Here is a 115,343-nt window from a genome sequence, read left to right as displayed (position 1 = left end):
CCTTGCAGCAGGTATTTTTCTTGAAAATAACATGTTCAATGGCGCTGTGATTTCAATTCAATGCCTAGGTGTGATGGCGGCTTTTCTATGGGGTTTTGGTGTGGCGTTCATCGTGTTTAAAGTGCTGGACAAAGCGCTGGGCGGTTTGCGTGTCAGCAAGCAGCATGAACAGCGCGGGCTGGATTATACCGAACATGCAGAGCTGTCTTATCCTGAATTTCAGAAAGACGTGACTTTCGAGACGGATGGTATGACCAAACGTCACTAAGGCTAAAGCTGAAAGGGGAAGAAGAATGAGTAATGAAATTCTAAATTTGACACAGCGCCGGCAAGCCATAGAGCGGGGATTGAAGCAGTATTTTAATGGCGCCATGCTGGAGCGGGTGCTGGGGCACTGGGAGCAGCAATACAGTGAAAAGCCAGCCTTTGTACTCAACCGGTTTTTAAGTGAGATTTGCACCACAGAGGAGCTGCGTGACTGCCGTAAAGACATGCTGCGCCAAGTGCTGCATGAACTGTCTGAAATGGAAAAAAGCGAGCTGATGAGCGGTGCACAGCAAAATAATGGAGCTGAATCTGCAGATAAATTGGTTTCGGCTGAGCTGATCGATGCTTTTAGCCAGTTTGTTGGGTATGTGCTGCAGGCGGTTCCTGCCAAAGATATTGCTGATTTTGAGCAGGAAGCTCAGCAGCAAATTGTGCAATCAGGCATTGCGCTGGATTCTCAAGAGTCTATTGGCAGCGCTGAATTTGCTCTAGCTGTGCCCTTGACCCAATATGCCGCCATTATTACAGCTGTTTATGAAGTTTTTTGCGAATTTTATGGGCCAATGCGCGCAGATCAAGTGTATGCACAAACCAAATTGAAAGTGAAAGCTTCTTTTCCATATGTGGATTTGAATCAGCTGCTATAACGCTGTAAAAATTCAGATCATAAAAAAGCGGTCAATTCGACCGCTTTTATAACTTATTTAAAAGCCGTGTTAGAACGGGTTTTAATTAAGCGACAGACTCAGGCGCAGCACGCCAAAGGCTTTCTAAATCGTAAAATTTGCGGGCAGTCGGCAGCATAACGTGCACAACCACTAGACCGAGGTCAATCAGAATCCACTCAGCATCACGTTCGCCTTCAACACCAATAGGACGGAAACCTGCTTTGCGGGCTTCTTCAGCAACATTGTCTGCAAGAGATTTGATATGGCGGGTAGATGTGCCGCTGGCAACCACAATCGCGTCTGTCACATTGCTGATTGAACTGACATCCATTTCAACAATTTCTTTTGCTTTTACATCTTCAAGTGCTTCACGTACAACGGCAAGACATGCTTGTACGTCTTTCTTTTGGGTTAGATCGTGAGAATTAGAAGCGCTGGGCGATGGTTCTAAATTCATGGAGGGTCTGTTTTCCTGACAATTATTCAATATATAATATAGCGGTTTTAGCGCTAAATTTCAAATCAGAGCATCATCCTCGGTCACGAATTTATGCAAAGTATTTGTCTTTCCACGCAAATGTTTTTTCTGAAGCTTGGCTTGGACGATATTCAGCCGCAGTAAAACCCGCATAATCGCTTTGTTTTAGCCATTTGAAAATTGCTGCATAATCGATTTCCCCTGTATCGGGCTCTTGCCGCGCTGGACAGTCAGCAAACTGAATATGTCCAATAGAATCAATATTTTCTTGCAGCCCTTCCAGTATATCTTCACCCATCATGGCCATGTGATAGCAGTCGTACTGCATCTTCAAGGCGGGATGCCGCACAGCTTCTAAAATTTCCTGAGCCTGTGCAATATTTTGTACCAAAAATCGCGGCATATCTGTGCCGTTAATCATCTCAAAAACAGGCTGAATGCGGTGCGCGCTGAACATTTGGCAAGCCATTTTGAGATTGGAGGCTAAAGTATTGAGGCAGGGCAGCAGGTCTGCATCTTGCGGCTGTTTCCCCGCTAAAATATTCACGCTAGGCACATTTAAGGCTTGCGCATAAGTAATGGCCTGATTGACCGCTTGGCGGAACTCCACTTCTTTGCCCGGGATGCCCGCCAACCCATTGCCGCCTTGCATTAAGTCGCCGGCAGGTACATTAATCAGGCACAGGCTTAGATCATATACGGTCAGTTGAGTTTGAATTTGTTCAATGCTCAGTTCATAGGGGAACTGAATTTCGACATGTTCAAATCCCTGTGCGCGCGCCAAGGCAAAGCGTTCAATCAGCGGCACTTCAGTAAAAATCATCGAGAGATTGACAGCGAGTTTGATCATGCACATCTCCTTGCACAGTGGGGAATTTTCAGCTTAGCAGGATTATGCTTTTTCGACATGCTCAATTACAGTGGCTAAATCTTTTTCTGCAAAACCATTGGCTTGATGCGCTTTGAGTTGCTGCAGCGCCAGTTCTGCAACAGGAATACTGAGTTGATGTGAAGCCGCCAGCTGAACAGCATTGTTTAAATCTTTAGATAGGGTTTGAACTTTCCATTGCAAGGGTTCAAAGCTATGTGCAGCCATACGTGGCGCTAAAATTTGAAAGGGTTTTGAGTCGGCAAAACCGCCTGCTAATGCAGGGGCTAGCAATGCGGTGTCTACGCCAGCTTGTCCCGCCAGTGCCACAGCTTCGGCAATTAAGGTGCTGTTGGCGGCGACAATCAGCTGATTGCAAATTTTGGTGGCTTGGCCTGTGCCTGTGCTGCCCATGCGGGTTACACGCTGAGACAGTACATTGTAGATTAAGCTTAAATGTTCAATAGTTTTGGCATCGCCGCCTGCAAAAATGACCAGCGTACCTTGTTCAGCGCCCGCTGTACCGCCAGAGACAGGAGAATCAATCCAAATCGCCTGTTTTCTCGCAGCCTGTTCTGCCAATAGATGCGTTTGCGCGACCGATAGACTGGAAAAATCAGCAATGACTTGGCCTGCTTGCAGATGAGATTCAATCTGTGCGAAGACTGCTGTTATGGCTTGATCATCTGCCAAGCAGGTTAGAATAACGGGATAGCTGCCTAGATCTTCAAGCGAAAGGGCTTTTGCGCCTATATCGACCAGCTCATCACAGGCGCTGGCTGTGCGGTTCCAAACGGCGACTTCAAAACCTGCTTGAAGCAATCGTGCAGCCATGCGGCTGCCCATTAAACCCATGCCTAAGAATGCAATTTTGCTGCCGCGGTCAAAACTCATGCTGTCCCTCTGCCTGTATGGTCAATCGTTAGCGAAAATACTTTTTGCCTTGAAATGCTAAAACTTCAGTGCATGTAAAGCTCAGTATTCAATGCTTCATCGTACTGTTTTGCCTAAATGCTGGATATTCGATGTTAATGGTATTGACGCGGTAAAAACTGAACTTCTGGGTTTTTGTCTTTTTTACGCGCCAGCTTACTGTTTTTGCCCAATAGCAATTTCAGCTGCCAAATTTTTTCGAGGCGCAGGGATTTTGATGGCGCATGCTCCATGGCATCCAAGACGCGCTTGACTGCAGCGAGCGCATCTGGCGAGCGGTTCAGCATCTCGGCTGCCAGCGCCTGAGCCTGCTGCAGCGGGGATTCATTTAAATGTGTGACAAGGCCAATTTCTTTGGCATATTCGCCATTAAATATGCGTGCAGTCAATGACAGTTCTTTTGCTAAGTCTAGGCCAATAATGCCTTTAATCGAGCGGGTCAGCCCCATATCCGGCACCAAGCCCCAGCGGCTTTCCATAATGGACATTTGGGTGTTTGGATGGGCGATGCGGATATCTGCCGCCAGCGCCAGCTGCATGCCAGCGCCGAAACAAAAGCCTTCAAGGGCGGCGATCACAGGTACAGGCAGTTCCTGCCAGACCAAAAATGCTTTCTGGAAAAGGCTTCGGCCGGGTTTAATCAGCTCCCAAGCGGCATAGGCGGTGTTTTTAGGGTCGTTGAGATCGGATAGGTCAATGCCCGCGCTAAACACTTGCGCTTCACCAGTCAAAATAACACAGCGGATTGAACGGTCTTTTTTAATTTGATTGGCTATGCGCACCAGTTCTTTCAGCAATGCAAAACTCATGGCGTTGCGTTTGTCCGGACGGTTTAAAGTCACTGTAGCAATGCCGTTATTTTTTTCCAGTTTAACCAGTGCCATGTGTGAAAGCTCTTTTTTTGATTTGCCTGAGCATAGCATGCGCGGCATATTGAATCATGACAGCGCAGTCACAAATTCAGGACTGTGTGCCGGCTGTTACAGTACCTTAAGTTTCGGGTTTATTTAAGATCTGCTCTGAAGCATGCTGCACTTGCGAAATCACAGTTTTCAGCTCATCTAAACGATTCATGACTTCCTGCACAAAGGCGTCATCTGCTTTGCGCCGCTCTTTGCGCAGGGTCGAGAGAAACTGCTCAAAACCGCCGGTCACTTTTTGCAAGGCTGGCGCGCCCACATAGCGGGTTGCGCCGTACAAGCGGTGCAGCACATGTTCCAGCTGCGGATAATCTTCCAGCTCAATCAGCTGTTCAATTTCAGCCAGTTCCTGAGCAAAGCTGTCATTCAGCATTTTGAGCAAGTCGGTCGCCAAGTCTTCCTTATTGGCGGCCAAATGCAGGCTCTGCTGCCAATCAAGAATATTTGGATCCAGCGCATCAATGATGGCTGTCCGTTCCAGCACGGGGACTTTTTTAAAGCTTTCTGTGGTCCAGTGGGTCAAAATCTGGATGATTTGATCCATTTGAATAGGCTTGGTGACATAATCATCCATGCCGACTTGCAGCAGTTTTTTCTTTTCGTCTGACAGCGCATGTGCGGTCAGCGCAATAATCGGCAGACGCCTATGATTTTCAAAAGTCGATTCTAATGAACGGATGGCGCGGGTGGTATCGACACCAGACATCACAGGCATTTGAATATCCATAAAGACTAAATCAAAGCTTTTCAGACCTTGCTCATAGCGTGACTGAATAATTTCGATGGCTTCCTGTCCGCTCAAGGCTTTGCTTGTGGTGACATTCAGTTCAGACAGCAGCGCTTCTAGCACAATTAAATTGGGAAGATGATCATCCACCGCCAAAACATGCAAGCCTTGACCGTTAAAATCTTCTTGCTCATCTTCATCAAAGAAGGGCTGATTGCCCAGCAGCTGAATGAGTGCGCTGCGGCTCAGCGGCTGATGCAGCGGGCGTGCCCGGTATTCGCTCAGCATGCTCGGATCCAGCAGCATTTGATAGCCGTACACGGCTAAATTGCCGGTATAGCGGGTTCTGATTTCTTTCAGCATGGCTTCAGTATCGCCGCTGTGATCAACAATCAGCCAGGTGTTTTCAGTTTGCTGCAAGTGCTTGAGGCGGCTGAACAAGTCCAAGATAGACTGCGCTTCAATATGCTGCGCGTTGTAATTTTCCAAATATTGGCGCAGCACATGCGCGGTGGCAGGGTGCGCCAGATAGGAAACCACTTGAATATTATCAAAACGTGGCGCGAGCACTTCGACTTCTTCTTCATCTACCGTGAACATAGCGGTAAACCAGAAGGTGGAGCCTTTTTCGGTTGGCGCGCGTTCCTGATTGTCTTCAAAGCCAATCTGCCCCTGCATCAGGCTGACCAGCTGCTTGGAAATGGCAAGGCCTAGTCCAGTTCCGCCAAATTGACGGGTGACTGAAGCATCGCCCTGCGAGAAAGATTCAAACAGTTTTTTACGGTCTGTGCCGCTTAAGCCAATGCCGCTGTCCTGTACGCTGAAATGCAGCAGGCATTGCCCAATATCGTCATGCTCCATTCGCACTCGGACAATAATTTCACCGTCTGGGGTAAATTTAATGGCATTGGAAATCAGATTGGTCAGAATCTGTTTAAAGCGCAGCGCATCGCCAATGACTTGCTTCGGCACTTGATCTGCGTAATAGAAAGTCATATTGATATGCTTTTGCGCAGCCAAAGGCGAGAGCATATCCATGACGTCAAAGACTGCTTCCTCTAAATCGAATGGTGCTGTTTCCAGTTCCAATTTGCCGGCATCAATTTTAGAAAAATCCAATACATCATTAATCAGCGCCAGCAAATGCGCAGAAGATTTGCGGATGGTCTGTAAATACAGATTCTGTTCATTGCTGAGGTTGCCTTGGCGCAGCAGCAAATGAATAAAGCCATCTATACTGTTGAGCGGCGTGCGCAGCTCATGTGAAATATTGGCCAAAAATACAGACTTGGACTGGTTAGCATGAATGGCTTGGTCACGCGCCTGACGGTAGGTAATGTTTTGAACTTCGAGTGTATCTAAGGTTCTGCGCAGGTCATCTTCAGTTTGTTCGGTGTGTTCGCGCAGTTCTAAAAAGCTGAAATGCAGGCGTTTGACTACATTTGCAATATCGCGCTGCAGCAAGCGCAGTTCGCCGGTACTGTTAATCACCATGTGCTGATCCAGCGTATCGGCATTCAGGCGCTGCAGCTGCATGCGGATTTCATACATCGGCGCAATCCAGCGGCGCGAATAGAAATTCAGGCACAGCAGCAGCAAAAGCAGAGTCAGGAGTCCAGTGGCAACCAGAACAATTAAGACCCGGTAATGCGCAAGTTCTAAAGGCTGATTGTCCAGCTCGACCAGCAGCCAATACGGGGTATTGGTCTCATCGCTGATTTTTGATGCGTAAACATTGCTGTTATTAAATTTGATGGGGCCAATAAAGCTGGCTTTGGTATTAATGCTGGGCCAAGTTTCTTGATCTTCTGGACCGATGTTCAACCGGTTTTGGCCCTTGCTATCCAGAATGGCTGCACGGATTAAATGTTTTTCGTTCAGCATGCTCTGCATGTTGAAGCGCGCTTGGTCAAATTGCCAAGGATAGTGCAGCAGCAAGTTTACCGAGCCTTCGGCAGTAGGCTGATAGCGGGTAAGAATGGCGATGGCCATTTGCCGCTGCTGCGCTTTGGCTGCATTTGACGTTTCAGTCATTACCAACGCTGCGCCTACACACGCTAAAATAGTAATCGGCACAAAAATAAGTGCGATTAATTGCCCATAGGCATGATTTAAGTGCAGGCGTTTAAAAAGCTTTTTGTTGATATTTGACATGATGGAAGCAGTTTATTCCTTATGCTTGGCATATTAGCATGGATTATTTAAAACTGACTGCGCTTTAATCAGTTTCGCGAAAAAGCCACGTAAATGGGTGCAGTAAAAGTCATTTTTTCATACAATAGCCGCACCTCGATATAGGTGCAAATAATGAGTAACACATCCCCTGATTTTCAAGCAGACGATTTTTTGTTAGACCGCTATGTAGGACACACTCCTCTGGTGCGTTTGCAGCGTCTGGCCAGTCACACTCAAGCAACAGTATTGGCAAAGCTCGAAGGCAACAACCCAGCGGGCTCTGTGAAAGACCGTCCAGCCTACAACATGATTATGCAGGCGGAAAAACGCGGTCAAATTAAGCCGGGCGATACGTTGATTGAAGCGACAAGCGGAAATACGGGGATTGCTTTGGCCATGGTGGCAGCGATGCGCGGCTATCAAATGAAATTGATTATGCCGGCCAACTCAAGCCAAGAACGCAAAGATGCCATGCGTGCCTATGGCGCAGAGCTGATTGAATCTTCCAGCATGGAAGAGGCGCGCGATATGGCTGCGCAAATGCAAAAAGACGGCATAGGCCTTGTGCTGAATCAATTTGGCAATCCAGATAATTCAGAAGCGCATTATTTAACAACGGGTCCGGAAATCTGGCAGCAAACAGGCGGCAAGATTACCCACTTTGTCAGCGCGATGGGGACGACCGGCACCATCATGGGTATTTCAAAATACTTAAAAGAACAAAATCCAGAAATTCAGATTGTAGGTTTACAGCCTTCTGAAGGATCAAATATTGCCGGTATACGCCGCTGGCCTAAAGAATACCTTCCAACTATTTTTGATGCTTCCCGTGTCGACCGCATTATGGATATTCCGCAGATTGAAGCGGAAAAAACAGCGCGTAAATTGGCCCGTACCGAAGGCATCAGTGCTGGGACATCTTCTGGCGGCGCAGTTTGGGCTTCGGTTAAACTGGCAGAAGAAAACCCCGATGCTGTGATAGTCTGCATTGTCTGCGACCGCGGTGACCGTTATTTATCGACAGGTTTGTTCTCTGTTGAGGATTAAGGTCAGCCTTTTGCCTAATTTTGTGTGAGTATTTATGCGATTACCTGTTTTAACTTTTGATATCGAAACACTGACTGATCTGAAGTCAGGTGCGCATTTATACAATCTGGATTTGCCTGAAGCAGATTTAGAAGCTGCACTGTCTAAGCTGCGCCGCCAAGAAGCGGGTACAGATTTTCAGCGCCTGCCTTTGCATGAAATTGTCTGTATTTCGGGACTGTGGCTCGATGAAAACGGCATGAAAATGTTTTCATTCAGCCGTGAACAGTATTCTGAAGCAGAAATTTTAAGCAAGTTTCTCTCGATTTTCGATAAGCGCCATCCGACGCTGGTCAGCTGGAACGGCTCACAGTTTGATTTGCCGGTGATTTTATTCCGCGCCATGTATCATGGACTTTCTGCACCAAGTTTGTTTGATCAGGGCGAGATTGACACACAAAAGCGCTATAATAACTATCAGAACCGCTACCATCAGCGCCATGTCGATTTGATGGATGTGATGGCCATGTTTAATGGCAGGCAGTTTATGAAGCTGGATGATGCAGCGCACTTGCTGGGTTTTCCCGGCAAGCGCGGCGATGGCGCCTATCATGTGCCTGAATATGTCCGCACTCAGCAATGGCAGGCATTGACCAGCTATTGCGAAGGCGATGTGCTGAATACATGGCTCATCTATTTGCGCTGGCTGCTGCTGAAAGGCCAGCTGCTGCAGGCTGATCATCAGCATTTGGTGCAAAGCACCATTCAGTATCTTCAGACCTTGCCGCAGCATGCTGAATTTTTATCCGTCTGGCGTGACGCGTCACAGCAGACACCATTTACTCAATTTGATTTCCCATCTCCCACAGTCTAGGTCCGCATGAAACATAGAGCCAAGCCCGCAAAAGCCCAACAGCCCAATTATATCTTTCAGGTTGAGTCGCTTTCACATGAGGGGCGGGGCATCGCGCATTTCGGATCGCATCCGGATCATCCTGCAGAAAAGCATGGGAAAAAAGTTTTTATCCGCTACGCCTTGCCTGGGGAAACTGTTCGTGTGCGCATGACCCATGCGGCAAAGCGTTTGGAAGAAGCGGATTGTCTCGAGCTGTTAAGTGACGCTTCTGCAATGCGTGTTCAGCCGATCTGCCCGCATTTTGGCGTCTGTGGAGGCTGCAATATGCAGCATATTCATCCTGATGAGCAAATTCGTTTAAAGCAGGATGTGCTGAAATCGCATCTGACTCATTTTGCCGGCCTGCAGCCCGAAGAGTGGCTGCCGCCGCTGCGCTCTACGCGTGAAGATTACCGCCGTAAAGCGCGGATTGGCGTGCGTTATTTGCCTAATAAAGATAAATTGATTGTGGGTTTTCGTGAAAATGCCAGCAATCAGCTGACTTCAATAGACCGCTGCATGGTGCTGGATGAACAATTTGGCTCAATAACGCAACTGAAGCAGTTAATCCAAAGTCTAAGGGGCAAAGGAGCTGTTGGTCATATAGAATTGGCTATGGGTGATCAGGATGTTGCCTTGCTAATACGCCATACTGAAAAATTATGTGACGAGGATGTCAACCAATTACAGCAATTTGCGTTACAGAAGGGCTGGCAGTTGTATTTGCAGCCTGCTGGACCGGACAGTTTGCTTCGTGCAGATGGTCAAGGTTCAGAAATGCGATTGCACTACCGTCTAGATGAGTTTGATGCTGATTTTGCGTTCAATCCCTTAGATTTTACGCAAGTGAACTCTACAATTAATCCGCAAATGGTCAAGCTGGCATGTGAATTGCTTCAATTGAAGCAAGGCGAACGGGTTCTGGATTTATTTTGTGGATTGGGAAATTTCTCGCTTCCTCTGGCGCGCTGTGTTGGTGCACAAGGCGAAGTTATTGCTGTAGAAGGCAGTGAAGAAATGGTTCACCGCGGTGCAGAAAATGCGAAAACCAATGGCATAGACTGGCTGTCATTCTTTTCACAAGATTTAACAAAAGACTTTTTGCATTATTCTTGGGCAAAAGAGGGTTTTGATGCATTATTGATTGATCCGCCGCGCTCAGGCGCAGAGGAAATCATGCATTGTGTGCCCAAATTTGGTGCAAAACGAATAGTTTATGTTTCATGTAATCCGGCAACTTTGGCTAGAGACGCTGGAATATTGGCGAAACAAGGTTATCGGCTGAAAAAGGCAGGTGTGATGGATATGTTTACCCATACTGGTCATGTCGAATCGATTGCCTTGTTCGAACAAGATAATAAGTCGAACGATTTAAGTTATAATGAAGAGTAAACAAGTAGGAGTAGGGTATGGTCACAGTGCGTGAACAGCTCCCGGGGCGTTTAAATGAACTGTCTCAGGAAGCGACTGTAGAACATGCCGATCAAGCGCTGCATGATTTGGCTGAATGGCTGGAGCGTGTACGCGGCTTACTGGGGGTACCCCTCAAGCAGCTCGAAGAAGTTGCCCGTTTAACTTTGCAAAAAGAGTTAGACTCTACGGTCAATCACCGTTCCAATACTTTTTATACGGGTATTGAAATGGCGGATATTTTGGCGCATCTGCATGTAGATGAAGATACGCTGTCTGCCGCTATGCTTTACCGCTGCGTGCGTGAAGGCGTCATGCCTTTAGATGAAGTGCTGCAAAAATTTGGCGAACAAGTGCATAACTTGGTCCAAGGCACTTTGGCTATGGGTAAGCTATCTGACCTGATTGAACAGAATAAGCGCCTCGAAGATCATTTTAATAATAATCAGCGCGAACATTTAAGCGGCATTTATAAGATGCTGATTTCGGTCACGGAAGATGTCCGTGTCGTTTTAATCAAGCTGGCGGAACGTACTTATGCACTGCGTGAATTGACGCAGGCATCGCGTGAACGCCAAGAGCGTGTGGCCCGAGAAATTCTCACCATTTATTCGCCGTTGGCGCACCGTTTAGGCATTGCGCAGCTGAAATGGGAGCTGGAAGATCTGGCTTTCCGCTATTTAGCGCCTGAACGCTATAAAGAAATTGCGGCTTTATTGAACGAAAAACGCTTAGAGCGTGAACAGTATATTCAGTTTGTCATCGATAAGCTGCGTAACGAACTGGCTGAGCATGGCATTGAAGCCGAGATCAACGGCAGGGTAAAACACATTTATTCGATTTATCGGAAAATGAAAAGTAAAAACCTGAGCTTTGATCAGCTGTATGACATTCGTGCCGTGCGTGTTTTGGTTAAAAGCGTACCTGAATGCTACCACTCATTAGGCATTGTGCATCAAATCTGGCGCCATATTCCGCATCAGTTTGATGACTACATTACCAATCCGAAAGCCAATGGCTATCGTTCATTGCACACAGCTGTTATTGCGGAAAATAAATCACTCGAAGTTCAAATCCGTACCAACAGCATGCATGAAGAAGCTGAGCTGGGTGTATGTTCGCACTTTAACTATAAAGAAGGCAGCAAGACAACCGATCAGTCATTCAATCACCGTCTGCATTCGCTGCGCGCTGTTCTTGAGCATTATCAGGAGCGCAACGACGCCAGCGCGCATAAAGATGATGAAACCGAAGAGAATTTTGAACAGATTCAAGATTTTGAAGGTTTTGAAAAAATTTATGTGTTCAGCCGCGATGGTGATATTAAAGAATTGCCACGCGGATCTACGGTTTTGGACTTTGCTTATCATGTGCATACAGAAGTCGGCAACAAATGCTACGCAGCGCGGGTGAACCAGCGCTATGTGCCGCTGACTTACACGCTGAAAACAGGCGAGCAAGTTGAGATTCTAACCAAGAAAGACCGTGAGCCGAACCGCGATTGGCTGGTGAATTCACTGGGCTATATCAAAACAGCGCGCGCACGTGACAAGCTGCGCCACTGGTTTAGACAGCAGGACCGCAGTAAAAACTTGGAAGTGGGCCGCGAGCTGCTGAATAAAGAGCTGGCGCGTTTGGCAATTCACCCGAAAAGTATTGATTTGAATGATTACTGCAATCATTTCAATGTGAAATCAGGTGAAGATATTCTGATCAGCTTGGTGAGCGGCGACGTCAGCCTTCATGCCTTGATGAATCAGGTGAACCGTCATATGCATCTGGATCAGGATGAGCCTGAACTGGTGCTGAAGCCGGCGCTGAATCCGCGCGCGAGCCATACTTTATCTGCGCACGGTATTTTAATTGACGGCTTGGACAATGTAGAACTGCATGTGGCGCAGTGCTGCCAGCCTGTGCACGGTGAATCTATTGCAGGCTATATCACGCTTAACCGCGGTGTCAGCATTCATAAAGTGGCATGCCCAGATTATGTGCGCATGATTAGCCAAGAGCCAGAGCGTGCGGTAGAAGCGGATTGGGAAATGCAGCCGACTCGCGGTCAGAGTGTACAGATTGTGGTGGATGCGTACGATCGCCGCGGCTTGCTGAAAGACTTAACGCAAGTGATTTTCTCAGATCAGATCAATATCCGTCAGGTCAATACCATTTCGGAAGCAGACGGCATTGCAAATATGAAGCTGCTGATTGAAGTCAAAGGATTGGCGCAGTTATCCCGTTTGCTGGCGCGTTTAGAGCAGCAGCCGGGCATCATCAGCGCCCGCCGTTTGGTTCAAGGCGTTTAATCGCTGAATCCTAAAAAAGCCTGCGCTATGCGGGCTTTTTTATGCGCTAATTTTTGCTGTCATAAAACTGTAAAATATAGATAAATCTATGATATTGAAAAGATCAGGATATTTTATCCACAAAAAACAGCGCCAGTGATATAATCCGCGCCATTCTGAAATATACATTTAAAGGCTAAGGAAATACAGCGCATGGTGCTTATGAATATGTCTCGGCTGGTGATGAGCTGGGCCGGTGAGGTATTTCCTGCCTTAGAGCAAATTCCTGCAATGCAGCGCCGCCGTTTGTCACTGGTGGCGAAGCTGGCTTTAAACTCTGCTATGCAGATTTTGGCGGAACAGCGTGCTGACTATATTGTCTGGGTTTCGCAGTATGGTGATGAAACCAAGACCCTGAAAATTTTAGAAGATGTGCTGCATGAGCAAACACCATCACCAACTCAGTTTTCAACTTCTGTACATAACGCCGTGTCCGGCCTGTATTCGATCTTATGCAAAGACGCTACTCCTGCAACCAGTTTAGCTGGTTCTTGGAATGACGCATTGATTGAAGCCTATGCTTGGCTCAAGACGACGACCGAAGCCAGCCGCGCGCTGGTGATTTATTATGATGAAGCCTTGCCTGAACTGTATGCTGAACATCAGCCCTTTACCGCTTTTGCCATGAGCGCAGTAGTTTCACTGCAGCCTGAAAATTTAAAGCTGGACCTTTCTCAGCGTTCGGATGAACAGGCGTATTTTCAGCAGGCATTGCAATTTTATAATTTTTGGCAAGATGACAGTCAAATTGAAAGCGCTGCGTGGACAAAATGCTGAACTTAAAAAATATCAAGAAAAAAGCCAATTATGTCTGGCGTGTCGGCGCGACAGGCTTTAGTTTTGCCAGCTTTGGCGCAGGCGGCGCAGCGATAGGCGGCCTTGTTGCACCTTTGGTAAAGCTCAGTACCCAAGATGAAGCCTTACGCATACAGCGCACGCAAAAAGTCATTAAGCACAGCTTTAAAGGCTTTACCGAAATGATGGTCAAGCTGGGCATTATGAGCTATGAAGTTGAGGGGCTGGAGAAGCTGCAGCACAGTCAGCAGGAGCTGGTGATTGCCAACCATCCGACACTGATTGACGTCGTAGTTTTAATTGGTTTAATGGAACAGGCAAACTGTGTAGTCAAACAGGCGCTGTGGTCCAATCCATTTACCAAAGGCCCTGTGCAGAGTGCGGGTTATATTCTCAATGCAGGCTCGGAACAATTTATTCAGGATTGTGTGAATAAGCTGCAGCAGGACAAGGCGGCTTCATTGCTGATTTTCCCGGAAGGGACACGTACTGAAAAAAACACCCTGCTGAATGACTTTCAGCGCGGTGCGGCCAATATTGCCTTGCGTGCAGGTGTGCCGATTCGGCCAGTACTGATTACGTGCACGCCATCAACCCTGACCAAAAATGAAAAGTGGTATCACATTCCAGAACAGCCCTTTCATATTCATGTGAAAGTTTTGGATGCGGTCCGTGTGGAAGACGTATTGGATGATGTGACCGTCAATCCAAAAAATGTGCGTCAATTAAATCAACAATTACAGCGGTTTTTTAACCAAGAGTTATCCTTAAATGAACAATCTTGCTGATGAATTGAAGCAAATGATTATTGATGTGCTTGCCCTGGAAGACATCACCATTGCAGACATTGAAACAGAAGCGCCTTTATTTGGCGACGGTCTGGGCTTGGATTCAATTGATGCATTGGAACTGGGCTTGGCATTGAAAAAGCGTTACGGCATTCATTTAAATGCAGAGTCTGCAGAAACCAAAGAACACTTTAAATCAATTCAAAGCTTGGTGGCTTTGGTTGAAGCTCAGAAAACAGCATAAGAGGTTGCTATGCTTGCACAAGACACCGTTTTAGAAAAATTGCGCGAATGGATGGACGAACTGTTTGAAATCGCGCCTGAAGATGTACAGCTCGAATCAAATCTAGCGACTGATCTTGATGTAGACAGTATTGATGCGATTGATTTGGTCGTCAAAATTAAAGAATTGACGGGTAAGCAAGTGAATCCGGAAGACTTTAAAAACGTCCGTACCGTACAGGACGTCGTCGCAGTTATTCAGAACATGTCAGCTGAATGAATGCAGTTTTAAAAGGGATAGCAGTAATCGGATTGATTCTCTATCCTTTTTTTGTCGGCTATGGTTTGGCAGAAGGCCACTATGCGTGGGTGAGCGTACTGCTGATTGCGCTGGGCATGATGCGCATGTTCAGCAAGGGCAATGCTTTGCTGTGGCCCTTGACAGGCTTTGCTATACTCTGCGGCGGACTCAGCCTGATTTTAAAAGATCATGCTTGGCTAAAACTGTATCCGGTCTGCATGAATGTGGGCGCTTTGATTATTTTCAGTATGACCTTAATCAAGCCGCCATCCATGATTGAACGCTTGGCAGAGCCAGACTTACCGCCGGAAGGCGTGCATTGGACACGGCAAGTCACCAAAGTGTGGTGCGGTTTTTTTGCCATCAATACGCTGACTGCTTTATGGACTGTGTATTTTGCGCCAATGAAAGTTTGGGTGCTGTATAACGGTTTTATTTCTTATGTTTTGATGGGTATTTTATTGCTCGGGGAATATGTGCTGCGTAAACGCCAGCAGCGATTGCATCAGGCGCAAAAATAGCGTCATTTTAATTTTTTCAATTTAGAAAATAATCACGGTTTAGAAACAACATTTATGTCTTGTCACTTTCAGCATCATCTGCATTCATCCCGAACTTTGTGTATTCAGTCCGATCTGCGTGAAATTTTGTTTCAGGATTTTTGGCGGGATGTTGCGCTGCAGGCCGCTCAGATCCGCTTGATGAGTGAACCTGTGTGGGCGCTGTGGGAACAGGACAGCTATGAGTTTTTGGTGCTGCTGTTTGCCGCTTTGCAGGCGAAAAAGCAGGTATTGCTGCCGCCCAACCGTGTCAGTGACTTAGAAAAAGAATTGGCTGCTGAGCAGATCTATTTTTTAAAACGCAGTGAAAGCTCAGATACAAAACATCAAGAAACGTTTCAATTTGATGAGGCCTTTTTAAATCAGGCGCAAGTCTATTTTTATACTTCAGGCTCGACCGGCCAGCCGAAGAAAATTCCGCGCACTTTGCAGCAGCTGTTTAATGAAGTTTGTGGCCTAGATGCCAGCTTTATGTTGCCTGAACAGGCGGTTGCGATTGCAACGGTCAGCCACCAGCATATCTATGGGCTGCTGTTTAAACTGTTATGGCCTTTGGCAAGCGGGCGCAGTTTCTACCAAAATCAGCTGGCGTTTCCTGAGGATGTAGCTGATTTTCAGAAAAAAATCGCGCATATGCAGCTGCCCAATTATGTGATTTCTAGCCCTGCCTTGCTCAAACGCTGGACCGATGATGTGCTGCTGCAGGATTGCATCACGGTGTATTCTTCCGGCGGCAAGCTGGATGCGGGTGTGCGTCCATATCTGAATAGCCCCATTACTGAAGTGTTCGGCAGCTCGGAAACAGGCGGAATCGCGCACCGTCAGCAGGATGATGCCTTATGGATTCCCTTTGCCAATGTTGATGTTCAGGCTGCTGAGCAGCAGGAGCTGACGGTCAAAACCAATCATGCTTATAGTACAGACTGGATTTTGACGGGCGATAAAGTTGAACTGATGGATAATGCAAATCCGAAAAGTCCATTCCGCTTGCTGGGCCGGTTAGACCGAATTGTGAAACTGGAAGAAAAGCGTTTAAGCCTCGATGCAATTGAACTGAAAATTTCAGATTTAGCTGCTGTACAGCAATGTCATGTATTGGTTTATGAAAAAGAGCGCCGCCAAATTTTAGCAGCTGTGGCTGTACTGACGGATGAAGCGCGCCAGCATCTGCAGGTGATTGGCAAAGCGGCATTCACAGCACAGCTGAAAAAACAATTAAGCGAAAAACTGGAAAGCATCGCGATTCCGCGGCAATGGCGCTTTCTAACACAAATGCCGCAAAATGCCCAATCTAAATTGAATAAACAGTATTTAAAATCGCTGTTTCAGCCGATGCATCTTCCAGTTGTGCTGGGTACGCAGATTGATCCTGAGCAAATTCAGTACCGGCTGGAGTTCAGTCCGGAGCTGGAATGCTTTAAGGGGCATTTCCCGAATTTGCCAATTTACCCAGGCGTTGGTCAAATTGGCTTCATTCAGCACTTTGCCAAGCAGCATTGGGCAGATCTGCTGTGGTGCAATGGATTTGAACAGTTAAAATTTCAGGACTTAATCCGCCCGTTTCAATCTGTGAATTTGGTGTTTAGCCGAAAAGGGCATAAAGTCAGCTTTGAACTGAAACATCAGCAAAAGATGCTGGCCTCTGGACGATTGCTGTTTGCAGTCATTGATGCCATAGAATAAGCCGAGGGTATAAAAATGCAGCATTGCTTTGTAATTCCTGTGTATAACCATCCGCACTATTTGGCGGCCTTGACTGCACATCTAAATGCTTTTCAGCTGCCTATCATTATGGTGAACGATGGCAGTGACGCTGAATGTACAGCTGTTTTACGTCAGCTGGCAGCAGAAAATCCATTGTTGGATTTGGTAGAGCATGAAGTCAATCAAGGCAAAGGTGGGGCGGTCATGACGGGCCTGCAGCATGCGTATAAACAGGGTTATAGTCACGCGCTGCAATTAGACTCGGATGGTCAGCACGACTGGAATGATATTCAGCGCTTTTTAGATGCTTCACAGCTGCATCCTGAAGCGATGGTGATTGGTCAGCCTATTTTTGATGAATCTGTGCCGAAAAAACGGCTATATGGCCGTTATGCTACGCACATTTGGGTGTGGATTAACAGCCTATCCTTTGAAATTAAAGACAGTATGTGCGGTTTTCGGGTTTATCCGCTGGCGCAGACTGTAAAGGTGCTGAATAGCGCGAAATTTCAGCCGCGCATGGGCTTTGATTCTGAAATTTTGGTGCGTTTGAAATGGAAAAATGTACCCTTTGTGAATGTGCCGACAAGGGTTATCTATCCAAAAGATGGTATTTCTCATTTTAATGTTTGGCGGGACAATTTGGGCATGGCGCGCGCGCACAGCCGCTTATTGGGCGGCATGCTGATGCGGTTGCCCAAATTGCTATATTACAAAGTGAAAGACTAAGCGTGTCAGAGCAAAACGTGTCAGAACAAAAGACTCCCAAATGGAGCAGCATCAAAGAGCGTGGCGGCATGCTTCCCTTAATGCTGATGCTGGGCTTTTACCGCTTGGGCGGACGCTGGCTGTGCAGATTGGTACTGTATTTTGTGATCTTATGGTATTGGCTGTTTTCAAACACAGCACGCCAAGCTTCTTTATTATATTTAAAAAAGCTGCATCATTTTGCGGGCAGTCAATCACCATTCGTGTCTGAGCCAAAAATGGGGCAGACCTATACGCATCTTATGCAGTTTGGCGAATGCATCTTGGACAAAATTGAAGGCTGGCTCGGGAATGTCCCTGAGCAAAGCCTGCGTTTGCATGGACATGAACATTTCCGAGCACATTACCAAAAAGGCGCAGTGATTGTGGTGTCGCATTTTGGCAATATAGAGTTGCTGCGCGCGGTGAAATCTGAGCATCCGCAAAAAATTAATGTGCTGGTCTACCAAAAGCACGCCACAAAATTTAATGAGTTTTTAAAAAAGCTGAATGACCATGCCGATGTGAATTTGGTGTCTGTAGATGAACTGGGTATAGAAACCGCATTGATTCTGCAAGATAAGCTCGATCAAGGCGAGTGGGTGATTGTGGCTGCAGACCGTGTGCCTGTTCAGTCTGGCCGTGTGCAGCCCGTTGAGTTTTTAGGTGAGCAGGCGCTGTGGCCGCAAGGCGCGTGGATTTTAGCGAGCTTGCTGAAAGCGCCCGTATTGGCGGTATTTTGCTATCGAGCGCAGGAACATTTTGAAGTGCATATTCATAAAGTGGCAGATCAGCTGAACTGGCCGCGTAAAGAGCGTATGCAAGCCATGCAGCAGACCACGCGGCAATATGTGCAGCTGCTGGAACAGCACTGCATGCGCGCGCCGTATCAATGGTTTAATTTTTATAATTTTTGGAATAAAGGATAAGTCTTGTGTTAACGATTGGGGAAACACCGCTCAGCATTGAGGATATTGTGGCTGTTGCGCGTAAAGAACATCAAGTAGCGCTGCCGGCTTCAGATGAGTGGAATGCATTGATTCAGCGCGGCGCAGATTTTCTCGATCAGTTATTGCAGGATGAAGGCGTAATTTATGGCGTAACCACAGGCTATGGCGATTCTTGCCTTGTGGAAATTCCGCCGCATCAGGTGAATGAACTGCCTTTGCATTTGTCACGTTTTCATGGCTGCGGTATGGGCCAAAATTTGGATTTAATCACCGCGCGTGCAGTGGTCGCAGTGCGTTTATGTTCGCTGGCACGCGGCTATTCAGGTGTATCGCACGCCTTGCTGCAGCGTTTGGCGTGGATGCTGAATGAAGATGTGATTCCAGTTATTCCATCTGAAGGTTCTGTCGGCGCTAGCGGTGATTTAACCCCATTGTCTTATATTGCTGGTGCGCTGGTAGGCGAGCGTGATGTTTATTACCAAGGCAAGATTGTACCCATTGCAGAGGTGTATGCCGAAAAAGGCATGCAGCCTTTAGTGATGCGCCCTAAAGAGGGTTTAGCCTTGATGAATGGTACAGCAGTGATGACCGCCATTGCTTGCTTGAACTATAAAAAAGCAGAACAGATTGCTTTGGCCAGTACCATGGTGACAGCATTGAATGTCTTGGCGCTGGAAGGCAATCCGAGTCATTTTGATGAAGTATTGTTTGCGCAAAAACCGCATCCTGGTCAGCAGCAGATTGCAGCGGAACTGCGTGTTTGGCTGAACAGCCAAGTGCAGACAGAGCACCAAAGTTCACGTCTGCAGGACCGCTACTCACTGCGCTGTGCGCCGCATATTATTGGTGTGTTTGAAGACTCAAAAGTGTGGCTGCGCCAGTTTATTGAAAATGAATTAAATTCCAGCAATGACAATCCATTGATTGATCCGGTGAATTTGCGTGTACTGCATGGCGGACATTTCTATGGCGGTCATATTGCGCAGGCCATGGACAGTTTAAAAATCATGATTGCCAATATTGCAGACTTGATGGACCGTCAGCTCGCACAATTGGTCGATTACAAAATGAATAACGGCCTGCCGCGCAACTTGACGGGTTCAAGCCCAGAACGCCTGCCGTTGAATCATGGATTTAAAGCCGTGCAAATTGGGGTGTCGGCATGGACAGCAGAAGCGCTGAAACAGACTTTGTCAGCATCCATTTTTTCTCGTTCAACTGAATGTCATAATCAGGATAAAGTCAGTATGGGAACTATTGCAGCGCGTGATGCGAGCCGTGTGATTACGCTGACTGAACAGGTAATGGCGGCATTGAGCTGTGCTGCGGTACAGGCGGTTCAATTGAAAGGCCTAGATACAGAACTCAGTCCAGTATTAACAGCATTTCAACAGTGGGTGCTTCAAAGCTTCAACTATGTGGAGGAAGATCGCCCTTTACAAAATGAGCTGCAGGCGTTGGTTGACCGTTTTGAAGATTTAGAACTTTTGAACAGCATTGCTGTATAAGCCAAGGATAAAGCGATGCATGCAGATGTGATCATTGATGTGCCTTTTCATGATGTCGACACCATGAATGTGGTTTGGCATGGGCACTATTTAAAATATTTTGAAATTGCCCGCTGCAAGCTGTTGGATCAGTTTCATTATAACTATACGCAAATGCGTGATTCAGGCTATGCATGGCCTGTGATTGAAAGCCATGTGCGCTATGTGCAGGGCATAGAATTTGAACAGAAAATCCGTGTGCGCGCAGTTTTAAAAGAATGGGAAAACCGCCTGAAAATTGAGTATCAGATTTTTGATGCGGTGTCGGGCAGACGCCTCACCAAAGGCTATACCACGCAAGTGGCGGTGCAGATTGCCACACGTGAAATGTGTTATCAGTCGCCTCAAATTTTGTTGGACTGTTTAAATGCATGGTCTGAATTTAAAGCGGAGTAGTACCATGAACTTTCGATCTCCTATTTTAAAATCGGTGTTGCCGCTGTGTTTGATTACCGCTTCTGCCGTATTTACATCTACGGGGTATGCGCAGAATACTGAATTAAAGCAGGTCTTTTCACAATTGGCGGCAACGCCAGTGGTACGCGCCAATTTTGAACAGCAGAAAAAATTGGCTTCGCTGAATAAAACCTATGTCTCGAAAGGCGAAGTGCTGTTCAGTAAAAATCAGGGCGTATTGTGGCAAATTCAAAGCCCTGTGAAAGCAGATTTAATCGTGACGCCGCAGAAGCTGGTGCAAAAAACCCAGCGTACTTCAAGCCAGATTGCAGTTGATAAAACGCCTTATGGTTCTGTAGCGACCATGTTTTTACAACTGATGTCTGGCAATGAAGCGGCACTGGCGAAAAACTTTAACGTAGTTTCAGCCAATTACAGTCCTGCACAGTGGAATGTGGTGCTGACGCCAAAGAGCAGTTTATTTAAAAAACTGTTTGTCCGTGTTGATGCCCAAGGCCAGCGTTATGTAAACCGCATTGTGATTCAGGAACAGGCCAATAACAGCACGGTCATCCGTTTTAGTCAGCAAAGCGCTCAACCTCAAACTTTAACGGCTGCGGAAAATGCGCTTTTCCAATTGGCAAAATAAATTTACCGCCATTTGGCTGGTTGTACTCTGTGTCATTGCGGTGGTTTTAGCTGCGGCATGGCTGAACAATGGCATTAAAATTCAGACCAATATTTTTGCCTTGCTACCAGAAACACATCAAGATGCGAATCTGGAGCGTGCGCAGAACTATGTCAGCAATCAGCTGAATGACAAAGTCTTTGTGGTGCTGGATGCTCAAAATGACCAGCAGCTGGATCAGGCAACGAAAATACTGAAAACGCAGGCCAATCAAAGCCAGCTATTTCAGCCTGTGCGCCCTCAGCTGGACTATGACAAATTTGCTAAACTGCTGTATCAGCACAAGGCAGGGCTGTTGACCCAGAGTGACCGTGAACTGCTGCAGCACCAAGATTATGCCACCTTAGCGGATCAAGGCTTATTGCAATTGATGAGTCCGGGCATGCCGGTTACGGCAGAAATGCTGCAAAGTGATCCGCTCTTGCTGTTTCCCCGCTATGCGATGGGGCTCAGCGCGTTACAGAATAATTCGGATATTAGCCTAGAACAGGGCTTTGCCACCAAGCGTGATGAGCAGGGTGTTTCAAGATTGGTGGTGCTGCAGCTCAAGAACAGTCCTTACAGCATTGCCTATCAAGAACAGACCGATGCTTTTATACAGCAGATGAATCAGCAGCTGCGCCAATTGCAGGTTAAACCGCATTGGACAGGAACACTGCTGTTTGCGCAATTTGGTACAAACTCTGCCAAAGAAGAAATTTCGACGATTGGTGTCGGTTCAACCCTAGGCATTCTGCTTTTGTTATGGTTTGGCTTTCGTTCAATCCGCCCCATGCTGACAGAAATGATCGCTGTGGGCACGGGCAGCTTGGTTGCATTTGCCGTTACTTATAGTATTTTTGGCGAAATTCATTTAATGACTTTGGTCTTTGGCGCCAGTTTGATTGGCGTTTGTGTGGATTTTTCATTTTACTTTATGGCGATGCAGTCGCAGCACCGTAACATTGATGGTTTTGCCGTTTTAAAGCCATTATTGCCAAGCTTATTTGTGGGTCTGATGACCACACTGCTGGCTTATGTGGTGCTGAGCTTTACGCCATTTCCGGGCTTTAAGCAGATCGCAGTGTTCTCTATGGTCGGCCTGAGCGCGGCATGGATTACCAGTATTTTACTGCTGCCGCGCTTGCCTGCTTTAAATGCAGAACCTGCAATTCGCATGCTGAGTTTTATTGGGCATGCGCGCAACTACATTCAAGCGCGCAATCGCTTACGCTATGTCTTGATGGCGCTGATTGTTGCAGTGACCGGCAGCAGTTTACTGTTCTTAAAAAGCAATGATGACATCCGTAATTTGCAAAGTATGGATCAACGCTTAAAACAGGAAGATCAGTATGTGCGCGAACGCTTTATGCAGCAGCAGGGCAGTGATTATTTTGTAGTGCAAGGTAAAACACCTGCAGAATTAGAGCGCAATGAACAGCACTTACTGGATCAGCTGTCTGTATTGCAGCAGGCTGGAAAATTAGATGCGGTACAGGCGCTGGGGCAGTGGGTGCCGGCGCTGGCGCAGCAAAAGCAGAATGTGGCTATGCTTCAGGCTATTCCTGAGCAGGCATTGCGTGATTATGCGCAGGCGCTGCAGCTGAATGAGTCTGACGTTTTGAATTGGCAGGCAAACTTGAAGCATCAGCCGCTGCTGAGTGATACTGTGCTTCAAGATCATCCATTGCATTTTTTACAGATGAGTTCTACCCAGCGTTTAGTCATGCTGCAAAATGTGCATGATGTGGCTGCTTTGCAAAAATTAAGTAATCACAATGTGCAGCTGCTGCGGCCAGTCGATGAGCTGTCTGAGCTATTTCAGCAGCATCGGATACAAGCGCAGTGGCTGCTATTGAGCGCTTTGGCAATTTTAGCCATTGGCTTGGGACTGCTGTATGGGAAAAAATCCATCCTCCCGCTGGTGCTGCCAGTGACCATGGCGCTGATGACGGCGTTTGCAATACAGGCTTGGCTAGGCGTAGAAATTAATCTGTTCAGCATTATGGGTACTTTTCTGATTATCGGCATTGGGGTGGACTATGCGATTTTTTACCGTCATGGACACGACCATCCGCAAGTGGTCGGCATGGCGCTGTTTCTATGCATGATGTCAACCTTATTTGGATTCGGACTGCTGTCCTTCAGCCATACCTATGCCATTCACAGTTTTGGCTTGACGGTGCTGCTTGGGGTCATTTTTTCATTTATTTATGCAACATTGTTTACATCCTCGGATGCAGAACATGTTGTGGTTCAGCAATATCAGCCAAAGAGCTGAGTAAAAAGGTAATAGTGCAATGAGCACACTGCAGCAAACAGATGTCTTAATTATTGGCGCGGGGCCTTCGGGCAGTTCAGCGGCAGCGCTGCTGCGTCAAAAAGGCTATCAAGTGACGGTGATCGAAAAACAATATTTTCCGCGCTTTTCTATTGGGGAATCCTTGCTGCCGCAGTCGATGGTCTTTCTGGAAGAAGCAGGTCTGCTGGACACCGTGCGCGAGCATGTCGAAGAATATGCATTTCAATTTAAAAACGGTGCAGCTTTCTTAAAAGGCCCGCAGCGCAGTTTCTACGATTTTACTCAAAAATTCAGTGAAGGCCCAGGCACCACATGGCAAGTGCGCCGTGCCAATTTTGACCATCTGCTGGCGCAGCAGGCAGGCAAAATGGGGGCAGACATCCGCTTCGGTCATGAAGTGACAGCTGTCGATGTAGACAGCGCGCATCCCATGTTAACGGTTAAAGATGAACAAGGTCAGCCTTATCAAATTCAAGGCAAGTTCCTGCTGGATGCCAGCGGCTTTGGTCGAATTTTACCAAAATTTTTAGATTTAGAAAGCCCGTCAGATTTCCCTGTACGCCGCGCTGTATTTACGCATATTGAAGACGGTATTTTGGATGATCCAGAATTTGATCGTGAAAAAATCTTGATTGCGGTACATGAAAAAGATCACCGCGCATGGTATTGGCTGATTCCTTTTGCCGATGGCCGTTCATCATTCGGTGTGGTTGCAGAACAAGACTTTTTTGAAAAATATGGTTATGACAGCAGCCCAGATTACGATTTAGAAGCTTTGCAAAAACGCATTTTGGCAGATGATGTGAGTTTGTCTAAGGTGCTGCGCAATGCCAAGCATGATACGCCAGTCCGTACATTGGTCGGTTATTCTGCCAATGTTAAACAGCTGGCTTCACATAATTATGCATTGCTCGGCAATGCAGGCGAGTTTTTAGATCCTGTGTTCTCTTCAGGGGTGACTATTGCGCTGAAATCTTCCAGCTTGGCCATTCCTTTGGTTGATCAAGTATTGCAAGGCCAGCCTGTGGACTGGATGGCGCAGTATGAAAAACCGCTGCGCAAAGGTATTCAAGTGTTCCGCGCCTATGTGGAATCTTGGTATACAGGCGAATTTCAAGATGTGGTATTTTCAACGAAGCAAGATGAAAAAATCCGCCGCATGATTGCCTCGCTTTTGGCAGGCTATGCGTGGGATGAAACCAATCCGATTCACCGTAATGCCAAGCAGCGTTTGAGTACATTGGCGGAATATTGCCGCGAAGCGCAAATGCGGGAAACCATGACAGATGGCACTTAATGTAAATGCTAAAATCACTGCTTTAGTTTTGGCTGGCGCTGTCTTGTGCAGCGGCTGTCAAAGCTTGGCGCCTAAAATGCTGCCTAAGGCGCAAGGTTTGTCTGCGCCGCAATGGACAGCGCAAAGCTATCAGCGCCAAGATCAAATTGAAGTGCAATGGAAAGAACATGGCTTCAGTTTTTTGCTGTACCAGCAGCAAAGCGGTCAGCAGCTGGACATGCTGGCGCTGAGCCTGACAGGACAGCAGCTGTTTAAACTTAGTTTTGATGGGCAGCAGGTTCGGGTGGAACAGCGTATTGATGCCATGAAATACTTGCCATTTGACTATGTGGTGCGCGATATTCTGTACGCAACCTATCCACAGTTTATGGCTTTACATGCAGGGCAAACGGCTGTGACGCAAAAAGACGGTGTGGTATATATCAATCAGCAGCCCGTGTTAAACATTCAGCCGTTAGAGGGAGCGGTTGAACTGAATAATCTGCAAGTGCCGTATCAAATGGTAATCAGCGCGGTTAGCAATACTTTGGAAGATGATCGAGGCGAGAGTGACCAATAACAATATCATGCGCCATTCTGCTGTGGGGATACAGTTCAGCGCGGCTTTGTCTGCTTTGGGGGGAAATGCCAGTGAATTGAAAAATGCACTGTGCACAGCAGGCAATACATTAACGCAGCGTCAAGATTTAATCGCGGAGCGCACGGTTTGGGTCGGAGCTTCTGCTGCATCCTTAGGGCAAAACATACCCGAACATTTGCAGTCTGCAGATTCGCGTAATTTAAGATTTGCTTTAACGGCTTTGGGGCAAATAGAGGCTGATATTCGCGCCTATACAGCACAATTTGCAAAGCAGCGCCTTGCAGTCATTGTTGGCACTTCGACTTCAGGCATTGCAGATAATGAAGCAATATTAAAGGCGCATTTTCAGCAACTTTCTGCAGAGCCGATTATCCATCATAAACAGGAAATGGGCTGTGTCGCGAAATCACTGCAGGAGTATTTGGGCTGGGAAGGCCCGGCTTATACGATTTCAACCGCCTGTTCTTCGGCAGCCAAAGCCATGGCTGCAGGGCAGCGCCTGCTGAATGCAGATCTAGCAGATGCCGTTTTAGTTGGCGGTGTAGATACTTTGTGCAAATTGACTTTGAATGGTTTTGACAGTTTGGAAAGCTTATCCAGCTCTATTTGCCAGCCTTGCGGCGCACACCGTGACGGCATCAATATTGGTGAAGCGGCGGCGTTATTTTTATTGTCTAAAGACTCGGCTCCAGTGATGCTGATGTCCAGCGGTGAATCCATGGATGCATGGCATATTTCTGCGCCGCATCCAGAAGGGCAAGGCGCGGCAGAAGCGATGCAAAAAGCATTGGATGCCGCAGGTTTAAATGCTGCAGATATTGGCTATTTGAATTTGCATGGCACATCGACGCCGCAAAATGATGCAATGGAAATTAAAGCGGTGCAGACTGTTTTTGCCGATTTCCCTGTAGCGCTCAGCAGCACCAAGCATAAAACGGGTCACTGCCTAGGCGCGGCAGGCGCGATTGAAGCTTTTATTTGCCAGCAGGTGCTGTTAGATCAGTCTTGGCTGCCTTTGCATCACGCAGGTGAATTAGACCCAGCTTTAGCCCAGCAGAATTATGTTTTGGACAGCCATGCAGCGCAGCCGATGCATTATGTTATGAGCAACTCCTTTGCTTTTGGCGGCAGCAATATCAGTTTAATTTTAGGAACCGTTTTGCCATGATGGATGCCGTACAGTTTATTCCGCATGAAAAACCTATGGTTTTTGTGGATCATCTGATTGAAGCCAATGATCAGTTTGCGATTGCGGAACTTAAAATCTGTCCAGAATTGATGTTTTGCGAAGCTGAGGGCTTGCCGACGTGGAGCAGTATTGAGTTGATGGCGCAAACCATCAGCGCCTATGCGGGGCATAAAGGGCAAAGCAAAGGTTTGCCGCCCAAAATCGGTTTTCTTTTGGGAACCCGTAAAATGCTGCTGCCCTGTCCATATTTTGCTTTAGGCGCTACAGTGCGGATACGCGTTGAACAGAGCTATCTGCATGAAGGATTAGGTCAGTTTAATTGTGAAATTGAATATCAAGAACATCGTTTCAGCGCCATACTGAGCGTATTTGAACCAGAAAATATGAATGACGCGATTGGGAAATTAACGTGAGCAGAAGAATTTTAGTAACAGGATCCAGCCGCGGTATTGGTAAGGCGATTGCTTTGGAATTGGCAAAAGCAGGTTTTGATGTCACCGTGCATGCGCGTTCTCGTCAGCAGGAAGCGGAGCTGGTGGCACAAGAGATTCAAGCTCTGGGGCAAAGCAGCCACGTGCTGATGTTTGATGTAAATGACCGTGAAAATATAGCCTCAATCTTAGAACAGGATATGGCTGCGCACGGCGCATTTTACGGCGCAGTGCTGAACGCCGGCTTAACGCGTGACGGCGCTTTCCCTGCCTTGACGGATGACGATTGGGATGAAGTGGTCTCGACCTCATTGAATGGTTTTTACAATGTGCTTAAGCCTTTAATGATGCCCATGATCCGCTTGAAACAAGGCGGACGAATTGTCACTTTATCTTCTGTCTCTGGATTGATGGGCAACCGCGGCCAAGTCAATTACAGCGCAGCCAAAGCTGGACTGATTGGCGCAACCAAAGCGCTGGCGCTGGAATTGGCAAAACGGAAAATTACCGTAAACTGCGTAGCGCCAGGTTTAATTGAAACCGAAATGGTGACAGATGAAGTCAAAGAACATGCGCTAAAAATGATTCCAATGCAGCGCATGGGGCAAGTGGATGAAGTGGCAAAAACGGTTAAGTTTTTATGCAGTGATGATGCCAGCTATATTACCCGCCAAGTGATTTCGGTAAATGGAGGGCTGATTTGATGAAACGTGTAGTCGTTACAGGTATGTCAGGCATCACTTCATTGGGTGAGACTGCAGATCAAATTTTTGAACAATTTGCTGCAGGCAAAAGCGGCATCCGCTACATGCCAGATTGGGAAATTTATGGTGATCTGCGCAGCAAGCTGGGCGGTCCTGTAGAAAACTTTACTGTGCCTAAACACTTTAACCGCAAGGTGACTCGCGGCATGGGGCGTGTGGCCTTAATGTCTGTGGTCTGCGCAGAAAAAGCGCTGGACGATGCAGGCCTGCTCAATCATGAGATTCTGCAAAGCGGCGAAGCTGGCGTGGCATTTGGTTCCTCTGCCGGCAGTGTCGATGCGGTCAGTGAGTTTGGCGCCATGCTGCTGGACAACAATATGAACAAGCTGAATGCAACGACGTATATCCGTATGATGTCGCATACCAGCGCAGTCAACATGACGGTATATTTTGGTTTGAAAGGCCAGACCTTGCCGACCTCCAGCGCTTGTACTTCAGGCTCTATGGCGATTGGTCAGGCTTATGAAGCCATTAAATACGGCAAGCAGACGGTGATGATTGCAGGTGGAGCAGAAGAGCTCAGCGCTGCAGGCTCGGCGGTGTTTGATGTGCTGCTGGCCACCAGTACGCAAAATGACAGCCCAGAAAAAACCCCGCGTCCCTTTGATGCAAAGCGTGATGGTTTGGTGGTGGGCGAGGGTGCAGGCTGTCTGATTTTAGAAGAATATGAACATGCCAAAGCGCGCGGCGCGAACATGTATGCAGAAATTATTGGTTATGGCACCAATACCGACGGTCAGCATGTAACACGTCCAGATTCTGAGATGATGGGACGCTGTATGCAGCTGGCGCTGAAAGATGCGCAGGTGGATGCCTCAGAAATTGACTATGTGAATGCGCACGGCACATCGACAGATCAAGGTGATGTGGCTGAAACTCAAGCGACAGCGCGCATATTAGGCAAGAAACCAATCAGTTCTTTAAAGAGTTATTTCGGGCATACCTTAGGCGCTTGCGGCGCGATTGAAGCGTGGCTGAGTATTGAAATGATGCACCGCAAGCTGCTGGTGCCGACTTTAAATTTAGAACAGCTTGACAGCGACTGCGGCGATTTGGATTATATCGTCAATGAAATGCGTTCAGCAGAAACGCACATGCTGATGAGCAACAATTTTGCATTTGGGGGCATTAATACCTCCTTGATATTAAAACGGGTTTAATTTTAAAAACGAGGGAACAACAATGATATTCAAAAAGATTTGTGCAGCAGCGCTGATGATGGCTGGAACAATGACGGCGGTTCATGCTGCCGATGCCATGCATGATTTTAATTTTAAAGAAGCCGTAGACCGTGCCGTTGCAGATGGCACGCTGGATGGTTCTGTGAAGTTTTATCTGGCGGGGACTAAATCTGGCGGTAAAGTGATTGAAAAGGGGCTGGTCACCAATAAAAAAACCAATGGTTTTGCAAAATCTGCAGAAAGCTCATGTGACCATGTACTGCGTTCAGCTTTGATTCAATTCCAAAACACCGCTAAAGCAAAAGGCGCTAATGCAGTGACAAATTTGGTGAGCTTTTACAAGTCAAATGAAACCCGCAGCAGCACAACGTATCAATGCGCAAAAGGCACTGCAATTGCAGGCGTAGCGCTGAAAGGCGATATCGTTAAATTTTAAGTGATTGCTGTATTTTAAACATGAACATCAAGCTGAGCAGGGCATGAATAAGCCAAGAACCATTCAAGTGCATACACATGCCATTGCTCAGCTTGCGCCTTTAACGCGCGACGCATTTTCCGATATGCGCGCTTATCGGGCTTATAAAAAACAGCAGATTTATCAGCAGCGCAATTTGCACCTTTCCGACGCTGTACAGCAGCCTGTGCATGACACAGATTTTTTAAAGACTGAATTTGGCAAACCCTATTTGGCCCAAACAGCAGCACTCGCCTTTAATCACACGCATAGCCAGCAGCATTATGCTTTGGCGATCAGTAGCCATGTCAAAGACATTGGTGTAGACGTGGAAGATTTAGCACGCAAAGTGCGCTTTGAGGCTTTGGCGCGTCATGCTTTTCATCCCAATGAGTTGGCAAACTGGGAGCAGGCGGACAATCCAAATGAATACTGGTTTAAAGTGTGGACTACTAAAGAGGCGGTATTAAAGGCTTCTGGTCTGGGCATTCGTATAAGTTTGAATGAACTGGATACGCAGGTGCATCCCATGAGCAATGGCGGGATATGCAGTCATCCAGAAATCGGTACTTTTGCGTATCAAAACTTTTTATTGTCCAGCATGATGCTGACGGTTTCGTGGCGATCAGCGCTGTCTTGCAAAGGCTTTGCATTTCCAGAAATTCAAATTTTTCAGCATTGAAAATAGAATTTAGACCGTGAAATAGGCTTATTTTCAGCTCAATACTATTCATATAAATACTCCATAAAAAAACCCATCCGAAGATGGGTTTTAAGTAGCTATGCCTTAGCGTGGCGGAATTTCATCTTCTTCTTCAAACTCAGGCTTCACTTGTACAATGAAGTCTTGACGGTTCAGGCCGCGCCATAATGCGAAGGCTGTACCAATGTAGATTGAAGAATACGTACCGACAAATACGCCAATAAACATTGCCACAGAGAACCAGTGCAAGCCTTCACCGCCCAAGAACATCATGGCAAGAACCACGAGCAATAGGGTGGCAGAGGTGTGAATGGTACGGCGCAATGTTTCAGTTAAGGCAATATTGACGATTTCTAAAGGCTCTGCACCGCGGATTTTCCGGAAGTTTTCACGGATACGGTCAGAGACAACGATGTTATCGTTGAGCGAGAAGCCCAATAGCGCAAGAATTGCGGCCAAAACTGTTAAGTCAAATGGCCACTGCATCATGGCAAAAACACCGACAGTCACAATCACGTCATGAAACAATGACAGTACGGCGCCTAAAGCCAGTTTAAATTCGAAGCGGATCGTTACATACACTAGCATCAGCAATAATGCCAAAGCGACTGCACCGCCCGAACGGACATACAGCTCGTTGCCGACTTGACCGCCGACCACATCCACTTTATGCACTTCTGCCTTGTTATTTGGCAGCTGTACTGCAGCTGTAATGGTTTTGGTTAAGTCTGCTGCTTCAGCATTTTTTTCATCTTTCTGAACAGGCATACGGACCATTAAGTCACGGTTTGAACCTAAGGTTTGCACGACAGAATCTTTGAAGCCTGCTTTTACCAAGGCTTCAGTGACGTCAGCGGGCTTTACCGGGTGGCTGTAGTTCAGCTCTGCAGAAATACCGCCAGTAAAGTCTAAACCAAGGTTTAGACCTTTGGTGGCAATAAAGAAAATGCTGGCAACCGTTAAGAGGATAGAAATCACTGCCGCAGGCAATGCGATCTTCATAAACGGAATAACACGTTCGTTATCTGGTCGGCCGTATTGCTTCGATTTCAGTTGAGTATTTTCAGTCATCATCGATCTCCTTAAATGCTCAACTTATGCAAGTTGCGTTTTTTGCCGTAGATCAGCTGTACAATTGCGCGGGTTACTGTAATGGCAGTAAACATCGAGCAGACAATACCAATCATCAAAGTGACAGCGAAGCCTTTAATCGGGCCTGTGCCAATTGCGAACAGAATAAACGCCACAAGGAAAGTCGTTAAGTTGGAGTCGAGAATGGTGTTATACGCACGGTCATAACCCGCCACAATGGCTTGTTTAGGCGAGGCGCCCCATTTCATTTCTTCCCGTATCCGCTCACAGATCAGTACGTTGGCATCGACCGCCATACCAATAGTAATCACGATACCTGCAATACCCGGCAGGGTGAGGGAAGCGCCAATCCAAGACATGAAGGTTAAAATCATGGCTAAGTTGATCACTAAAGCGAAGTTGGCAATCAGACCGAATAAACGGAAGAATACCACCATCCAGATCGCAACCAAGATAAAGCCGACTTCAACTGAAAGCACGCCTTTATCAATGTTTTCCTGACCCAAGCTTGGACCAATCACACGTTCTTCTACAAAGTACATTGGCGCAGCCAGCGCACCTGCACGCAGCATTAGCGCAAGTTCAGACGCTTCTTGCGGAGAGTCTAGACCTGTAATACGGAACTGCGAACCCAGTACAGCTTGAATGGTGGCTGCATTAATCACGACAGATTCTGTGTATGGCGTGCGCACTTCAGTTTGCACCCCAGTTGCTGGGTCCTGCACATAACTGATTTTTTGCTTGTTTTCAATAAACAGCACAGCCATGCGTTTGCCAACAGCGTTGCGGGTTGCTTCAGACATCAGCTTGCCGCCGGCAGTATCCAGTGTAATGTTTACTTCGGCGCCGCCAGTATCTTGGCTGAAACCAGAAGATGCATTTTGAACACGCTCACCCGTTAAGATACGGTTGCGGTTTAACAGCAATTGACGGCCGCTGTCTAAAGATTCATAAGCAAAAGCTTCTGTACCCGGAGGCAGCGAGCCTTTGGCTTGACCTGTATACGGGTCAATATACTGATCATTTAAATCAGAAACCAAACGGAATTCTAAGTTTGCAGTACGGCCGAGGACACGTTTCGCTTCGGCAGTGTCTTGCACACCTGGCAATTCAACCACAATACGGTTGCTGCCTTGTGTTTGCACCAAAGCTTCTGCCACGCCTAACTCGTTAATACGGTTACGCAGCGTGGTTAAGTTTTGGTTTACGGCATAAGACTGGATTTCCTGCTTGCGGACATCGGTATACGATAAGCGCAAAGTTGAACCGCTTTCAGTTGCAATCGCTTGCTGTGAGAACTCATTGCCGTTACGGCGCAAAAAGTCCATCACTGCAGAACGGTCATCATTATTGGCGAATTGCACAGTAATGGCATTGCCGCTCAATGATAAGCTATTGAATTTCAGTTTATTGTCACGCAGCTGGCGGCGCAAGTCTGCAGCAGATGTTTCCATACGCTGTGCAATGGCTTTATCCATATCCACTTCTAACAAGAAGTGAACACCGCCGCGCAAGTCCAAACCGAGCTTCATTGGCTTAGCGCCAATTTTTTGCAGCCATTCAGGTGTGGTCGGGGCAAGGTTTAATGCCACAACATAGTTATCACCTAAACCGCGGCGCAAGGCATCTTTGGCTTTTAATTGAGCTTCGCTTGAATCTAAGCGCAATAAGGCAGCATTATTGGTGAAGCTGTTGTCATGTGAAGCAATTTTTTCACTTTTTAAAATTTGCTCTGCTTTTTGCACGATGCTCTGGTCAATTTGGGTACCGGCTTTGGCACCCGAAATTTGAACAGCAGGTTCATCTGGATACAAACTTGGCAGGGCATATAATGTGCTGATCACTAAAACCACTAGGATCAGCAGATATTTCCATGCTGGGTAACGCATTTGTTTTCTTCTTAAAATGAAAAAGCCGTGCAAATGCACGACCTTTTTTTTGATTAAAGGTTGTTTAACGTGCCTTCAGGAAGAACTGAAATCACACTTGCGCGCTGAATTTTCACTTCTACGCCGCGGCTGAGTTCAACCACTGCGAAATCACCTTCAATTTTTGTGATTTTACCCATTAAGCCGCCAGCAAAAACAACTTCACTGCCAAGGCCTAGGCTTTCTACCAGCGCGCGGTGTTCTTTCGCGCGTTTAGATTGCGGACGCCAGATCAAGAAGTAGAAGATTGCAACAAAAACTGCAATCATTAAGATGTTGGCCATCATACTTGGCTGTTGTGCTGCTTCGCCTGCTGCATGTGCAGTAGAAATAAAAAGGCTCATTTCAATTTCCTAAACTAATAAAACTGTATATCAATAACATGATAATAAATTGGCTTGTTCTGCAATTTACCTTGTCTTTATGTCCAGCGCAAATGCTGATGGATTAATCTTCAGGACAAGGCGGAACTTCTAAGCCGCGGCGGGCATAAAAGTCTTGAACAAATTCATCAAACGTACCGTTGTCCAGCGCATCACGCATCGCTTCAGTCAAGCGCAGGTAATAACGCAGGTTGTGGATAGTGCCCAGCATTGAACCGAGCATTTCGCCGCATTTTTCTAAATGGAACAAGTACGAACGTGTGAAGTTAGTGCACGTGTAGCAATCGCAGTGCGGATCCAGCGGACCTTGGTCATGGCGGTATTGGCTATTTCGGATGCGGACTAAGCCGTCTGTAATGAAATAGTGGCCGTTGCGCGCATTGCGGGTTGGCATTACACAGTCGAACATATCGACACCCCGGCGCACCGCTTCTACGATATCTTCAGGTTTACCTACGCCCATAAGGTAGCGCGGTTTATCGGCAGGCATTTTTTCAGGAAGATAATCAAGAACCTTGATCATTTCTTCTTTTGGTTCGCCAACAGACAGGCCGCCGATGGCATAGCCATCAAAATCAACTTCAAGCAGGCCTTTTAGTGATTCTTCACGCAAATCTTCATACATGCCGCCTTGGATAATTCCAAAGAGGGCGTTGCGGTTTTTCAGTACGTCGTGATGCTGTGTTTTGCAGCGTTTTGCCCAGCGTAAAGATAGCTGCAAAGATTTTTGTGCTTCTTCATGAGTCGCAGGATAAGGCGTGCATTCATCAAAAATCATCACGATGTCAGAGTTCAGCGTGTGCTGAATATCCATCGAAATTTCAGGAGATAAAAAGACTTTTGAGCCGTCAATTGGTGAGCGGAAAGTTACGCCGTCTTCTTTGATTTTACGCATTGCGCCCAGACTGAACACTTGGAAGCCGCCTGAATCGGTCAGAATGGGTTTATCCCATTTCATGAACTGGTGCAGGCCGCCATGTTCACGGATCACATCCAGGCCAGGGCGCAGGTATAAATGGAAGGTATTGCCGAGAATAACCTGTGATTTAATCTCTTTAATATCGCGCGGCAACACGCCTTTTACAGTACCGTAAGTACCTACCGGCATGAACATCGGGGTTTCCACTACACCGTGCTCAAGCGTCAGTCGGCCGCGGCGGGCGCGGCCCGACTGTGCTAGTTTTTCAAACTTCATACAAAATCCAAATCAAGGCGAAAAAACAGTTCGCTGATCATTAGTGCTAAAAGTACACTATTTTCCTTGATTCCGCGCCTAAACGCCAGCGCCAGAGCGTACTGACGCTGTAAATTTCTTAGAGATATTGATCCATTATTGCGATATGAACCCTGCGCTTTAACACGCAGGCTGTGTGCTGTAGCTCGATGCGTGATAAAACTGATTAATGCGTTCAATAATTTCGTACTTTTGCATCGCGCAGCTGTCTTTACTGCCGGTGGCCATAGCTGCAATAGCGTGTATCAGCCGTTGAATATAGAGATTGGTCTCGGCAAAACTGGCTTCTAAGGTCAGCAGATAAGCTGCATGCGCCATATGCAGCTCATCATATGGGTCCATTTCTGCCAACTGGGCTAAATCAATCAGCAAGTCTTTATCAGACTGTGACAGCTTAAAGCGCTTGAGATGCAGCACAGCCTGAAGTTTTGGTTCGCGGTCATTGATAAAAGACTCTAGCAGGCTGCTCTGCGGGTTTAAATAATGTGCAGAATGAATTTCAATTTCAGGCTGTGCGGGCAGGCCGATAAAAAACAGAATTTGTCCGCTAGGCTGCGGATATAGCTCCATGAGAACAGTTTTAACCTGTTTGAAAGCATCCAGCAGAGTCTGCAGCTGATTTTCAGTTTTGTGCGGCGCCGTTTCTGTTTGCGAGTAAGAAAAACTGTTTTTAGATTCAGCTAAGTCATTTAATGCATAGCGGTAACGGTTCAGCACAGAATTCTTTTTAAGCGGGGAGGTGTAGCGCCATTTTTGAATATTCCAGCGGTCCTGCGCTGCTAAATATTGCGCACGGTCTTCTTCTTCTGCGTAAATGCTGCGTGAAGTAGACACGGCAGCGCATTCAATGTGCATATATGAGTTAAAAACCAAAGTGCAGGCATAAATGCCATCATTTTTATATTGTTGAAACAGCGGCTGAAATTCTTGTATTAATGCATTTTTTAATAGATTTATGTGTTCTAGCATGGCCTAAAGTCCATAGCGCGGCGCAGGTAAACCCTGCGCCTGAAATTAAAAGTTTGGCCTATAATCAAAGCTCTGCGTTACGGCATTGTCTTTAAAAGGACGTATTGTTTTTTTGCCTAACGTCATGGTGTTGACGATATTGTTTGGAAACACTTGAATGTGGTTGTTGAACAGCTCGACATTGCGGTTAAAAATCGTAATGGCCGCGCCGACATTTTCATTCTGCTCTTCAATTTCATTCATCATTTTGAGATAAATTTCATTGGCCTTTAATTCTGGGTAGTTTTCTACCACAACATTCAGGCTGCGCATCAATTCTTTATTTAAGGATTCAATGTGCTGCAGCTGAGAAACATCAGCATTTTGCAGATTCAGGTTCATAATGTTTTGACGCAGTTCAGTCACTTTTTCCAAAGTGCCTTGTTCAAAACTGGAATATTGTTCGACCAGCGGCTGCAAGCCATCTAGAATTTTGATTTTCTGGCGTTCATAGCTGGCAACATCAGACCATGCGCGGATGGTGGCATTATGATGGCGCACAATATTATTGCGGATGACGATACAGGCAAAAACCGCCGCAATAATCAGGATAAAAAAGATCATCAGCCCCATATTTTATTTTCCCCAAAGATCTTGGTTTTTTTGAAAAGCTGGATTTATAAGCTTATTTTAAAAAAATAGTCAGATCTTTTTGCAAGTTCTCTAAAGCAATTAATTTAAACGTTCTTAAGTGGCCGCGCAATGCTGAAACATCTTCAATTTCAGCAGTTTTACTGGAAATTTTAAATAAGTCCTGCGGGCCTAAAAAACACAGAATGTTACTTTGCGGATGAAACATTAAATCGCCATGGCGGTTTTTGAAAAAATCAGCCACACGCAGCACAAAGCCAGGGCTCATCAGTTTGGCGGTGTTCATTTCGTCGCTGCCATAGAATTTCAGCTTTTGATTGATTTGAATGTCGCTGCTGTTCCATGGGAAGCTAAAAGGATAATAAAAAGGCGTGTCCATACTGGTGATGGCGATGCCTTGCACATCAATGTCAAAGACAAAAACACCCCATAGGTCTTTATGGACTTCTTTGATTCTGACTTCTTCGCCGTTTTTATCACGGACTTTAAGTTCATTAATATAGTGGTATTGGAAAACCAGCACCTGATGCTGCTTGCCGTCTTCATCTTCCCATACACTGCTGGCATAATTGCTGATGTCATTGGACACCGATCCGCGGTTAAAAACAGGGAAGAGGTTTTTGAGATGCGCCATAAAATGGGCTTGATTCAATGGAATTGAAATATGCTGCGGCTGGCGGCCGAATTGCAGCTGATATTTCTTCGCAATGGTTTCACGTTCTAAAAACTCAATAACTTCTTCTACCGCGTCGTCCTGTTCATAGCTGAGATAGGCCCAGAACACCATCATTAGGCCTGCAACAAAACTCAGCTGCGCCCATAAATGTGAAGCTTGGACAAAGATGGGCAAAACCATCAGCACACCCAAAATTGCCAGAAGCCGCGGCAGCAGATTTTCAAAGCGGAGCGTTATGGGCGCATTCCATGGATGTAGTCCATCTAAAATGTCCTGATGGGAATGTGCGTTGCGGCCAAGGTCCCACAGCCGAGCAATATTGCGAAAAACCACTTCATTTTTCCTGCGGCGAATATGAATGGATTTTCTGACGGTATCGATCGGCATGGCGGTTCCTTAGTCAGCGTTATTAAGCAGAACGCATATTGTCGACCAGCATGGCGTCGCCATAACTGAAGAAGCGGTATTTGCTCTCTACTGCATGTTCATAGGCATTTAAGATATTGTCACGGTTCGATAGCGCAGACACCAGCATCAGCAGGGTAGATTCCGGCAAATGGAAGTTGGTGATCAGACGGTCAACCACTTTGAACTCATAACCCGGATAGATGAAAATCTGAGTATCGCCTGTCCAGCCTTTCAGCTCACCGCCATTGGCTTGTGCTGCGCTTTCAGTTGCGCGGGTAGCCGTTGTTCCGACAGCAATTACTTTATTGCCGCGGGCTTTGGTTTCACGGATCAGCGCCATAGACTCGTCTGATACATCGCACCATTCGCTGTGCATAATGTGATTTTCAATATCTGTGGTGCGTACAGGCAGGAATGTGCCAGCGCCCACATGCAGGGTCACAAAGGTTTTGTTAATGCCTTTGGCTGCCAGTTTGTTCAGCAGTTCTTCGTCAAAATGCAGGCTCGCTGTTGGCGCCGCAACAGAAGCCAATTTTGTTGGGTCATTAAATACAGTTTGATAGCGCTCTGTATCAATTTTTTCTGCTTCACGGTTAAAGTAAGGCGGAATAGGCAATGCGCCGTATTTGTCCAGCACATCTAAAATAGATTGTGAAAACTCCACGATAAATAAATTTTCATGGCGGCCTTTTACCGTCACTTTAACTTCATCAGGACCGATAAAGAGTTCTGCGCCTTCTTTTGGCGAGTTGCTGGCTTTAATGTGGCAATGCGCAACGAACTTGTCCATCATGCGCTCAACCAATACTTCTACAGCACCGCCTGTAGCGCGTTTGCCTTTCAGGCGCGCTTTCATGACTTTGGTGTCGTTCAGCACCAGTAAATCACCCGGCTGCAGCAGGTCTAAAATGTCTGTGAAGTGGTGGTCGTGATACTGGCCTTGCGCATCGAGGTGCAGCAGGCGGGAAGCGCTGCGGGTTTCTAGAGGATAGCGAGCGATCAGCTCATCTGGGAGATCAAAATTGAAATCAGAAAGTTGCATGAGAAATGTTTAAAACGGCAGGGCAATAAATTGCGCCTATTATATGCTTTTTTCTATTTTTCGGCTGATTTTGCTTATTTTTAAGACGAAAAAATATTGGTTGATTTAAAATTAATCAAACACATATATCTGTTGTTGACAGTGCCGAGAAATAGCGTATTATAGCCCTCATCCACTCCCGAGGTGGTGAAATTGGTAGACGCGGTGGACTCAAAATCCACTGTCAGCGATGACGTGTCGGTTCGAGTCCGACCCTCGGGACCAAGATTTAGAATCTTAGGATTCTTGAAAAACCCCAAGCTTATTCAGTCTTGGGGTTTTTTATTGCCTATTATAAAACAAATATTGATTCTTAATTTAATATGTCAATTTTAGATCCAGCTAACTTAATCGTTGTTATATTTATCATCTGTCTTGTTCTGAGTTGCTGGCTTATTGGCAAGTTGCGGCTTAGCCATTCAACCTTTGATTCTTTAGATCGTGAGTCACCTTTGGATGGGTTGAGGGGGGTATTAGCGCTTGCAGTACTTGTGCATCACTTCTTTATTACTTTTATGTGGAAGACGACTGGTGTATGGGATCACCCAGAGAATAAAATTTTAGATAATTTCGGCGCCATTCCAGTTTCGTTATTTTTTTTGATCACAGGTTTTTTGTTTATTCGCAAAATTCAGGAAAAAGAAATTAATTGGCCGAGAATCTTTAAATCGCGGGTGAAGAGGATTGTACCGCTTTATGCGGTTGTAACAGTAGCAGTCATTTTTTTAACACTTATAGATGTTAATTATGCTGAATATAATTTAAAGCAGATGTATAAGTGGTTAGAGGGTTGGATATTATTTAATGGTAAATCTTTAGGAGATTTTCCATCCACGCTCATTATTGCTGGTGTGAATTGGACGCTGATTTATGAGTGGGGATTTTATTTTTCTTTGCCCATTCTCCATGCAATTTTTCATAAAAAAATCATTGATAAGCGTTATTTTGCAATAGCCTTTGTTGTTTTTCTGGTCATTTTTTTAGAAACGAAAAGAAGTCTTTATCTGCTGTTTTTGCTGTCAATTTTTCCTATTTTATTTGAAGATGTGATTAAGCATCTCATGAAAAATAAGCCACTATTGATTAATATTGCTTTGCCTATGATTATTATTGTAGCCTTTGTTTTTACAACCCATTTTTCTAGTGTGCAAAAAATTTTAACGGCTTTAGTTTTTGCATTTATTTGCAATGGGTATAGCTTTGGGGGAATATTAAATAATACGGGTCTGCGTGTACTTGGTGATATTAGCTATAGCACATATCTATTGCATGGATTGGTATTGTATTTATTCTTTACCGTGTTTGGGTTGTATGATTTTAATCATGGCATGATGGGATATTTTTTAACTTTCCCGCTGGTTATTGCAACAGTTATTTTGCTGTCATTTGGATCATATAAATATATTGAAAAGCCATTCTTGAAAAAGAAAAGCTCTTAAAGCAAGAAGCCTTTTATTGTTGAAAGTAAAGTATAAATTGTAATACAAAAAAACCAGCGCCTAAGCGCTGGTTTTTTACGTCACTAACTTGCGTTAGTTAAGCATTTACTTATTGAGCTGATTCAAGTACTGCATTTAAAGTTGAGCTTGGACGCATCACTGCATTTACTTTTGCTGTATCAATTGCGTAGTAACCGCCGATATCAACAGTTTTACCTTGAACGGCAGCAAGTTCAGCAACGATCTTATCTTCGTTCTCAGCCAGTGTTTTTGCAAGCGGAGCGAACTTCGCTTTAAGCTCAGCATTTTCGTCTTGAGCAGCTAAAGCTTCAGCCCAGAACTTAGCTAAGTAGAAGTGGCTGCCACGGTTGTCTAGTTCACCTGTACGGCGTGAAGGAGACTTGTCGTTGTCAAGCAATTGGCCAGTCGCTTGGTCAAGTGTCTTCGCAAGAAGTTTTGCTTGAGCGTTGTCTTCTTTAATGCCCATTTCTTCTAAAGAAACAGCAAGAGCCAAGAACTCGCCTAAAGAATCCCAACGTAAGTGGTTTTCTTCAACAAGCTGTTGTACGTGTTTAGGTGCAGAACCGCCTGCGCCAGTTTCGTACATGCCGCCGCCAGCCATCAATGGAACGATAGACAGCATTTTAGCAGAAGTACCCAATTCCATAATTGGGAACAAGTCTGTCAGGTAGTCACGCAGGATGTTACCTGTTACAGAGATTGTATCTAGACCGCGAGCAACACGTTCAAGTGTATAGCGCATAGCACGTACTTGAGACATGATTTGAATGTCTAAGCCAGTTGTGTCGTGATCTTTCAAGTATTTTTCAACTTTCTTGATTACTTCATTTTCGTGCGGACGGTATGGGTCAAGCCAGAAGATAGCCGGCATGCCAGAGTTGCGTGCGCGAGTAACAGCTAGTTTTACCCAGTCTTGGATCGGTGCGTCTTTCACCTGACACATACGCCAGATGTCGCCTTCTTCCACGTTTTGAGACATTAAAACTTCGCCAGTTTCGATGTCGGTGATGTTTGCAATACCAGCAGCAGAAACTTCAAAAGTTTTGTCGTGAGAACCGTATTCTTCAGCTTTTTGAGCCATTAAGCCTACGTTAGGAACTGTACCCATAGTGCGGGGGTCAAAGTTGCCGTTCCACTTGCAGAAATTGATCATTTCTTGGTAGATACGCGCAAAAGTAGACTCAGGCATTACAGCTTTACAGTCGTATGGTTTGCCGTCAGCGCCCCACATTTTACCACCACCGCGAATCATTGCAGGCATAGAAGCATCTACAATAACGTCGTTAGGAGAATGGAAGTTTGTGATGCCTTTAGCAGAATCAACCATTGCAAGCGCAGGGCGGTGTTCTTGGCAAGCATGCAGATCTGCAATGATTTCTTCACGCACAGAAGTCGGAAGTGTTTCGATCTTCTCGTAAAGGCCAGCCATACCGTTGTTTACGTTAATGCCTAGCTCATCAAACAATTTGCCGTGTTTTTCAAAAGCGTCTTTGTAGTAAATTTTCACACAGTGACCGAATACGATCGGGTGTGAAACTTTCATCATGGTCGCTTTAACGTGTAAAGAGAACAAAATGCCCGCTTCACGGCAATCTTCAAGTTCTTTTTCGTAGAAATCGCAAAGCGCTTTCTTGCTCATGAACATTGAGTCAATGATTTCGCCGTCTTTCAGCGCAACTTTTTCTTTAAGAACGATTGTTTCACCAGAAGCAGTGATCAGTTCCATTTTAACGTTGCGAGCGCGGTCAAGCGTCATTGATTTTTCGCCATGGTAGAAGTCGCCTTCGTCCATGTGAGAAACGTGAGTTTGAGACCATTGTTTCCACTCATTCATAGAATGAGGGTGTTTTTTTGCATAGTTTTTAACTGCAGTTGGTGCGCGGCGGTCAGAGTTGCCTTCACGAAGCACTGGGTTTACAGCAGAACCCAAGCATTTGCCATAGCGTACTTTCAGCGCTTTTTCTTCAGCAGTAGTTGGATTTTCTGGGTAATCCGGGATTGCAAATCCTTTAGATTGAAGCTCTTTGATACATGCAGTCAACTGAGCAACAGAAGCGCTGATATTCGGGAGTTTGATAATGTTGGTATCAGGATCTTGAGTTAGACGACCTAGTTCAGCCAGGTTGTCAGCTACCTTTTGCTCGTCAGTTAAATATTCAGAAAATTCTGCGAGTACACGTGCAGCTACAGAGATATCAGTTTTTACGATCTCTACGCCAGCCGGCTTAGTAAAGGTCTCAATGATCGGCAGCAGTGAATAGGTCGCTAACAGTGGCGCCTCATCGGTCAAAGTGTAAATGATTGTTGACTTTCCACCAGCCATATATAGCCCCTTGCTTTGATTGAGTTGAACTGGACCGAGCTTGTGGCTTAGTCCCGAGAACCGGTTTGCTTAAATAAAACATTAAGGTATTGGTGCTAATTGCACCGCAGCCAAACAGCAATATCAATGCATATTGGTCTTTGGCTGAAAATTTGCTTACATCAGTGTTGTTCACCGATGGCAATATTCTACGCGAAATTTAGCCACTTTTCGACTTTGGCAAGGGTGATGTACTGCTGAAGTGCGGAAAATGGATGCTGGTGGTGCTGAAGTGGAATATGGCTTTTATTTTTAATTTTATTTATTTAATTCAGTTGTTTATGTTGATATCTTAGTGCTATTGGAGAGCATTTTTTAGTAGGGCGCTTTTGCTTAAAGCTAAACTAATTACTTGCAACATGTTGGGTATCATGAAAATAAATTATTGTATAGGGCATACAGCGATTTTTTTCTGTCCCGAACAGTCAACATTCCGCTGCTTCATTTGTCCGCGGCTTTTCATTTTTCAGTATTTAAAAAAGCATTTAACAGCAGCATATGCATCTCTTTTTTAGCATGGCTATACATCAGTGTGGGGATATCATGTTCCGCATTTTTTTGAACGTGTATTGTAATAACTGACATTGCTGATTTTGTGAAGTGCTTCGATTATTTACATTCCTGCAACATAGTGGGTAAATGAATGGTTTATTATATTAAATTATTGAAATTAAATAACTAATAAAATAATCACTTCGTTTTTTTACGCTTTATTCTGTATCTGAGTACCCTGTATTCGTATATGGTGATTGTGCTGTTTGTTTAATTTTGTTAATTACAATACTATAAAGTTGAGCGCATAAGTTGGTTTTATCCTTTTTAAACACATGCAGGTGAAACGCTATGGCATTTGAATTGCTCGAAATCGGCACACAGACAGAACAATTGGCTGCCTGCAGACTGGCTTTGCTCATGGGTGTGTATACCGAAGATAACCGTGTCGCAGACTTTTTAAAATTTTCCCGCGGTATGCTGCATGCGGAAAATGCGATTTTGGCCTTTCATGATGAGCCTTATATTTGGCATTCATCGGCTGAGGGCTGTAAGCCGTTTTTGGCAAAAAAAGGGGTGAATTTAATTCCTTATTTTGATGGTGCTGACTGTATAGACAGCGCACATCCCAACTATATGGCTTTTTCTCAATATGTGGCTCAGCTTGGCGCAGAGCATCAGCGCTTAACTGCCTTTAATTTGCATGAAGGCGAAGTGCAAATTGGTCAGGTGCTGCTGTTTGATGATCAGGCAGTCCCATTTGAACCAAAACAAAAAGAAATTGTGCAAGAGTTTGTTTTTAGTCTGATTAATATTATTAAGCTGCGTTTAGAAAACTCAGAATTAAAAGAAATGTATGAGCAGCAGTCCGCGCTCAATTCCAGCAAAACGAAATTCTTTCAAATTATTGCGCATGATCTGCGCGCGCCTTTTCATGGCTTGCTTGGATTTTCTGAAGTGCTGGCGGAAGAGCGCGATACCTTAGATGAGTCCAGTATTCAAAATATTGCAGACTATTTATTAGATACTGCGCAATCCACCTATAACCTTTTAGAAAGCTTGCTGAATTGGGCGATGTCGGAAGGCGGGCGCTTTGTTTATCACCCGATTAATTTTGAATTGGGGCAATCGGTCAAAATTGTGCATGATGTGCTGAATAGTTTGGCAATCAATAAAAATATTGAGCTGGTGAATGAAGTGCCTGCAGGTTTGAAAATACATGCAGACATTAATATGGTGACCTCGGTCATTCAAAACCTTGTGTCTAATGCGCTGAAATTTACCAATACCGATGGTACTGGAAAAGTGATTTTAAGAGCCTGCCTTGCATCAAATGGCGTGCGCTTAACCATACAAGATACGGGCTTGGGTATGACCCAGCATCAGCAGGAACAGCTGTTTGATCCGAAAATTCAAGTGAGTTCTCAAGGAACTTTGGGCGAAAAGGGCACAGGACTGGGATTGATCCTATGCAAGCGCTTTGTTGATTTGAATCAGGGGGAAATTCAGGTCAATTCAAAAGAGGGTGAAGGTACACAATTTAATGTCACTTTCCCATTTGCCCTAAGCCATCACGCTTTGGAAAATAGCAGCCCGCAGGGAGATAAGCCGAAAGAAAAAGCTGCACCTTGAATAAAAATATGAAATTCCTTTCCACGATTGGTTTTGAGCTGATATAACTAGAAAAAAATCTGGGTTATGGGTTTAAAAAATGAATGTGGAACAATTGCAAAAAACATTGCGCGCCAGCCAATATGCGGAACAGGTATTGGGCATACACCGTGATTTAATAGAACAAGATTATGCAGTTGATCAATTTTTAAAACCTTTAAGCACCGCAGATATTCAAGCCTTTGTGCACACCGCTTTAGAGCATATTTCAGATGAAACTTCATGGATGCGTGTACTGCGTGTACTGCGCGCGCGTCTGATGTTCCGCTGGATTTGGCAAGATGCAAACACCTTAACCGATGTTGTCACCCTAACCCGTGAGCTGTCTGACTTTGCAGATGTTGCCATTTGTGAAGCAAAAACATTTGCATATGCACCGCTCAAAGCCAAACATGGCGAGCCACTGGGCTATAACGGCAAAGTGCAGGATCTGATTGTGATTGCTATGGGGAAGCTGGGCGCGCAGGAACTGAATTTATCCAGTGACATTGACCTGATTTTCGCTTTTGATGAGCAAGGTGAAACCAATGGCCGCAAGTGCATTGATGTGCAGCAGTTCTGTATTTTGTGGGGGCAGAAACTGATTTATCTGCTGGACCATATGACTGCAGATGGCTTTGTATTCCGTGTTGATATGCGCCTGCGTCCGTGGGGCGATGGTTCTGCTTTGGCCATTAGCCATGTCGCACTGGAAAAATATTTGAGCCAGCATGGCCGTGAGTGGGAGCGCTATGCCTGGATCAAAGCGCGTATTGTGACGGGCGGCAAAGAGGGTGATGAACTGCTGGATATGACTCGCCCATTTGTATTCCGCAAATATGTGGATTACACCGCTTTTGAAGCGATGCGTGAAATGAAAGCCATGATTGAGCGGGAAGTGCAGCGCCGCAATATTGAAGATGATATTAAGCTTGGTGCAGGCGGTATTCGTGAAGTCGAATTTATTGTGCAGGTCTTTCAGCTGATTTATGGCGGTTCAAAACTGGAGCTGCAAGACCGACAGTGTTTAGTCAGCCTGCATCATTTGGGTGAAGTCGGCTTGCTGGATACTCAATCTGTGATTGATCTGGAAGATGCCTATTTATTCTTGCGCCGTGTGGAACATGCGATTCAAGCGCTGAATGATCAGCAGACCCAGTCTTTGCCAAATGAACCTGAACTGCGTCAGCGGATGATTGACACTTTGGGCTTTGCAGATTGGGATAGCTTCATTCAATTTTTGGATCAAAAGCGCACTAAAGTGACCTTCCAATTTGAGCATTTAATTAAAGAAAAAGGGCTGGAGTCACCTGTAGAAAGTTTTAGCCAGCTGGAAAATCAATTGTCTGAAGTGCTGGATGATGGGGCAAAAAACCTGATCCATGAATTTTGGCATGGGCATGCCATTAAAAAATTGCCAGCTAAAGCCGTTCAGCGCTTAAAAGAGTTTTGGCCGCATTTGATTGAAGCGGTTTTACAGTCAGATCATCCGCAAATGGCTTTAATCCGCTTAATGCCTTTGGTGGAATCGGTCATGCGCCGCACCGTGTATTTGGTCATGCTGATTGAAAGCAAAGGCGCCTTACAGCGGCTGGTTAAAATGGCCACAGTCAGTCCGTGGATTTGTGAAGAATTAACACATTATCCTGTGCTGCTGGATGAATTTTTGTCCATGGATTTTGAGTTGCCAAAGCGCAAAGATCTTGAAGATTCGCTGCGTCAGCAGCTGCTGCGCATTGAGCTGGATGATGTTGAGGATTTGATGCGGGTGCTGCGCCTATTTAAAAAGTCCAATGTCTTAACCGTCGCAGCCAGTGATGTATTGGCGGAAAGCCCGCTGATGAAAGTGTCCGATGCACTGACAGAAATTGCCGAAGTCTCAGTTGGCGCCACTTTGAATCTGGCCTATCAGATGATTGCAAAAAAACATGGCTATCCTGTTGATGTAGAAGGTCAGCGCTGTTCTTTGGATCATATTGCCTTTGCGGTTGCAGGCTATGGCAAACTGGGCGGCATTGAGCTGGGCTATGGTTCAGATTTGGATCTAGTGTTTATCCACTCCATGGATGAACAGGCCGATACTGATGGTTTGAAGCCAATCAGCGGTTTTGAATTTGCCATGCGTGTCGCGCAGAAATTCATGTCCCTCATGACCACACAAACGCTGGATGGCCGGGTCTATGAAATTGATACGCGCCTGCGCCCATCGGGCGAAGCCGGTTTGCTGGTCACCAGTCTAAAAGCCTTTGAACAGTATCAGTTCAAGAGCGCTTGGCTCTGGGAGCATCAGGCTTTGGTGCGCGCCAGATCGATTGCAGGCGAAGACGAACTGCGTAAAAAATTTGAAGAACTGCGCTGCCGTATTTTGATTCAGCCCAGAGATGAAGGGAAGGTGCGCGCAGAAGTGCTGAACATGCGTCAAAAAATGAAAGATCACTTGGGTTCATCTAAAGAACAGCAAAAAGAGGGGATTTTTCATTTAAAACAGGATGCAGGTGGTATCGTTGATATTGAATTTATGGCACAGTATGCGGTATTAGCATGGAGTGGTGCGAATCCAGATCTCGCTCACTACTCCGACAACGTACGAATCCTTGAAGACGCCGCAAAAGCAAGTTGCTTATCCAGTGACGATGCGACAGCATTGATTCAAGCTTATCTTCGCGAACGAGCCGAGAGTCACCGCTTAGCCCTTGCAAATCAATCCATGCAAGTTTCGGCAAGCGCCTGGCACGATACCCGAGAGGCCGTTTGCAAGTTATGGCAAAGATTAATTGATCCAAGCGCAGCTGTTGCCTTGGATAAAAATGACTGTGTATAAAAATTTGGAGTGTGTGCCATGAATTTGGCTGATCGTGATGGTTTTATTTGGCAAGATGGACAATTAGTTGACTGGCGTGAAGCAAAAACTCACGTCTTAACACATACTTTACACTACAGTATGGGTGTGTTTGAGGGTGTCCGTGCCTACGAAACTCCGAATGGTACGGCTATTTTCCGTTTAAAAGAACACACTAAGCGTCTGCTTAACTCTGCAAAAATTTATCAAATGAAAGTTCCATTTGATCAAGCAACGTTAGAGCAAGCTCAAATTGATGTGGTTCGTGAAAACAAATTAGCGTCTTGCTACTTGCGTCCAATTATCTTTATCGGTTCAGAAAAGCTTGGTATTGCTGCAACTGATAATACAATTCATGCTGTTGTTGCAGCGTGGAGCTGGGGTGCTTACCTTGGCGAAGAAGCAATGGCGAAAGGCATTCGTGTTAAAACCTCTTCATTTACACACCATCACCCGAACGTGACGATGTGTAAAGCTAAAGCATCTGGCAACTATACTTTGTCGATCCTTGCGCACCAAGAAGTAGCGCATTCAGGCTATGACGAAGCAATGCTTCTCGATCCTCAAGGCTATGTATGCCAAGGTTCTGGCGAAAACGTATTCCTCGTGCGTGATGGCGTAATTCATACTCCTGATATCGCAGGCGGCGCGTTGGACGGTATTACTCGTCAAACGATTATCACTATTGCCAAAGACCTTGGCTTTGAAGTGGTTGAACGCCGTATTACCCGTGACGAATTCTACATCGCTGATGAAGCATTCTTTACAGGTACTGCTGCAGAAGTTACGCCAATTCGTGAATATGACGACCGTCAGATTGGCGAAGGCGTACGTGGTCCAATTACGACTCAAATTCAAAAAGCATATTTCGATGCTGTTCAAGGCAAAGATCCTAAATATGCTCACTGGTTAACTTACGTAAAATAAGCTGATCAGTTAAGATGAAAAGGCGGAGCGGAAGTTCCGCCTTTTTTATTGGCTAAAATTCAGGATGGTTTATGCATATTGTGTATGTCAGTGATGGTAAGGCAGGGCACCGCTCACAGGCAGCTGGCCTCTATAAGGCGATGCAAAGACAATCTGCAGAACCAGTGACTTTTGAAGAAATTTCAATAAATGATCTGCCGATGTTTCCATTAATTAAGGCCATATTTCAGCATCAGCCGTCGCTTTGCGCACAAGCGCCAGATTATATTATTGGTGTGGGCAGCCATACACAGTCGCGGGTTTTACTGCTGGGCAAAGTATATCAGCAGGCAAAAACCGTCATTCTGATGAAGCCGAATTTCCCCTTCAGCTGGTTCAATCATGTGATTATTCCAGAACATGACGGCATCGCGGAGCTGGGCAATGTCATCTTAAGCAAAGGCGCGCTGAACCCAATTGTGAATGAACAGCGGCACATCCAGAACCGGATACTCATTGCTTTGGGCGGTTCTTCTAAACGACATCAGTGGAATACAGAAAAAGTACTGTCAGCGATTGAGAATATCGTAACTCTTAATCTGCAAGCCGAAATTATTTTAACGACTTCACGCCGTACACCGGCGGAGTTTTTGAGCCAGCTTCAGCAGCAGCCGTTTGCCGCGCACTTGCAAATTTTCCCTGTAGAGCAAACACCGCAAGGCTGGATTTTTGAAGAGATGCAGAAAGCCGAAGCGGTTTGGGTGACTGAAGACAGCGTTTCGATGATCTATGAGGCATTAACTGCCGGCTGCCGTGTTGGCGTGATTGAGATGAATCGCCTGAAAGAAGACCGGATTACCAAATCGGTCAGTCAATTGGCGCAAGACGGCATTGTTGCTTATACAGCGTCTATTTCGGCCTTGCCTGAGGCTTATGCTTTTAAAGAAAGTGATCGTGTGGCAACATATCTATTAGCAAAATAATTGGTTTTGACTGTGATTTATTTACTCATTCTGCTTGTCGTATGCTTGGCTGTGTTTAGTATGAAATATGGCTGGTGGAAAACTGCTGTTGATTGGAAGCGTCCGAGAGTATTAATGTACCACATGGTGCGTGAACATATAGACGGCGCCAAATTCAATAAACTTAGGGTAAAGCCAGCTGAGTTTGAAAAGCAGGTCGCTTGGATGAAAGCGCAAGGTTTTCATTTTGTCACCATGCAGGAGCTGCAAGACAATTGGGGGCATCACCCAGAAAAAACCGTTGCTATTACTTTTGATGACGGTTATTTAGATAATTTGGAACATGCCTATCCAATTTTAGAAAAATACCAAGCCAAAGCCACCATTTATGTGGTGGTGGACCGTCATGACCGTGATTGGTCGACCTATAAAAAAGCCCATCACAATAGCGGCGAGCTGGCGCGAGAGCCAAAGCTAAACGATGAGCAGGTGGCTTTTCTGGCGCGAAGCGGCCTTGTGGAAATTGGTTCACATACATTGACACATGCCAATTTAAATAAGCTGGACGATGAAGCTTGCCTCGCTGAATTAACCGAATCAAAACAGCAATTGCAAGGGCTCACTGGGGCTGCAGTCAATAGTTTTGCCTATCCTTTTGGGATCTATTCAGCGCGTGATGTTCAATTGGCGCAACAGGCTGGCTACAGCAATGCAGTGACGACAGTTGAGGGTATTGATGGTTTAAAACCAGACTTTATGCAGCTGCAGCGTATTAAAATCAGCGGTAAAGACTCGATGTTTGCAGTGAAGCTGCGTTTGAAGTTGGGTAAGCGAGAGGGTTCGTAAATGAAAATCACGCTGGTCATGGCTGGGGATGAAGAAGGCGGTTTAGAGAAGCACGTTGTGGAACTGGCTCATGAGTTAATGGCTGAGCATGAAGTGACCGTCATTGCACATGAAAAATACCGCAGCCGTTTAGATACAGCCTTTATTGCAGTAGATCTGTCTAAAAGCAGAAGAAATGTTCTTGTTTTATATCAGCTTTATAAAGCATTGAAACAGCTGCAGCCTGATATTGTGCACGTCCACGGCAATAAAGCCGCAGCTATGGTCGGGCGTGTTTTAAACTTTTTGCCGCTGAAAAGTGTGGCGACGCTGCATAGCCGTAAAAAAAATACCAAAATGTTTAAAAATTTTGATGCAGTGATTGCTGTGAGCCCAAATGCCGCAGAAGTCTTAGAGCATCCAAATAAGCATATCATCCTTAATGGTATTACTCCGCCAAAGCTAAATGCCGAAGCTGTGAAAAGCATGCCTTCTGTGGTTTTAGCTGTAGGGCGTTTGGTTCCTGTAAAAGGTTTTGATGTATTGATTCAAGCTTGGAAAGGCATTTCAAATGCTCAGCTTTGGATTGCAGGTGATGGCTTTGAGCAGCAAAAGCTTGACGCGCTGATCAAAGAGCTGGCGCTGGAAAACAGTGTGAAATTGCTCGGTTTTCGAAGCGATATTACGGATTTGATGCAGCAGGCTTCACTTTATGTGATGTCTTCTCATTATGAAGGATGTCCTTATACGATGATTGAAGCGCTGCTTTGTAAAACACCGATGGTTTCAACTGCGGTCGGCGCGATGACGCAAATTTTACCAAAGCAGTATCTATGCGCCGAAAATGATGTCAGCGCTTTGCATGATTTACTTGCGCGCTCATTAGACGATTTAACGCAGGTAGAGCAGGATTTTATTCCTGTATTTGCAGATGCGGAGCAAAATTTAGTACTCGAAGGCATGGTCAAAAATATTGAACAAGTGTATTTACAGGTGCTGAATGAACGTGCATAAGCCCATTATTTTAATTTTGACGGATGGCAGGCCCGGTCATGAAACACAGTCAATTGGTATCGCTAAAATTTTAAATGATGACCAATCATATGAAATTCAATTTTTAAAAATTCAGCAGCCGTCTAAGTTCTTTAAACAAGTATGTAAAAAAGCCTATTCATGGCTGCCGAAATTTTGGATGCTGAAACATTTTATATCAACTGAGCAAATACAGCATTTAAGCGCCAAACAGAATGTTCAATATATCGTGTCTGCAGGCGGTGATACGCTGCTGCCGAATGCTTTGCTTAAGTTCGGATTGACGTATCAAAACAGATCAGTCAAAAATATTATCGCAACCTCTTTAAGAGGCATGCCGCCCTCTGCTTATGATTTGGTTTTTACCATTGATGAGGCTAAGCAGCATTGTCTGCCATATGTTTATTATCCTGTAGCGCCTAATAAATTAATCAGTTTTAACTTACAGCAGGATATTGCTCAAGCGCGGAAATCTTTAAAGATCGATGTGAACAGTCTGCATTGCTGGAGTGTTTTAATTGGCGCTGATACGCAAGATGTGAAAATTGGCGCTGCAGAGCATTGGGTCGCCATGATTCAAGAGATTCATGCGCACGCACCCAATGATCAGATTTTTATCACGACATCCCGTCGCACATCGCCAGCCTTTGAGGCTAAGCTTAAGGCTTTGGCCGATCAGCCCAATACACATTTAATTTTAGTGGGCGAGGGAAATCAAACACCGATTCAAGATTTAATTTATGCCGCCGATTATATTCTTTGTTCGCCAGATTCAACATCAATGGTGAGTGAGTGCGTGATGGCGGAAAAAAAATTAATCGTGCCGTGCTTTTCGGATACTAATCTCAGCCAACAATTCGTAGATTATTATGAAAAAATTAAAGAATTTGTAGATTTGACTGAAAGCAGCCGCATCTATGAAGTGTTTTTGAAAAATAGCGCGAGCATTGATCATAAACAGCATTTAAAGCAAATCTTTCTGCAAGCTTTAGATCGTTGATGCTGTGATCTGCATTAATTTTGAATTGAATAGAGGCTAAAAAGCGGTGTTTTAGTGCATATGAATTTTGTACAAGCATTGCTTTTAATTCGTTGTAATAGCAGTAATTTAAAAATTTAGATGATAAAATTACGACAAAATATTTTTGGGTAGTTTTTATACATGCGAATTTTAGTGACAGGTGGTGCTGGTTTTATTGGTTCAGCCGTAATTCGCCATATCATTCAAAATACTAATAATGAAGTGATCAATGTTGACAAACTTACCTATGCAGGCAATTTAGAATCACTCTTATCTGTAAGTGACAGTGCCCGCTATCAATTCAGCCAAACGGACATTTGCGACCGTGCGGCACTCGACCAAATCTTTCAAGAATTTAAACCTGATGCTGTGATGCATTTGGCTGCCGAATCACACGTAGACCGTTCGATTACGGGCCCTTATGCCTTTTTAGAAACCAATATTATCGGAACCTATCATTTACTCGAAGCATCGCGCCAGTACTGGAATGAACTGGGAGAAGAGGGTAAAAGCAATTTCCGTTTCCATCATATTTCTACAGATGAAGTGTATGGCGATTTAGAAGGTACAACGGATTTATTTACTGAAACCACATCTTATGCGCCAAGCTCACCTTATTCAGCGAGTAAGGCCAGTTCGGATCATTTAGTCCGGGCATGGAACCGCACTTATGGGCTGCCTGTGGTGGTAACCAATTGTTCAAATAATTATGGACCATTCCACTTTCCTGAAAAGCTGATTCCTTTGATGATTTTAAATGCACTTCAAGGGAAACCGCTTCCTGTGTACGGCAATGGCCAGCAAATTCGTGATTGGCTATTTGTTGAAGATCATGCCCGCGCACTTTATAAAGTGGTTACTGAGGGGGCTGTCGGTGAAACATATAATATTGGCGGTCACAATGAAAAAGCCAATATTGACGTTGTGCACGGCATTTGTGAATTGCTGGAAGAGCTTGCGCCAAATAAGCCTGCTGGTATTAGCATCTATAAAGATTTGATTACCTATGTCAAAGACCGTCCAGGGCATGACGTGCGTTATGCAATTGATGCTTCAAAAATTAAAAATGAATTGAATTGGGTTCCTGAAGAGTCTTTTGAAACAGGTCTAAGGAAAACAGTAGAGTGGTACTTGAGCAATACAGAATGGGTTGAGCATGTGCAAAGCGGTGAATATCAGAGCTGGCTGAATAAACAGTATCAGGACCAGCCATGAAAATTTTACTGCTCGGGAAAAATGGCCAAGTAGGCTGGGAACTGCAGCGTGCGCTCGCCCCTTTGGGTGAGGTTATTGCCTTGGATCGTCATGGCGCACAAGGCCTGCAAGGGGATATGTCTCAGCCGGACGCGGTAAAAGAGACTATCTTGAAGCTTCAGCCTGATGTTGTTGTCAATGCGAGCGCGTATACTGCGGTAGATTTGGCGGAAACTGAACAAGGCTTGGCGCAGTGTATTAATTTTCATGCGGTGCAAAGTGTTGCGGAAGCCTGTTTAGAAACAGGCGCTTTGCTGGTGCATTATTCAACAGACTATGTGTTTAATGGACAGGGGCAAACAGCATTTTTAGAGTCGCATGAGGTTGATCCGATCAATGTATATGGACAAACTAAAGCGCAGGGCGAACAGGCGATTGCAGCTTCAGGCTGTAAATATCTTATTTTCAGAACTTCATGGGTTTATGCCGCAAAAGGCAAAAATTTTTTGAAAACCATGCTGAATTTGGCGCAGCAACGGGAAGAGCTGTCAATTATTGACGACCAGATTGGCGCACCGACATCTGCTGAGCTGATTGCGGATATTACAGCTCAAGTAATTCCTCAGGTGATGAGGGATTCTTCTAAATCAGGCATCTATCATTTGGTCGCAAGCGGCGAAACATCGTGGTTTGATTATGCAAATTATGTGTTCGAGCAAGCGAAGCTGTCAGGTGCTGAGTTAGCTGTAGCGAAAGTAAATCCTATTCCGACTGAAGCCTATCCGACACCGGCAAGCAGACCGCATAATTCCAGACTGAATAACCAAAAACTTCAAAGCGCTTTCCAGTTGCACTTACCGGATTGGCAGTTGGGCGTGCAAAGAACATTAATGGAGTTGTTAAATCAATGAGTACAAAACGTAAAGGCATTATTTTAGCTGGCGGTTCAGGCACACGGCTGCATCCTATTACAAAGGGCGTATCAAAGCAGATGCTGCCTATTTATGATAAGCCGATGATTTATTATCCACTTTCAGTGCTGATGCTGGCTGGCATTCGCGAAGTGTTGGTTATTTCTACTCCAGAAGACTTGCCTAATTATGAAAAGCTGCTCGGCGATGGCTCTCAATTCGGCATTGAGTTAAGTTACAAAGTTCAGCCGTCTCCAGATGGATTGGCGCAAGCTTTTCTGATTGGCGAAGAGTTTATTGGACAGGATAATGTTTGTTTAATTCTGGGCGATAACATCTATTATGGTCAGAGTTTCAGCAAGCAATTGGAAGCTGCAGATGCACGTGAACATGGTGCAACAGTATTCGGCTATCACGTTACAGATCCAGAGCGTTTTGGCGTTGTAGAGTTTGACCAAGACGGGCGTGTGCTGAGTATTGAAGAGAAGCCTGTGCAGCCGAAGTCGAATTATGCAGTAACAGGTTTGTATTTTTATGATAGCCGCGTAGTGGAATTTGCAAAACAAGTGAAGCCTTCGGCGCGCGGTGAGCTTGAAATCACGGATATTAACAATGCTTATCTGAAAGATGGTTCTTTAAATGTAGAATTGCTTGGTCGCGGTTTTGCTTGGTTGGATACTGGTACGCATGAATCTTTGCTGGAAGCAGGTCAATTTGTGTATACGGTTGAAAAGCGCCAGTCTTTGAAAGTGGCATGTCTGGAAGAAATTGGTTTCAATCAAGGCTGGATTTCTAAAGAGAAATTAGCTGAAAGTGCGGATGCATTAAAGAAAACCGAATACGGACAATATCTTTATAAATTGCTGGATGAAGCGAAGTGAAAGTAGAAACGACTAAAATTGAAGGCCTTTTAATTCTTCATCCGAATGTATTTGGTGACGATCGCGGCTGGTTCATGGAAAGCTTTAATCAGCAGCGTTTTGAGCAGGCATTAACTGAACTCAATTTGCCAGTTCCTGTCTTTGTGCAGGACAATCATTCACTTTCACAAAAAGGTGTATTGCGCGGCCTGCATTTTCAGAATGCGCCACATGCCCAAGGAAAACTTGTACGTGTTGTTCAAGGTAGAGTATGGGATGTTGCTGTTGATATTCGACCAGATTCTAAAACCTATGGGCAATGGGTTGGCGTTGAGTTAAGCGCAGAAAATAAAACCATGTTCTGGATTCCAGAAGGTTTTGCGCATGGTTTTATTGCTTTGGAAGATAATACTCAGTTTTTGTATAAAACCACCAATTACTATAACAAAGAAAGTGAAGGGGCGATTATTTGGAATGACCCTACGCTTGCAATTGATTGGCCTTTAGCTGAACTTGATGAAGTGCTGGTGAGTGATAAGGATAAAGAAGCGAAGCCTTTTTAAAATAAAAGCAGCTGCATACACAATTCCATGCAGCTGCTTTAGATCGTTAATTTTTTCTCATTTTTTCTTCTATTAGATTTAGGCTGGATTTGGTCATATTTTCATAAGAAAATAAATCCTTTTTTCTGTTCCATAAAGTGGTATGTATATTTTCTTTATGATGCACTAAGTATGGGACAGTCGTTACCACTGCTAAATTACTTTTATTTTCTATGTATCGATCAATAGCATTGTTTTTGAGGCTTCTATTGCGATAATCCCATTGAATAATATAGTCATAAATTGACTGATTATAAATATTAAACACCATGCCAGTCGTTTTATTCAGATTTATATATTTGAAAAACTCATCACTTCCATTTTTTTGTACAGAAGCTGTTTGGTCTAAATCAGTGACGTGGCCAGAGAATAGATCCCACTGACAATCAGGCCCATTTAATTTTGCATGAATGCTATTAAGCTTTTTATCTAAATTAGCCGGCAGCAGAACATCATCTTCGCAGATAGTGACATCTGTATAGCCATGCTGCTGAGCGAACTTCATCATGTACTTGTAGCTTAACCCGCAGCCAATCCAAGGAATCTGATGTCTAAGTCCAGAAAATTTTGAAATTTTATTGTACTTCGCTAATTCTTCTTCAAAGGCATTACTTCGATCCGAATATTCAGGTAAACCTAAACACCAAAAGTTTTCTAAGGGATTGAAAGTTTCTGATGTACGGTTATACATCGTATCAAAGTCGATGATATCCAATGACAGGAGTAGGCGGTTAAAATAAAAATCAAACTGTGTTTGTTTCTTATTTTTAAATGCTTGGATTGCTTTCTTTCGCTCTGTGAAGTCGTTGGGTGAATTTAACCAGAAACTGATTTTATGAATCATTTCTTGAATATTATCAATTTCAACAAAATCGACTAGATTTTCTAGATCTGTATATGATTCGAAATCAGAACTTTTTTCTGAAATAATTAATGCGTCATTAGATAAGCACTCATATATTCTTGTAGTTTCAAGCAAAGCATTTTCATAATAATGAATATTAAGAATAACCTTACTTTTCTTTATATAGTTCCAAATATCTTGACCAAATGAATTATTAATAATTTTAACTTTAAAATGTTTGCTGATCTCTGAAATATAAGCTTTTCTACGTTCATTATTTGTATCACCATAAAATAAGACGTCATATTCATATGTGTGACTATCTTCAATCAGAGGTGTTGCCGATATAGGTAAATAATATAAGCTTGAAACAGGAATAGATTTTGATAAATATTGAATATTGGTAATAGAGTAGTCAGCAACTAATATTGCATTTTTTAATTTTTCAAGCTGATTTTCTGAAAACCAGCGATCTGAAACAGTTTGTTCCAACTGAAATGCGATATAGCAGTCAGGAAATTTTTTAAAAAATTGCGGACAAATGATTATGTATAAATCATCATTAAAATTCTTAGGATAATTTTCGTAATAGACTTGATAGTCAATTTTAGCCTGTTCTAAGCATTTCTTAATCAGCTCAGTTATGAAAATTGTATGCTTGGTTGCAAAAATAATAACTTTCTTATTCTTTTTTAAATTCCACTGTTCTAATTGAACCAGCGTCATTTTTTTGTTCCAAAAGTTTTTTGTTTCTTTGAAACTATGGCTATTGTAATATCTTCTGAAAAATTGCCACAATTTCCCCACACTGCCATGCTCTCTATATAATGATTGCAGAGTTAAAATGAATTTTTTCATTATGTTGATTCCTAGGAATTTTGATGAAATTTATTTAAAGATACTCTGAATCGTCTTAATTGGAGCAATAACAAGGACTGACAATAGAAACTGTAAAAGCAATTTAAGAACAAGTATAGGGGCAAATGGCAGGGGAACCGTTTGCAATGCGGTTAAGCTGGTTGGAATGATTTTTTTATAATAGCGTCTTCTAATGGCTAAAGACGCATTTTTGCGCTTTTCCTTTTTAATTTGCTTAAGATTGTAATCAGTTAAATGCTGAACATTTGTATTTGTATTCAAATTTAAGAATACTTGAATTTCATTTCTGAATAAGAGTACTTGTCTTCTGACCTCAAAATGATCTTTTTTATGACGAGCCTGTGCAATGACACTGGTATTATGATATCTAAAATAATTCAAACATTCTGCGCAGTAATAGATTTCACCTTGAGAAATAATCTTAAGCCAAATCTCCCAATCTCCAATGAAGCGCAGGGAAGGATTGGCTCTGCCGACATCAATGTAAGTCTGTTTTTTGAAGATTACACCACTTGCATTCGGGACAGTATTTTGATCGATTAAATACTTTTCTATATATTTTAGACCAGACATGGTAAAAGAATTTTCAAATTCTTCAGAATTAATTGGATCAGTCTGCTCTTTCCATGTGCCGGTTAACTCACCTTCAGCACTCATTTTGTAGGATTGTGAATAGGCTAAAACTAAGTTTTGGTTCTGGTCAAACTGCGGAATAAGTTTCTCTAAAAAATGAGGATCAGCTGTATCATCCGATTCAGCAATCCAGATCAATTCGCCTTTTGCTAAATCAATGCCTTTATTCCATTGATAGAAAGTAGAACCCGAATTCTGCTCATTAATAATGCAATGTGAAACTTTTGGGTGAGTTTTATATTTTGCTAAAATTTCAGCTGTATTGTCAGGCGAGAGATCATCGAGCAGAATGACTTCAAAATCAGTGTAGGTCTGATTAAGAATACTGTTGATTCTTTCTTCAAGATATTGAGCATGATTATAGCTCGGAACAATAACGCTAACGAACACAATAAAAAACCTTTAAAAATTTGACTGCAGCAAAAATTATTTATTTACTAAACTAATTAAAGTTTGAATTCTCTTAGCATAAGTATGCGATTCGCGGACTTTGGCTAAGCCTGCTTCTGAGCGAATTATGGGTTGATTTAATTTGTTTTTCAATTCTTCAGGATTCGAAAAACAAATAATTTCTTCTTGTATATCAAAAACAAGCTCTAAATCTTTAACATACTCACTGACTAAAATACATCCGCATGCAGGCGCTTCAAAGCAGCGCATATTCATCCCTTGCCGAATGTTATTTTTATTGATGACATTTAATACAAATCTATGCTGCCGATATAATTGAGCAACTTCAGTCAGCGGGATATTGTGAGGATGAATGATGCAATCCGCTTTTTGCAGCTGATGCCAGCCTTTGCCATAAACCGTTAAAGGCACGGGAATCTGCTCAATTAATTCCTGACGGTCCTGTGACCACGCGCCTATAAATAATAAACGGTCTTTTTTGGGCGTTTCATCGGCAAAGAAAACATCAGGGTTAAATGCCAATGGCAGGTATGCAGTTTTTTCTAAGCCGATTTTCTGCGCATCTTGGACAAAGCTTGAGTCTGTAAAACAATATAAATCAATTACATCTTTAGATTTAAACAGTCTTTCATCGAAAAAATCACCAATCCAATGCACTTTTTTTGCTGAGGATTCATCAAGTGCACTTAACAAGTAATCGTTAAAGTAAAACAAATCTGCTATCAAAATCAGATCGGGCTGAAATCCTGCTAACTTTTTTTTAAGCAGGTTTGCCGTATATTTATCTTTATTGGAAATGAGTTTCTTGATTGCGCGTTCAAAGTTATTGTTGTGATTTAACGCAAAACCTTGAATATTATATTCTTGATTTGGGAGATCGGAGGCGAGTAAATTTTCATACCATTGCAGAATGCCGCCTCGTTTTCCAATGATCAGAATATTTTTCATTCGTCCTTATCCGCATTGCCTTTGAGGACCATGTAGATTAAGCCGACAAAGATCAGCAAGGCGCCGCCTAGACTGCTGACACAGAAAATGACAATACGGTTATACGTGGTTAAATTGAACAGCTGATTGTCTACGATATAGCGCATGAAAATCCATTGCACAACAGCGAAAATAATAAGAACGATTGCACGGCGGCGGACTTCAGGACGCATAGCCATAGGAGATTCACTTACTAACAGTGGAAATTGTGGCTATTATGCCACTGTCCATAATTGATCTCAATTGAATCCAGTGCATCCTCTGTAATCTGCATGGCGGTGTAGGTGAATAGTTCCTATACGCAGCCTAAAAAGTATATTTAAGGCATGTTATTTGCGGTAAGGATTGACTCCGCCAGTACGGTTGCGAAAGCGCTTATAGGACCAGATATACTGTTCCGGCGCTGTGTTGATGATATCCTGCATAGCATGATTTAAAGCTTTGATAGAAAGCTGCAGATCTTTTGATAATATGTCCTCTGACAGCGCGGTGCAATGTACATTGAATTTAGACGGATCGCTGCTGCGGACACAGCTGAGGCCAATGACGCTGCATTGGGTTTTACTGGCCAGCTTGGAAACAATGGTTGCGGATAAAGTACTTTGCTGAAAGAACTCAGCATAGATGCCGCCTGATGCTTTAGGCAGATGATCAGGCAGGATGACAGTTAAGCCGCCACTTTTAAGATGTTTGAAAATAGCGCGGATGCCCGTTTCATCGGTTGGAACTAGCGTAGCGTTAAATTGCTGGCGCGCTTCCAATAAATAGCGGTTAACCCCTTTGATTTTATTTGGCTTATACATAATCATGGGCTGAGTATGTACATTGAGCCACGCATTCAGCAATTCCCAGCAGCCAAAATGCGGTATAACGACAATCACGCCTTTTTGACTGGCGAGCGCATCAGTCAGTATGGTTTCGCCCTCAATCTTGTCAAATAAGTTCAGACTGTATTGCGGCGGCATGCCCCAGCATTTCACAAATTCTAAATAGGTCATGCACTGGCTGCGGACACTGGCGCGAATCAGCTGAGTGCGTTCTTCATCATTCAGCTGCGGGTAGGCCAGCTGAATATTGATGGCTGTAATCCGTTTTATAGAAGAATTAAAACTGTTGAGTATGCATGCTGCCCAGCAGGCTAGCGTTTGTAAAAACCAGAGCGGCAGTTTTGACGCAAGTTTAAGGATCAAATACATGAGAGGGATATTGCTCAGACATCTTAAAAAAGATGATAAACGGTCGGTGAGGCAGGAGCGTGAGCGGTCTCAGGCAAATAATTCTAAAGCTGCAGATCAGAATTTAAACTAAGCCTATGATTAATCAGGTACTCGAGCTGGATAATATAGAAAAGCTATCATAACGCAGATGCAGATTTATGCAGTATCTAATATGTTCAAAATGGCGTGAGCCATCAAATGCATCAATATTTAAAGAAATTACATTGGCGTAAAAAAGCCCTGCATGTGCAGGGCTTTTTTATTTCCTTTTTGTATTTCTTCCAAAGGGAGAAAAAGAAGGAATTAAAAAATTATTTAGCTTCTTCTGCTTTTGGCTTTTCACGCAAGCGGATGCCTAGGTCACGAAGTTGATTTGCTTCAACTGGCGCAGGCGCTTGAGTTAGTGGACATTCAGCAGTTTTGGTTTTCGGGAACGCAATCACGTCACGAATTGAAGCACCGCCTGTCATGAGCATCACTAAACGGTCAAGACCGAATGCCAAACCGCCGTGCGGAGGCGCACCGTATTTCAATGCATTTAACAAGAAGCTGAATTTTTCTTCGGCTTCTTCTTCACCAATGCCAAGCGCTTCAAAAATTGCTTTTTGCATTTCCAGGTTATGAATACGAAGAGAACCGCCGCCGATTTCAGTACCGTTCAATACCATATCGTAAGCAACTGAAAGCGCTTCACCTGGGTTGTTCTTCACTTCTTCTACGCTTGATTTAGGCAGCGTGAATGGGTGGTGAACAGAAGTCCAGCCATTATCAGTTTCTTCGAACATTGGGAAGTCAACGACCCAAAGCGGCGCCCACTCGCAAGTTGCAAGTTTCATGTCATGACCGATTTTCACACGAAGTGCGCCCATCGCATCATTTACAATTTTAGCTTTGTCCGCACCGAAGAATACGATGTCGCCATTTTCAGCGCCAACACGTTTTAATAGATCAAGCACGATTGGCTCGATGAATTTAACGATTGGAGATTGTAAGCCTTCGATGCCTTTTTCAAGTTCGTTGACTTTGATGTACGCCAAACCACGTGCACCGTAGATGCCAACGAATTTCGTGTATTCATCAACTGCAGAACGTGGAAGTGAACCAGCACCTGGTACACGTAAAGCCACGATACGGCCTTTAGGATCTTTAGCAGGGCCTGCGAATACTTTGAATTCAACGTCTTGCATCATGTCTGCAACGTCAACCAATTTCAAAGGAATACGCATATCCGGTTTGTCAGACGCATAATCACGCATAGCATCGTTATATGTCATGCGTGGGAATTTGTCGAAATTAACGTTTAGAAGTTCTTTGAACATCTTAACCGTTAACGTTTCCATTAAATCCATGATGTCATCGTCACTCATGAACGATGTTTCAACGTCGATTTGTGTGAATTCTGGCTGACGGTCAGCACGTAAGTCTTCATCACGGAAACATTTAGCGATTTGGTAATAACGATCGATACCGCCCACCATCAACAACTGTTTGAACAGCTGCGGAGATTGCGGAAGCGCATAGAAGCTGCCGTTAGAAACACGACTTGGCACTAAATAGTCACGTGCGCCTTCAGGTGTAGCACGCGTTAGAATCGGTGTTTCTACGTCTAAGAAACCATTGTCTTCGAAGTAGTTGCGAATCAGGTTAGTCAATTTAGAACGGAAACGAAGACGATCTAACATTTCTGGACGACGGATGTCCAAGAAACGGTATTTCAAACGTACTTCTTCAGAAATATTTGTATTTTCGTCATTCAATGGGAATGGCGGAGTTTCAGATTGCGCAAGAACTTCAATTTCTTTGCCTAAAACTTCGATTTGACCACTCACGATATTCGCGTTTTCAGTACCTTCGTAACGGCGGCGCACACGGCCTGTAATTTTTAATACGAATTCTGAACGTGATTTGTCTGCAGTTGCGAAAGCTTCTGGAGTATCTGGGTCAATAACCACTTGAACAAGGCCGTCACGGTCGCGCATGTCAAGGAAGATTACACCACCGTGGTCACGGCGACGGTGAACCCAACCGCATAATGTAACGGTTTGGTCAATTTGAGCTTCGGTTAAAGAACCGCAGTAATGAGTTCGCATCATAGCGTTAGAAATCCAACTATATGGGTTAAGGTCAGCGAATACGTAAACAGCGTACCGCTTTTATTCGAATGGGGGATTATGCCTCTTTTTGGCTATTTTGTCACAGGGACTTATAGCTAAAACGATAAAAATGCCCGCGCTAAAGGCTTAAAAAGCACGTTATGCAGATGATTTGGAGAAAATATGGGTGGCCGATTTTAAGATCAGAAAAAGAAGGCTTCCGAGGCTAAACATCCCCAGAAAAGCCCGAAAAAAATAATTAATCGATTTGCCGACATAGGCATATAAGTCATCATCATAGGCATTGGAATACATGCTTTCGGCAAAATAGAGATAACTGGCGATGCCCGCCAGCAGTGACAGTCCTGACAATGCATAGACATAAATTTTGATATTGCGATGTACCGCCGACGGGCCGCGGTAATGCTGGTGATGCTGGTAGATCATCCAGCCTAAAATTGGAAGCGCCAGCGCGGACATGCCAATCTGCAGTACACGGTGCAGGGGATATGTGTGCTGAAAAAGATGAATCGGCTGCATCAAAATGTTTTTAAATGCAAAAGTCCGAAAATCGACATGGGTCAGCCCATCCCAAACGAGATGCGTTGCTGTGCCAATCATAATTGCGGCAATCAGGCTGAGCATAAAACCGCAACAACGATTTATGCTATCAATATTCAGCGGTTTATTTAAACCAAAAAATGCAAACATCATCGGGCGGTAGAGGGCGTACCAGAGCAGGCAGAACACCATACCCAATAATAAATTGGGAAAGATCAAGCCAGACCATTGATGCGAGCCGTCATAATTGGCATTGGTAAAAAGCCTAAACAAATCAGGCACCATGGTGCCAATGGCTAAAGCAGCAATCGGCAGGCGGCTGCCTGTCAGCTTAGAAATAGGCGGTGCGAGGACTGCATGTGAAATTGTAAAAGGCATTGACTTAAAAACTATTTAAAGAATAAAAACTGTACAGATGTGCGGGCTAGTCTAAATGAAGCTTGCATTATTTGGTGTTTTTTATTGCAAATGAATTGAAATGTTATATTATAACAATATACAAAAATCGCCAGTTTGAGCATCCCCATGCCTATAAATCACCTCTTTAAGAAAAATTTAATTACCGCCTCATTAATTGCCGCTGCACCTTTGGCTTTTGCAAATGAAGATAAAAATCAAATCCAGCAATTGGACACGATTCAAATACAAGTCCATCCGCTGGCGCAGTCTGCTGCCGACTTTGGCGCTGCCGATCATATTGTGGATCAAAAGCAGTTGGCTGCGCGCCCTGCGACCATTGGCGATGCATTGGCAGGTGAGTTGGGCGTTTCATCTAATCAGTTTGGCGCAGGCTCTAGCCGCCCAGTCATTCGCGGTCAAGATGGCCCTCGCGTAAAAGTGCTGCAGCATGCTTCAGAAACTGCTGATGTCTCAACTTTGTCGCCAGATCATGCCGTGACGGTAGATCCGATCTTAGCCAAGCAGGTGGAAATCATCCGCGGTCCATCGACATTGCTGTATGGTGCAGGAACTGTGGGCGGTTTAGTGAATGTCACGGATCAGAAAATTCCAGCGGCCATTCCAGAAAAAGGCTATGAAGGTCAAGTTGGGCTGCGCTACAACACAGGCAGCGATGAAAAGCTGGCCAGTGCAGGTGTGACGGCGGCTTTAGGCGATCAATTCGCCATTCGCGTAGAAGGCTCTAAACGTAAAGCCAATGACTATATTGCTCCAGATTATGTGCATGACCATGATGGTGAATTGGAAAAAGAACGCCGTGTCGGCAATACCTTTGCGGAAGGGCAAACCGTGAATATTGGCGGCTCATGGATTCATGACCGCGGTTTTGTGGGCATGTCTTTTAGTCAGCGCGAAGATCAGTATGGCTTACCGGGGCACAGCCACGAATATGAAAGCTGTCATCCGCATGAAAACCATTTACATTGTGATGGAGGCGATAATCATGGGCATACGGATGAGCACGATCATTCTGCGCATGCCGATCATGACCATGATGCAGCAGGGCCATGGGTCGATTTAACGTCAAAACGTTATGATTTGCGTACAGAGCTGGCAGAACCGTTTAAAGGTTTCCAAAAATTGCGCGCACATGCCAGCTATACTGATTATCAGCATGATGAAATTGAAGGCAATGAAGCGCTGACCACCTTTAAAAGCAAAGGCTATGATGCGCGCTTAGAGCTGGTACATTACCCGATTGCAGACTGGGAAGGCGTGATCGGTGCGCAGTATAATCAGCAAAAATTGGATATCAGCGGTGAAGAGTCGCTGATGAATCCGAATAAAACCCAGAAGTGGAGCATGTTTGGTTTAGAGCATAAGCAGATTGGCGATGTGCATGTCGAATTGGGCGCGCGTTTTGAACAGCAGAACATTGATATTGATTCTGCTCAAAAAGACTTTGATGACCACGCTATTTCATATTCTGCTGCGCTGAACTGGGCTTTTGCGCCAGATTATAAGCTGTCACTGGTAGCTTCTCATCAGGAACGCCTGCCTTTGGCGCAAGAACTGTATGCCAACGGCAAGCACTTTGCGACCAATACATATGAGCGCGGCAATGAAAATCTGGACGCTGAAAAATCTAATAATGTCGAGCTGGGCTTGCACTACGAAGCAGACAAGTTAGATTATCATGTGCATGTTTACCACAATTGGTATGACAGCTATATCTATGCAGCAACATCGGACCAGTTTGAAAACTTCCGTCTGGTTGACTATACGCAAGATAAGGCTAAATTTTATGGCCTAGAAGCGGAAACAGGCTATCAATTAAATGATGTCTATAAAGTCAGTCTATTTGGTGATTATGTCCGAGGTAAAATTGATGGCGCGAATGCGCCGCGCGTTCCAGCTGGGCGTTTAGGTACGCGCGTCAATGCGGGCTTTACAGACAGCTGGTCGGGTATGGCGGAATATTATCACGTGTTCAATCAGGACAAATTTGCCGCTTATGAAGACCAAACGCAAGGCTATAACATGGTGAATTTAGGCCTGTCTTATGCGGGTCAATATGCCAAAGACAATGATTACCGTGTTTATTTCAATGCAAACAATTTGCTGGATGATCAGGTCTATTCACATGCATCATTCCTGTCAAATATTCCGCAAGTGGGCCGAAACTTCACTGTGGGTGTGGAATTTGGCTTCTAAACAGAGGGCCGGATTTCTGCCGCTGCTGTGCAGAATCACAGAAATCCTCTTGAAAATTCGTATGATAAAACCTAGTCTGAGTCTATTGGACTAGGTTTTTTATTATGCGTATTTTTCAACGGCTGCACAGCAAATTAAATTGGTCACGCCGCCAATATTTTGGTGTGGTGATCGGCCTATTTGCTTTGGGCTATATTTCTTCTTCTGTTTATCAAATGTATAAGCCTTTACCGGAAGGGCTGAACTACACGGGTAAATTGCGCCATGCGCAAGTGCAGTTTTTAGCCGATCAGAGCTATATGGATGCCAATGGAAAACAGCAGCTGGATCAGCAGATTTTCAAGCAGATGCTGCAGATGATTGATCAGGCGCAGAGCACCATTGTGCTGGATATGTTCCTTTTTAATCAAGAAGTCGGAGACTCCAAAGTACAGCATCAAGCACTGATGCAGCAGCTGACCGATGCGTTGATTAAAAAACGCAAATACACGCCCAATCTGGAAGTGAAATTTATTACCGATCCAATCAACTCGGTGTATGGCGGTGTCTATGCAGATCAATATCATCAGCTGCGCCAAGCGGGTATTGATGTGATTGAAACTGACCTAACTCCGCTGCGTGCATCTAATCCTGCATGGTCTGGCTTCTGGTATTTATGCTGTCAGGGCCTTGGCAATAATACTGAAAAAGGCTGGCTGCCGAATCCATTCGGTCAAGACAAAATCACATTGCGCAGCTATATGAATTTATTCAACTTCAAAGCCAATCATCGTAAAACCTTAGTGGTGGATACGGCTGAAGGCTGGAAAGCGCTGGTCACTTCCATGAATCCGCATGACGGGAGTTCGCGGCATTCCAATGTGGCGCTGGTGGTGACAGGCAACACGGCGATGGATGTGCTGAAAACAGAGCAGGCGGTAGGCATGATGTCTAAAGCTGATATGCCTGTGGTGATTATGGGCGATTTTGAAGATGCCAAAACCTTGCCGCAAGTGCAGGTGCTGACCGAAAAAGCCATTTATGACGCGGTGCTGAAACTGATTGATTCTGCACAGCCCAAAGAGCAAATTGATTTGGCGATGTTCTATCTGTCAGAGCGCAAAATCATTCAGGCTTTAATCACAGCGCATGAGCGCGGAGTGGATGTAAAGGTTCTGCTGGATCCCAATAAAGATGCCTTTGGACGCCAGAAAAATGGCATTCCAAACCGTCAAGTGGCGTCTGAACTGAATGATGCAGGCATACCAGTACGCTGGTGTGATACCCATGGCGAACAGTGCCACAGCAAAATGATTGTGAAAACAGGGGCACAGCAGGCTGAAATGATTTTAGGATCTGCGAATTTTACCGCCCGCAATTTAAAAAATTACAATCTTGAAACCAATTTTCGTGTCGTAGGCCGCCCGCAGGATACAGTCTTTGCTGATGTGCAGCAGTATTTTGACAGTTCATGGTCAAATTTAAATGGACGTCAAGTCAGTCTGCCGTACAGCAAATATGCAGACGAATCGAAAATCAAATATGCACTGTACCGCTTTATGGAGTGGAGCGGGCTGTCGACGTTTTAATCTTTCCCTCATCCCAACCTTCTCCCAAAGGGAGAAGGAGTTCCCTCTCCTTTCAGGAGAGGGTTAGGGAGAGGTAATGCAACAATTTCTTAAGTCTTCGGTTCAGGATTTGGCGGAACCATCTTATCTAAATCTTTGTCGCTGATTTTATCCAGCCCATGTAAATCGGTTTTAATTTTCCATTTAGTTTCATCTTCAACTGGATTAGGCAGGCGCGCTTCCAGCCAATCGCAGACCACATCTGGCGGAAAATCAGCATGATTGCATTGAATGACCCATGCCAAAAATTGTTTTGCTTCGCCATTCATATAAGGCGGCGGAGAGACCGGCAGAAATTGGGTCGGCAGGCGTTCGTTTTTAGAAATATAGTTGAGCACATGCCCTAATTCCTGCACGGTTTGCCATGCCAGCGGATGTTCAATATTAATTTGAAATTTGAACCACCACGCTTTTTGGCCATCCGTGCCATAAGCATCGATTAAAGTCTTCTGCACACTCGGAACTTTGCAAAAATATGCATATAGCCGATCAAAATTCAGTTCTGCCACAATGGATGACTCGGTCTCAAAAAATGCATTCTAGCATAAGGCTTGCATTTTTCAGACGCGGTCAAGCAACTTCGCGGGGCAGGGAAAGTCTTTACAAAACTTTGCATTTGCTGGTTTTTTATTCATTTTTTATGCTTAACTATTCTTTATGATAGAAGCATGAATGACATAGGAGTCTGCAATGAAAACAGTAATCGCATGTGCCGCAGGCATCGTGATGCTCTTGGGGGCTTCTACGGCATGGGCTGAAAATCAATGGGGTAATTACCGTGGTGTAGATACATCGAAACAGCACCGTCCGCCGCCGCCAATGAATCGGCCGGGGTATCCGAATCAGCGTCCGATTTATCCCCATCAGCCGGCTTATCCAAATCGGCCTTACCCGCCGTATCCAAACCGGCCCTATCCGCCAATGCCGCAAAATGGTGTGAGTATTCATTATCAGGCGCCAACGACAGTGATTCAAAACTCACAAAGCTACAGCTGGGTGAATGGCGATCCGAACACGGCCTATATTGAGAGTTCAACCCAGACGGTGATTAGCGACTGGCGCCGTATCGGATTGCCAGCACCGCCAAGCGGCATGTATTGGATCCTTGAAAATGGCCGTTATGTTTTAGTGCCGAATCGATAATTCTGTATATCGATTCAATCTCCCCAAACCCCTCTTTTTTAAAGAGGGGGGCTTAATACATTAAGCAAGTTCATCATCTTGCGGACGCGGTGTTTTGTCTTCTGGCAGCGGCTTATCAGAGTGCTTATCACGTATTACAGATGGAAAAGTCCAAGACGCGTAGCGCACCACTAAAATTGCAAAAGCCATAATTAAAATAGAACCTGTAATAATCACCAAATCCATATCCGCTTTATGGTCGTGCTGGATATCTGAAATCAGCAGGCGGGTCAGCGCGGTAATGGCAATATAAATTAAAAAACGCACAGGCATGTGGTTGGTTTTAAAGTAAATGCCGACCATGGCACCCAGTTCTAAATAAATAAACAGCAAGAGAATATCGTCAATGGTCGCAAATCGCTTAACCGTTAGTATTTCAAATACGGTATGGCCAGCAGACCAAATGACCATACAGCCAATAATAAATAATGCGATGTAGTGAAAGCTTTCTACGGCAAGGTTGCCAAAACGGTCGAGGAGGGTTTCTATTTTTTCAATCTTGGGATCACGGTGGGTCATGCAGTCCTCCTATTTATCTTTACGGTTTTCATTCATTTAAACATAAGCAAATTTCATGCACATGAATAGAATAAGATGATTTTTTAATATAAAAATCATGTTTTTTAATGCTATGTTGTTTGAGTTTTAGCCAGTTTGAGAAAAATAAAATGTATTTGCCGACTCATTTTCAGCAGGACGATTAAACGGAGCTGTTTGACTGCATTGAGGCGCATCCATTAGCCAGTGTAATGGTGGTGTTTGATGGAGACATTGAAGCCAATCATATTCCGCTGGAACTGGATCGTTCAGCAGGCGCTAAGGGGATGCTTCGCGGACATATTGCTAAAGCCAACCCCTTATTTAGGTTGCTGGAAAATGAGCGATCGGTTTATGTGATTTTTCATGCAGATCAAGCTTATATTTCGCCAAATTGGTATGAAGGGAAACAAGAACATCATCGGGTTGTACCCACTTGGAATTATCGTGTAGTCCATGTCAAAGGCATGATACGTAAAATTGATGATGATAAATATTTACGCGGTGTTGTGGCGCGACTCACACGTACGCATGAAGCGACTCAAGCTGTACCATGGAAAATGGGTGATGCACCTGAAGATTTTATTCAAGAACAGCTAGAAAAAATTGTGGCGATAGAAATCGAAATAGACTCAATTGTGGGTAAGTTTAAAGTCAGTCAAAACCGCAGTGCTGTAGATGCTGAAAAGGTAGCAATGGCTTTGGAAAATGAGCATCCTGAAATGGCAGATTCGGTGCGGAATTATTATCCTAAATCATAAAATGCCTTGGTGTATTTAACAGAATTTCATGACTAGAAATAGCGCTATTTTTATTCATAAAATTCTGTTAATTTTATTTTAAATATATATTTACTGGATTTAAATCAGATGCTTAAAAAAGAATTAGAACAACAGAATAATGATCGCTTGGCGAAGGACAATCAAAAAAAACGGTTTTAGATAAACTCAATCATACTTGTTTTGTCGGTGGTACTTTGGTTCATGCTGAACGAGGTTTAGTACAGATACAAGATATCCAAATCGGGGAGCGAGTTCATAGTGCAGATCCAATAACAGGGCATCAAAGTTATCAAGCAGTAACAAAAGTGATAAAAATCGAAAGTCAACCTGTAGTTTTTGTGAATTTAAGATATTGGATTGATCCTGAAATAGATTTCTTTGAAGCAAGAAAAATTAAAAAAGAGGTATTAGCCAAATTTAATTTGAATGGTATTGCATTACCTTCAGTACAATTAATAGTTACTCCTGAACATCCATTTTGGGTCGACAAAAAGGGCTGGGTTACTGCTCAGCAAATTACTGATCAAGATGTAGTTGTAGACAAAGATGGGAATAAATATAGTCTTAATTTTGAAGGATATAATGTTAAACCTCATGCGCAAATTTATACTACTGCTGACACCAATGTAGGCATGATGCCATATTATGGTTCTGAGTCGAGTGCTTATGGAATACCTGTAGATTTACTTACAGGTAATATCATTTCATGGCATGAGACCATAAAAAATAATCCAAATTTAAGCAAGTTATATAGTAAAAATACCCATTGGAAAGAAGATTTACTTGCGCAACTTCCTGAGGAAGACCGAGCGAATGCGCATTTTCATGGCTTTAGTCAGGGCGATTGGGTAAATCCTGAAACTATACAATGGGATGAGGGTGAAGGCTATGTCACCACAACTGTTTATAACTTAGAGGTTGAAAATACACATACTTACTTTGTTGGAGAGTATGGTATTTGGGTGCATCAATGTGCTGGCGCCAAAACGAATATTGAACATTAAATTAAAAATTTCTATAAAAAAACGCCCGAATTATCGAGCGTTTTTTCTTTTACAATCTATAAAGCATTAAGCCTGATTGGTAAAGTAATCTTCAGAGAAGTTCATAATCACTTCAGAACCTGCTTTCACTTTTGCAATACGCAGCGCAAGTTCAGGAAGAACGCGTTGAGTAAAATACATGGTTAATGCAAGTTTGTTTTGGTAGAACTCGCCATCTTTGTCTTTGGCTGCATTGGCAATGCGCGCAAACATATAAGCAAAGCTCAATAGACCTACAGCATGCAGGTAATCAACCGCTGCAGAGTTAGAGAATTCTGCATTTTCACGTGCTGCTTCCAGTACATATTGAGTCACAGATTCTACTTCTGCAGCTGCATCTAAAGTGGCATCTTTAATAAAGTTTAGGCTTGCATCTAAACCATTGGCAAAATCACGGATTTCTTGGATGTATTCTGCAATGAATTCACCATTGCACTTAATGGTTTTACGGCCAATCAAATCTTGAGACTGAACGCCGTTGGTGCCTTCGTAAATTTGCGCAATACGCAAGTCACGTACACATTGTTCCATACCCCATTCACGGATAAAGCCGTGGCCGCCAAAGCACATTTGCGCATCAAGCGTTGCTTGGAATGCAGTATCTGTTAAATAAGCTTTAGCAATAGGCGTTAATAGTGCAACACGGTTGTTGGCTGCTTTCACGGCTTCAGCATCAGTCGAGAATTTGGTGATGTCCAGCTGCTGACCTACATATACCGCAAATGCACGAGATGCTTCATTGTTTGCACGTACATTTAACAGCATACGGCGTACATCACCATGAACTAAGATGCTGTCCGCTGGTTTGCTCGGTGATTGAACGCCAGATGCGCTGCGGCCTTGCAGGCGGTCAGTCGCATATTGTGCAGCATTTTGATAAGCGAATTCAGAAGCGCCTAGGCCTTGAATACCCATAGACAGACGTTCGTAGTTCATCATGACGAACATCGCTGCAAGGCCTTCGTTCTCTTTACCAACAAGGTAGCCTTTGGCGCCGTCAAAGTTCATCACGCAAGTTGCAGACGCTTTAATCCCCATTTTGTGTTCAATAGAACCTGGGCCAGCAGGGTTGCGCTCACCTAAAGAACCGTCCGCATTGACAATGAATTTTGGCACGATGAAGAGCGAAATACCGCGTGAACCTGCAGGCGCATCAGGCGTTTTTGCCAATACCAAGTGAATGATGTTTTCAGACAGGTCGTGGTCACCGCCAGTAATGAAGATTTTTGTACCTGTAATATTGTAGGTGCCGTCTTCATTGCGTTCAGCTTTGGTTTTAATAATGCCTAAGTCTGTACCTGCATGCGGTTCAGTTAAGCACATGGTGCCAGACCATTCGCCAGTGTACATTTTTGGCAGATACGTTTCTTTTTGCTCTTGCGATGCATAGCTGTTTAACGCCATGCCAGCGCCTACAGAAAGAAGCGGGTAGAGCATGAATGATGGGTTGGTTGCGAACAGCATTTCGTCTGCAAGCACAGTCAGCATTTTTGGCATGCCTTGACCGCCCCATTCTTCATCTGCGGCTAGGCCAATCCAGCCGCCTTCAGCATATTGCTTAAATGCTTCTTTAAAGCCAGCAGGAGTTGTTACATTGCCGTTGCTGATAGACGCGCCTTCTTCATCACCTGTACGGTTGATTGGAAGGGTAACGTTTTGCGCAAACTTTGCCATTTCTTCAAGAATCGCTTCAGCAGTTGCGGCATCCACATGCGCTAAGTTTTCGTTGTTTTGCCAGAATTGTTCTGCATTGAATACATCATTCAAGATGAATTTCATATCTGCAAGCGGCGCGTTATAAATTGGCATAGTGTCACCTGTTTATTTTTTGATTCAATTCGGTTGATTGCTTCTAAAGCTTGAAAGCGTAAGCTTTTAGCGGGCAAAAATATAAATGCTGATGTCTTTATAAAGAAAAAGGACTGCCAAAGCTATGACCGTCCTTTCTCTATTTCTGTACTGTTGAGTACAACTTTTTGAATATGATTTAGATATTCAAATTAGAATGCGAAATGTTCTGCATCCAATGTCATCAACGGTTCTACACCGCCAGCAATCACGTCTACATGAGAGCGAACGCGCGGCAAGATTTTCTTGAAGTAGAAACGGGCAGTCGTAACTTTTGCATTGTAGAAGTCAACGTCAGTTGTACCGGCAGCCAAAGTTTCCTGCGCTACTAAGGCCATGCGAGCCCATAGGTAAGCAAGTGTTACATAGCCAGAGAAGTACAGGTAATCAACCGCAGCAGCGCCCACTTCTTCAGGGTTCTGCATTGCTTTCATACCAATCTGCATGGTTAGGTCGCCCCATTCTTTGTTTAGCGCAGCTAGCGGCTCAACAAATTCTTGCATTGCAGCGTTGTCTTTGTTTGCTTCACATAATTTGTGGATCATCTTGGTGAAATCTTTCAGCATTGCGCCTTGAGTACCCAAAACTTTACGGCCTAACAAGTCAATGGCTTGAATTTCAGTTGTGCCTTCGTATAAGCAAGAGATACGTGTATCACGTACAATTTGCTCCATGCCGTGCTCTGAAATGAAGCCGTGGCCGCCAAACACTTGAACGCCATGTTTTGCAGATTCAGAACCCGTTTCAGTTAAGAACGCTTTAGCAATTGGTGTGAGCAGAGAAAGCATGCTGTCTGCCGCTTTACGTTCTTCTTCAGTTGCGCCTTGCTCTACGATGTCTGCATATTGAGACAGGAAGTAAACCAATGCACGGCCGCCTTCAGCAAATGATTTTTGCGTCATCAACATGTTGCGTACAGCAGGGTGAACAATGATTGGATCCGCTTCTTTTTCTGGCGCTTTCGGGCCTGAAAGTGAACGCATTGCCAAACGGTCTTTCGCATACGCAAGCGCGCCTTGGAAAGAAGATTCAGATGCTGTTAAGCCTTGAACTGCAGTGCCGATACGCGCTGTGTTCATGAATGTGAACATTGCGTTTAAGCCGCGGTTTTCAGGGCCAATCAGGAAGCCTTTTGCGTTGTCAAAATTGATGACGCAAGTTGCGTTGCCATGAATACCCATTTTGTGTTCGATTGAACCGCAGCGCACAGCATTGCGTTCGCCGATTGAACCGTCAGCATTCACATTGAATTTTGGAACGATAAACAGCGAAATGCCTTTAGTGCCTTTAGGCGCGCCAGGAAGACGAGCAAGAACGATGTGGATAATGTTATCCGCCATGTCGTGCTCGCCAGCAGAGATAAAGATTTTCTCGCCAGTAATCGCGAAGCTGCCGTCAGCATTTGGTTCAGCTTTAGTGCGGATAATGCCAAGGTCAGAACCTGCATGAGATTCTGTTAAGCACATGGTGCCTGTCCATTCGCCAGATACCAATTTTGGCAAATATGTTGCTTTTTGTTCAGCATCACCGTGGTGTTCTACAGTACGCACCGCACCGTGAGAAAGGCCAGGGTACATGCCCCAAGCCCAGTTTGCAGAGCCAACCATTTCAGAAATTGCTGTGCCTAAAGAACCCGGCAAGCCTTGACCGCCGTGTTCTTCTGGAACAGAAAGAGATGGAAAGCCTAGCTCAACATATTTGTCATAAGCCGCTTTAAAGCCTGTTGGTGTTGTTACAACGCCATCATTCCAAGTACAGCCTTCACGGTCGCCCACTTGGTTTAATGGAGATAATTCGTTTTCACAGAAATCTGCGCCAGCTTCTAAATATTGATCAACCAGCTCGCGACTTACGGTTTCTTGGAATGCAGGGAGTTTTGCATAATGTTCTTCCGCATTTAATAATTCATGCAGAACGAATTGCATATCACGTAAGGGCGCTTTGTATTGTGGCATATCGTTTTCCTCAATACTGGTTTAACCAGCTTATAATCCTAATAAACGTAAAAAACGTGTCTTCAATGACACGGTATTGGAATGGCTTAATCGTGCAACATCTTCTAATAAGGTACAAGCTTTTCTAGGTGTTTTCTTAGTGACTGTAAAGTCAAAGATTTATAGTTTGAAAATGCTAAGTGCGTTGAGTGTAAACGCTTTTGCGCAAAATTGAACGACACAAATAGTCAAGAATCGTAAAAAGTTATGTCCAATAAAAAAGGCGCAATGTGCGCCTTTTCAGTTTTAAGCTAAAGAATCATTATGCGGCTTTGGCTGGAGCAGGAGCTGCAGACTGAACTGGCATTTTAGGCTGGAAGCGGACTTCACATTTGCCGTCAAGCGTTTGCGCGCCTGCTTTGATTTGTACGGCAGTGCCTGAGGTTTTGCCTTGGCAGGCCTTAGCAATGGCTTGCTGTTTCGCTTGGCGTTCTGCTAAACGCTGATCAAACTGTTTGGTTAATTCAGCACGCTGCGCATCAGTCATTGGTTCGCCGCGCTGCATATGGCCTGTGCGGAATTGACCGCGTTCGCCGTCTCGGTGGCCTTTCATATCACCGCGCTGGCCTTTAAATTCACCGCGTTTTTGTTTATCCATTTTAAAAACCATCGCGCATGTGCCATCAATGGTTTTTTCACCCGCTTTGATTTGCACAGCCGCGCCAGCAGCTTTGCCATCGCATGCAGTTTTAATTTGAGACATCACCGCTTTTTGTTCAGCGCGCATTTGTTTCATTTGCTCACGCTGTTCTGGGCTCATGCGATCATATTTGTGACCATGCATTCTTTGAGGCTGGTCTGCATCTTTGGCAGTTACAGTATTAGTCGATTGACAGGCAGTCAATGCGCCCATAGATAAAATGCCGGCAGTTGCTAAAGCTATTTTTGTCATCTGTTTCATTTGAATCTCCAGCATGGGAAAGCATATTCTTTGATGCTGATAAGATTAAATAATAAAGATGTAGAAACAATGGAGAGTTTTTTAATTCAGGGTTCGCTACAATATTCCATAGAGAAGAAAAATTGAGTTGTGCTTTTGAATATTCGCCGTGTGCCTATTGCCTTACGTTTATTTTTGACGGTATTGCTGACGACTTTGCTCATCACTACGGTCAGCTTAGGCGTGCTTCATTGGAATATGCAGCGTAATTTTACCCAATATGTTGCTGATGTTGAAATGCAGAAGCTGGATGGGCTGATTGGCAACTTGGCGGACGTTTATGATGTCTATCATGATTGGGGCAATGCGATTCAGGCGCAAATTCTGCAGATTGAAGGGCAGGCAGGCCCTGATGATTATGACCGCCTGTCACGCTGGTGGCTGCGCCGTCAATATGATATTGCGCTGCAGCAGCGCTATTTTAAAGAGCATTCTTTGGTGGCGGCAGGCGCTGCAATGAATGCTTCTAGCGAGGCGCTGAATGCTGACAAGACAGAAGATCTCAAATTTATTGAAAAGAATTTACCGACAGCTTTTCAGCCCTTTGATGGTTTGAAATTTCCGCTGAGTTCCAATCAAAATGTTTTCAGGCCTATAGATCCGAAAGACGCCAAGAAAGGCGAGCGTCCGCCTGTCAATCAAGCCAATCCCAATGGCAAAAAGCAATTTATACAAATGCCTGACCGCTTGGGCTTAAGCTCCCGTTTATCTTTATATGACGCCAAACATCAGTTTGTGGTGGGTGAACCGACGGACGAGCAGATTTCTTACCGTCCGATTATCGTTAAAAATCAAGTGGTCGGCTATTTAGGCCTCAAACCTGTGCTGGATCAGGATGATGCTATCAGCATTAACTTTTTCAGCAATCAAAAGCGCTATTTGCTGCTGGTTTACGGCTTATCTATTCTGGCGAGTTTGCTGGTGTCTTTATTGCTGGCGACCTATTTTAAAACCCCGATTCAGCGCCTGCTAAATGGTACGCGGGAGTTGACTAAGGGCAATTATCAGCATCAAGTAACGGTGAACCGTAACGATGAATTGGGTGATTTATCCAATGAGCTGAATCAGCTGGCAGTGATTTTGGATCAGCATGAAACTTCTCGCCGTCAATGGGTGGCGGATACCTCACATGAGCTGAAAACGCCGCTGGCAGTGCTGCAGGCGCAAATTGAGGCCATGCAGGACGGTATTCGTAAGCCTACGCCTGAACATTTTGCCTCTATGCTGGGCCAAGTGAACAGCCTGAAAAAACTGACCAAAGATTTGGCGGATTTAGCGCAGGCCGAAGCGCAGCAGCTGCAATGCTACATGACTGAGATGAATCCTTGGGAAACCATTTTGCAGGAAATGGAAAACTTTAAGCCGAAGTTTGATCAGGCAGGTTTAAGTGTTTCTGCAGAAGGCCAAGGCGCTGTATTACAATTAGATATAGACCGCTTTAAGCAAATTATGGTGAACTTGCTGGGCAACAGCATCCGCTATACGGAAAAGGGCGGGCAAGTTCATGTACATAGCGAACAGACTGCCTCGCATTGGACGGTATATGTCGATGACAGCCCGTACAGTTTAAGCGATGCACAGCTGGCGCGCTTAGGTGAACGTTTTTACCGTGTAGATGATTCGCGTACACGTGCAACAGGCGGTACAGGATTGGGCTTGGCGCTCTCGGTAAAAATGGCGAAAGCGATGGGCGGTGAGTTGAGTTTTGATCATTCACCATTGGGCGGTTTGCGCTGCAAGCTGACTTTTCCGAAACAGATGAAACATTAAGGAAATCGATATGAAACACATCATGCTGGTTGAAGATGAAGTAGAACTTGCACAACTGGTGCGTGATTATTTAGAAGCTGCTGGTTTTGAAGTCAGCATGTTTCATGATGGGCAGGAAGCCTACGACAGCTTTAGCCAGCGCAAGCCGAGCCTGATGATTTTAGATTTGATGGTGCCGCGCATGGATGGTTTGACCATGTGCCGCAAGGTGCGTGAACAGTCTGATTTGCCGATTATTATGGTGACTGCGCGCACTGAAGAAATTGACCGTGTACTCGGCTTGAATATGGGCGCAGATGATTATGTCTGCAAACCCTTCAGCCCGAAAGAGCTGGTTGCGCGTGTACAGGCCGTGCTGCGCCGTTTAGAGCGTAAGGCAGAACCGGAAAGCAATGATTTGTTCCGTATGGATAAAGGCCAGCAGCGTATTTGGTATCAGCAAAAGTCACTCAACTTGACGCCGACAGAATTCCGTTTGCTGGAATTGTTCTTAGAGCATGTTGGGCAGGTGTATTCACGCGCGCAATTGCTGGATCATATCAACCCAGACAGTTTTGAAGTAGCGGACCGTGTCATTGACAGCCATATTAAAAACCTACGCCGTAAAATTTCGGATGCAGCCGAAACAGGCAACCGCCATGAGTGGATTCAGGCAGTGTACGGTGTGGGTTACCGCTTTGAGTATCCTGAGGATTAATCTTTTTAGTTCACTATAATTAATTTTAAAAAGACAGGTTTAAGCCTGTCTTTTTTATTGCAAACTGAAGCTGCTTTAGTATTTTATTTACGGTCAATAATGTAAAAGTCCAGTAAATATAAATGATAAATTTAAAATGCGAAATTTGCGCATTTTAAAAAATTAGATTAATATTTCGGCGGGAGTAAGAACAAAATTAAGCCAGAAAACTGAGCCTAAACAGATCAATTACACCATGAATTAGAGGGAATCGTGATGAAGACAACAGCATTTGCCAAATTAATACTGACTGCCAGCTTTATGGGGTTAGCCGCGTGCGGCGGCGGAGGGGGGGATAGTGCGCCAGATTCGCCTCAGCCTGGACCGTCTGAGCCATCGGATGCCTTAGTGCAAAAAAGCGTAGAAGAGCTGACTTTATTAGATGTGAATAATATTGCACTCAGCGGCGCTTCAGTACAGGTATTAAGTGAAGCCGAATGGCAAAACCTTCAGGCGGGCAGCTTAAAAGCAGCGGCACTCGCAATTACTGCAGAAGATTCTGAACAGCTGTTTCCGCCAATCGCGAATATGCCTACAGCGCAAGCTTTCCAAGGCCAAAGTTATCTAGCTAATAGCCAAGGCTTAGTTAAACTGCCTAAATTGGCTGCTGGAAACTATTTTATTCTGGTCACTAAAAATGGACAGTCTGCAATTTCGGCATTTCTGATCCATCCTAAAAATACCAATAAGGGCATTGTGCTGAATGTAGTCCTCAACTGTTTAGATCAAGACTGTCAGACTTTAAGCGATGCGCCAGTCAGTGATGCGGTGATTGGTACACTGTCTGGTCAGGTTATTTTTAAAGGCCAGCCTTTAGCGAATGCGCAAGTTGCATTGTCAGGCGGTGCGGCGACCAATGGCGCATTTGTCAGTGCAATTACCGATGCCAATGGATATTTCACGCTTTCATTTAACGTATCAAATGCGCTGCTTGAAGCATTGAAAAATGCCACGCTCAACATTAGCGGTGCAGGATTCAACAGCATGACCAAAAAAGTGACAGTCATTGCTTCTTCTGCATCGGGCTATCAATTTGAAGTACTGCCTGAAACGGCATCTGCAGATGCCATATGGCGTGAAACTTTTGAAGCGGACTCTGCAACCCGCAATGCATGGACAAGGTCGCAGCCAACTGTGGCCAATGTCGATTGGCAGCTGCTGAACAAAGGTCACAATATTCGTAATAACCAAGTGAATCAGCGTGTGCGCTTAGCGCCGAATGACCAAAGTCAAGGCAAGGTGCCTGAGCCACTGCAAGGCAGTGTTGCCTATTGGTATGGTGATAAAGTAAATGGCAACTTTATTGGCGCTTTAAGTGATTCATCGACTGCTCTAGCGTTTGATGGCGGTACGTCGCAGTATGACAATACGGGAGAATTGATTTCACCTGCCATTAATCTGAGCCAATATCAGGCGCCTTTGAGTTTAAGTTTTAAAACATGGTGGGAAATTGAGTCGGTCAATCCAAATAATCAAGGATTTGATTTAATGAATATTTTAGTTTCTACAGACGGCGGCAACAGCTTTAAGACTTTGGCTCGATTAAACCCGCTGGCAGATCCATCCTCTGCATATGAGCGCGCACCGATTCCATACAGCAATTTAGGCTTTAACCTCGCGCCGGCTCCTGTTCAGCAAGAAGCGATCTCATTGGATGAATATGCAGGCAAGGCCAATGTTCAGCTGAAATTCCAATTCAGAACGGTCGATGAACTTTATAACGGTTTCCGCGGCTGGATGATTGATGATGTGGTGATTCAGAAAAAAGCTGGAACTTTCCCATTATTTGATGGTGCGAGTTTTGATGAAAATTCAGATAGTTTCTCTCAGGACTATAGTCCCGCAGCTGCAAAACAAGCGGGCGCTTTGCTGAAAAGCACGAATAGTTATGCACGGTGGGCTGAAGTACCGCAGCGTAAATAACGATTTACATGGCGGTGCAGTATGAATGATTAGAATAGGTTTAGACGTACTGCATTCGCTATCAATCATCCATCAAACGAACTGAATGCTATAAACAGCTCTCAATTGAGGGCTGTTTATATTTAAAGGCGCAATGTATTCAGCCACTTCAGCATGCTGTCGGCTAAAGCTTCTGGCTGTTTTAATGGAATCATATGACCCGTATTTTCAATGGTATCAAGTTGACTGTGTGCTATGGATTGATGCAGCTCCTGCGCTTCATCTAGTGAACGCAGCCGATCTTGAGCAGCCGAAATAATCAGTGTTGGGCACTGAATGGCATCGCTGCGAATATTGCTACGGTTTAATAAGGACTGCACTTTAAATCTTTCAAATCCAAGATTTTCCCCCATACCTTGAATGCGTTGAATCAGCTGCCGATTGTCCGCATGGTTTGGGTGTAGTGATTTGGCAATCGCTGTTTTGCTCAAGCCATGAAAAGTGCCTGCCGATGCAGCTTGAATGGCCGCGATTTTTAACTGCTTCTGCTTTTCACTATCAGGCCGTAAAGAGCTTGCCACTAAGATGAGTGCAGAAATACGTTCAGGATATTTCTGTGCAATGGTTCTGGCAATATAACCGCCTAGTGAAAAACCCACCAAGACAAAGCGTGGCGGGGCATTGTGCAGGATATGTTTCGCAATTTCTTCAATCGTTTGACCGTGTTTTAAACTTGCTCTAAAGTTATTCCACGTGTGCGGAAATTTTGGTATGACTTTATCCCACAAGGATTCATCCAGCATAAATCCAGGAATTAAAACCATTGATAAGTGTTGCTGATTCATAGATGCGGTTGAAGGTATGGCCAGATTTGAGGTCTGATTTTATCAGCATCATTTGCTGCTCATACAGCAATTGTCCATGAATATTTGGCTGCAAAGAGCTGCACAGGCTACAATCCACTTTTTTATAAGATGAGAATGTGTTGTGAGCAGCGAAATGCCTCAACTGCAGCGCCGATTAAAGAACCGCCATATTCAGCTGATCGCAATGGGCGGAGCAATAGGCACAGGGCTTTTTTTAGGCTCTGCGCATATTATTGAGTCGGCTGGGCCATCGATTATTTTGGGCTATTTGATTGGCGGCTTGATTGCATTTCTAATTATGCGTCAACTCGGTGAGATGATTGTACAAGAGCCGGTGACAGGTTCATTCAGTCATTTTGCCTTTAAGTATTGGGGCAAATTTGCGGGCTTTTTAACGGGCTGGAATTATTGGATTCTGTACATTTTAGTGGTAATGACCGAGCTGACTGCGATTGGTAAATATGTCAATTACTGGTGGCCGCATGTGCCTGCTTGGGTTTCGGTTCTGGTGTTTTTTGCAGTCATTACGCTAGCCAACTTAGCCAATGTAAAACTGTATGCAGAATCTGAATTTTGGCTGTCGTTGATTAAGGTTGTGGCGATTATTGCCATGATTATTTTTGGTGTGTATCTGCTGTTTACAGCAGGGGCAGATTCAACCGCTTCGATCAGTAATTTGTGGGCGCATGGCGGTTTTTTCCCGCATGGTTTTGAAGGCTTATTTTATATGCTGGCCTTTATGATGTTTGCTTTTGGCGGCATTGAATTGATCAGCATGGCGGCAGCTGAAACTGAAAACCCCGATCAGAACATCCCGAAAGCGGTAAACCAAACTGTGATCCGCGTGTTCTTATTTTATATCTGTTCCTTGGCGGTACTGCTGTCGCTGGTGCCGTGGAATCAGTTGAAACTTGGCGGTTTAGACCATAGCCCGTTTGTGATGATTTTCAATCAAATCGGCATTGATTGGGCGGCGCATTTGCTGAACTTTATTATTTTGACGGCGGCAGTTTCGGTCTGCAACAGTGGTATGTATGCCAATAGCCGTATGCTGCTCGGTTTGGCGGAGCAGGGCAATGCACCCAAAGAGTTTAAACAGGTCAATCAACAAGGGACACCTGTGGCAGCCGTATTATTTTCTGCCTTGCTGATTTTTGGCTGTGTGCTGCTGAATTATTTCGTGCCTGAAAAAGCATTGAGTTATTTGATTTATATCGTGGTGAGCGCTGCGGTGCTGAATTGGATGTTAATCAGCTTGATTCATTTGAAGTTTAGAAAAGCGATGCAGCAGCAGGGCATACTGACGAAGTTTCCTGCTTTATTTGCGCCGTTCACCAACTACTTTGTATTAGTGTTCATGCTGATGATTTTGTACATTATGTGGAGTCAGGGCTTTATGCTGTCGGTGCTGATGCAGCCAGTATGGATTTTACTGTTGTATGTGCTGTTTAAAGTGATGCAAGCAAAGAAGGTTTAATACCATGAAGGCTTAGGGACGAGACTTTGTTTACTGCCGCTAAAGAATGTTTTTGAAAAATTCTGACAAAATAAGCCAATTTAGAGAATATTCATATAAAAGCTGATCTAGTACACTGAATTCTATAGCGTTTTTTATAAGGTGGTGATTTGTATTGGATAAAATAAATTATTTCGTATAACGTGTACTATGTTAATTTTAGAAATTCTTAATTGCCATCTATCCAAACTTGCTTGATCCAATCTGCTAAATCTTCCCACTGCTCATCGCTATATCCATCTGCTGTCCAATATCTAATTTTATGATTAGGAGATAGGCAATAATAACTACCGTTATCTTCACAAATAGGTAGCCAATCTTCTGGCAGACCTTGCTCCCTAGCATCATTTAATATCTGAGATAGCCCTCGATAGTATTCTTCCTCATCTGTAAGAGACGCTAATTCAATTGTTCCATAGAAGATATTGCTAATCTCTTTCAAAACTTTTTTATAATCTTTTGGAAAAATAAAACCTATTTTTCGTTCATAAGCAGATATGAAAATATCATCAGGTAACTCTATGTTTAGACGACTATTCCCAGATAGTTCTTTTAATTCTTGAATAATGTTATCAAGCTTATTTTGCATATACATTCTGCTCTATCGCATTAAAGTTCTTACGGCAATTTAACATAATAGCGATTATACGAAATTCGTAACATCGATCTGATAGTAAGGGACGAGCAATAAATCTAAACACTTCTCAGCAACTCAATCCTCTGCCGTTGTCCCTTATTTAGCTTTGACACCACCAATTCATAAGAATTCAGTACCAAATCCTGCAGCAGTTCTTCTTCCAACTCTTCGTCTGTAAAAACAGAAATCCAATGCTGCTTATTCATATGCCAGCCCGCACGAATAAAGGGATAAATATCTCTAAGCATTGAGCCATTGTCTGGCAGCACTTTTAAATTGATGGCTGCTTTGCCTTCTAAATGAAAACTCAGCATAAAAACCTTATCCAGCACCTTAAACACATCACAGCCTTCACCAAAAGGCTGGCTGCACGTGGTTTCAGGCAGGGCTAAGGCCGACTTAGCAGCTGCAGCGTGTAATGCAATCATAAGAGATAACCAAAATTAAGCCTGAGCGTTAAAGCCTAAGGATGAATATGAATAACGGTATCATTATTCACTAATTGCCAAATTTCATCCATATCAATATTACGCACTGCAATACAGCCCCAAGTCCAATCTTTTTGCGGAAAATACGTCATAAGCTGAGGAGCAGCTTTCATCTGTAAACTGGTCGCAGAACCATGAATCATAATATCGCCGCCTGCGGAAACACCCAGCTGCGCAGCTTTCTGCCGATCGGCTAGATTGGGATAGGAAATATGTAGCGATTTATAGAACGCGCTTTGCGCATTGCGCCAATCTATACGATAAGTGCCTTCAGGCGTTTTGCCATCACCTTCTTGAACTTTATGTCCAAGCGGTTGAAAACCCAGACGGATTGGGTAATGGCGGATGACTTGATCCTGATGTTTTAATTGCAAATAGCGCTGAGCTTTATGTACCTGAATATTGTCGATCGGCGTTTCTGTGCGAATTTTTTGAATTTGTGCATCGCTTAATTCAGGTGGAAAGGCCAGTGCATTGGCAGGTGTAGGTAGATACTTTTCAAATTTTTGATAGGCAAAGTAGGCTACGACAATACAGACGAGGATAGCGAAACTAAAGATCGTGATATTTTTTCTTGTCATTGTAATGTAGAAGATGAACTGCTTTTACAGCGCATACATTTCGACATTGTGGATAATGTTTAAATTATCCACAATTTTGACCCGATTGAAGTGTGGATTTGTGGATAAATGTTTAAGACGAGCAGCTCACCATCACTTCGGGCACATCACTTGGCAGCGGGCCTAAGTCGGCAGCATTTTCGAGTTCAGGCTGTTTGCTAAATGGCTGGCTCAGCAAAGTAAACAAACGCTCAACTTCTGAAAAATCATTACGTTCAGCAAGCTCAATCGCCTTTTGCGCCATGTGATTGCGCAAGATATATTGCGGATTGGCTTGTGCCATTTCAGTATCAAGTTCAGTCGTATCTTGATTCGCACGGATGCTTTCGTATTGTGTTAAGAAAATTTCAAAGGCGCGGCGGTCAAGGCAGTCATCTTTAATGGCTTCATATGCATGATTTTGCAGACGGATAAAGCTTTGTGTGTAATCTAGCTGCTCACTTTGCAGAATGCGCAAAAAGGCCATGGCGCAGTCAAAGCTGTCTTTATGAAAACTTGGCAGGCCCATTTTCTGAGCTAAGCCCATTTTATAATGCTCTAAGAAAGTCGGCTCATAATGCTCTAAGCATTGGGCTAAATCGTCTTTCCATTGTTCTTTGTCATAACCTGCAGGGCAGAGCGGCACTAAGTTATTCAGCCATTGCCAGAGGTTCCAATGACCGATACTCGGCTGCTGCTGATAGGTATAGCGGCCTTGGTAATCCGAATGGTTGTTAATCCAATTTGGACGGAAACGTTCCATAAAGCCATAAGGGCCGAAGTCCAAGGTTGAACCCGTAATATTCAGGTTATCGGTATTCATCACGCCATGCGCAAAGCCAATCAGCTGCCATTTGGCAATCATCACTGCGGTACGCTGAATGACTTTGGTGGCAAAAGCTAAAATCGGCTGTTCAGCGTCAAGACATTCGGGATAATGCCACTCAATACATTTTTGCGTGAATTCAGGCAGTTGATCACCCTGATATTGATTGATCCATTCAAAATGCCCTAAACGGATATGACAGTCTGATGTACGCAGCATCATCGCGCCCAGTTCCAGTTTTTCACGCTGTACGCCTTGCTCAGAGCTGGTGAAACCCACTGCATTGCTGGATGCAACGCCTAAGCTGTTCAGCGCATGTCCTGCCAAATATTCACGAATAGTCGAGCGTAGTACTGCACGTCCATCGCCCATGCGTGAGTAGGGCGTAGAGCCGGCGCCTTTGAGATGAAGATCAATGGTTTGCCCATGTTTATCTACTATTTGCGCAATCAATAAGCCGCGTCCATCGCCCAATTGGCCGGCCCATTGTCCAAATTGATGGCCTGCATAGACCATAGCCAAAGGTGTAAATTCTGCAAAGGTTTTTTGACCGCTGCAGATTTCAACCCACGCATTTTGATCTTCTGCCGACCATTGCAATTCGTCGGCTAGGGCCTGATTAAAATGCCCTGCTTTCGCACCTTTTAGTGGAACAGGCTGCTGATGATGGTAAAGACGAGGCGGTAAAGCGTTGTAGCGTGGATTGAAATGCATAAGCGTGCGGCAGAAACTGAGTATGCGGAAACTATAGCAAAGTTGCAGATGGCGATGTACGTCAAATCTGCAGTAAATCGTTATTGCTATTGTTGCAGCTATTCAATGCTATTGTTTGAAGCGTATTAATCCACGATAAATAGACGTGCGCCAATGTCTGAGTAGGAGCGGTGCGGCTCGGTATTGTCTGCCACTTGATAGCTCATGCCAGCTTTCAGGGTAAATACACGGCCGTCTTTGAGCTCTGTATGCAGTTGGCCTTCTAAACAAAACAGAATATGGCCTTTGTTGCACCAATGGTCGGCCATGTAGCCAGGAGAATATTCTACGATTCTAGAGCGGATGGTGCCAAAGCGCTGCGTACGCCAAATAGCAAAACCATTTTCACCTTCAAAACGTTCAGTTTCAATGTCATCCCAGTTGGTTGTTCCAAAAGGGATATTATGCATTTCCATAAAGTTAAGCTGTCATATGTTTTGATCTTTATATGTATCCTGAATTTCAAACAAAAAAAAAGCCCCATCGGGGGCTTTTTTATATACTTAGATTAACAGTTAAATTAGTTGGCAGTTTTCTTTTTAAAGTTGCTCACCAGCAGATTTAATGTTTGGCGGTGATGCGACAGGCGCTGCTCAACCAGCTGGAATTCTACTTTCAGCTTGTCATCCATTTGATGGATTTTTTCAGCTACAGCTGTTTTCTTCGCTTGAATTTCCTGTTCTTTCAGTTTAGCCCAGTCGTTCAATGTTTGAGAAAAGGCTTCATATTCCTGAGAAATACGCTGTTTCACGTTAGCAACATCGTCAGAAACATTTAGGCCATATACCGCTAAATCTTGCTCGGCATATTTAAATTTCATGGCCAATTCCGCTTTTTTGATATTGAAGCTTGGAATGCGGCGCAGATTTTTGGCTAAGCCGAGTTTAGAGCAAGTCCAGATCAGCCACTTAGTTGGGTCGTACTGCCACCATTTCACACCATTGCGGTAGTCATATTGGAAAATGTGGTGATAGTTGTGATAACCCTCACCCCAAGTCGCAATCGCTAGCACAAAGTTGTCACGCGCGGTGTTTTCGTCGGTATACGGACGTGAACCCCACATGTGGCACAGTGAGTTAATAAAGAATGTCACATGGTGGCTTAGAATTAGACGTACAAGGCCGCCTAAGAGTAATACGCCCCAAACATCGCCAACAGCCCAACCAATTGGCAGTAAAATACCAGCATGTACTGCAATAACTAAAGGCACATAGTATTTGTCTTGGAACATCACCAATTTATTGTTTAATAAATCGGGAGCATTTTTATAGTTGGCGCCACCTGACTTATAGTCACGAAGCATCCAGCCAATATGCGCGAACCAAAAACCACGATTAATTGAGTACGGGTCATGGTCTACATCATCGACATGGCGGTGATGGGTACGGTGGCCTGAAGCCCAAAACAGAATGCTGTTTTGAACGGCAAAAGTGCCCATAATCATTAAAATAATTTGCAAAGGCAGCGTCGCTTCATAAGCGCGGTGCGCCCATAAACGGTGGTAGCCTGCTGTGATGCCCAAACTGCTGACGCCCAGCAATACGAACATGCTGATCCAGGCAGCTAAGCTGAAATCATGATGGTAGGCATATAACGGAATTGCAATCATTGCCACAATTGGCAAGAATATCAGAGCGAATACAGCAATCCAGTTAATCGGGGCTTTGGGTAGGGGAGCAGTCATCTCCAGCAGTACTCCTAGAAGCTTTGGGAGGCAAAATTAAAATAACCCATATGACTTATATGGATTAAGGCCACAGCATAATAGCATGCACTAATTGCTGTTCACAGCAGTTATTGTACAGTTGTATTGTACTAAACGGTAACAGAATAAAACTGACCATTTATGGATTTTATCGAAGGTTAAAACATGTTTATAACAGTTGTTCGATACTGCAGGCAAAAGAAGAAAAAATATACTAAAAAAAGTGGATTTGCGATCATCTTTTTAAGTGCTATTTTGCTGAGTGCTTGTCAAAACTCGGCGCAAAAAACGGCAGCAGTCACAAAAGACCTTGCACAATCTGCAGAGCGTCCGCTGCAAATCTTACGCAGTATGGATGGCATTCAGGATGTGCGCTGGGAGCTGACACAAATTCAGGGAGTCAAAGCCCGATATTTTCATAGTCAACCTTTTTTGCTGTTCAATACCCAAACTCGGCAGATGCAAGGCAATACGGGCTGCAATGCGCTCTCAGGGAGCTATGAAATGAATGTGCCGCAGCGCAGTGTGCAGATTCAGGCGCGCGCTGGCTACGACAGCTGCGATCAGGCCTTGGCGCAGGAAGCCGTCTTGATGGATGTGCTGGGACAGGTTGAGCGTTTTCAGCTGCAGGGCAATCAATTAATACTGCTGAGCAGAAGCGGTCAGGTGCTCATGCAGGCCAAAAGGAAATAAGCGGATTTAAATATTTTTTATGAAAAATCCCTGATTTGAATGAGGGATTTTTCATTTAGGGTTTTGCATAGTTCAGCGCAGATGCGCCAACATGAGTTTTGGGAAATCAGTAATCAGGCCATCAATGCCTAAGTCCCGCAGCTGCTTGGCGCGGTCAATATCATTCACCGTCCATACGCTGATTTTTAAACCTGCTTTTTGAGTGGCAAGCAGAATCTCATCTGTCGCCAATTGATTCATCCAGCCAATTTGACAGCAGCCTAAAGCTAGCGCTTGTTCAATGGCCAAGCTGCCTATATCGTCTTCAACGAGTAAAGCGCGTTTAAAGTGCGAATTCTGCTGCTGCAGCGCCTGATGAATTTTGAGATCAAAACTGGTGATGACAGCTGTTTGCTCAAAGCCTTGCAGCTGCTTTTGCAGTTCGGTAACTAATGCATTGGCTTGTTCAGCAGTTTCAACGGCTTTGACTTCCACTTCTAAATGGGTGAAGCCCTGCATGATGTTCAGGCTTTGATGCAAAGTCGGTGTGATTTGCTTGTCCCAATCCATCCAAATATGCGCTTGGTTATATGGGGCGAGCTGGGTGCTGTCTAGCTCGTACAGCGGTTGATCTGTGCCCGTGGTGCGAAGGAAGTTATCATCATGCATGATGATCAGTTCGCTGTCTTTCAGTTGTCGGACATCAAACTCGACAGCACGTATGCCTAAGTCATGGATGTATTGGAAGCCCCCGAGGGTGTTTTCTGGGGCTTCTCCGCGTGCGCCGCGATGTCCGATGATTTGCATGATCATTTTTCTGTTATGTCGTTGTATATGATTTTAGCGCTAAAGCAATGAGTGTCAAAAGTTGTCACGTTGATATTGGATTAGTCAAAGCGGTATTTGTCTTTATTCGGGGAATAACCTTGTATCAAAACATATTTTCGCAGGGGATTTGGATGATGCCTTTACAGCACTGAAATTCAGTGAAAAGTTAAATTGATTTGTGAAGCTGATCCGTTACTTTTCAGAGATGAAAAGTAACGGATCAGCTTCACAAATCAGACATTGTCTAAGACGCATTTTTAAGGCAAATCAAACGGTTTAGAATGATTAAAGCTTAGATTGTTTCGTTAATATTCTTTTGCCACAGCACTTCAGAGCCGCCTTCAGCGCGCTGTAAGGTGCGTGACGCAACAAATAGCCAGTCAGACAGACGGTTTAAAAGCTGCAATGACGGCGCTTGAATGTTTTGGTCGCGGTTATGTACAGCCATTAAACGGCGCTCTGCACGGCGGCACACCGCACGGGCTTGGTGGGTAAAGCTGCAAGCTAAAGTTCCCGATGGCAAAATGAAGTCTTTCAGCATTGGCAGTGCTTCATTCATGCGGTCAATGTCATTTTCCAAAAATTCTATCGATACAGGCTGTACCAAATTGAAGTTTGGAATGCAGACTTCACCGCCCAAATCAAATAACCAATGCTGAATCAGGCTGAGCGATTTATCCCAAACGGCTTTATCTTCAATGCTGCTGAGCGCAATGTGCGAACGTAGAATGCCAATACTTGAGTTGAGTTCGTCGACATCACCTAAGGCTTCAATGCGCAGGTCATCTTTAGCGACGCGAGAACCATCGCCCAAACCAGTTGTACCTGAATCGCCTGTACGGGTGTAAATTTTACTTAAACGGTGGCCCATGTCTTGTCCTTAAAATGATGAAAATTTAGGTTCTGTCATAAAAAAGGATAATGCCATAGTTATGACATTATCCTCAAAGTAATCCATGCAACAGCTACATCAACTGATATTTCAATAGATTAATAACTGAAAGTGAAGCCAATGGTAGATAGACGGCGGCTGGCAATATAGTCCGAAACGGCATCATTTACAGCTGTTTTATATTGGGTATCACCGACATTGCGGATATTTACAAATGATTTAACGTGCGGATTGATTTGCCAAAAAGCATTCATATCAATTGCGGCATAACCAGGAATATCTCGTGCATCTTTAGAACGGCCTTTGGCTACAAGTGAAGTTGATGCGCCATAAATGCCATTATCCCAGCCGAGGCTCAAATTGAAATTTTGACGCGGGCGATTTGGGGCGTCTTGATCTGTTTCGTCATTTTTAGGCTGTATGTAGGCATATTCAGCATTGGCATATAGGTTGTCTTGTTTCCATTTGAATCCAAGTTCTGAACCTGTAAACGTTGCCTTGTCTAAGTTGTAGTATTTCCAGCCTGTAGATGCATCAGATACCATCAAGTTATCTATTTTAGTTTGATAGACAGAACCATAAACCTGAATACTGTCACTCAATGCATGATCAAAGCCAATTTCGTATGACAGGCTTTCTTCCGGTTTCAGGTCTGGGTTTCCGCCCCACCATGATGGTTCAGTAATAATTTGCCCAACGACAGGTGCTCTAAATGCTGTTCCAATATTTGAAAATATGCTGGTTTTAGGTGTCGCAAAATAGCGTGCTGCAACTTGTCCAACGGTATGTGTACCAAATTGCTGATTATCTTCTACGCGAATACCAGCTTGTGTTGAAAACAATTCATTTTTAAATTGATGCTGCAGATAATAGCCGATGGTTTCATTGTTGGAATCGAAGCCTTCATCACCTGCATAAGCCGCAATTTTTTCAGCTTCAGTTTTGTTGAACTGTACGCCAAACATTACATTTTGATGGGGAGTAAAGCCCCATTTTAAATTTGAATCAATCTCTTGCTGTTCAGTATTTACAATAGATGGATATGAGGCTTTAACAACATTGTATTGATCTTCAAATTGAGACAGGCGAGTATTCCAAATGAGATTGTCACTGAGATTTAAGCGGCCGCGTATATTATAAATACGGTTGATAAAATCATAAGCTTGCGGTGCGCCATAACTGAAATAATCTCCATGGCCTTTATTTTCTTTAATTTCTCCAGAAAAAGCATATTGGTCCTTTTCTACGCCAACTTTGGCCGCATAGCCTTTTTGATCAAAACCAGCTTTGTCTGGATTGTTTGTAATAATTTGGTCGCCGTCGGTTTCAAAGCGTTGCCCACGAAGCTGTGCATAGTATCCGTCTTTGGCAAGATCTACGCCTAAAATTGATTTATATGTGTTTTTCTCACCCGCTTCGATCGTTGTGAAAATCCCGCTTTTTTCAGGTGTTTTTGAAATCAGTTGAATAACACCACCAATAGCATCTGTGCCGTATTGAACGGATGCAGGACCTTTTAGAATTTCAATTTGTTTGATATCCGACAAATCAAATAAAGGAATATTGGTACTAGCTACAGTCGCAATATTTGAACGCATACCGTCATGTAGAAACAGGGTATGAGAGGCATTCGTTCCACGTAAGAATACCGAAGCCGTCTGACCGTATCCGCCAACTTGTTTAACGGCTAGGCCTGCTTCTTTACTAAGCAATGATGGAAAATCAGCAACAGGAGACTGTTCAATGGTTTTTTGATCAATGACAGAAATTCGTGCAGGAACATCTTTAATTTTTTCTTCACTGCGTGAAGCGGTAACAACGATGGTTTCCATGGTTGCAGTGGCTGAATTTTTTACAGCATCGGCAGCCAAAACATTTGCTGAAAAACCCATCGCAATAGCGATTGCGCCCACTAATGCTGTAGGCTGAAAAAAAGTAGACATACTTGGCTCCATACATTCACCCCACGTGAATGATTGAGTTGAAGAACGCAGCAAGCAGGTATCCGGACTTAAATATAAATATTGCTTAAAACAATATTGGCATATCCACCTTCCCGCAAAAATGCAGTGGTGTAAATCCCTTCATGTATTGAAGATATTTATAAAGATATGCGGTTCATTTTACCGTTGCGGGGGCAGTGCTGGATTCTCACCAGCTTCCCTAAGCCTAAGCTCAACTTGCAGCAAGTTGAGCGCAGTATAAAGTTTGTATGAGACTTAAACAACGGATGTAAATAAATATTCAGGATGAACTTTACGCAAGGTCTAAAAATTGCATTACAATGACTCGCCCTCATATTTATAGACTGGCTATGAATAGGGCGGAGTTAGAGCCACAATAATATGCGAACCCGTGCCAAAATTTGCGGTATCACACGTATTCAAGATATACAGTCTGTAGTCCAAGCTGGCGCAGATGCCATAGGATTTGTCTTCTTTGCGCCCAGTCCGCGCAGTGTAACGGCAGTGCAGGCCGCTGAATTGGTTCAGCATGTCCCTGCCTATGTGCAAACTGTGGGTTTATTTGTGAATGCATCGCAGGATGAAATTGCAGACATTTTAAAACAAGCGCCTGTCGATATTTTGCAGTTTCATGGTGATGAAAGCCCGGAACTATGCAAGCAGATTTCGCAGGGGGTTGGCCACCGCTGGTATAAAGCCATTCAAATGAAACCTGATATGGATGTGATTGCTGAAATACAGCAGTATCAGCAAGCAGGGGCAAGCGCAGTGCTTTTGGATGCATGGCATCCTGAGCTTAAAGGCGGTACAGGGCATAGCTTTGACTGGGCTCAATTCCCCAAACTCGATATTCCATTAATCTTGGCAGGCGGTTTAAAGCCTGACAATATTGAAGACGCTATAAAGACGACCAATGCTTATGCAGTTGATGTCAGCGGAGGCGTAGAGTCCGCTAAAGGTATCAAAGATCAAAAACTCATTGAACAGTTTATGCAAGGAGTCCAACGTGGATCAGCAAAATAAGATTGACTATACCCAATTCCCGGATGAACGCGGGCATTTCGGTATCCATGGCGGACGTTTTGTGTCAGAAACTCTAATGGCAGCATTAGAAGACTTAGAAAAGCTTTATTTCCGTATGAAGGATGATAAGCAGTTTCTGGCAGAATTCGACCGTGATTTAGCCTACTACGTAGGTCGTCCTAGTCCTTTATATTATGCTGAACGATGGTCAAAAGAACTTGGCGGTGCGCAAATTTACTTAAAACGTGAAGACCTGAACCATACAGGCTCGCATAAAGTAAACAACACTATTGGTCAGGCGCTGTTAGCGAAACTGTCAGGCAAAAAACGCATTATTGCAGAAACAGGCGCAGGCCAGCATGGTGTGGCGACTGCAACTATTGCTGCGCGTTTAGGCCTTGAATGTGTGGTGTTCATGGGCGCTGAAGACGTTAAACGTCAAGCGATGAATGTGTACCGCATGCGTCTGCTTGGCGCGACTGTTGTACCCGTAGAAAGCGGTTCAAAAACATTGAAAGATGCCATGAACGAAGCGATGCGTGACTGGGTAACAAACGTTGACTCTACATATTACGTGATTGGAACCGTGGCTGGCCCGCACCCATATCCGCAATTGGTTCGTGATTTCCAATCGATCATTGGCCGTGAAGCACGTAAACAGATTCAAGAACAGGCAGGCCGTTTACCTGATGCGCTTGTTGCATGTGTGGGCGGCGGTTCAAATGCGATGGGCTTGTTCTATCCATTCCTGAACGATGAAGATGTGAAAATGTATGGTGTTGAAGCGGCTGGCTACGGCATTGAAACAGGCAAACACTCTGCACCATTGAATGCAGGTCATGTCGGTGTACTTCATGGCAACCGAACTTATTTGATGTCGGATGAGCAAGGTCAGATCATTGAAACGCATTCGATTTCTGCAGGTCTGGATTATCCTGGTGTAGGCCCTGAACATAGCTTCTTAAAAGACATGCACCGCGTAAACTACGTGCCAATCAATGACCAAGAAGCATTGCAAGGTTTCCGTGATTTAACGCAAATTGAAGGTATTATTCCTGCGCTGGAAAGCTCACATGCAATGGCATATGTGACTAAACTTGCACCGACCATGGATAAAGACCAAATCATTATTGCGACGGTTTCTGGCCGTGGCGATAAAGACTTAATGACCGTTGCCCGCATTGATGGTGTGGAAATGGTTGAGATGTAATTTCGCTTTTCAGCCTCTCCCTTTGGGAGAGGTTTGGAGAGGGTGAATAAAAAATCGCGCAGAAGCAATTCCGCGCGATTTTTTATGGCGCTGAATGTAAGTTTGAAAATAGCCTACAAAAATGAAGCAGAATAAAAATGTGAAATAAGTCACAATAATGGTGAAATTTTACTGCTTTAGAAAGACTTCATAACAATGACTTTTACTCAATTGGTTCGTGCTGAATCATTTCCTCAGCATATTTCGTGGCAATGGCGCGATACCTTTGCGCTGTGCATTTTACCGCTGATTTTTCTGAATAGCTGGCTGCTGGAAAGAGTGTTTGGCTTATCGGTCAATGCGGGTATAGGGGATGCTGTATTTCGCGGCGTGCTATTTCTTGCGGTGTGCTGGCTGTATAAAACCATGCTGTTCGAGCATTGGCAAAAATATAAACAAGCTTTTTGGCGCTCGAGTTTTTTAGTTATTGCTGGTGCTGTTTTGCTGCAAGCAGTCATTTCATTAACACGCAGTATTTTACCTGCTGGGGCTAGCAGTGAAACGGAATCATCCATCGATCCAAACAGCATTGCATTTATCAGCCTGCTCATTATCAGTCTAGGGCCATTATTTACAGCATTATTGGAAGATATTATTTTCCGCTATACCTTGCTGCAAAAACTTTTTGTGCCGCCTTGGCTTTGGCGTATTGTACTGGTGCTGCTGAACTCGATCTTATTTGGCTTGATTCATTATCATAATTTTGAGGGCAATCTTGTTGCGACAGTGAGTTTTATGGCGGCAGGCCTGTTCCTAAACGTGGTTTATCTATGGACACGCAACATTTGGCATGTGCTGCTGATTCACTTTGTAAACAATGCTGTACTATCATTAGGCGGAGTAATTTTGTTGAAAATACTGCAACCCTATATCGGCAACTGAAGTTTAGGTGGAAAATTTGTCTAGTTTATTTGTAGTGATGCTTGGCGGCCGCCATGCGCGCGCAAACACAGAAGTTCATGATGTTGTGCTGGCTGTAGGTGATACACTTGAAGGTGTTTATCCGCAGCTTAAAAATGCATGGTTTGGCGAGCAGAAAGGCCTGCATATTGATGCTTGGGCTCAGTTCTCCGGGATTGAAAGCGACGGCAGGCGCTACCAGATTCAGTTTAGTGATGCAGCGCCGAATGCTTCAGATCTAAAGCTTTGGCTGATTAATTTAGGCGGTTATGTACCGCAGGAATTTGGCGAGCTGCACCGCTATGTACTGGTGGCAGCATTAACCGCGGCAGATGCCAAGCAGCAGGGGAAAATGCACTTTGATGCAGCTTGGCAGAAGCAGCATACAGACCGCATACTGGATGTTGATGACTGTATTGCCATTGATCAAGTGCATGGGCGCTATGTTCAGCTGATAAAAGGCGATTTTGCACCAGCGCAGTGGGAAAATACCTATATGACGATAGGCGCTTGATTATTTAGTTATAACAGTAATAGCTGCCTATGGTCTTGCCTGCCAAATTGTTGAAGTTCACAGGCAGATCGCCGTGTTTTTTGTGATTTTTTATGTAATTTAGATGTATGGAACTGTTCTGCTGCAAAATTATAGGCATAATAAGTGTAAGGAATTTCAGAAAATTTATTCTACGGATACGAATAAATGGATTTAATACAGCCGAATGGACAGCCTAATTATGGCCGTTTCAGCGCTTTGCCGCAAAAAATTGATTTGAGCCGCTATGTGTATAAAACACCTTTTGGCAAAGAGTTAAATGGCTGGCGTAAAAAACTCAAATACAAAAAATTCAAATTCTGCTGCATTCAGCATGAGCATTACACTATTGGTTTAGCCATTGCAGATATTGCATGGGCAGGGCATGCCTTTGTTTATGTCTATGACCATATGCACAATGAAGTGACGGAATGGAATGCCATCAATGTGCTGGCAGTCAATACCGTGCTGGATGAGCAGCCGCTGTATAATCAAAGTCATTTTAGTAAATCAGGCATGCAGCTGGATATTCAGCATGCCAACGGCGTGCGTTATATTCAGGTCAGCAAGCATGGTGAATTACAGTTGAGCGCGCGTATTTTCTGTGCCGGCACAGACCCGCTCAGCATGTGCAGCCCGACTGGCATTAATGGCTGGACCTATACGCAAAAGCTGACCACCTTAGGCTGTGAGGGGTTCTTTAAAAATAAGCGCGGCAATATTATTCAGTTTAATGAGCGCACTTTTGCGTCTTTGGATGATACGTGCGGCTTTTTACGTCCGGAAACGGCGTGGTTTTGGCTGTCCTGCAATTTTTGGGATACCAACAACAACCGTGTCGGGCTCAATTTAGCCTCTGGCGTGAATGAAAGCTTTGGTAATGAAAACTGCCTGTGGGTCAATGGCGTGCTGTATCCGATGGAAGATGTATTGTTTTTACAGGAAAATGAACATCAGTGGACCATCCGCTCCCTAGACAACCAGCTGAATTTAATGGTCAGCACAGGCTGGCGCCGTTATGAAAATCTGAATTTAAGACTGGTTGGTAGTCAGTTCAGTCAATGGCAGGCCAAAGTCAGCGGCACGATTCAGCAAGGCGATCAAGAAATTATTTTGCTGAATGAGTACGGCTTGCTGGAACAGCATTATGCTAAATGGTAATACATTGCACTTAGCCTGAAAGACTTTTATATGCTGCTATTAGGCTTAAAAAAACCAAATCTATTTAGATTTGGTTTTTTTTTGCGGAACTGCATTTGATATCGTTTCAGGCAGAAGAATGCAGCCCTTTATTTTGCCGCTTGCCAAAAAATATCGGCAGCCTGAATCGGATCTTGAGTTTCTTCAAAGGTTTTCAGCCAAATGTGGTAGTTGTCTACCACTGGATGCTGGCTGGGGTGGAAGTCAGATTTGAACCAGTCGCGGTATGGCTTGCTCATACGCGTCAGCGTGCCATTTTTACCAAAGAACCATGGCAGGCCTTTCATATTCAATTTTACACGCTCCATCATGCTGAATCCGTCATGCTTCAGCATCACATTGGCGCGGTATAAGGTAAAACCGAGCATCAGCGCGCTGGTCCACACCAAGGTGAATTTTTTCAGGTTTTCATCTACTTTCGCTACGTCTTTCATTACATCAAAAGCCACATCGCGGTGTTCCATTTCTTCAATGGCATGCCAAATAAACAGCGCGCGAACATAGGGATGCGCGGCCTGCAGCACGGATTTTTGACTGCAGAAAGTTTCAGCCATCAGCGCTGTTAAATGTTCTGCCGCAGCAGTCATGGCAATGTTGTATTCTGGTGAGCGCCTGCTCAATTCAAATTTAAAAATTTTATTTAGGCGGTTAATGAATGCATCGACAGGCATGCCTTGCTGTTTCATCAGCTGATTCATCTTGTCATGAGCGATGCCATGCTGCGCTTCCTGACGGATGAAATCCGCTACGCGCTGCTGCAAATCTGGATCTTGGATCTGGCTGCGGAATAAGCGCACTGATTCTATAAAATAGCGCTCTCCATCGGGGAAGGTCAGGCTCAGCGCATCAAACATGCGGGTTAGAAATGGATCGCCGCCAAACCAGAAGCGCGGAATTTCTTCCAGTTTAAAATCCAGCTTACTGCGCACAATAGGCGTAAGCTGTGCATATTTAACAAGGGCATTCATTTTATTTTTACTTCATTTGCCGGTGATGATTGCAGTATGTCGAAGAATGAGGCAAATGTTTTGACAGTACTTGCCAATTTTTATACATTTAACGCCAATGTGAAAATTTAGAATGTCAAAGTTTAAAGCCAAAAAGAATAAATGCGAGGTGCAGGATGCAGGAGTTGCAGATCCCGAATGGCTATTTTCAGCTTTGGAATATGTATTTAACTGAACAGCAGCAGGATTGGCGGGAGCTGGCATTTTTGACGCCGTATCAAGCACAGCTGCAGCATGTCTTGTCCTTGCCTATAGATTCTCAGTCGCCGTATTCATTTTTTTCTGCAGTGATGCAAAGCTGCCGGCAAAATTTAGACTGCCCGCAGTTGATTTTTGAAATGGCGAAATTTATTCGCGCCGAGCATTTTGGCGTGCTGGGATATATGGCCACACGCTGCAGCAGTGTGGCTGAGGCGCTGCAGTATATTGTGCGTTTCAGCCGGCTGGTGATAGACGGCGCTGAAGTGTCTCCAATGCGGATGAGCCATCAGGCGAAAAAAATTTTGCTGTCATGGCCGATGCATGATGAAAAATATGCGCTGGTCAATGAGCTGACCACCGCTTGCATGGCGCGTTTAGCCAAACAGATCTTTCCCGCTTCACTGCAGCTGCTGCGCATTCAATTCGCGCATATGCCGCAAATGGCGCATTATCATTATGAAAAGTTTTTTGGCTGCACTGTGGTGTTTGGCTATCCGCAGTATTCCTTTGTAATCAGTTCTGAAAGTCTGGATTTAAAATCTGAATTGGCTGATCCTTCTTTAATGCAGCTGTTACTGAAACAAGCGGAAGATGCCATTGCTTCTAAACCGAGGTTTGAAAATGCCTTGCAGCAGATGCATCAGCAGGTTGCCGAGCATCTGCGTCTGCATGCGCAAGCGCCAAAAATAGAACAGATGGCCGATGAACTGCATATGTCTGTGCGGACTCTGCAGCGTCAACTGCAGGAGGAGGGGAGTTCCTTTAAACAGGTTTTAGACGCAGAGCGCATGAAACGCTGTGAGCAGCTGCTGCAGCAAGGTGTTGCATTTACAGATATTGCGCAGCAGCTGGGATATTCGGATCAGTCTGCTTTGGCTCGGGCCTATAAAGCCTCGGCCAGGCAAACCCTGATGCAGCGGAAAAAGCAGCTGAAGCAAACACATTAATGGATATTCTGCAGCCGAATTGACTGTACTGCAGCTATTCGAGGCTGAAAAACGGCAGCGGACAGTCTGGCATCAAACAGGTTTTGCAATGTGCAAAAACAATCAAGCAGTAAGCTAAGTCTTCTATTTTTATCATTTTTTTGTCGTATGAATTGTGTTTATTCAAAAGCTTAACTTTTTGTAATTGAGCGAAATTAGGCATCTTTGATCATTGTGAAAAAAGCTGAAATAGCCGTAAATGTGCCTTTCGGATTGTTCTGGAAGATTTGCAGACTGTACAAATGCAGGCAGAAATACGCATACCCTGTTCATTGGGTGAAAAATAGCGTTACAATGCAGTGTCTTGTATTTTTACAAAGCCAACTCGTTTTGAACCATTCAAGGAAAGTATAGCCCTATGTCACGTTTAGCCGCACGTTTTGAAGCACTTAAATCTCAGCAGCGTAAAGCTTTGGTTTCTTATGTTATGGCTGGTGACCCGCATCCGCAAGTAACCGTACCTTTGCTGCACAGCATGGTCGAAGCGGGCGTCGATGTGATTGAATTGGGCTTGCCGTTTTCTGATCCAATGGCGGATGGCCCAGTGATTGCACTGGCTGCTGAACGCGCATTGGCTGGCGGCACCAATACTCTTGATGCGTTGAACATGGTGAAAGCGTTCCGTCAAAATGATACAGAAACACCTGTGGTTTTGATGGGCTACTTAAACCCTGTCGAAGTGATTGGCTACGAAAAGTTTGTTGCTTATGCAAATGAATGCGGTGTAGACGGTGTGCTTTTGGTGGACTTGCCGCCAGAAGAAGCAAAAGATTTAGATGAAGTGCTGCAGAAATACGGCATGGATCAAATCTTCCTGCTTGCCCCGACCTCTACTGATGAACGCATTCAGCATGTGGTGAAACAGGCGAGCGGCTTTATTTACTATGTTTCTCTGAAAGGAGTCACTGGTGCAGCGACATTAGATGTTGCTGAGGCTGCGAACCGCATTCAAAAAATCAAATCGTATACCGATGTTCCTGTTGGTGTGGGTTTTGGTATTTCTGATGCTGCTTCTGCCAAAGCAATGGGCACCGCTGCGGATGCCGTAATTGTCGGCAGCGCCTTCGTTAAACAGTTTGCAAGCTTAGCCCCAGAACAAGCCGTTACAGCAACGGTGAATAAAGTTAAGGAGCTTCGAGCAGCGCTCGATGAGTTAGTATGAGTCAAGACGCGAAATCAGGGAAAATTCTAAACCCGTCTACACCGTGGACGGAACGTACTGTGCCGGGCATCCATGTGCCGGATCAGCAGCAGGCGCTTAAAGCCACTTTTACAGAGCCGACTATTGAATGCCCTGAGTGTCACGCTTTAGTGACCCGTACTGCAATGTCATTCAATGCCTATGTATGCCCGCAGTGTGATGAGCACTTGCGCATGAAGGCGCGTGACCGTTTAAATTGGTTCTTTGACCAAGTGCAAAACGAGTTGGGTCAAGAATTCAAAGCCAAAGATCCATTGAATTTTGTCGACAGCAAGCCATACCCAGAGCGTATGACTGAAGCGCAAAAGAAAACGGGTGAAACTGAAGCCCTCGTGGTGATGCAAGGTCTGCTCAAAGGCGTGCCTATGCTGGCTTGCGCTTTTGAGTTTGATTTCATGGGCGGCTCAATGGGTTCTGTGGTGGGCGACCGTTTTGTACAGGCGGCAGAGCGCGCTATTGAACAGAAACAGCCACTTATCTGCTTTGCTGCTTCTGGCGGCGCGCGTATGCAGGAAGGCATGCTGTCATTAATGCAAATGGCGCGTACTTCTGCAGCGATTCAGAAAATGAAAGAAGCAGGCCTGCCTTATGTTGTCGTGCTGACACATCCAGTATATGGCGGTGTAACAGCTTCATTGGCAATGCTGGGCGACGTGCATATTGCTGAACCTAAAGCAATGATCGGCTTTGCCGGCAAGCGCGTGATTGAGCAGACTGTGCGTGAAAAACTGGAAGAACCGTTCCAGCGCGCGGAATATTTGCTTGATCATGGTGTAATCGATCAAATTGTTCACCGCCACGCATTACGTGATACTGTATATCGCATTATCAGTAAATTGATGAACTTGACTTGAACACAGCACCTCTTGCAACCGATTCTTTAAACACATGGCTCGATTATTGGAGCCATGTTCATGTTACAGGCATTGATTTAGGATTAGAGCGCGTTATTCCAGTGGCTGAAAAGCTTGGAGTGACACGCCCAGAAGCCAAGGTGCTGACTGTAGCAGGAACCAACGGCAAGGGGTCAACCACAACAGCCTTAGCATCTATTTTAAATGCGCAGGGCTATCATGTCGGGCTGTATCAGTCACCGCATATTTACCGTTTTAATGAACGTGTAAAGCTCAAAGGCATTGAAGTCAGTGATCAAGCGCTGGTAGATGCCTTTGTAGCTGTGGATGACGCGCGCCGCAGCTGTAATTTATCGTTATCTTTTTTTGAAGCCACGACCTTAGCGGCTTTTGTCATTTTTAAACAGCAGCAATGTGATGTCTGGGTGCTGGAAGTCGGTTTAGGCGGCCGCTTAGACGTTGTTAATGTGATTGAACCCGATGTTGCGGTGATTACCAATATCGGTTTGGATCATACCGACTGGCTGGGCGATACCATTGAAAAAATTGCCTTTGAAAAAGCTGGCATTATCCGTCCAAATATTCCTGTGATCTTTGGCGGTCAGCAAGAACTGCCGCAAGCGATTCAAGATAAAGCCAATGCTTGCCACGCTCAGCTGCATGCAGTGAACCGTGATTATTTTTATCAATATGCAGATGACGGCCAATCTTGGTTATTTGCATCGTCTGGCACCACCTTAAAATTGCCTTTGGGCTGTTTAGCACTCGAAAATATTTCAACCGCAGTCGCCGCAAATTTAGTGAGTGGACTGACGGTTTCTCAGCAGGCTATTGCGCAGGGCATTGTTCAAGCCAAGCTGCAGGGCCGTTTTGAAATACGTAAAATTGCAGAAAAAACCGTCATTTTTGATGCTGGGCATAATCCGCATGGCGTTGATTTTTTGTTAAAGCAATTGCGAAAATTCTTAGAATACAATAAACAGTACACAGAAGTGGTCGGTGTTTTTTCAATGCTGTCTGACAAAGATATAAATTCTGTCGTCAACTTATTGAAAGAAACCGTTTTAATGTGGAAAATTGCACCATTGACCGTTCCGCGCGCTGCCGAGATCCAACAATTGGATGCCGCACTGCAGGGGCTTAATGTGCAGCACTTTGACAGTGTGAAATTAGCTTTTAAATCAGCCTTAGATGAATCAAAGAATAATCAGCTGATTTTGGTATGTGGTTCATTTCATACCTTAGAAGCGGTATGGGAGTATTTGGAAGAATGTCCATGAATAACAAACAGCGCTGGATGGGCGGTGTTGTTCTATTAAGCGGCGGTGTTTTACTGGCAGCATTGCTTCTAAAAGGCAAAGAAGAAATTCATCAAAATGAAGTGCAGGCGCCAGCTGCAGCCGTGGAAACGTCGCAAAAGAACCCAAACAGCGCAGCAGGCTTAACGGTTGATGTTGAAACTGAAAAGCGCTTGCTGGAAGCGCAGCGTCAGGCGCGTGAAAAGTCTGTTGCAGAGCAGGAGGCGCGCGCAGCTGAGTTTTTAGCTATGCAGCAGCAGGCAGAAGCCGATGCAGCCCGCAAAGCAGCTGAAGAATATGCAGAATTGAATGCCCGCCGTTCTGCACAGCAAAGTTCAGATAACATTCCGCCAGAGCTGATTGAAGATCAGGCTGCCAAAGATAAGCGTATTGCTGAGGATAAACTGGCGGCTCAAAAAAAGTTAGAGCAACAGAAAGCCGCGCAGCTTAAGGCCGATCAAGCCAAGCAGGAGTCTGCACGCAAATCGGCAGATACTGAGAAAGAGGCTGCTGAAGAAAAACGTAAAGCTGAGCGCTTAGCTGCGGAGAAAAAATTAGCTGCAGAGAAGAAGGACGCAGAAAAGAAAGCAGCCGAGAAAAAAGCGGCTGAAAAGCAGGCAGCTCAGGCTAAACGCGAAGCTGAAGATAAGCAAAAAGCTGAAGCGAAGCGTAAAGAAGATGCCAAGAAAAAAGCTGAAGCTGAAAAAGCCCGCGATTTATTGGAGAATGGCGATAAACAGTGGATGGTTCAGGTGGCGCTGGCAGCCAATGAAGCCAATGCTGATGCTGTAGCGTCTAAGCTGAAAGCGAAAGGCTACCGCGTGACCAAGAGTCCTACCTCTAAAGGTATCCGGATTATGGTTGGGCCATCAAAAGACCGTGAAGCGGCTGACTCAGCACGTAAAAAGATTACCTCTGATGCCAGCTTAGGTATGAAGTCTGCTTGGGTGATTGATTGGGTGCCGCTCGATAAGCGCTAATCAAAAAATCTTAATGTGACAGACTTAAAGATGGGTCCTCCAGCTGCTGGCGGATCCATTTTATATTTTCAGGGCGGAATAGTTTTTCAATATTGATCCAAATGGGGTGAAAGCCATAACCGCCATGCTTCATTTCATTCAGCGCATCTGCTGTATTCCAGCCTTCAAAGATAATCCGATACATTGCAATGCTTGCGCCAGTACGGTCTGAACCATGATAACAATGGATAAGTACTTTCTGCTGATTTAACTGCGCCTGCTGAATGCTTTGCATCACTTGTAATAGATCATCCCGCGACATCGCCCAAGTATGAATAGGCACATGCACCTGTTTGAAATCTTGCGCAGGCAGAATGTTTTCATCGGCATTGCCTGATCTTAAATTAATGACGGTATGAATATTTTGCGCTTTGAGCAGGGGAAGCAGTTCGGCATTGGGCTGTTCGCTGCGAAAAACCAACGGGCTGATCTGATAAAAATTCGACTGTTTTTCTAGCATGCTGCCCCATTGCGCAGGCCGCTGCTGATCTGGCCACACGTTTGAAGTCATGCAGCCAGACATGCTGACCGTACAGCTGATGATCAGGGCAATCGTTTTCATTGGGGTTGATACCTTCTGAGTTCTTCAGGATCATGCGCGCAGATCAGTTCAATGCTTGGCTCAGTCTGCGCTAAAATTTTTATTTTCTCTAAATTGTCCAGCCGCTGTGTATTGTCGGTCGCAAAGAAGCGTTCTAATTGATTCAGCGCTTTTAGAGAGTGCTGACCTGTTAACTGTAGATGTGAATAATACGCATCTCCACAGAAAAAAATCCATCCATCCTGTTTTCGAATGGCAATGCCGCAATGACCCAGCGTATGTCCGAGCAGCGGAATCATGAGAATTTCATCCTGAAACAACTGAAAACCTTGCACACGATGCAGGTTATGCCAGCTTTCACCTTGCAGCGGTTCTATAAAATTCCAATAGCGGTGCTGCTGAAATTGCTGCGGTTTATAGCGGGTTTTATTCTTGAATGATTTTAAGTTTTGAGCGGCGTTATACTCAGTGGACAGCACATGCACCATAGCATGCGGAAAATCAGAAATCCCGCCAGCATGGTCAAAATCCAAATGGCTCAGCAAAATGTGTTTGACATCCTTGGGGCGGAAACCCAGCTGTTGAATTTGCGCCACTGCAGACTGTTCTAAATTATTTTCAATGCGTCCAGTGCTGGCAATCAAGCTGCCTAGGCGTGCTTTGGTATGCAAATAGTCTTGCATGCCTAAGCCGGTATCAACTAAAACGAGGCCTTGGTCTGTTTCCAGCAGCAGACAATGGCAGATCAGCTTCGCGTGGAAGCCGCGTTGCCCGAACATCGGGCCGCAGAGTGGACACAGGGTGCCGCAGTGCAAATGATGAATGTTGTAAATCATGATTAAGCTTTATCGGTATTCAGTTTTATTCACTTATTGCATTCTTTATAACCGAGCTGAATCAATTCAACAATTTGATTTTGCTGCGCTCAGTGCATTGCGCAATAAAAAAGCCTGTCGTTAGACAGGCTGGGAAGATTATTAAGATGAGGCTCGTCATGCCATCTTAAGGGTGTTGAATCTCATAACTGGCTGTTCGATAGATATATTCTCCTTATGCGTTTGGAATATATGTTTTAGGTAGAGCTTTGTTTTGTGAAACTACGCACTTCGTTTGTCTTGCGAATACTTAAAGCAGAGCTTTAGATTTTGCCACTCGAAGCATAGCCTCTCATCTTGCGCTCGGACGGAGCAGTACTCCGTTTGTCTTGCGCAAAATTAAAAAGGAATCCTTTTAATTTTGCTCAGGCTGGGGCGTTAAGCGCAAGTAGGGCTTAACGGCTTTATAGCCTTTTGGAAATCGCTGCTTAATTTCTTCTTCATCTTTGAGTGACGGTACAATCACCACCTCATCGCCTTGCTGCCAATTGGCAGGAGTCGCCACTTTATGGTTATCCGTCAGCTGCAGTGAATCAACCACACGCAGAATTTCATTAAAGTTTCGGCCTGTTGATGCAGGGTAGGTAATGATCAAGCGGATTTTTTTATTTGGATCAGTAATCACCAGTGAGCGGACTGTCAGTGTTTCACTGGCATTGGGGTGAATAAAATCATACAGCGTAGACACACTGCGGTCTTTATCGGCAATGATCGGAAAATTCACGGTCGTATTTTGCGTTTCATTAATGTCGGTGATCCAGCCTTTGTGAGATTCAACATCATCCACCGACAGCGCAATGGCTTTAACGCCGCGTTTGCTGAATTCATCCTGCAGTTTTGCGGTATAGCCTAACTCTGTGGTGCAGACAGGTGTGTAGTCTGCAGGGTGTGAGAACAGAATGCCCCAGCTGTTCCCAAGAAAGTCGTAAAAGCGGATGCTGCCTTCGCTGGAATCCTGAGTGAAATCAGGTGCGGTATCTCCTAAGCGTAAACTCATTTTCAAGCCTCATAATGCATTGTTGTATTTCGATGTCGATTAATATGGCGCACTTTCTTTACTAAGAAAAATACTGTTTTTGGATTTCTTTATGAATAAAGTGAAAAAGCAAAGATTGCAAAAGCGGAAAAAATCCTGAGAGTCATCGGGCACTGACTATGTAGGCTGTACAAAATTTGCTACATTACTGTGCCTTAAGTCCCTCGGGCTAGAATGAAAGATCAGATTTTTTAATGGGTTTTTGTGCAAAGCCCTTGTACTTCAAATTTCTAGCACCATAATAACGACTAAGAAAATTTATTCATTCGACAAGCAAGATTTAGAGAGTCTATACATGTTGGCAAGTCTGATCGGAGGCATCTTCGGTACTAAAAATGAGCGCGAACTCAAACGCATGCGTAAAATCGTAGAAAAGATTAATGCGCTCGAGCCGACGATATCTGTACTAAGCGATGCAGACCTGTCTGCAAAAACTGAAGAATTTAAAGAACGCTATAATAAAGGTGAAAGCCTAGATAAACTGTTGCCGGAAGCATTTGCTGTCTGCCGTGAAGCGGCTAAGCGCGTGATGGGAATGCGCCATTATGACGTACAGTTGATCGGCGGTATTACGCTTCATGAAGGTAAAATTGCAGAAATGCGTACCGGTGAAGGTAAAACCCTCATGGGCACACTTGCTTGTTATCTGAATGCTATCAGCGGTCAAGGCGTTCACGTGATTACCGTGAATGACTATTTGGCGCAGCGTGATGCTGAGCTGAACCGTCCATTATTCGAATTCTTGGGTTTAAGCATTGGCATTATTTATTCAATGCAGGACCCAACGGAAAAAGCGCATGCTTACCGTTCAGATATTACCTACGGCACCAATAACGAATTCGGTTTTGACTACCTGCGTGACAACATGGTGTTCTCGCTGCCGGAGAAAAAACAGCGCGGCCTAACCTATGCCATTATCGATGAGGTCGATTCGATCCTGATTGATGAGGCGCGTACGCCGCTGATTATTTCAGGTCAAAGCGAAGACTCATCTCAGCTGTATGCCGCAATCAACTCGATTCCGCCAACACTGCATGCGCAAAAAGAAGAGAAAGTTGCTGATGGCGGCCATTTCTGGATTGATGAAAAGCAGCGCACTGTAGAAATGACCGAAATTGGTTATGAAACGGTAGAAGATGCCCTCATTCAAATGGGCTTGCTGGCTGAAGGTGAAAGCCTGTATTCATCGGCTAATCTGAATTTGGTGCACCATGTGTCAGCGGCTATTCGCGCGCACTATCTGTATCAGCGCAATGTGCATTACATCATCCATGATGGTGAAGTGATTATTGTCGATGAAAATACTGGCCGTACCATGCCGGGCCGCCGCTGGTCAGAAGGCTTGCACCAAGCCGTAGAAGCCAAAGAAGGTCTGGAAATTCAGCCGGAAAACCAAACCCTAGCAACGACGACATTCCAGAACTATTTCCGTCTTTACAAGAAACTTTCAGGCATGACCGGTACAGCAGATACCGAAGCTGCCGAAATGAAAGAAATTTACGGTTTGGATGTTGTATTGATTCCAACGCACCGCCCAATGGTCCGTAAAGATGAAAACGATTTAATCTATTTAAACCGCAACGGCAAATACAACGCGATTATTCAAGAAATTCAGCGTGTGCACGAAGCGGGTGTTGCGCCAATTCTTATTGGTACAGCGACCATTGAAGCATCTGAAATTTTGTCGGATAAATTAAAAGAAGCAGGCATTGCCCATGAAGTGCTGAATGCGAAACAGCATGAGCGCGAAGCGGATATTATTGCGCAAGCCGGTTCACCGCAGGCAGTAACAATTGCAACGAACATGGCGGGCCGCGGTACAGATATTCTGCTTGGCGGTAACTGGAAAGCAAAACTGGCGAAAATTGAAGAGCCGACTGCAGAAGACGAACAGCGCCTAAAAGCAGAATGGGAACAAAATCATGAGATGGTTTTGAACTCTGGCGGTTTGCATATTATTGGTTCTGAACGCCACGAATCGCGCCGTATTGATAACCAGCTGCGCGGACGTGCGGGCCGTCAGGGTGACCCTGGTGTTTCACGTTTCTATTTGTCTTTAGAAGATGATTTGATGCGCATCTTCGCTGGTGACCGTGTGGTTGCTATGATGCGCGCAATGGGTCTGCAGGAAGATGAAGCGATTGAACACAAAATGGTGTCGCGCTCGATTGAAAATGCGCAGCGTAAGGTAGAAGCGCGCAACTTTGATATTCGTAAGAACCTGCTGAAATACGATGATGTGAACAACGAACAGCGTAAGATTATTTACTCTCAGCGTGATGATGTCTTAGCCGAAAATTCACTGCAGGAATACGTTGAAGAAATGATCCGTGAAGTGATGAAAGGCGTGATTGAAATTTATGTTCCGCCTGAATCTATCCACGATCAATGGGATATTGAGGGTCTGGAAGCCGCGCTTCGCGAAGACCTTTCTATTGACCTGCCAATCAATGAATGGCTTGAACAAGACCGTCGTTTAGATGAAGAAGGTTTGGTTGAGCGCATCACAGATGAAGTGCTGTCACGCTATCATGCCCGCCGCGATCAGATGGGTGCTGAGTCTTCAGCTCAGCTGGAACGCTATTTTGTATTGAATTCATTAGACCGTCACTGGAAAGAGCATTTGGCTGCGATGGACTACCTGCGTCAGGGTATTCATTTACGCGGTTATGCGCAAAAGAACCCAGAGCAGGAATACAAAAAAGAAGCCTTCAATTTATTTGTGAATATGCTGGCAGTGATTAAGTCAGATGTAGTGACTGATCTGTCGCGTGTTCATGTGCCAACACCTGAAGAACTTGCAGAAATGGAAGCTCAGAAACAGGCGCAGGCGGATGCCATGCAGCTGAACCTTTCACATGCGGAGTTTGACAGCTTGCTGGCTGATGATGCTTCTGTAGAAGTGGATGCTCAATTCAGCCCGGTACAGAACGCAGGTCAAGTTGCCGCGCCGGAAAGTCGGAATTCACCATGTCCGTGTGGATCAGGTTTAAAATATAAGCAGTGTCACGGTAAAATTTAAGTGACAGATAAATAAACCAGAGCCGAAAGGCTCTGATTTATTTTTGTGAGATTAATTTTTCTGGCATGGAATTGTATTTGCAGTTCGCTGGATTAAGTGTTATTTAGTTTCTTGAAAGAGAACTGGAAAAACGGAACAGACAATGAAAAAAGTATTACAGCCGTTCATGATCGCGATGCTTGCAATGCCAGTGTGCGCGTTTGCAAATACACAAACCACTACCCCAGAAAAAGTGCAGCAGGCACTGGGTGCACAAACTGCACAAGCGCAAGTTGGCGCTGATGGTCAAGTAACGATTGCTAGCCCGCGTACAGGCATCCGCTATACTTTTGCTAACCCGAATCGTCCAATTGTGATGCAAACTGCAGCGATTGCGGCAGCCAATTCTGCGAATGCAGACCGTATTGTTGCTTCAAATCCTGCCTTATCTGATGCAAGTCAGCAAAAAGCGAAACAAGCTTTGCTGAATGAAGCAGGCCAGCTGGCGCGTAATTAATAACGCGAGCATCTTCTTTAAAAAAAACCAGCCTAGAGGCTGGTTTTTTTATGGTGAAATACAGCCGAAGAAAAATGTTTTAAAACTAGGCCGACCCTCGATTTTTTCTCAGTTTTGCACTAAGCTGTGTTTTTTCTAGCAAACTGAATTGGAAATCTCAAAATGGCAGTTGGTGACGTATCTATGCCGCAAATGCATGCGGTGAAGGGTGTGAAAATTGGTTCAGCAGAAGCGTATGTGCGCTATCAGAACCGACGTGACCTGGTCATTTTTGAATTTGCTGAGGGAACTAATGCTGCTGGGGTCTTTACCCAAAATGCATTTTGCGCAGCGCCAGTTCATTTGTCTAAAGCGCATCTGCAAGTCGGCAATCCGCGCTATTTAGTGATCAATACCGGCAATGCCAATGCAGGTACAGGCAAAATCGGCATGGCTAATGCGGAAGCGACCTGTGCAAAATTGGCTGAATTGGCGGGTGTGCAGGCTTCGGAAATTTTACCTTTTTCTACAGGAGTGATTGGCGAACAATTGCCGATAGACCGTCTGCTCTTAGGTTTGCAGCCTGCGTTAGATACGCTGAGTGACAATGCTTGGGTCGATGCTGCTGCAGGCATTATGACTACAGATACAACACCTAAAGGCGCATCTGAGCAGTTTGTGCTGGATGGCATTAGCTATACCATGACCGGCATTTCTAAAGGCGCAGGCATGATTCGTCCGAATATGGCGACCATGCTGAGCTATGTAGCCACTGACGCGCCGATTAGCCGTCCGCTGGTGCAGCAGCTGCTTAAAGATGCTGTAAATGTCTCGTTTAACCGCATTACCATTGATGGTGATACATCGACCAATGATTCATGCATCTTTGCCGCTACAGGGCAAGCAGGCGGCTTAGAAATCAGTTCACTGGACGATGCGCGCTATGCGGTCATTGCTGATGTGCTGACACGTACAATGAAGCGTTTGGCACAGCTGATTGTCCGTGACGGTGAAGGCGCGACAAAATTTATTACTGTTGCAGTAGAAGGCGGCGGCAATACGCAGGAATGCTGTGATGTTGCATACAGCATTGCGCATTCGCCATTGGTTAAAACTGCAATCTTTGCATCAGATCCAAATTGGGGCCGTATTTTGGCTGCCATTGGCTATGCGGGCGTACCGGAGCTGGATGTGGAAAATATTCAGGTTTGGCTGGGCGATGTGCAAATTTGTAAAGATGGCGGCGCAGCTGCAGATTATACTGAAGAAGCGGGCGCAGCCGAGATGGCGAAGTCAGAAATTACCATTCGCGTAGATCTGGGGCGCGGCACTGCCAAAGACACGGTATATACTTGTGATCTATCCTATGATTATGTGAAGATCAACGCTGATTACCGTTCATAATTATTGAATTTTAAAAGCCTCCTTCGTGAGGCTTTTTTATAGCTGTTATTTTTGAATGTCTGGTCAAAAAAGCCGTTTTAGCCAATTCAGGCCAGCAAATTGGAAAGCGTCCATCCGGAAGATTGGGCATAAGGATAGAGAAGATTAAGTTATGAATAATGCGGATAATTTAATTGCCAATGATGCAAAAAACATTGTGCAAGCGCATTTAGATCGTTTAGGTGCGGTCAAAGAGCATCTTTTAACGGAAGAGGCTAAGCTTGAAAAGTTTAAGTTGATTCAGGCTGAATTGGAAAAGCGCAATGCTGTCCTTGTTGCACATTATTATTGCGATCCAGAAGTTCAAGAGCTAGCAGAGCTGACTGGCGGCTGTGTTTCTGATTCATTGGAAATGGCGCGTTTTGGCCGCGATCATCCAGCAACGACATTGGTGGTTGCTGGGGTTAAATTTATGGGGGAAACCTCTAAAATTTTGTCGCCTGAAAAAACAGTGTTAATGCCGACATTGGAAGCGACCTGTTCTTTGGATTTGGGCTGTCCAATAGATGAGTTCAGCAAATTTTGTGATGCGCATCCTGATCATACTGTAGTGGTCTATGCCAATACCTCTGCAGAAGTGAAAGCGCGTGCAGATTGGGTGGTCACCTCCAGCTGCGCAGTAGAAATTATTGAGCATCTAGACAGCTTAGGCGAAAAAATCATTTGGGCGCCTGATCAGCATTTAGGAAGGTATATTCAAAAGAAAACTGGCGCTGATATGCTGCTGTGGGACGGTGCGTGTATTGTGCATGAAGAGTTCCGCGCGCGCGGTATTGCCAATATGAAAGCCCTATACCCCAATGCGGCGGTATTGGTACATCCTGAGTCGCCTGAATCTGTGATTGATATAGCCGATGCGGTCGGCAGTACTTCGCAATTGATTAAGGCGGCACAGACCCTGCCTCAAGATACGCTGATTGTCGCGACTGACAGAGGCATTTTTTATAAGATGCAGCAGGCAGTGCCGAATAAGACTTTAATTGAAGCGCCTACTGCTGGAGAGGGGGCAACTTGCCGCTCTTGCGCACATTGCCCATGGATGGCAATGAATGAATTGGATGGCATTCTGCAGGTCTTACAGCGCGGAGATCAAGAAATATTCGTAGATGCAGCCTTGGCGGAACGTGCAAAATTGCCTTTGGACCGTATGCTGAACTTCAGTGCAAGTCTAAAACGTTAATGTTTGATTAAAAAATGCTTAAAATGCTTGATAAATAAGCGGTTGAAGAGTTTTTTTAACTTTTTTTAAATATAGGTGTTGACGTCTTTGGGCGTCGCGCCTAAAATGCACCCCGTACCGAACGAGATGTTTGATACAAAAGCTGAGATGAATCGGAGCATAGCACAGCCTGGTAGTGCACCTGGTTTGGGACCAGGGGGTCGTAGGTTCGAATCCTACTGCTCCGACCAATTCTTCAAGGCAATATAATCGCATGATATTCTATATCATCGAGCATGCGCCTGTAGCTCAGTTGGATAGAGCATCCGCCTTCTAAGCGGATGGTCACAGGTTCGAATCCTGTCAGGCGCACCATTTTGGCTGGCTTGATATTTAGAATCTAAAGCGATGTGATGGTGGATGTAGCTCAGTTGGTAGAGCCCTGGATTGTGATTCCAGTTGTCGCGGGTTCGAATCCCGTCATTCACCCCAACTCCTAGTAGTTGAAATCGGAGCATAGCACAGCCTGGTAGTGCACCTGGTTTGGGACCAGGGGGTCGTAGGTTCGAATCCTACTGCTCCGACCATTTAATACAATGGTCGATAAAAGATACCGCATTAAGCGGTTTTTTTATGCCTGAAATTTAATAAATATATTTTTACTGAAATTCAAATATTAAAAAGCCTCCGATTATGGAGGCTTTTTTTACAGTTTAAATCTTAGGGAACGATGGTGACATTCACTCTGCGATTTTGAGCACGATGCTCTTCTGTGTCATTATTGACTAAAGGAGAGTCTGAGCCGCGTCCAATAATCTGAATGTTGTCTGCTTTAAAACCATCAGCAAGAAAAATACTCGCAACACTTTGTGCGCGTTTTTCGGAAAGTTGCTGATTGTAGTTCGGCTGACCGATATTGTCAGTATGGCCGACAAACTTCACCTTTTCTAAATTGTACTTATGCAATTGATTGGAGAGAGAAATCAATTTGCTTTGCTGGTGCTCTTTGATCTTGTAATCATCAAAGTTGAACAGCAGTCGTTCAGGCAGGGCAAGCGTCCAGCCTTCGTCGGTAAGTACAAAACCTTCTTTTTTCAGCATTTTTGCTTGTTTGTAGCTTAGATTGCCCAAACTCATACATGCGCTTAATGTAGCGCTCAATGTAAAAATCAAACAAATAATTGCTGTTTTCTTTAACATGGAAAGCCTATTTATGATCTGGTTTGGGGTAAATATACCATTTTTCATTGTTTTGTTTTGACTTGAATAGCGCGTGGTCTGCATTTGCGATCAGGTCTTCAGGATTTTTTGTTTTATGGGCAAAGGCTGCGCCTATTGCAAGACTCAGAGAAATTTGATGCTGTTCGTAAATAAAAGTTGAGGTGAAACAGTCTTGAATTTTTTGGCAATGCTTTGAAACATCTGCGCAAAGATTGAGGTTGGGTAAGATAATCGCAAATTCATCTCCGCCTAAGCGTGAGAAAAATGCATCAGCAGGCAAAACTTTTTTTACACAGTACGCAGCGGCTCTTAACACTGCATCACCGGCTAGATGGCCAAATTTCTCATTCACCTGTTTGAAGTTATTTAAATCTAACAATAAAACGGCTGCATATTGTGTCGTATCACCCTCAAAGAGTTTAAACAATTCCTGATAAAAAAAACTGCGGTTGGGCAGGTTGGTGAGGGGGTCATGTTTTGATTGATGGAGCAGCTTGTCATTCTCAGTTATCAATGTGTAATTGGACTGTTCAATTTCACTTAATAAGCCATTAAAAGCGGTGCTCAATGCTTGCAGTTCTTGGATATCAGAATTTGAAACACGCAAGTTGTAATTCTTTTTGACGCTGATCGTTTGAGCTGATTCAGCAATTGAGCGAATAGAATGCATTAAATATTGGTAAACCGAGTTCACCGACCAGTATGTTGTTGCGAGCAGTAGGATGAAGCCAATTGCGAGCGCCAGCAGAATTTTATGGAAAAAAGTAACAAGATCAGAAGAGTTGCCGTATACAATCAGTTTGCCGTAGTTTTGCTGGTTATGGCTGATATCCATATAGATCGGCTGATTGTAAAAAAGGTAATCTAGAAATGCCTGACTTGAAAATTGGCGCAAATCTTTTTGCTCCGCATGAGCAAGCTGTTCATTATTTGATGCATGAACTTCAATAGTACGGATTGGGTACTGCTGAATATATTCATCTAAAATTTGGTTAATCGTTATCTGATCATTAAAGACCACAGCAGGCTGAATGCGCTCATTTAATGCAGAACTTAAAATTTTGAGACTGCTTTTTGCATAGGCATTCATTGTATATGTGGAAATTACAAGAAAAATTGCAGAGCAAATCGTAAAGGTCAGTACGAAAATGGTCAGCTGAGAGCGGGTAAACAATTGATGTAAGGTAATGGGGTTATATAACGGTTTCATCAATTGCTCTCCATATTTTTGCCAAGCAGCAAAACACGTGGATCAATATGTACTTTTGCTTGAGAGAGGCTGCTTAGATTAACTTTGAAAGCATAGTTGGAATTACGCTTATACAGGCAAAAAGCACTGCCTAATTCACATTCAGTGTTATTGGTGCTGATGGAAAGTGCGGGAAAACGAACTGCGGAATTTAAAAGCTGCTGTTCGCCTTGAGGGCTTAGCGTAGAAAACACAAGAATTTGACACTCATTTGATTTTATTTCACTGCTATGAATATTGTTAATTTTAAAATTAGGCGTATTCGGCAAATGGTTTTGGAACTGCTGTGCAAGGGCAGCATTGTCTATGATGCAAATTGCAGGCGCAGGGCTGTTCCACTTGGCATAGCTTAAAATAGAAAAAGCTGTGCTGTACAGTGTAGATGTAGGTTCGGCATATGAAGCGGTACTGTATAAAAGAGCACTGAAGCATATTGCTGTTAAATTTATTTTTGGCAACATTTCTGAATTAGGCTGTGTCTGTAAAGAACAAATCAAATGGAATTGGAGATAATATAGGATGAAACAGGACAATAATAATACTAATAATGATAAATTGTTTAAAAAATATCCACTCAAGTAAATAAACTTAAAAAAGGTATTGCGCCTGATGTGAAATGCTGTAGAATGCACATCCATCGGCGGTGATGAAGATTAAAACTTCTGATAAAACAGCAACTTAGCACGAAGTGTTAAGATTGGGTTTTAGAAAGAAAGTTTAAAA

105 protein-coding genes, 5 tRNA genes and 1 riboswitch (1 of these 111 running past the window's edge) are annotated in these 115,343 nt (G+C 44.5%); of the genes, 67 read left to right on the top strand and 43 right to left on the bottom strand.

What is annotated here, in order from left to right:
• On the top strand, window positions 1–268 hold the end of the coding sequence (locus tag B9T34_RS11770) for an ammonium transporter (RefSeq protein WP_086213321.1). Its footprint begins 1,061 nt before the window's first position; 268 of the gene's 1,329 nt are visible here — the last part of the coding sequence; the start codon falls outside the window, past its left edge; its stop codon occupies window positions 266–268.
• Window positions 269–293: 25 nt separating this feature from the next.
• The gene (locus tag B9T34_RS11765) at window positions 294–914 is read left to right on the top strand and encodes a hypothetical protein (protein WP_086213320.1); all 621 of its coding nucleotides are present in this window, start codon (window positions 294–296) and stop codon (window positions 912–914) included.
• Window positions 915–999: 85 nt separating this feature from the next.
• Here B9T34_RS11765 and rsfS read toward each other — a convergent pair whose 3' ends face one another.
• The 5 genes from rsfS to B9T34_RS11740 all read right to left on the bottom strand — a co-directional run bounded on the left by rsfS (window position 1,000) and on the right by B9T34_RS11740 (window position 7,015).
• Entirely contained in the window at window positions 1,000–1,392 is a 393-nt protein-coding gene (rsfS, locus tag B9T34_RS11760; protein ID WP_086213319.1) for a ribosome silencing factor, read from the bottom strand.
• A gap of 91 nt (window positions 1,393–1,483) precedes the next feature.
• Entirely contained in the window at window positions 1,484–2,263 is a 780-nt protein-coding gene (locus B9T34_RS11755) for a hydroxypyruvate isomerase family protein (protein ID WP_086213318.1), read from the bottom strand.
• 42 nt (window positions 2,264–2,305) lie between these two features.
• Window positions 2,306–3,175 carry an NAD(P)-dependent oxidoreductase gene (locus B9T34_RS11750; RefSeq protein WP_086213317.1) on the bottom strand — a complete coding sequence of 290 codons (870 nt, stop codon included), beginning with the start codon at window positions 3,173–3,175 and terminating at the stop codon, window positions 2,306–2,308.
• Between the two features lie 134 nt (window positions 3,176–3,309).
• Window positions 3,310–4,098, bottom strand: coding sequence for a crotonase/enoyl-CoA hydratase family protein (locus B9T34_RS11745; RefSeq protein ID WP_086213443.1), 789 nt, complete (start codon window positions 4,096–4,098; stop codon window positions 3,310–3,312).
• Between the two features lie 106 nt (window positions 4,099–4,204).
• The gene (locus B9T34_RS11740) at window positions 4,205–7,015 is read right to left on the bottom strand and encodes an ATP-binding protein (RefSeq protein ID WP_086213316.1); all 2,811 of its coding nucleotides are present in this window, start codon (window positions 7,013–7,015) and stop codon (window positions 4,205–4,207) included.
• 153 nt (window positions 7,016–7,168) lie between these two features.
• On the opposite strand from B9T34_RS11740, the gene cysM reads away from it, so the two are divergent.
• The 24 genes from cysM (at window position 7,169) to B9T34_RS11620 (ending at window position 30,266) form a co-directional block, all read left to right on the top strand.
• Window positions 7,169–8,083, top strand: a complete 915-nt coding sequence (gene cysM / locus B9T34_RS11735; RefSeq protein ID WP_086213315.1) for a cysteine synthase CysM — start codon at window positions 7,169–7,171, stop codon at window positions 8,081–8,083.
• A gap of 34 nt (window positions 8,084–8,117) precedes the next feature.
• Window positions 8,118–8,936 carry a 3'-5' exonuclease gene (locus B9T34_RS11730; protein ID WP_086213314.1) on the top strand — a complete coding sequence of 273 codons (819 nt, stop codon included), beginning with the start codon at window positions 8,118–8,120 and terminating at the stop codon, window positions 8,934–8,936.
• 6 nt (window positions 8,937–8,942) lie between these two features.
• Complete coding sequence (gene rlmD, locus B9T34_RS11725) at window positions 8,943–10,349, top strand: 23S rRNA (uracil(1939)-C(5))-methyltransferase RlmD (protein WP_086213313.1); 1,407 nt, start codon at window positions 8,943–8,945, stop codon at window positions 10,347–10,349.
• Between the two features lie 17 nt (window positions 10,350–10,366).
• Window positions 10,367–12,670, top strand: coding sequence for a RelA/SpoT family protein (locus tag B9T34_RS11720; RefSeq protein ID WP_086213312.1), 2,304 nt, complete (start codon window positions 10,367–10,369; stop codon window positions 12,668–12,670).
• 192 nt (window positions 12,671–12,862) lie between these two features.
• Window positions 12,863–13,486, top strand: coding sequence for a beta-ketoacyl synthase chain length factor (locus tag B9T34_RS11715; RefSeq protein WP_086213311.1), 624 nt, complete (start codon window positions 12,863–12,865; stop codon window positions 13,484–13,486).
• Window positions 13,480–14,292, top strand: a complete 813-nt coding sequence (locus B9T34_RS11710; protein WP_086213310.1) for a lysophospholipid acyltransferase family protein — start codon at window positions 13,480–13,482, stop codon at window positions 14,290–14,292. Before B9T34_RS11715 ends, B9T34_RS11710 begins: the two co-directional genes overlap by 7 nt.
• Window positions 14,276–14,536 carry a phosphopantetheine-binding protein gene (locus B9T34_RS11705; protein ID WP_086178413.1) on the top strand — a complete coding sequence of 87 codons (261 nt, stop codon included), beginning with the start codon at window positions 14,276–14,278 and terminating at the stop codon, window positions 14,534–14,536. Before B9T34_RS11710 ends, B9T34_RS11705 begins: the two co-directional genes overlap by 17 nt.
• Before the next feature lie 9 nt (window positions 14,537–14,545).
• Window positions 14,546–14,794, top strand: coding sequence for an acyl carrier protein (locus B9T34_RS11700; RefSeq protein ID WP_086213309.1), 249 nt, complete (start codon window positions 14,546–14,548; stop codon window positions 14,792–14,794).
• Window positions 14,791–15,336 (top strand): septation protein IspZ, encoded by a 546-nt coding sequence (locus tag B9T34_RS11695; protein ID WP_086213308.1) that lies wholly within the window; start codon window positions 14,791–14,793, stop codon window positions 15,334–15,336. The genes B9T34_RS11700 and B9T34_RS11695 overlap by 4 nt, the downstream gene beginning before the upstream one ends.
• Before the next feature lie 54 nt (window positions 15,337–15,390).
• Window positions 15,391–17,058 carry an AMP-binding protein gene (locus B9T34_RS11690; protein ID WP_086213307.1) on the top strand — a complete coding sequence of 556 codons (1,668 nt, stop codon included), beginning with the start codon at window positions 15,391–15,393 and terminating at the stop codon, window positions 17,056–17,058.
• A 15-nt stretch (window positions 17,059–17,073) separates the two neighbouring features.
• Window positions 17,074–17,808 (top strand): glycosyltransferase family 2 protein, encoded by a 735-nt coding sequence (locus B9T34_RS11685; protein WP_086213306.1) that lies wholly within the window; start codon window positions 17,074–17,076, stop codon window positions 17,806–17,808.
• A gap of 68 nt (window positions 17,809–17,876) precedes the next feature.
• Window positions 17,877–18,755 (top strand): acyltransferase, encoded by an 879-nt coding sequence (locus tag B9T34_RS11680; RefSeq protein WP_086213442.1) that lies wholly within the window; start codon window positions 17,877–17,879, stop codon window positions 18,753–18,755.
• A 5-nt stretch (window positions 18,756–18,760) separates the two neighbouring features.
• The gene (locus B9T34_RS11675) at window positions 18,761–20,284 is read left to right on the top strand and encodes an HAL/PAL/TAL family ammonia-lyase (RefSeq protein WP_086213305.1); all 1,524 of its coding nucleotides are present in this window, start codon (window positions 18,761–18,763) and stop codon (window positions 20,282–20,284) included.
• Between the two features lie 15 nt (window positions 20,285–20,299).
• On the top strand, window positions 20,300–20,719 hold the full coding sequence (locus B9T34_RS11670; protein WP_086213304.1) for an acyl-CoA thioesterase: 420 nt from the start codon (window positions 20,300–20,302) through the stop codon (window positions 20,717–20,719).
• A gap of 4 nt (window positions 20,720–20,723) precedes the next feature.
• On the top strand, window positions 20,724–21,368 hold the full coding sequence (locus B9T34_RS11665) for a LolA family protein (RefSeq protein ID WP_139841269.1): 645 nt from the start codon (window positions 20,724–20,726) through the stop codon (window positions 21,366–21,368).
• A complete protein-coding gene (locus B9T34_RS11660; protein WP_086213303.1) occupies window positions 21,343–23,667 on the top strand; it encodes an MMPL family transporter in 2,325 nt (774 codons plus the stop codon). The genes B9T34_RS11665 and B9T34_RS11660 overlap by 26 nt, the downstream gene beginning before the upstream one ends.
• Window positions 23,668–23,686: 19 nt before the next feature.
• Window positions 23,687–24,985, top strand: coding sequence for an NAD(P)/FAD-dependent oxidoreductase (locus B9T34_RS11655; protein WP_086213302.1), 1,299 nt, complete (start codon window positions 23,687–23,689; stop codon window positions 24,983–24,985).
• Window positions 24,975–25,544 (top strand): DUF3261 domain-containing protein, encoded by a 570-nt coding sequence (locus B9T34_RS11650; RefSeq protein ID WP_086213301.1) that lies wholly within the window; start codon window positions 24,975–24,977, stop codon window positions 25,542–25,544. The genes B9T34_RS11655 and B9T34_RS11650 overlap by 11 nt, the downstream gene beginning before the upstream one ends.
• Window positions 25,545–25,551: 7 nt before the next feature.
• A complete protein-coding gene (locus B9T34_RS11645) occupies window positions 25,552–26,733 on the top strand; it encodes a beta-ketoacyl-[acyl-carrier-protein] synthase family protein (RefSeq protein WP_086213300.1) in 1,182 nt (393 codons plus the stop codon).
• Window positions 26,730–27,167, top strand: coding sequence for a 3-hydroxylacyl-ACP dehydratase (locus B9T34_RS11640; RefSeq protein ID WP_086213299.1), 438 nt, complete (start codon window positions 26,730–26,732; stop codon window positions 27,165–27,167). Before B9T34_RS11645 ends, B9T34_RS11640 begins: the two co-directional genes overlap by 4 nt.
• Window positions 27,164–27,889, top strand: coding sequence for a 3-ketoacyl-ACP reductase FabG2 (locus B9T34_RS11635; RefSeq protein WP_086213298.1), 726 nt, complete (start codon window positions 27,164–27,166; stop codon window positions 27,887–27,889). Before B9T34_RS11640 ends, B9T34_RS11635 begins: the two co-directional genes overlap by 4 nt.
• On the top strand, window positions 27,889–29,109 hold the full coding sequence (locus B9T34_RS11630) for a beta-ketoacyl-ACP synthase (RefSeq protein ID WP_086213297.1): 1,221 nt from the start codon (window positions 27,889–27,891) through the stop codon (window positions 29,107–29,109). Before B9T34_RS11635 ends, B9T34_RS11630 begins: the two co-directional genes overlap by 1 nt.
• A 22-nt stretch (window positions 29,110–29,131) precedes the next feature.
• Entirely contained in the window at window positions 29,132–29,566 is a 435-nt protein-coding gene (locus B9T34_RS11625) for an excinuclease (RefSeq protein ID WP_086213296.1), read from the top strand.
• 43 nt (window positions 29,567–29,609) lie between these two features.
• Window positions 29,610–30,266: a 4'-phosphopantetheinyl transferase family protein gene (locus tag B9T34_RS11620; protein ID WP_086213440.1), complete on the top strand. Its 657-nt coding sequence runs from the start codon at window positions 29,610–29,612 to the stop codon at window positions 30,264–30,266.
• A 105-nt stretch (window positions 30,267–30,371) separates the two neighbouring features.
• Here the strand turns inward: B9T34_RS11620 and secF are convergent, their stop codons facing one another.
• From secF to queA, 8 genes are all read right to left on the bottom strand, one after another.
• The gene (secF, locus tag B9T34_RS11615) at window positions 30,372–31,361 is read right to left on the bottom strand and encodes a protein translocase subunit SecF (protein WP_171265200.1); all 990 of its coding nucleotides are present in this window, start codon (window positions 31,359–31,361) and stop codon (window positions 30,372–30,374) included.
• An 8-nt stretch (window positions 31,362–31,369) separates the two neighbouring features.
• On the bottom strand, window positions 31,370–33,268 hold the full coding sequence (gene secD, locus B9T34_RS11610) for a protein translocase subunit SecD (RefSeq protein WP_086213294.1): 1,899 nt from the start codon (window positions 33,266–33,268) through the stop codon (window positions 31,370–31,372).
• 53 nt (window positions 33,269–33,321) lie between these two features.
• Window positions 33,322–33,651, bottom strand: coding sequence for a preprotein translocase subunit YajC (gene yajC, locus B9T34_RS11605; protein ID WP_086213293.1), 330 nt, complete (start codon window positions 33,649–33,651; stop codon window positions 33,322–33,324).
• 103 nt (window positions 33,652–33,754) lie between these two features.
• Complete coding sequence (tgt, locus tag B9T34_RS11600; RefSeq protein WP_086213292.1) at window positions 33,755–34,885, bottom strand: tRNA guanosine(34) transglycosylase Tgt; 1,131 nt, start codon at window positions 34,883–34,885, stop codon at window positions 33,755–33,757.
• Between the two features lie 159 nt (window positions 34,886–35,044).
• Entirely contained in the window at window positions 35,045–35,893 is an 849-nt protein-coding gene (locus tag B9T34_RS11595; RefSeq protein ID WP_086213291.1) for a DUF4303 domain-containing protein, read from the bottom strand.
• Window positions 35,894–35,938: 45 nt separating this feature from the next.
• Entirely contained in the window at window positions 35,939–36,505 is a 567-nt protein-coding gene (locus B9T34_RS11590) for a LemA family protein (RefSeq protein ID WP_086213290.1), read from the bottom strand.
• Window positions 36,506–36,557: 52 nt separating this feature from the next.
• A complete protein-coding gene (locus tag B9T34_RS11585) occupies window positions 36,558–37,586 on the bottom strand; it encodes a hypothetical protein (protein WP_086213289.1) in 1,029 nt (342 codons plus the stop codon).
• 22 nt (window positions 37,587–37,608) lie between these two features.
• Complete coding sequence (gene queA, locus B9T34_RS11580) at window positions 37,609–38,649, bottom strand: tRNA preQ1(34) S-adenosylmethionine ribosyltransferase-isomerase QueA (RefSeq protein WP_086213288.1); 1,041 nt, start codon at window positions 38,647–38,649, stop codon at window positions 37,609–37,611.
• A gap of 177 nt (window positions 38,650–38,826) precedes the next feature.
• Between queA and B9T34_RS11575 the strand changes: the two genes are divergently transcribed.
• Together B9T34_RS11575 and B9T34_RS11570 are read left to right on the top strand one after the other, a co-directional pair.
• Window positions 38,827–38,913: transfer RNA gene (locus B9T34_RS11575), tRNA-Leu, on the top strand.
• A 98-nt stretch (window positions 38,914–39,011) separates the two neighbouring features.
• Window positions 39,012–40,127, top strand: a complete 1,116-nt coding sequence (locus tag B9T34_RS11570; RefSeq protein WP_086213287.1) for an acyltransferase family protein — start codon at window positions 39,012–39,014, stop codon at window positions 40,125–40,127.
• 109 nt (window positions 40,128–40,236) lie between these two features.
• On the opposite strand, the gene B9T34_RS11565 is transcribed toward B9T34_RS11570, so the two are convergent.
• A complete protein-coding gene (locus B9T34_RS11565; RefSeq protein ID WP_086213286.1) occupies window positions 40,237–42,471 on the bottom strand; it encodes an NADP-dependent isocitrate dehydrogenase in 2,235 nt (744 codons plus the stop codon).
• Between the two features lie 882 nt (window positions 42,472–43,353).
• Here B9T34_RS11565 and B9T34_RS11560 point away from each other — a divergent pair.
• The 11 genes from B9T34_RS11560 (at window position 43,354) to rfbC (ending at window position 55,765) form a co-directional block, all read left to right on the top strand.
• Window positions 43,354–44,634, top strand: coding sequence for a sensor histidine kinase (locus B9T34_RS11560; protein WP_086213285.1), 1,281 nt, complete (start codon window positions 43,354–43,356; stop codon window positions 44,632–44,634).
• A 79-nt stretch (window positions 44,635–44,713) separates the two neighbouring features.
• Window positions 44,714–47,473 (top strand): bifunctional [glutamate--ammonia ligase]-adenylyl-L-tyrosine phosphorylase/[glutamate--ammonia-ligase] adenylyltransferase, encoded by a 2,760-nt coding sequence (gene glnE / locus B9T34_RS11555; protein ID WP_086213284.1) that lies wholly within the window; start codon window positions 44,714–44,716, stop codon window positions 47,471–47,473.
• 18 nt (window positions 47,474–47,491) lie between these two features.
• Window positions 47,492–48,418: a branched-chain amino acid transaminase gene (locus B9T34_RS11550; RefSeq protein ID WP_086213283.1), complete on the top strand. Its 927-nt coding sequence runs from the start codon at window positions 47,492–47,494 to the stop codon at window positions 48,416–48,418.
• A 71-nt stretch (window positions 48,419–48,489) separates the two neighbouring features.
• Window positions 48,490–49,380 carry a mitochondrial fission ELM1 family protein gene (locus B9T34_RS11545; RefSeq protein ID WP_086213282.1) on the top strand — a complete coding sequence of 297 codons (891 nt, stop codon included), beginning with the start codon at window positions 48,490–48,492 and terminating at the stop codon, window positions 49,378–49,380.
• Between the two features lie 12 nt (window positions 49,381–49,392).
• Window positions 49,393–50,205 carry a polysaccharide deacetylase family protein gene (locus tag B9T34_RS11540; protein ID WP_086213439.1) on the top strand — a complete coding sequence of 271 codons (813 nt, stop codon included), beginning with the start codon at window positions 49,393–49,395 and terminating at the stop codon, window positions 50,203–50,205.
• A complete protein-coding gene (locus B9T34_RS11535) occupies window positions 50,206–51,198 on the top strand; it encodes a glycosyltransferase (protein WP_086213281.1) in 993 nt (330 codons plus the stop codon).
• Complete coding sequence (locus tag B9T34_RS11530) at window positions 51,185–52,216, top strand: ELM1/GtrOC1 family putative glycosyltransferase (RefSeq protein WP_086213280.1); 1,032 nt, start codon at window positions 51,185–51,187, stop codon at window positions 52,214–52,216. Before B9T34_RS11535 ends, B9T34_RS11530 begins: the two co-directional genes overlap by 14 nt.
• A 162-nt stretch (window positions 52,217–52,378) precedes the next feature.
• Entirely contained in the window at window positions 52,379–53,452 is a 1,074-nt protein-coding gene (gene rfbB, locus B9T34_RS11525; RefSeq protein ID WP_086213279.1) for a dTDP-glucose 4,6-dehydratase, read from the top strand.
• On the top strand, window positions 53,449–54,342 hold the full coding sequence (gene rfbD / locus B9T34_RS11520) for a dTDP-4-dehydrorhamnose reductase (RefSeq protein WP_086213278.1): 894 nt from the start codon (window positions 53,449–53,451) through the stop codon (window positions 54,340–54,342). Before rfbB ends, rfbD begins: the two co-directional genes overlap by 4 nt.
• Window positions 54,339–55,223: a glucose-1-phosphate thymidylyltransferase RfbA gene (gene rfbA, locus B9T34_RS11515; RefSeq protein WP_086213277.1), complete on the top strand. Its 885-nt coding sequence runs from the start codon at window positions 54,339–54,341 to the stop codon at window positions 55,221–55,223. The genes rfbD and rfbA overlap by 4 nt, the downstream gene beginning before the upstream one ends.
• Entirely contained in the window at window positions 55,220–55,765 is a 546-nt protein-coding gene (gene rfbC / locus B9T34_RS11510) for a dTDP-4-dehydrorhamnose 3,5-epimerase (protein WP_086213276.1), read from the top strand. The genes rfbA and rfbC overlap by 4 nt, the downstream gene beginning before the upstream one ends.
• A gap of 46 nt (window positions 55,766–55,811) precedes the next feature.
• Here rfbC and B9T34_RS11505 read toward each other — a convergent pair whose 3' ends face one another.
• From B9T34_RS11505 to B9T34_RS11475, 7 genes are all read right to left on the bottom strand, one after another.
• Entirely contained in the window at window positions 55,812–57,506 is a 1,695-nt protein-coding gene (locus tag B9T34_RS11505; RefSeq protein ID WP_086213275.1) for a glycosyltransferase, read from the bottom strand.
• Window positions 57,507–57,536: 30 nt separating this feature from the next.
• A complete protein-coding gene (locus B9T34_RS11500; RefSeq protein WP_086213274.1) occupies window positions 57,537–58,550 on the bottom strand; it encodes a glycosyltransferase in 1,014 nt (337 codons plus the stop codon).
• A 36-nt stretch (window positions 58,551–58,586) separates the two neighbouring features.
• On the bottom strand, window positions 58,587–59,519 hold the full coding sequence (locus B9T34_RS11495; RefSeq protein WP_086213273.1) for a CgeB family protein: 933 nt from the start codon (window positions 59,517–59,519) through the stop codon (window positions 58,587–58,589).
• Window positions 59,516–59,737, bottom strand: coding sequence for a hypothetical protein (locus B9T34_RS11490; protein WP_086213272.1), 222 nt, complete (start codon window positions 59,735–59,737; stop codon window positions 59,516–59,518). The genes B9T34_RS11495 and B9T34_RS11490 overlap by 4 nt, the downstream gene beginning before the upstream one ends.
• Before the next feature lie 150 nt (window positions 59,738–59,887).
• Window positions 59,888–60,754: a lysophospholipid acyltransferase family protein gene (locus tag B9T34_RS11485; RefSeq protein WP_086213271.1), complete on the bottom strand. Its 867-nt coding sequence runs from the start codon at window positions 60,752–60,754 to the stop codon at window positions 59,888–59,890.
• A 332-nt stretch (window positions 60,755–61,086) separates the two neighbouring features.
• Window positions 61,087–62,868: an aspartate--tRNA ligase gene (gene aspS / locus B9T34_RS11480; protein ID WP_086213270.1), complete on the bottom strand. Its 1,782-nt coding sequence runs from the start codon at window positions 62,866–62,868 to the stop codon at window positions 61,087–61,089.
• Between the two features lie 159 nt (window positions 62,869–63,027).
• Window positions 63,028–63,807, bottom strand: a complete 780-nt coding sequence (locus tag B9T34_RS11475) for a DUF4184 family protein (protein WP_086213269.1) — start codon at window positions 63,805–63,807, stop codon at window positions 63,028–63,030.
• Between the two features lie 147 nt (window positions 63,808–63,954).
• Here B9T34_RS11475 and znuD point away from each other — a divergent pair, with 147 nt between their 5' ends.
• Both znuD and B9T34_RS11465 read left to right on the top strand, forming a co-directional pair.
• Window positions 63,955–66,042: a zinc piracy TonB-dependent receptor ZnuD gene (znuD, locus tag B9T34_RS11470; protein ID WP_086213268.1), complete on the top strand. Its 2,088-nt coding sequence runs from the start codon at window positions 63,955–63,957 to the stop codon at window positions 66,040–66,042.
• Between the two features lie 104 nt (window positions 66,043–66,146).
• Window positions 66,147–67,610 carry a phospholipase D family protein gene (locus tag B9T34_RS11465; protein WP_086213267.1) on the top strand — a complete coding sequence of 488 codons (1,464 nt, stop codon included), beginning with the start codon at window positions 66,147–66,149 and terminating at the stop codon, window positions 67,608–67,610.
• 89 nt (window positions 67,611–67,699) lie between these two features.
• On the opposite strand, the gene B9T34_RS11460 is transcribed toward B9T34_RS11465, so the two are convergent.
• Complete coding sequence (locus tag B9T34_RS11460; RefSeq protein ID WP_086213266.1) at window positions 67,700–68,158, bottom strand: hypothetical protein; 459 nt, start codon at window positions 68,156–68,158, stop codon at window positions 67,700–67,702.
• Window positions 68,159–68,339: 181 nt separating this feature from the next.
• On the opposite strand from B9T34_RS11460, the gene B9T34_RS11455 reads away from it, so the two are divergent.
• Entirely contained in the window at window positions 68,340–68,792 is a 453-nt protein-coding gene (locus B9T34_RS11455; RefSeq protein WP_086213265.1) for an RcnB family protein, read from the top strand.
• A gap of 60 nt (window positions 68,793–68,852) precedes the next feature.
• Here the strand turns inward: B9T34_RS11455 and B9T34_RS11450 are convergent, their stop codons facing one another.
• Complete coding sequence (locus B9T34_RS11450; protein ID WP_086213264.1) at window positions 68,853–69,350, bottom strand: phosphate-starvation-inducible protein PsiE; 498 nt, start codon at window positions 69,348–69,350, stop codon at window positions 68,853–68,855.
• A gap of 191 nt (window positions 69,351–69,541) precedes the next feature.
• Between B9T34_RS11450 and B9T34_RS11445 the strand changes: the two genes are divergently transcribed.
• Together B9T34_RS11445 and B9T34_RS11440 are read left to right on the top strand one after the other, a co-directional pair.
• Complete coding sequence (locus B9T34_RS11445) at window positions 69,542–70,129, top strand: FMN-binding negative transcriptional regulator (RefSeq protein ID WP_228147450.1); 588 nt, start codon at window positions 69,542–69,544, stop codon at window positions 70,127–70,129.
• A 215-nt stretch (window positions 70,130–70,344) separates the two neighbouring features.
• The gene (locus tag B9T34_RS11440) at window positions 70,345–71,154 is read left to right on the top strand and encodes a hypothetical protein (RefSeq protein ID WP_139841268.1); all 810 of its coding nucleotides are present in this window, start codon (window positions 70,345–70,347) and stop codon (window positions 71,152–71,154) included.
• A 66-nt stretch (window positions 71,155–71,220) separates the two neighbouring features.
• Here the strand turns inward: B9T34_RS11440 and B9T34_RS11435 are convergent, their stop codons facing one another.
• The 3 genes from B9T34_RS11435 to B9T34_RS11425 form a co-directional block, all read right to left on the bottom strand.
• Window positions 71,221–73,002, bottom strand: a complete 1,782-nt coding sequence (locus tag B9T34_RS11435) for an acyl-CoA dehydrogenase C-terminal domain-containing protein (RefSeq protein ID WP_086213262.1) — start codon at window positions 73,000–73,002, stop codon at window positions 71,221–71,223.
• Window positions 73,003–73,193: 191 nt separating this feature from the next.
• Window positions 73,194–74,996 (bottom strand): acyl-CoA dehydrogenase C-terminal domain-containing protein, encoded by a 1,803-nt coding sequence (locus B9T34_RS11430; RefSeq protein ID WP_086213261.1) that lies wholly within the window; start codon window positions 74,994–74,996, stop codon window positions 73,194–73,196.
• A 301-nt stretch (window positions 74,997–75,297) separates the two neighbouring features.
• On the bottom strand, window positions 75,298–75,936 hold the full coding sequence (locus B9T34_RS11425; RefSeq protein WP_086213260.1) for a hypothetical protein: 639 nt from the start codon (window positions 75,934–75,936) through the stop codon (window positions 75,298–75,300).
• 135 nt (window positions 75,937–76,071) lie between these two features.
• Between B9T34_RS11425 and baeS the strand changes: the two genes are divergently transcribed.
• From baeS to B9T34_RS11410, 3 genes are all read left to right on the top strand, one after another.
• A complete protein-coding gene (gene baeS / locus B9T34_RS11420) occupies window positions 76,072–77,745 on the top strand; it encodes a sensor histidine kinase efflux regulator BaeS (RefSeq protein ID WP_086213259.1) in 1,674 nt (557 codons plus the stop codon).
• A gap of 10 nt (window positions 77,746–77,755) precedes the next feature.
• Window positions 77,756–78,442, top strand: a complete 687-nt coding sequence (locus B9T34_RS11415) for a response regulator (protein ID WP_086213258.1) — start codon at window positions 77,756–77,758, stop codon at window positions 78,440–78,442.
• Window positions 78,443–78,697: 255 nt separating this feature from the next.
• Entirely contained in the window at window positions 78,698–80,404 is a 1,707-nt protein-coding gene (locus B9T34_RS11410; protein WP_086213257.1) for a hypothetical protein, read from the top strand.
• A gap of 122 nt (window positions 80,405–80,526) precedes the next feature.
• On the opposite strand, the gene B9T34_RS11405 is transcribed toward B9T34_RS11410, so the two are convergent.
• Window positions 80,527–81,228, bottom strand: a complete 702-nt coding sequence (locus tag B9T34_RS11405) for an alpha/beta fold hydrolase (RefSeq protein ID WP_086213256.1) — start codon at window positions 81,226–81,228, stop codon at window positions 80,527–80,529.
• Between the two features lie 142 nt (window positions 81,229–81,370).
• Here B9T34_RS11405 and B9T34_RS11400 point away from each other — a divergent pair, with 142 nt between their 5' ends.
• A complete protein-coding gene (locus B9T34_RS11400; RefSeq protein ID WP_086213255.1) occupies window positions 81,371–82,726 on the top strand; it encodes an amino acid permease in 1,356 nt (451 codons plus the stop codon).
• A gap of 208 nt (window positions 82,727–82,934) precedes the next feature.
• Here the strand turns inward: B9T34_RS11400 and B9T34_RS11395 are convergent, their stop codons facing one another.
• The 6 genes from B9T34_RS11395 to B9T34_RS11370 all read right to left on the bottom strand — a co-directional run bounded on the left by B9T34_RS11395 (window position 82,935) and on the right by B9T34_RS11370 (window position 87,752).
• Entirely contained in the window at window positions 82,935–83,354 is a 420-nt protein-coding gene (locus B9T34_RS11395; RefSeq protein ID WP_086213254.1) for an SMI1/KNR4 family protein, read from the bottom strand.
• 104 nt (window positions 83,355–83,458) lie between these two features.
• Window positions 83,459–83,830 carry an MmcQ/YjbR family DNA-binding protein gene (locus tag B9T34_RS11390; protein WP_086213253.1) on the bottom strand — a complete coding sequence of 124 codons (372 nt, stop codon included), beginning with the start codon at window positions 83,828–83,830 and terminating at the stop codon, window positions 83,459–83,461.
• Window positions 83,831–83,865: 35 nt separating this feature from the next.
• Window positions 83,866–84,471, bottom strand: a complete 606-nt coding sequence (locus tag B9T34_RS11385) for a L,D-transpeptidase family protein (protein ID WP_086213252.1) — start codon at window positions 84,469–84,471, stop codon at window positions 83,866–83,868.
• Between the two features lie 112 nt (window positions 84,472–84,583).
• Window positions 84,584–86,029 carry a protein adenylyltransferase SelO gene (locus B9T34_RS11380; RefSeq protein ID WP_086213251.1) on the bottom strand — a complete coding sequence of 482 codons (1,446 nt, stop codon included), beginning with the start codon at window positions 86,027–86,029 and terminating at the stop codon, window positions 84,584–84,586.
• A 125-nt stretch (window positions 86,030–86,154) separates the two neighbouring features.
• Window positions 86,155–86,484 (bottom strand): DHCW motif cupin fold protein, encoded by a 330-nt coding sequence (locus B9T34_RS11375; RefSeq protein WP_086213250.1) that lies wholly within the window; start codon window positions 86,482–86,484, stop codon window positions 86,155–86,157.
• Between the two features lie 104 nt (window positions 86,485–86,588).
• The gene (locus tag B9T34_RS11370) at window positions 86,589–87,752 is read right to left on the bottom strand and encodes an acyl-CoA desaturase (protein ID WP_086213249.1); all 1,164 of its coding nucleotides are present in this window, start codon (window positions 87,750–87,752) and stop codon (window positions 86,589–86,591) included.
• Window positions 87,753–87,938: 186 nt separating this feature from the next.
• Here B9T34_RS11370 and B9T34_RS11365 point away from each other — a divergent pair, with 186 nt between their 5' ends.
• Window positions 87,939–88,466 carry an META domain-containing protein gene (locus tag B9T34_RS11365; protein WP_228147444.1) on the top strand — a complete coding sequence of 176 codons (528 nt, stop codon included), beginning with the start codon at window positions 87,939–87,941 and terminating at the stop codon, window positions 88,464–88,466.
• 72 nt (window positions 88,467–88,538) lie between these two features.
• Here B9T34_RS11365 and B9T34_RS11360 read toward each other — a convergent pair whose 3' ends face one another.
• The 3 genes from B9T34_RS11360 to B9T34_RS11350 form a co-directional block, all read right to left on the bottom strand.
• Window positions 88,539–89,252: a glycerophosphodiester phosphodiesterase gene (locus B9T34_RS11360; RefSeq protein ID WP_086213437.1), complete on the bottom strand. Its 714-nt coding sequence runs from the start codon at window positions 89,250–89,252 to the stop codon at window positions 88,539–88,541.
• 313 nt (window positions 89,253–89,565) lie between these two features.
• Window positions 89,566–90,144, bottom strand: a complete 579-nt coding sequence (locus tag B9T34_RS11355; protein WP_086213248.1) for a cob(I)yrinic acid a,c-diamide adenosyltransferase — start codon at window positions 90,142–90,144, stop codon at window positions 89,566–89,568.
• A gap of 119 nt (window positions 90,145–90,263) precedes the next feature.
• Window positions 90,264–92,108 carry a TonB-dependent receptor plug domain-containing protein gene (locus B9T34_RS11350; RefSeq protein ID WP_228147443.1) on the bottom strand — a complete coding sequence of 615 codons (1,845 nt, stop codon included), beginning with the start codon at window positions 92,106–92,108 and terminating at the stop codon, window positions 90,264–90,266.
• Window positions 92,109–92,143: 35 nt separating this feature from the next.
• Window positions 92,144–92,364: riboswitch (cobalamin riboswitch) on the bottom strand.
• A gap of 146 nt (window positions 92,365–92,510) precedes the next feature.
• Here B9T34_RS11350 and B9T34_RS11345 point away from each other — a divergent pair.
• The 5 genes from B9T34_RS11345 (at window position 92,511) to B9T34_RS11325 (ending at window position 96,994) form a co-directional block, all read left to right on the top strand.
• Window positions 92,511–93,152 carry a phosphoribosylanthranilate isomerase gene (locus B9T34_RS11345; RefSeq protein WP_086213246.1) on the top strand — a complete coding sequence of 214 codons (642 nt, stop codon included), beginning with the start codon at window positions 92,511–92,513 and terminating at the stop codon, window positions 93,150–93,152.
• Window positions 93,136–94,362: a tryptophan synthase subunit beta gene (trpB, locus tag B9T34_RS11340; RefSeq protein WP_086213245.1), complete on the top strand. Its 1,227-nt coding sequence runs from the start codon at window positions 93,136–93,138 to the stop codon at window positions 94,360–94,362. The genes B9T34_RS11345 and trpB overlap by 17 nt, the downstream gene beginning before the upstream one ends.
• A gap of 195 nt (window positions 94,363–94,557) precedes the next feature.
• A complete protein-coding gene (locus tag B9T34_RS11335) occupies window positions 94,558–95,283 on the top strand; it encodes a CPBP family intramembrane glutamic endopeptidase (protein WP_086213244.1) in 726 nt (241 codons plus the stop codon).
• Window positions 95,284–95,299: 16 nt separating this feature from the next.
• Window positions 95,300–95,815, top strand: a complete 516-nt coding sequence (locus B9T34_RS11330; RefSeq protein WP_086213436.1) for a DUF1543 domain-containing protein — start codon at window positions 95,300–95,302, stop codon at window positions 95,813–95,815.
• A gap of 186 nt (window positions 95,816–96,001) precedes the next feature.
• Window positions 96,002–96,994: a DUF2804 domain-containing protein gene (locus B9T34_RS11325; protein ID WP_086213243.1), complete on the top strand. Its 993-nt coding sequence runs from the start codon at window positions 96,002–96,004 to the stop codon at window positions 96,992–96,994.
• 128 nt (window positions 96,995–97,122) lie between these two features.
• On the opposite strand, the gene B9T34_RS11320 is transcribed toward B9T34_RS11325, so the two are convergent.
• Window positions 97,123–98,001: a metal-dependent hydrolase gene (locus B9T34_RS11320; protein WP_086213242.1), complete on the bottom strand. Its 879-nt coding sequence runs from the start codon at window positions 97,999–98,001 to the stop codon at window positions 97,123–97,125.
• A 155-nt stretch (window positions 98,002–98,156) separates the two neighbouring features.
• On the opposite strand from B9T34_RS11320, the gene B9T34_RS11315 reads away from it, so the two are divergent.
• The 5 genes from B9T34_RS11315 (at window position 98,157) to B9T34_RS11295 (ending at window position 103,560) form a co-directional block, all read left to right on the top strand.
• The gene (locus tag B9T34_RS11315) at window positions 98,157–99,188 is read left to right on the top strand and encodes an AraC family transcriptional regulator (protein WP_086213241.1); all 1,032 of its coding nucleotides are present in this window, start codon (window positions 98,157–98,159) and stop codon (window positions 99,186–99,188) included.
• A gap of 397 nt (window positions 99,189–99,585) precedes the next feature.
• Window positions 99,586–100,389 (top strand): tryptophan synthase subunit alpha, encoded by an 804-nt coding sequence (trpA, locus tag B9T34_RS11310; RefSeq protein ID WP_086213240.1) that lies wholly within the window; start codon window positions 99,586–99,588, stop codon window positions 100,387–100,389.
• A complete protein-coding gene (gene accD / locus B9T34_RS11305; protein WP_086213239.1) occupies window positions 100,386–101,282 on the top strand; it encodes an acetyl-CoA carboxylase, carboxyltransferase subunit beta in 897 nt (298 codons plus the stop codon). Before trpA ends, accD begins: the two co-directional genes overlap by 4 nt.
• Window positions 101,279–102,562 carry a bifunctional tetrahydrofolate synthase/dihydrofolate synthase gene (gene folC, locus B9T34_RS11300; protein ID WP_086213238.1) on the top strand — a complete coding sequence of 428 codons (1,284 nt, stop codon included), beginning with the start codon at window positions 101,279–101,281 and terminating at the stop codon, window positions 102,560–102,562. Before accD ends, folC begins: the two co-directional genes overlap by 4 nt.
• Window positions 102,559–103,560, top strand: a complete 1,002-nt coding sequence (locus B9T34_RS11295; RefSeq protein ID WP_086213237.1) for an SPOR domain-containing protein — start codon at window positions 102,559–102,561, stop codon at window positions 103,558–103,560. The genes folC and B9T34_RS11295 overlap by 4 nt, the downstream gene beginning before the upstream one ends.
• A 10-nt stretch (window positions 103,561–103,570) precedes the next feature.
• On the opposite strand, the gene B9T34_RS11290 is transcribed toward B9T34_RS11295, so the two are convergent.
• The 3 genes from B9T34_RS11290 to B9T34_RS11280 all read right to left on the bottom strand — a co-directional run bounded on the left by B9T34_RS11290 (window position 103,571) and on the right by B9T34_RS11280 (window position 106,012).
• Window positions 103,571–104,161 carry a dual specificity protein phosphatase family protein gene (locus B9T34_RS11290; RefSeq protein ID WP_086213236.1) on the bottom strand — a complete coding sequence of 197 codons (591 nt, stop codon included), beginning with the start codon at window positions 104,159–104,161 and terminating at the stop codon, window positions 103,571–103,573.
• Window positions 104,158–104,976, bottom strand: coding sequence for an MBL fold metallo-hydrolase (locus tag B9T34_RS11285; RefSeq protein ID WP_086213235.1), 819 nt, complete (start codon window positions 104,974–104,976; stop codon window positions 104,158–104,160). The genes B9T34_RS11290 and B9T34_RS11285 overlap by 4 nt, the downstream gene beginning before the upstream one ends.
• A 394-nt stretch (window positions 104,977–105,370) precedes the next feature.
• A complete protein-coding gene (locus tag B9T34_RS11280) occupies window positions 105,371–106,012 on the bottom strand; it encodes a peroxiredoxin (RefSeq protein ID WP_086213234.1) in 642 nt (213 codons plus the stop codon).
• Between the two features lie 334 nt (window positions 106,013–106,346).
• On the opposite strand from B9T34_RS11280, the gene secA reads away from it, so the two are divergent.
• From secA to B9T34_RS11240, 8 genes are all read left to right on the top strand, one after another.
• Window positions 106,347–109,073, top strand: a complete 2,727-nt coding sequence (secA, locus tag B9T34_RS11275; RefSeq protein ID WP_086213233.1) for a preprotein translocase subunit SecA — start codon at window positions 106,347–106,349, stop codon at window positions 109,071–109,073.
• 142 nt (window positions 109,074–109,215) lie between these two features.
• Entirely contained in the window at window positions 109,216–109,569 is a 354-nt protein-coding gene (locus B9T34_RS11270; protein ID WP_086213232.1) for a hypothetical protein, read from the top strand.
• A gap of 162 nt (window positions 109,570–109,731) precedes the next feature.
• A complete protein-coding gene (argJ, locus tag B9T34_RS11265; protein ID WP_086213231.1) occupies window positions 109,732–110,952 on the top strand; it encodes a bifunctional glutamate N-acetyltransferase/amino-acid acetyltransferase ArgJ in 1,221 nt (406 codons plus the stop codon).
• 151 nt (window positions 110,953–111,103) lie between these two features.
• Window positions 111,104–112,171 (top strand): quinolinate synthase NadA, encoded by a 1,068-nt coding sequence (gene nadA / locus B9T34_RS11260; protein WP_086213230.1) that lies wholly within the window; start codon window positions 111,104–111,106, stop codon window positions 112,169–112,171.
• A gap of 153 nt (window positions 112,172–112,324) precedes the next feature.
• Window positions 112,325–112,401, top strand: a tRNA-Pro gene (locus B9T34_RS11255).
• A 47-nt stretch (window positions 112,402–112,448) separates the two neighbouring features.
• Window positions 112,449–112,525 (top strand) — tRNA-Arg (locus B9T34_RS11250).
• Between the two features lie 41 nt (window positions 112,526–112,566).
• Window positions 112,567–112,642: transfer RNA gene (locus tag B9T34_RS11245), tRNA-His, on the top strand.
• Window positions 112,643–112,660: 18 nt separating this feature from the next.
• Window positions 112,661–112,737 (top strand) — tRNA-Pro (locus tag B9T34_RS11240).
• A 133-nt stretch (window positions 112,738–112,870) separates the two neighbouring features.
• Here the strand turns inward: B9T34_RS11240 and B9T34_RS11235 are convergent.
• The 3 genes from B9T34_RS11235 to B9T34_RS11225 are packed head-to-tail and all read right to left on the bottom strand — an operon-like array spanning window position 112,871 to window position 115,081.
• A complete protein-coding gene (locus B9T34_RS11235; RefSeq protein ID WP_086213229.1) occupies window positions 112,871–113,350 on the bottom strand; it encodes an OmpA family protein in 480 nt (159 codons plus the stop codon).
• Window positions 113,351–113,357: 7 nt separating this feature from the next.
• Window positions 113,358–114,581, bottom strand: coding sequence for a sensor domain-containing diguanylate cyclase (locus B9T34_RS11230; protein ID WP_086213228.1), 1,224 nt, complete (start codon window positions 114,579–114,581; stop codon window positions 113,358–113,360).
• Window positions 114,581–115,081: a YfiR family protein gene (locus B9T34_RS11225; RefSeq protein WP_086213227.1), complete on the bottom strand. Its 501-nt coding sequence runs from the start codon at window positions 115,079–115,081 to the stop codon at window positions 114,581–114,583. Before B9T34_RS11225 ends, B9T34_RS11230 begins: the two co-directional genes overlap by 1 nt.
• Window positions 115,082–115,343 lie beyond the last annotated feature (262 nt).

The sequence above is a fragment of the Acinetobacter sp. ANC 3813 genome, assembly GCF_002135435.1.
Lineage (GTDB): Bacteria > Pseudomonadota > Gammaproteobacteria > Pseudomonadales > Moraxellaceae > Acinetobacter.
Note: the sequence above shows the minus strand (reverse complement) of the source record. Positions and strands in the feature narration are given on the sequence as shown.

What these genes read in the sequence shown, in the direction of transcription:
- B9T34_RS11765 (WP_086213320.1), top strand. Translation starts at nt 294, where the DNA reads ATGAGTAATGAAATTCTAAATTTGACACAGCGCCGGCAAGCCATAGAG.
- rsfS (WP_086213319.1), bottom strand. Translation starts at nt 1,392, where the DNA reads ATGAATTTAGAACCATCGCCCAGCGCTTCTAATTCTCACGATCTAACC.
- B9T34_RS11755 (WP_086213318.1), bottom strand. Translation starts at nt 2,263, where the DNA reads ATGATCAAACTCGCTGTCAATCTCTCGATGATTTTTACTGAAGTGCCG.
- B9T34_RS11750 (WP_086213317.1), bottom strand. Translation starts at nt 3,175, where the DNA reads ATGAGTTTTGACCGCGGCAGCAAAATTGCATTCTTAGGCATGGGTTTA.
- B9T34_RS11745 (WP_086213443.1), bottom strand. Translation starts at nt 4,098, where the DNA reads ATGGCACTGGTTAAACTGGAAAAAAATAACGGCATTGCTACAGTGACT.
- B9T34_RS11740 (WP_086213316.1), bottom strand. Translation starts at nt 7,015, where the DNA reads ATGTCAAATATCAACAAAAAGCTTTTTAAACGCCTGCACTTAAATCAT.
- cysM (WP_086213315.1), top strand. Translation starts at nt 7,169, where the DNA reads ATGAGTAACACATCCCCTGATTTTCAAGCAGACGATTTTTTGTTAGAC.
- B9T34_RS11730 (WP_086213314.1), top strand. Translation starts at nt 8,118, where the DNA reads ATGCGATTACCTGTTTTAACTTTTGATATCGAAACACTGACTGATCTG.
- rlmD (WP_086213313.1), top strand. Translation starts at nt 8,943, where the DNA reads ATGAAACATAGAGCCAAGCCCGCAAAAGCCCAACAGCCCAATTATATC.
- B9T34_RS11720 (WP_086213312.1), top strand. Translation starts at nt 10,367, where the DNA reads ATGGTCACAGTGCGTGAACAGCTCCCGGGGCGTTTAAATGAACTGTCT.
- B9T34_RS11715 (WP_086213311.1), top strand. Translation starts at nt 12,863, where the DNA reads ATGGTGCTTATGAATATGTCTCGGCTGGTGATGAGCTGGGCCGGTGAG.
- B9T34_RS11710 (WP_086213310.1), top strand. Translation starts at nt 13,480, where the DNA reads ATGCTGAACTTAAAAAATATCAAGAAAAAAGCCAATTATGTCTGGCGT.
- B9T34_RS11705 (WP_086178413.1), top strand. Translation starts at nt 14,276, where the DNA reads ATGAACAATCTTGCTGATGAATTGAAGCAAATGATTATTGATGTGCTT.
- B9T34_RS11700 (WP_086213309.1), top strand. Translation starts at nt 14,546, where the DNA reads ATGCTTGCACAAGACACCGTTTTAGAAAAATTGCGCGAATGGATGGAC.
- B9T34_RS11695 (WP_086213308.1), top strand. Translation starts at nt 14,791, where the DNA reads ATGAATGCAGTTTTAAAAGGGATAGCAGTAATCGGATTGATTCTCTAT.
- B9T34_RS11690 (WP_086213307.1), top strand. Translation starts at nt 15,391, where the DNA reads ATGTCTTGTCACTTTCAGCATCATCTGCATTCATCCCGAACTTTGTGT.
- B9T34_RS11685 (WP_086213306.1), top strand. Translation starts at nt 17,074, where the DNA reads ATGCAGCATTGCTTTGTAATTCCTGTGTATAACCATCCGCACTATTTG.
- B9T34_RS11680 (WP_086213442.1), top strand. Translation starts at nt 17,877, where the DNA reads ATGCTTCCCTTAATGCTGATGCTGGGCTTTTACCGCTTGGGCGGACGC.
- B9T34_RS11670 (WP_086213304.1), top strand. Translation starts at nt 20,300, where the DNA reads ATGCATGCAGATGTGATCATTGATGTGCCTTTTCATGATGTCGACACC.
- B9T34_RS11665 (WP_139841269.1), top strand. Translation starts at nt 20,724, where the DNA reads ATGAACTTTCGATCTCCTATTTTAAAATCGGTGTTGCCGCTGTGTTTG.
- B9T34_RS11660 (WP_086213303.1), top strand. Translation starts at nt 21,343, where the DNA reads ATGCGCTTTTCCAATTGGCAAAATAAATTTACCGCCATTTGGCTGGTT.
- B9T34_RS11655 (WP_086213302.1), top strand. Translation starts at nt 23,687, where the DNA reads ATGAGCACACTGCAGCAAACAGATGTCTTAATTATTGGCGCGGGGCCT.
- B9T34_RS11650 (WP_086213301.1), top strand. Translation starts at nt 24,975, where the DNA reads ATGGCACTTAATGTAAATGCTAAAATCACTGCTTTAGTTTTGGCTGGC.
- B9T34_RS11645 (WP_086213300.1), top strand. Translation starts at nt 25,552, where the DNA reads ATGCGCCATTCTGCTGTGGGGATACAGTTCAGCGCGGCTTTGTCTGCT.
- B9T34_RS11640 (WP_086213299.1), top strand. Translation starts at nt 26,730, where the DNA reads ATGATGGATGCCGTACAGTTTATTCCGCATGAAAAACCTATGGTTTTT.
- B9T34_RS11630 (WP_086213297.1), top strand. Translation starts at nt 27,889, where the DNA reads ATGAAACGTGTAGTCGTTACAGGTATGTCAGGCATCACTTCATTGGGT.
- B9T34_RS11625 (WP_086213296.1), top strand. Translation starts at nt 29,132, where the DNA reads ATGATATTCAAAAAGATTTGTGCAGCAGCGCTGATGATGGCTGGAACA.
- B9T34_RS11620 (WP_086213440.1), top strand. Translation starts at nt 29,610, where the DNA reads ATGAATAAGCCAAGAACCATTCAAGTGCATACACATGCCATTGCTCAG.
- secF (WP_171265200.1), bottom strand. Translation starts at nt 31,361, where the DNA reads ATGATGACTGAAAATACTCAACTGAAATCGAAGCAATACGGCCGACCA.
- secD (WP_086213294.1), bottom strand. Translation starts at nt 33,268, where the DNA reads ATGCGTTACCCAGCATGGAAATATCTGCTGATCCTAGTGGTTTTAGTG.
- yajC (WP_086213293.1), bottom strand. Translation starts at nt 33,651, where the DNA reads ATGAGCCTTTTTATTTCTACTGCACATGCAGCAGGCGAAGCAGCACAA.
- tgt (WP_086213292.1), bottom strand. Translation starts at nt 34,885, where the DNA reads ATGAAGTTTGAAAAACTAGCACAGTCGGGCCGCGCCCGCCGCGGCCGA.
- B9T34_RS11595 (WP_086213291.1), bottom strand. Translation starts at nt 35,893, where the DNA reads ATGCTAGAACACATAAATCTATTAAAAAATGCATTAATACAAGAATTT.
- B9T34_RS11590 (WP_086213290.1), bottom strand. Translation starts at nt 36,505, where the DNA reads ATGGGGCTGATGATCTTTTTTATCCTGATTATTGCGGCGGTTTTTGCC.
- B9T34_RS11585 (WP_086213289.1), bottom strand. Translation starts at nt 37,586, where the DNA reads ATGCCGATCGATACCGTCAGAAAATCCATTCATATTCGCCGCAGGAAA.
- queA (WP_086213288.1), bottom strand. Translation starts at nt 38,649, where the DNA reads ATGCAACTTTCTGATTTCAATTTTGATCTCCCAGATGAGCTGATCGCT.
- B9T34_RS11570 (WP_086213287.1), top strand. Translation starts at nt 39,012, where the DNA reads ATGTCAATTTTAGATCCAGCTAACTTAATCGTTGTTATATTTATCATC.
- B9T34_RS11565 (WP_086213286.1), bottom strand. Translation starts at nt 42,471, where the DNA reads ATGGCTGGTGGAAAGTCAACAATCATTTACACTTTGACCGATGAGGCG.
- B9T34_RS11560 (WP_086213285.1), top strand. Translation starts at nt 43,354, where the DNA reads ATGGCATTTGAATTGCTCGAAATCGGCACACAGACAGAACAATTGGCT.
- glnE (WP_086213284.1), top strand. Translation starts at nt 44,714, where the DNA reads ATGAATGTGGAACAATTGCAAAAAACATTGCGCGCCAGCCAATATGCG.
- B9T34_RS11550 (WP_086213283.1), top strand. Translation starts at nt 47,492, where the DNA reads ATGAATTTGGCTGATCGTGATGGTTTTATTTGGCAAGATGGACAATTA.
- B9T34_RS11545 (WP_086213282.1), top strand. Translation starts at nt 48,490, where the DNA reads ATGCATATTGTGTATGTCAGTGATGGTAAGGCAGGGCACCGCTCACAG.
- B9T34_RS11535 (WP_086213281.1), top strand. Translation starts at nt 50,206, where the DNA reads ATGAAAATCACGCTGGTCATGGCTGGGGATGAAGAAGGCGGTTTAGAG.
- B9T34_RS11530 (WP_086213280.1), top strand. Translation starts at nt 51,185, where the DNA reads ATGAACGTGCATAAGCCCATTATTTTAATTTTGACGGATGGCAGGCCC.
- rfbB (WP_086213279.1), top strand. Translation starts at nt 52,379, where the DNA reads ATGCGAATTTTAGTGACAGGTGGTGCTGGTTTTATTGGTTCAGCCGTA.
- rfbD (WP_086213278.1), top strand. Translation starts at nt 53,449, where the DNA reads ATGAAAATTTTACTGCTCGGGAAAAATGGCCAAGTAGGCTGGGAACTG.
- rfbA (WP_086213277.1), top strand. Translation starts at nt 54,339, where the DNA reads ATGAGTACAAAACGTAAAGGCATTATTTTAGCTGGCGGTTCAGGCACA.
- B9T34_RS11505 (WP_086213275.1), bottom strand. Translation starts at nt 57,506, where the DNA reads ATGAAAAAATTCATTTTAACTCTGCAATCATTATATAGAGAGCATGGC.
- B9T34_RS11495 (WP_086213273.1), bottom strand. Translation starts at nt 59,519, where the DNA reads ATGAAAAATATTCTGATCATTGGAAAACGAGGCGGCATTCTGCAATGG.
- B9T34_RS11490 (WP_086213272.1), bottom strand. Translation starts at nt 59,737, where the DNA reads ATGGCTATGCGTCCTGAAGTCCGCCGCCGTGCAATCGTTCTTATTATT.
- B9T34_RS11485 (WP_086213271.1), bottom strand. Translation starts at nt 60,754, where the DNA reads ATGTATTTGATCCTTAAACTTGCGTCAAAACTGCCGCTCTGGTTTTTA.
- aspS (WP_086213270.1), bottom strand. Translation starts at nt 62,868, where the DNA reads ATGATGCGAACTCATTACTGCGGTTCTTTAACCGAAGCTCAAATTGAC.
- B9T34_RS11475 (WP_086213269.1), bottom strand. Translation starts at nt 63,807, where the DNA reads ATGCCTTTTACAATTTCACATGCAGTCCTCGCACCGCCTATTTCTAAG.
- znuD (WP_086213268.1), top strand. Translation starts at nt 63,955, where the DNA reads ATGCCTATAAATCACCTCTTTAAGAAAAATTTAATTACCGCCTCATTA.
- B9T34_RS11465 (WP_086213267.1), top strand. Translation starts at nt 66,147, where the DNA reads ATGCGTATTTTTCAACGGCTGCACAGCAAATTAAATTGGTCACGCCGC.
- B9T34_RS11455 (WP_086213265.1), top strand. Translation starts at nt 68,340, where the DNA reads ATGAAAACAGTAATCGCATGTGCCGCAGGCATCGTGATGCTCTTGGGG.
- B9T34_RS11450 (WP_086213264.1), bottom strand. Translation starts at nt 69,350, where the DNA reads ATGACCCACCGTGATCCCAAGATTGAAAAAATAGAAACCCTCCTCGAC.
- B9T34_RS11435 (WP_086213262.1), bottom strand. Translation starts at nt 73,002, where the DNA reads ATGCCAATTTATAACGCGCCGCTTGCAGATATGAAATTCATCTTGAAT.
- B9T34_RS11430 (WP_086213261.1), bottom strand. Translation starts at nt 74,996, where the DNA reads ATGCCACAATACAAAGCGCCCTTACGTGATATGCAATTCGTTCTGCAT.
- B9T34_RS11425 (WP_086213260.1), bottom strand. Translation starts at nt 75,936, where the DNA reads ATGAAACAGATGACAAAAATAGCTTTAGCAACTGCCGGCATTTTATCT.
- B9T34_RS11415 (WP_086213258.1), top strand. Translation starts at nt 77,756, where the DNA reads ATGAAACACATCATGCTGGTTGAAGATGAAGTAGAACTTGCACAACTG.
- B9T34_RS11410 (WP_086213257.1), top strand. Translation starts at nt 78,698, where the DNA reads ATGAAGACAACAGCATTTGCCAAATTAATACTGACTGCCAGCTTTATG.
- B9T34_RS11405 (WP_086213256.1), bottom strand. Translation starts at nt 81,228, where the DNA reads ATGAATCAGCAACACTTATCAATGGTTTTAATTCCTGGATTTATGCTG.
- B9T34_RS11395 (WP_086213254.1), bottom strand. Translation starts at nt 83,354, where the DNA reads ATGCAAAATAAGCTTGATAACATTATTCAAGAATTAAAAGAACTATCT.
- B9T34_RS11390 (WP_086213253.1), bottom strand. Translation starts at nt 83,830, where the DNA reads ATGATTGCATTACACGCTGCAGCTGCTAAGTCGGCCTTAGCCCTGCCT.
- B9T34_RS11385 (WP_086213252.1), bottom strand. Translation starts at nt 84,471, where the DNA reads ATGACAAGAAAAAATATCACGATCTTTAGTTTCGCTATCCTCGTCTGT.
- B9T34_RS11380 (WP_086213251.1), bottom strand. Translation starts at nt 86,029, where the DNA reads ATGCATTTCAATCCACGCTACAACGCTTTACCGCCTCGTCTTTACCAT.
- B9T34_RS11375 (WP_086213250.1), bottom strand. Translation starts at nt 86,484, where the DNA reads ATGGAAATGCATAATATCCCTTTTGGAACAACCAACTGGGATGACATT.
- B9T34_RS11370 (WP_086213249.1), bottom strand. Translation starts at nt 87,752, where the DNA reads ATGACTGCTCCCCTACCCAAAGCCCCGATTAACTGGATTGCTGTATTC.
- B9T34_RS11365 (WP_228147444.1), top strand. Translation starts at nt 87,939, where the DNA reads ATGTTTATAACAGTTGTTCGATACTGCAGGCAAAAGAAGAAAAAATAT.
- B9T34_RS11360 (WP_086213437.1), bottom strand. Translation starts at nt 89,252, where the DNA reads ATGCAAATCATCGGACATCGCGGCGCACGCGGAGAAGCCCCAGAAAAC.
- B9T34_RS11355 (WP_086213248.1), bottom strand. Translation starts at nt 90,144, where the DNA reads ATGGGCCACCGTTTAAGTAAAATTTACACCCGTACAGGCGATTCAGGT.
- B9T34_RS11350 (WP_228147443.1), bottom strand. Translation starts at nt 92,108, where the DNA reads ATGTCTACTTTTTTTCAGCCTACAGCATTAGTGGGCGCAATCGCTATT.
- B9T34_RS11345 (WP_086213246.1), top strand. Translation starts at nt 92,511, where the DNA reads ATGCGAACCCGTGCCAAAATTTGCGGTATCACACGTATTCAAGATATA.
- B9T34_RS11335 (WP_086213244.1), top strand. Translation starts at nt 94,558, where the DNA reads ATGACTTTTACTCAATTGGTTCGTGCTGAATCATTTCCTCAGCATATT.
- B9T34_RS11325 (WP_086213243.1), top strand. Translation starts at nt 96,002, where the DNA reads ATGGATTTAATACAGCCGAATGGACAGCCTAATTATGGCCGTTTCAGC.
- B9T34_RS11320 (WP_086213242.1), bottom strand. Translation starts at nt 98,001, where the DNA reads ATGAATGCCCTTGTTAAATATGCACAGCTTACGCCTATTGTGCGCAGT.
- B9T34_RS11315 (WP_086213241.1), top strand. Translation starts at nt 98,157, where the DNA reads ATGCAGGAGTTGCAGATCCCGAATGGCTATTTTCAGCTTTGGAATATG.
- trpA (WP_086213240.1), top strand. Translation starts at nt 99,586, where the DNA reads ATGTCACGTTTAGCCGCACGTTTTGAAGCACTTAAATCTCAGCAGCGT.
- accD (WP_086213239.1), top strand. Translation starts at nt 100,386, where the DNA reads ATGAGTCAAGACGCGAAATCAGGGAAAATTCTAAACCCGTCTACACCG.
- B9T34_RS11295 (WP_086213237.1), top strand. Translation starts at nt 102,559, where the DNA reads ATGAATAACAAACAGCGCTGGATGGGCGGTGTTGTTCTATTAAGCGGC.
- B9T34_RS11290 (WP_086213236.1), bottom strand. Translation starts at nt 104,161, where the DNA reads ATGAAAACGATTGCCCTGATCATCAGCTGTACGGTCAGCATGTCTGGC.
- B9T34_RS11285 (WP_086213235.1), bottom strand. Translation starts at nt 104,976, where the DNA reads ATGATTTACAACATTCATCATTTGCACTGCGGCACCCTGTGTCCACTC.
- B9T34_RS11280 (WP_086213234.1), bottom strand. Translation starts at nt 106,012, where the DNA reads ATGAGTTTACGCTTAGGAGATACCGCACCTGATTTCACTCAGGATTCC.
- secA (WP_086213233.1), top strand. Translation starts at nt 106,347, where the DNA reads ATGTTGGCAAGTCTGATCGGAGGCATCTTCGGTACTAAAAATGAGCGC.
- B9T34_RS11270 (WP_086213232.1), top strand. Translation starts at nt 109,216, where the DNA reads ATGAAAAAAGTATTACAGCCGTTCATGATCGCGATGCTTGCAATGCCA.
- argJ (WP_086213231.1), top strand. Translation starts at nt 109,732, where the DNA reads ATGGCAGTTGGTGACGTATCTATGCCGCAAATGCATGCGGTGAAGGGT.
- nadA (WP_086213230.1), top strand. Translation starts at nt 111,104, where the DNA reads ATGAATAATGCGGATAATTTAATTGCCAATGATGCAAAAAACATTGTG.
- B9T34_RS11235 (WP_086213229.1), bottom strand. Translation starts at nt 113,350, where the DNA reads ATGTTAAAGAAAACAGCAATTATTTGTTTGATTTTTACATTGAGCGCT.
- B9T34_RS11230 (WP_086213228.1), bottom strand. Translation starts at nt 114,581, where the DNA reads ATGAAACCGTTATATAACCCCATTACCTTACATCAATTGTTTACCCGC.
- B9T34_RS11225 (WP_086213227.1), bottom strand. Translation starts at nt 115,081, where the DNA reads ATGTTGCCAAAAATAAATTTAACAGCAATATGCTTCAGTGCTCTTTTA.